This is a genomic window from Paraburkholderia lacunae, assembly GCF_003353175.1.
Classification (GTDB): domain Bacteria; phylum Pseudomonadota; class Gammaproteobacteria; order Burkholderiales; family Burkholderiaceae; genus Paraburkholderia; species Paraburkholderia lacunae.
Window position 1 is genome coordinate 224491 of record NZ_QHKS01000009.1, and the last position, 88759, is coordinate 313249.

An 88759-nucleotide genomic window follows, 5' to 3' on the forward strand; every position below is an offset into this window, starting at 1 on the left:
CACGATCTTCTTCATGCCCAGGCTCTTCACCGCGAACGTGCCGGCGACCGAACCTTGCTGCGTGTCGGACGTCATCATGCGGAAGGTGGTCTTGAAGCCTTGTTGCGTGTATTCCGGCGCCGTCGCCATCGCGATTTCGGGAATGCCCGCGTTCGCGTAGATGCGCGAAGCCGGAATCGTGGTGCCCGAGTTGAAGTGGCCAAGCATGCCCTTGATGCCGTCATCCACCAGCTTCTGTGCAACGGTCGTGCCGGTGCGCGGGTCAGCCTGGTCGTCGGCCGAATCCAGCACGAAGCGAACCTGCTTGCCGCCGATCACCGGCTTGGTGGCGTTCATGTCTTCCACCGCCAGCGTGATGCCGTTCTGGAAGTCCTTGCCGTAATGCGCCTGCGCGCCCGTCATCGGACCGGCAAAGCCGATCTTCACGTCTTCCGTCGATTGAGCGTTGGCCGTCCCCGCCAGCGACATCGCTGCAACCAGCGCTGCGCCTGCCAGCTGTTTCATCTTGTGTTGCATAGCTTCTCCTTGGTACCAGGTGTGGATGGAGCGGTTTCGGGGTCGCCGTACCGCTTCCGTTCTATTGAGAGGACCGGTGAGGTTCGCTCAACCGATCGTCATCAAATTCGCATTACCGCCTGCTGCTGCCGTATTTACGCTGACCGAGCGTTCCGTCAACAGACGCTCGAGCGCGTAATCTTCGTCGCCGCTTTCCAGTGCGCGCGCCGCGACGCCTTGCACCGAGACGATCGGCCCCGGACGCTTCGCGACCTCCTTCACCAGCGCCAGCAGTTCGTCGCTGTCGCCTTCGAACAGCACCGCATCGAAAGGCGTATCGGCACTCTTCTTCATGCTTGCGTGAGACTTCAGCGCCGTGGGCAGCTGAGACACCAATTGTTCCCCGGCCGCGCCTTCGAACACCGCTCGATTTCCCGTAGCCAGCGCCGCCGCGAGCTGCATGCGCGCGCCGCTCGCCGTCGACGCGATGCAGAGCACCGTGCCGCGCGCGCCCAGCGTGTAAGTGTTGCGCTCGCCGGTGGGCCCCGACAATACCGCAGTTGCGCCTGCCGGCACATGCGACAGATAACCGTCGCAGCGTGCGGCCAGCACGGGCTGCTGTTCGGCGATCAGCCAGTCGCGCAACGCGGTCAGCGCGGCGGACGGATTGTCGCTGTTTTCAGCGGCTTGCGGTGCATCCACGACCAGCGCCTGCGCCAACGACTTCGGCAAACCCGCCGGGCGCGTGGCCAGCAGACGTTGCAGATACAGCGCGCCGCCCGCCTTCGGACCCGTGCCCGACAGACCTTCGCCGCCGAACGGCTGAACCCCCACCACCGCGCCGATCACGTTGCGGTTCACGTAGATGTTGCCGACATGCGCGCGGCTGATCACGTGAGCGATCGTTTCATCGATCCGCGTATGGATGCCGAGCGTGAGGCCATAGCCGGTCGTGCGGATCTGTTCGAGCAGCTTGTCCAGCTGGCTGCGGCGGTAACGCACCACGTGCAGCACCGGGCCGAACACTTCGCGCTTCAGCTCGTCGATGCTGTCGAGCTCGATCAGCGTCGGCGGCACGAAGGTGCCTTGTGCACAGCCATCCGGCACCGGCAGTTGCTCGACCTTGCGGCCCTTCTCGCGCATCGCCGCGATATGCGCGTCGATGCCGCGCTTCGCGTCGAGATCGATCACCGGACCGACGTCGATCGACAGACGATCCGGATTGCCCACTGCCAGTTCGCGCATCGCGCCGGTCAGCATTTCCAGCGTGCGGTCCGCGACATCGTCTTGTAGACAGAGAACGCGCAACGCGGAACACCGTTGACCGGCCGAGTCGAACGACGATTGCAGCACGTCCGCGACCACCTGTTCCGCCAGCGCCGACGAATCGACGATCATCGCGTTCTGGCCGCCGGTTTCGGCGATCAGCGGAATCGGCTTGCCGTCCGGATCGAGGCGGCCCGACAAGGCCTTGTTGATCAGACGCGCGACTTCGGTCGAACCGGTGAACATCACCGCGCGGGTGCGCGGATCGGCCACCAGCGCCGCGCCGACAGTTTCGCCGCCGCCCGGCAGCAGTTGCACCGCGCCGGCCGGCACGCCGGCTTCGCGCAGGATGCGCACGGCTTGCGCGGCGATCAGCGGCGTCTGTTCGGCCGGTTTGGCGAGCACCGTGTTACCTGCTGCGAGTGCGGCCGCCACCTGGCCCATGAAAATCGCCAGCGGGAAATTCCACGGGCTGATACACACGACCGGGCCGAGCGGGCGGTGCGTGTCGTTGGAGAACTCGTTGCGGATCTGCGTCGAGTAATAGCGCAGGAAGTCAATCGCCTCGCGGATTTCCGACACTGCGTTCGGCAGCGATTTACCGGCTTCACGCACCACCAGACCCATCAGCGTGTGCATCTGCGCTTCGAGCAGGTCGGCGGCACGTGCGAGACAATCGGCGCGCGCATCGACCGGCGTGGCTTGCCAGATCGGCGCGGCGGCCACGGCATGGGCGAGGGCGGCGCTCACGTGCTCCGCCGTGGCCTCGACCACCGTGCCGACCAGATCGCGGTGATCGGCCGGATTGCGCACGTCGCGGGCGGCGCCGCTGGCGATTTCGCTGTCTTCGAGCATCGGCGCGGCGCGCCACGGATGATGCGCGCTCGCCAGCAGCGCCGACGACAACGACGCCAGACGATGTTCGTTCGACAGATCGAGGCCCATCGAATTGAGGCGCTCGGCGCCGTACAGATTGCGCGGCAATGCAATCTTCGCGTGCGGCGCGCCCAGCGGCATGATCTTCGACGCTTCGTCGACCGGGTCGGCGATCAGGTCCTTGATCGCCACGCTTTCATCGGCGATACGGTTCACGAACGACGTGTTCGCGCCGTTTTCCAGCAGACGGCGCACGAGGTAGGCGAGCAGCGTTTCATGCGTGCCGACCGGCGCATACACGCGGCACGGACGGTTCAGCTTGTCGCGGCCGGTGACTTCCTCGTACAGCGGCTCACCCATGCCGTGCAGGCACTGAAACTCGTACTGGCCGGGGTAATAGTTATTGCCCGCGAGGTGATAGATCGCCGACAGCGTGTGTGCGTTGTGCGTCGCGAACTGCGGATAGACCGCATCCGGCGCGCCGAGCAGCTTCTTCGCGCAGGCGAGGTAGGAGACATCCGTGTAGATCTTGCGCGTGTAGACCGGATAGCCTTCGAGGCCGTCCACTTGCGCGCGCTTGATTTCGGTGTCCCAGTACGCCCCCTTCACGAGGCGCACCATGATGCGGTGCCGGCTGCGTCGCGCGAGGTCGACGATGTAGTCGATCACGAACGGGCAGCGCTTCTGATACGCCTGCACCACGAAGCCAATGCCGTTCCAGCCGGCCAGCTCCGGATCGAAGCACAGCGCTTCGAGCAGATCGAGCGAAATTTCGAGGCGGTCGGCTTCTTCGGCGTCGATGTTCAGGCCGATGTCATAGCGCCGCGCGAGGATCGCCAAAGAGCGCACGCGCGGCAGCAGTTCGCTCATCGTGCGTTCCTGCTGCGAACGCGAATAGCGCGCGTGCAAAGCCGACAGCTTGATCGAGATGCCCGGGCCTTCATAGATGCCGCGGCCGCCGGCAGCCTTGCCGATCGCGTGGATCGCCTGTTCGTACGACGCGTAGTAGCGCTGCGCGTCGGCTTCGGTGGTCGCCGCTTCGCCGAGCATGTCGTACGAATAGCGGAAACCGCACGCTTCGTACTTGCGGCTGTTGGCCAGCGCTTCGGAAATGTTCTCGCCGGTGACGAACTGCTCGCCCATCAGGCGCATCGCCATGTCGACGCCCTTCCTGATCAGCGGTTCGCCGCCCTTGCCGATCAGGCGCGTGAGCGCCGACGACAGACCCGTTTCGCTATTGGTCGTCACCAGCTTGCCGGTGATCATCAGGCCCCACGTCGCGGCATTGACGAACAGCGACGGCGCCTGGCCGACGTGCGATTTCCAGTCACCCTTGCTGATCTTGTCGCGGATCAGCGCATCGCGCGTGGCGCGGTCGGGAATGCGCAGCAGCGCTTCGGCGAGGCACATCAGCGCGACGCCTTCCTGGCTCGACAGCGAGAACTCATGGATCAGCCCTTCGACGCCGCCACCCTTGCTTTTGGTGCGCAGCGTTTCGACCAGCTTGCCCGCCATGGCCTGCACGTCGCCCGCGAGATTGGCCGGCAAACGCGCCTGACCCAGCAGGAACGGTACGCATTCCGGCTCGGGACGGCGATACGCAGCCGTGATCGCCGCGCGCAGCACCGATTGCGGCTGCACGTTCTGCGCGAATTCGAGGAACGGGTGCGACGCACCGTCTTCCTCTCCTTCGACAGCGGCGCCATCGGCCAGATCGGCCGAGCCCGTCGCGCCCGACAGTTCGGGAGGCAATTGGCCGTGCTCGATCTTTTCGAGGTACGCGAAGATCGCCTGCTTGATCAGCCAGTGCGGAGTGCGTTCGAGGCGAGTGGCGGCATCTTTCAGCCGGGAACGCAGGAGGTCATCGACCTTGACGCCAAGGGTGGTGCTAGCCATGTTTCCTTCTTCGGATACCAGTCAACGTAAGCTGGCGAAAGACTAAAAGTTGGCCGAATCGTACGCCTCCAAATAAAAAGGTGCAACCATTCATGGCGCATGGTTGCACCTTTGCGGAAGCTTTGTGCAGCCGGGGTTTGCGCCGGATCGCGCCCGGCCGGGCGACACCGGTTGAGATCAGTGCTTTCCCTGGCGTGATACTTTTTGCGTCTGTCTGCCCTCATCCAATCGCGCGGCGCGCCGTTATACAGAACATGGCTGGTCGCGGCCGCAGGGCACGCACATAAAAACGGTACGGGGTTTTAGAGGACAGGCGAAATGGAAAAGTGGGTAGTGATATTGGGCATCTGGGCCATGTGCGCGACTTGCGCGGTGCTGTTCATCCGCGGTGCAACGGGCGGCCCGGACAGGCGCGCCTCCGGGGAAGGACGCACCCGGCAGGCATCGCGGGTTTCCGCTGGCGACACGCGGGCGCCTGTGCGGGATTGAGCGGCCGGATCCGGCGACTTGCGATTGAAGCGGTAGAAGAGGTAGAAGCGCCGGTTTTCGATGATGAGTGCGCCGCCCGGCTTAGCCAGGCGGCCATGCGAGCGCGCGCGTCAGTGCCGCGACCGGCTCGAACCGCGCGCACACGTCGCCGGGGGAAACGAACTGGTCGTGCAGACGGCATAGCCGGCTGTCCGCCACGCTCGCGCCAAAACCAGAACTGAACACGACGAGGCCCGGAATGCGCTGTTCCAGTGAATGCCGATCGTCTGCGCGGTACCGGCAGTTTGCGCAGCACCGCCCGCACGCTTCGTCGCGTGCATCCGCGGTGCTGGCGATGCGCACTGTCACGCTCATCACGAGCCCTGCCCCAGGCTACTCCAGTACGGTGCGAACACGTGCGCGGACAGCACGTAGCCGATGGCGATATTGACCACTACGCCCGCCGTGAAAGCGAGAAACGGCTTCAGGCCGGTGGCCGTCAGCGAGCGCAGGCGCGTGGTCAGTCCAATGCTCAGGAAACAGAACGTGAACGCCCACGTGCGCAGCGCGGTAATCGGCGCAACGAATTCCGGCGTGACGACCTTGCGGTAGTCGGCGAGCGAATAGTGGCTGGCGATCCACGTCACGAGCGCCGACGCGATCACGAAGCCGATCACGAATTTCGGAAAGCGCGCCCAGATTTCACCGGCGTTGACCCCAGTCTCAACGCCGCTGTCCTGCGACTCCCAACGTGTGGTCGCAACGATCGCCAGCGCGAACGCCCAGATGCCGATCCAGATATCGCGGCCCACCACCTTCATCAGCGTGAATGCCTGCAACGACGCTTCCGGCGCGCCTGCAATCGCGCCGCCGGCGTGCTTCGCGAAGTCGCCGTAGGCTTGCGCGGCGGCAATGCCGGCGGCGTCGGCGAATTCGGAGGTGCCGATCCACGCGCCGGCGACCGCTGTCGATAGTCCCAGCGAACGCGACGCGAACGGCAGTACGAAGATCATCACGATCGCCCACAGCACCACCAGCGTAATCGCGATCGACGCCTGCTCGCGCTTGGCCCGCACCGCCCCGGCAATCGCGATCGCCGCCGACACGCCGCACACCGCGCCGCCCACGCCGAGCACGGCGGCAAAGCGCCGGTCGAGGCCGAACGCCTTGGCGGCGAAGAAAATCACGAAGAAGGTGACGAGCGACACGATGGTCGCCTGCGCGACCGCGACGGGACCTGCCCACACCAGCAGCGTGAACGGCAGCGTCGCGCCGAGCAGCACGATGCCGACCTTGATATAAAACTCGACGCGCAAGCCCGCCGAAAACCACTCGGGCAGCGTGAACACGTTCGAAATCAGCAAGCCGAGCGCCAGCGCCACCAGCGGCGGTTCGAGGTTGTACTTCGACGCGTTGATCCAGGCGCCGAGCGTAAAGATCAATGCCGACGCGATGAACAGGATCAGGAACGAGCCGAGAAAAGATCCGATGCGCTGTTTCAGCGCGGCGAGGCTCACGCCGAACAGGAACGCGAACACGATGAACAACGCGACGTAGTTCGGCAGATGCTTGCCGACGTCCCGCGCAGTCTGGCCGACGCTCGACCATTTGGCCGGCGCCACCGCCAGCCACTTGATGCTGCTGCCCGACGCGAACAGCGCCCAGGCCACGACGATGACTAACAGGCCGATCCACACGGCCCACCAGTCTTCAGTGGAAAAGAGACCGCCGCCACGCGTGCTTTGCTGCCTGCTGGGCGCGGCGCCTGTCGGAAGCGTGTGGTTGGTATCGCTCATCGCAATGCCCTCGGGGAAGTTGAGATGCATCGACGCGACGCGCGGATTTCGGGATTGTTGTGAAACTTGCGCCGATTTTGCGAAATATAGGCGAGCGAGATCGTAAAACGAAACGACCAATCGCTCTATGAATATGACGTAAAGGAGTAACGCTGAAGTTGGGCGCGGGTTAGCGTCAGATGTCGAGCGGGTCGACTTCGAGATTCCAGCGCAGCACGCCCTTGAGGTTGCGCAGCATCGGTTGCCATGCGCGCAGGGTCGCCTGCAACGCTGCGCGCGACGCGCTTTCGATCAGCAACTGCGCGCGATGCACGTGCATCACCTTGACGATGGTGAGCGGAACGGCGTCGTAGGCGGTCACGCGTTCGGCCGCCGGAATCTCCGTCAACGCCGCAGCCGCCTGCTGCAAGAAGGCGAGCGCGGCGTCGAGCGTGCGCCCTTCGGCGCGCAGCAGCGCCTGATAGACGAACGGCGGCAAGTGCGCGTCGCGGCGCTCGGTCAGTGTCGAATTGGCAAAGCCGACGTAGTCGTGCCGGGCCAGCGCGTGATACAGCGCATGGCGCGGATAGCGGGTCTGCACCAGCACTTCACCCGGCAAACCGGCGCGGCCGGCGCGGCCACTCACCTGCATCAGTTGCGCGAAGAGGCGTTCGCTCGCGCGGAAGTCGTGCGAGAACAAGGCGGTGTCGGCGTTGAGCACACCGACCAGCGACACTCGCTGGAAATCGTGCCCTTTGGCGATCATCTGCGTGCCGACGAGGATATCCACTTCGCCCGCGTGCACATCGGAGAACAGCGCCTGCGCGCTGCCCTTGCGGCGCGTGCTGTCGGCGTCGATACGCAGCACGCGGGCGCCGGGCACCGCGCTTGCCAGCGTTTCTTCGACGCGCTGCGTGCCGCGCCCCATCGGCGCGATATCGACGTTGCCGCAGTCCGGGCACGAGCGCGGAATGCGCGATTCCCAGCCGCAATGGTGGCAGCGCAGCGCGCGCTCGGGTTTATGCAAGACGACGTACGCGCTGCAACGCGGACAACCGGCGACCCAGCCGCAGGCGTCGCAGGCGAGCTGCGGCGCGTAGCCGCGGCGGTTGAGAAACATGAGGCTTTGCTCGCCGCGCTCGAGCCGGCTTTTCAGCGCGGCGAGCAACGGTCCCGACAAACCTTCCACCGAGGCCCGTCCCCGCCGCCGTTCTTCTTCCAGATCGATCAGCCTGACGGCCGGCAGCACGGCCGCGGCGACCGCACGGCGCGACAGCGTAAGACGCATATAGCGCCCCTGGTCGGCCTGCCACCAGCTTTCCAGCGACGGCGTGGCCGAGCCGAGCACCACCGGAACGCCGAGTTGCTTGGCGCGGTAGATCGCCAGATCGCGCGCCGAATAGCGCAGCCCTTCCTGCTGCTTGTAGGCCGGATCGTGTTCCTCATCGACCACGATGATCGCGAGCTTCGGCAGCGAAGCGAGCACCGCGAGGCGCGTGCCGAGCACGATGCGGGCGCGCCCCGTGTGCGCGGCGAACCAGTTGCGGGCACGCTCGCCTTCCGCGAGACCGCTGTGCAGCGTAACGATCGACGTGCCGTCCAACGCGGCAAAACGCGCCCGGAAGGCCGCTTCGAACTGCGGCGTCAAATTGATTTCAGGGACGAGCACCAGTGCCTGTGCGTCGGGCTTCGCCGCAAGAATTTCGGCGAGCGCGCGCAGGTAAACCTCAGTCTTGCCGCTGCCGGTCACGCCGTGCAGCAGAAACGGCGCGAAGCCCTTCGAGTCGCGGATCGCTTCGACAGCGGCCGCCTGCTCGTCGGTAAGCGTGGGCAGCGGGGACGGCGGCGCCTCCGGCGACGTCGGCGCGGCAAGCGCCGCAGCGGCTTCGACGATGTCCAGCGCGACCCAGCCTTCGGCCTGCCACGCGTCGAGGGTCGCGATCGCCCTGGGATGGAGCGCGCGGGCATCGGCGGCCAACAAGAAATCGGCCTCGGCGAGCGCCTGTGCAAGCTTTCTCAGCGCGCTGGCGCGGACAGGCAATGCCTCCGGCAATGCATCGCGGCCTGCGGAAGTCAGCCGGTAACGCTCTTCGGGTGCGAACAGACGCGTCCAGCGCGACGCGTCGCGCAAGGCTTGCGGCAAGGCGGGCAGCGCCACTTCCCCAAGCCCGCGTTGATAGTAGTCGGCTGCAAACGCCGCCAGCGCCAGCCATTCCGCCGACACCGGCGGGCACGCGCTGCAAACATGGTCGACCGCGCGCACGCGTTCGGCGGGGACGTCACTGTGAGCGGTCACTTCGCATACAAGACCCACCACGTGACGCTTGCCGAACGGCACGCTCACCAGCGTGCCCGGAACGACGCGCTCGGGCGTGCCGCAACGGTAGTCGAACAAGGTCGGCAGCGGATGATCCAGCGCGACGCGGACGAATACGGCGCTCACGCGGCAGTCTGGGTCAGATGCGTTGATGCGGCACAACGCCGCGTCACGGTCCACATTGGGCAGGAGGCGAATCCGCCGAAGTTAAAGTAAAACTTCAATTTCCGCGCTAAGTTTTGGATTCGGCTGAACAATTGCAATCGGTCCGCGTGCCTGTGGATAACTTTGTTGAGAACTTCGTCCGGAACGCCCAAGAACCGCGCCGCAGCAGCGTTCTGTGGGATTCCGCACATTTCGTCTCGAAGCCGTGAAAGCCTTGCCAGACAAGGCCTGGATCAAATGCGCCTGCAATGTGCAAGGGCCGGTGCACGATGAAAGCTTCTACCGCGTCGCAACGTGATGAATGTGTATAAGTCAAGTCTTGACAAGTACGAGATCACCATCTGACGGCCCGAAGCCTAGTGTTTTCCCCTTAGACCGAGAGCCCAGTTCGCTGCACTGCAGCAGAAGTGGTAACGGTTACAGCGTCACGTTGGTGCATGAGCGCCGCTGCGAATTGCGCGGCTATGACGATGAACCTCGTCGACCAGTTCGGCGACGTGCTCAGGCGGCGTGAATTGCGAGATGCCATGGCCGAGATTGAAAACGTGGCCCGGATGGTTGCCGAAACTGTCGAGCACGGCGCGCGCTTCCATGCGAATCGCAGACGGCGGCGCGAACAGCACCGACGGGTCGATATTGCCCTGTAGCGCCACCTTGCCGCCCACGCGTTCGCGCGCCTTGCCCAGATTCACCGTCCAATCGAGCCCGACCGCGTCGACGCCAGTATCGGCGATCTCGTCAAGCCACAGGCCGCCGCCCTTCGTGAAAGTGATCACTGGCACTTTTTCGCCGTCGTGATCGCGCTTCAGCTGGCTCACGACCTGCTGAATGTAGTGCAGCGAGAAGCGTTGATAGACACCGTCCGCCAGCGCCCCGCCCCATGTGTCGAAAATCATCACGGCTTGCGCACCAGCTTCGATCTGCGCATTCAGATACGCCGCGACGGACCGCGCGTTGACATCGAGAATGCGGTGCATCAAGTCAGGGCGCGCGTAAAGCATCGACTTGACGGTGCGGAAGTCATCCGAGCCGGCGCCTTCGACCATGTAGCACGCCAAAGTCCATGGGCTGCCTGAAAAGCCGATCAGCGGGACGCGCTGGCGGCCCTGCGCGTCGGTCAGCGCCGTGCGGATCTCGCGCACGGCGTCGGTGACGTAGCGCAGCGTGGCGTCGATGTCAGGCACCGCGAGGCGCGCCACGTCGTCTTCCGTGCGCACTGGCCGGGCGAATTGCGGGCCCTCGCCGGCAACGAACTCGAGGCCGAGGCCCATTGCGTCGGGCACCGTCAGGATGTCGGAGAACAGGATCGCCGCGTCGAGCGGATAGCGCTCGAGCGGCTGTAGCGTGACTTCCGTTGCGTAGGCCGGATTCTTCGCCAGACCGAGGAAACTCCCCGCGCGAGCCCGCGTGGCGTTGTATTCCGGCAGGTAGCGGCCAGCCTGCCGCATCAGCCAGATGGGCGTGTAGTCGGTCGGCTGGCGCAACAGCGCGCGCAGGAAAGTGTCGTTCAGGAGGTTATGAGCCACGTTGCGTGCGACTAAGGGCAAAGGGGCATTTTACCGGACCCGGCTCGCCACATCGCGCTTGATGCGGGCAATAACTGCATCGCACCTTGCTTGCGGCCTTCTTTGGGACGCCCTGCGCGGCAAGATGACTCGGCTGACCGGCCAATATTCAACCGCGATTGGCCGGGCTATCATCCGACGGCTCAACCAGACAACGACACGTAAGCAAGGAGACTCGATGAACAAGGCAGCACACGCACTGCTCGGCGTTCTGGCCGGTGTTTTGATGCAAGGCGGCGTGGTCCACGCACAGACCAGCGCGACCGCCGCGGCGCCTTCGCGGCTCGACGAAATTCTTGCGCGCGGCACGCTGCGCGCCTGCACGACCGGCGATTACAGACCGTACTCGTTCTATAAAGCCGACGGCCAGTTCGAAGGCATCGATATCGACATGGCTGAGTCGCTCGCCAAGTCGCTCGGCGTGAAGGCGGAATTCGTCAAAACGTCGTGGCCGAACCTGATGAACGACTTCGTGGCGAAGTGCGATGTCGGCGTGGGCGGCGTCTCGCCTACGCTCGAGCGGCAAAAGCGCGCGTTCTTCACGCAGGCGTACATGATTGACGGCAAGACGCCGATCGTGCGGTGCGACGACGTCAACAAATATCAAACTGTCGCGCAGATCGATCAGCCGGCTACCCGAGTAATCGTCAATCCGGGTGGTACCAACGAACGCTTCGCGAAACAGTACTTTCCGCACGCCAACGTCACCGTCTATCCGGACAACGTGACGATCTTCAAGCAGATCCTGGCCGGCAAGGCGGACGTCATGGTGACGGATGCCTCAGAAACGTTATTGCAGCAAAAGCTGAATCCGGGTCTTTGCTCCGTGCATCCTGACAAGCCGTTCCAATACGGCGAAAAGGCCTGGCTTCTGCCACGTGGCGACGTCGCGTTCCAACAGTATGTCGACCAGTGGCTACATCTGGCGCGAGCAACCGGTGAATATCAGGCGATCTCGGATAAATGGCTGAAGTAAGCAGCCTTGCTGGTTGCGGGCTACGCTTGCTGCTAGCAGGCCGTGTGTGCTCCGTCTGGCTCGGCGACGGGCCGGATCGATATAGACCTTTTTTAATAATTGCGCACTGTCGACACAATCCTGTAACCAGAATCGTCGGATGTAAGCAAAAGCAGAACAATGCGGGCCAACGGTCATTGCATTGGATTAACCGGCATGTTTACTCTGCCCCTCCTTTGCGCGTGCTGCGACGCAGCGTGCTCACTGACGCCGGGAGAGGTAAGGTACGCGGGTCGGGCAAGAGCCTGTAACACAGGCGATCGCCCTCAAAAAAGATGACCGTGCAACCATTTCATGCGGAATCGACTGAATGGATTGCCTCGCAATATGCGTCGCGAATGGCATCAATCAGGCGTATTAAATTGCGGCTCAGTCATCGGTAAAACTTACGTTTAAAACGTTTCAATTTGGCAATAAATCCCGCAACGCCTTATCTGGCGGGCGTTACAACCTGAAACACTTTGTTACCGCGCTCGTAGGTTAATTCGCCCACAATGCCCTCAACGGTTTCAACACGGATGTGGGTGGGTGCGTAGTGTGAGCGGATACGATGCACTTGCCGGTCGGCGCTTGCCGAAGCCCTGTGAAGGGGCATCCCTGCTGGGGCCGTAGTCGGCGCAGGGTCGTCGTCTCAGTCGGTTCCTCCTTTGGTCTCCTCGCGCTAACCCCGTAGCGTGTGGTTTTTAGCGGGCTCCAGGCCCGCTTTTTTTTCGTCTACTCAAACGTTTGCGCGCTTTTTCAGGGTCGTTTTCGCGCGCCGCCTCGGCCAACGTGTCCCTCAAAATGCAGGCCGGCTCAGTGCGGGCGTTCGCGCCGCGGCGAGCCGGCATGTGGGTCACGCTGTCTTGTCTTCCTTCAACTTCAGTTCGCTAATCATTCGTTCGCGCATGATGAATTTCTGCACCTTGCCGGTCACCGTCATCGGCAGTTCATCGACAAAGCGAATGTATTTCGGCACCTTGTAGTGCGCGATCTGACCTTGGCAGAATTGCTGGATCTCTTCGGCCGTTGCCTGCTCGCCTGAGCGCAGGACGATCCACGCGCACACTTCCTCGCCGTACTTCGAATCCGGCACGCCGAACACCTGAACGCTCTGAATCTTCGGGTAGCGGAACAGAAATTCTTCGATTTCGCGCGGATAGATGTTCTCGCCGCCGCGAATCAGCATGTCCTTCAGGCGACCGACGATATTGCAGTAGCCTTCGGCATCGAGCGTAGCGAGATCGCCGGTATGCATCCAGCCATCGACGACGCTTTCACGCGTCTTCGCTTCGTCGTCCCAGTAGCCTTGCATCACCGAATAACCCTTGGTGCACAACTCGCCCGTCTCGCCCACCTGCACGATATTGCCAAGCGGATCGACGATCTTCACTTCAAGATGAGGCTGGATGCGGCCGACCGTCGTGGTGCGCTTGTCGAGCGGATCGGTGGTCGAACTCTGGAACGACACCGGGCTCGTTTCCGTCATGCCATACGCAATCGTGATCTCGTTCAGATGCATCTTCGAGACGACTTTCTTCATCGTCTCGATTGGGCACGGCGAGCCGGCCATGATGCCCGTGCGCAGACGCGAGAAGTCGTAGGTGACGAAGTCAGGATGATCGAGTTCGGCGATGAACATGGTCGGCACGCCGTGTAGTGCGGTGCACTGCTCTTCGGCGACGGCAGCCAAGGTAGCGGCGGGGTCGAAGCCCTCGCCCGGAAACACCATATTCGCGCCGACCGATACGCACGCCAGCACCGCTAGCACCATGCCGAAGCAATGATAGAGCGGCACGGGGATGCACAAAGCGTCCTTCTCGGACAGGCGCATCGCCATCGCGATATAGCGTGCGTTGTTGACGACATTGCTGTGCGTCAGCGTCGCACCCTTCGGATTGCCGGTAGTGCCGCTGGTGAACTGAATATTGATCGATTCGTGGCACGACAGCGTCGCACCGATGGCGTCGAGCCTCGCGACATCGAGCGTCGCGCGGCCCTGCTCGATGACTTCGGAGAAGCTCAGCATGCCGGCCGTTTGCGTGTCGCACATGCGGATCACGAAGCGCAGAGCGGGCAAACGCGCGGCATGCAACTCGCCTGGCGCATGCGTGGCCAGTTCCGGCGCGAGCTCCTGCAGCATGTCGAGATACATCGACGTTTTGAAGCGCTCCGCCGCGATGATCGCCTTGCAGCCGACCTTGTTCAACGCGTATTCGAGCTCGGCCAGCCTGTAAGCCGGATTGATGTTGACCAGCACGACGCCGATGCGCGCAGTCGCGAATTGCGTGAGCAGCCACTCCACCCGGTTCGGAGACCAGATGCCTACACGGTCGCCCTTTTCGATACCGATCGCGAGGAGCCCGGCTGCCAGCACGTCGACCTCTTCCGCGAACTCTTTCCACGTCCAGCGAATGCGCTGCTCGCGAAACACCACGGCTGGACGGTCAGGGAACCGTTCCGCCGTATCGCGCAAGAACTGGCCGATCGTCGCTTCACTCAACGGAATATCGGTCGATCCGCGGACATACGAGAGGCCGTCTTTCGGTGCGATGAGTGCGCCTTCGCCTGACACTTGCGTTGCCATGGTGTTGTCTCCGTGAGCGGAAGCTCGCCCTATTGAAATGAATTTGAAATCGATTGTGCCACCGGCGCGTGTCGGGACGGCATCAAGTCTTACCCGCACGCATCTGCGGCTTATTCCGTCCGTCCGCCACCCCGTCTGAACACATGATTTTGCTGACCTTTCCGTAAACGTCAAGCAGAGGTCAAAAAAAAGCAGCCACGAAGGCTGCTTTCTTTCTGGAACGTGTTGCTTACTTCTGACTGCGCAGCTTGCGCAGACGTTGGATCGCAGCGAGTTGAGCCGTCGCATACGCCAGTTCCGCTTGCGCGGTTGCGTATTCGAGGTTCGAACCCGTGTTTTGCAGCGCTTCTTCCGCACGCTTGCGCGCATCTTCGGCCTTGGCTTCGTCGAGATCCTTGCCGCGAATTGCCGTGTCGGCGAGAACCGTCACGGCGCCCGGCTGGACTTCGAGAATGCCGCCGGCGACGAACACAAACTCTTCGTCGCCGTTTTCAGCTTCGATGCGCACCGCACCCGGACGAATCCGGGTGATGAGCGGCGTGTGGCCCGGCAGAATGCCGAGTTCACCCGCTTCGCCCGGCAGCGCGACGAACTTCGCCTGGCCCGAGAAGATCTGCTCTTCCGCGCTGACGACGTCTACTTTAATGGTTGCCATATCGACTCCTGTGGCGACCAGAGTTAGCGCTTTAGCGCTTACTCTGGTCCCATGCAAAGCGCGACGAGTGTTAGCGCTTTAGCGCTTACTCTCGTCCCATGCAAGGCTGGGTTGAGCGTAGTAAGAGGCGCCGGCTTTGCGTTCCGATACAACAGGTATCGATACGCGCGAGGCCGGCGCCCGCTTCGTTACACCCGACCTTTACTGGATCTTCTTGGCCTTTTCGAAGGCTTCGTCGATCGTGCCGACCATGTAGAACGCTTGTTCCGGCAGGTGGTCACACTCGCCTTCAACGATCATCTTGAACCCACGGATCGTTTCCTTCAGTGGCACGTACTTGCCCGGCGAGCCCGTGAACACTTCAGCGACGTGGAACGGCTGCGACAGGAAACGCTGGATCTTACGAGCGCGCGCGACGGCGAGTTTGTCTTCCGGCGCCAGTTCGTCCATACCCAGAATCGCGATAATGTCGCGCAGTTCCTTGTAGCGTTGCAGCGTTTGCTGCACGCCGCGCGTAATCGAATAATGCTCTTCGCCGATCACGTTCGGGTCGATCTGACGCGAGGTCGAATCGAGCGGGTCGACTGCCGGGTAGATACCCAGCGAAGCGATGTCACGCGACAACACGACGGTTGCGTCCAGGTGGCCGAAGGTCGTAGCCGGCGACGGGTCGGTCAAGTCGTCCGCAGGGACGTACACGGCCTGAACCGACGTGATCGAGCCGGTCTTGGTCGACGTAATACGCTCTTGCAGCTTACCCATTTCTTCAGCCAGCGTAGGCTGATAGCCCACGGCCGACGGCATCCGGCCGAGCAGTGCCGACACTTCGGTACCGGCCAGCGTGAAACGGTAGATGTTGTCGACGAAGAACAGCACGTCGAGGCCTTCGTCACGGAAGTGCTCAGCCATCGTCAGACCGGTCAGCGCGACGCGCAGACGGTTGCCCGGCGGCTCGTTCATCTGGCCGTACACCAGCGCGACCTTGTCGAGAACGTTGGAGTCCTTCATTTCGTGATAGAAGTCGTTCCCTTCGCGGGTACGCTCGCCAACACCGGCGAACACGGAGTAACCGCCGTGTTCCTTAGCGATGTTGTTGATCAGTTCCATCATGTTCACGGTCTTGCCCACGCCGGCGCCACCGAACAGACCCACCTTGCCGCCCTTGGCGAACGGGCAGATCAGGTCGATAACCTTGATGCCGGTTTCGAGCAGTTCGGTCGACGGCGACAGCTCGTCGAACGCCGGAGCCTTCTGGTGAATACCGCGAACCACGTCCGAGGCGATCGGGCCGGCTTCGTCGATCGGGCGACCGAGCACGTCCATAATCCGGCCGAGGGTCGGCTTGCCGACCGGCACGCTGATCGGGTGACCCGTGTTCTTCACGACCGTACCGCGGCGCAGGCCGTCCGATGCACCCAGACAGATGGTACGGACGACGCCGTCGCCCAGCTGTTGCTGGACTTCGAGGGTCAATTCCGAACCTTCGAGAATGAGCGCGTCGTAAATCTTCGGCATGTCCGAACGCGGGAATTCCACGTCGATCACCGCGCCGATGCACTGTACGATCTTGCCTTCTACCAAAGCAGTAGTACTCATCGCTTTTCCTTTAGATACTCAATTCTTCACTCGCGCAAAGGCGCAGTTTCGATGGGGGTGCGCCGCGACGGCGCACACCAAGCGGTGTGCCTGACCGTCAAGGTCAGACTGCCGCTGCGCCACCGACGATTTCCGACAGTTCTTTTGTGATCGCGGCCTGACGGCTCTTGTTGTACACGAGCTGCAGTTCGTTGATGACCGTCTTCGCATTGTCCGAAGCGGCCTTCATCGCGACCATCCGTGCCGACTGCTCCGATGCCATGTTTTCCGCGACGGCCTGATAGACCAGCGCTTCGACATAACGCACCAGCAGTTCATCCACCACTGCCTGCGCATCCGGCTCGTAGATGTAGTCCCACTGCGTGCTCGGCGTCGTGCCGTCTTCTTCCTTGCGCTCGAACTGGTCTGCCGACAGCGGCAGCAGTTGCTCGATCACCGGCTCCTGCTTCATCGTGTTGACGAAGCGCGTGTACGCCAGGTACACCGCCGAAACCTTGCCTTCCGAGTACAGGTCGAGCTGCACCTTCACCGCACCGATCAGCTTTTCCAGATGCGGCGTGTCGCCCAGATGCACGACATTCGACACCACCTTGGCGCGCAGACGATTCAGGAAACCCAGACCCTTGGTGCCGATCGCAGTTGCTTCGATCGTCTTGCCCTGGCCTTCCAGTTCCTTGAACTTCTGCAGCGACGCACGCAGCACGTTGGTGTTCATGCCGCCGCACAGACCTTTATCGGTCGTGACGAGGATGATGCCCGCCGTCTTCGCGCCTTCGTTCGACACCATGAACGGGTGGCGATACTCCGGGTTCGCACGGCTCATGTGTGCAGCGATATCGCGGACCTTGTCGGCATACGGGCGAGCAGCGCGCATGCGCTCCTGAGCGCGGCGCATCTTCGATGCGGCCACCATCTCCATCGCTTTCGTGATCTTGCGCGTGTTTTGCACGCTCTTGATCTTGCCGCGAATTTCCTTCATTCCAGCCATTGCTTGCTCCTTGTCGGCCCGAGTTAGCGCTTCAGCGCTTACTCGGGTCCCATGCAAAGCGATCGAAGCAGCGCGGGGGCATTCACATGCGGCCCGCGCCGCCTCAAGGTCCGTTTATGCCTTGCGGATCACTCGCGGATCAATAAGCGCCGGACTTCTTGAAGTCTTTGAGAGCCGTGTGCAGCAGGCCTTCGTCGTCCTTCGAGAGTTCCTTGGTGTCTTCGATGCGCTTGATCAGGTCAGCGTGCTTCGACTTCAGGTAGTCGCGCAGGCCCTTTTCGAACGGCAGCACTTGCGCAACTTCCAGATCGTCGAGGTAGCCGTTGTTCGCGGCGAACAGGGCGATCGCCAGTTCCCACACTTGCAGCGGCTGATACTGCGGCTGCTTCAGCAGTTCCGTCACGCGGCGGCCGCGCTCGAGCTGCTTGCGGGTGGCTTCGTCGAGGTCCGATGCGAACTGCGCGAACGCAGCCAGTTCACGGTACTGTGCGAGGTCGGTACGGATACCGCCCGACAGCTTCTTCACAACCTTGGTCTGAGCCGCACCACCGACGCGCGACACCGACACGCCGGCGTTAATTGCCGGGCGGATACCTGCGTTGAAGAGGTCGGTTTCCAGGAAGATCTGGCCGTCGGTAATCGAGATCACGTTCGTCGGAACGAATGCGGTCACGTCGCCTGCCTGCGTTTCAATGACCGGCAGTGCCGTCAGCGAACCGCTCTTGCCCTTCACTTCGCCGTTCGTGAACTTCTCGACGTACTCTTCCGAGACGCGAGCAGCACGTTCCAGCAGACGCGAGTGCAGATAGAACACGTCGCCCGGGTAAGCTTCACGACCCGGCGGGCGGCGCAGCAGCAGCGAGATCTGACGGTATGCCCAAGCTTGCTTGGTCAAGTCGTCATAAACGATCAGCGCGTCTTGACCGCGGTCGCGGAAGTATTCGCCCATCGTGCAGCCGGCGTACGGTGCGAGGTACTGCATTGCAGCCGATTCCGAAGCCGAAGCGGCCACGACGATCGTGTATTCCAGCGCGCCGGTTTCTTCCAGCTTGCGCACCACGTTCATGATCGACGAAGCCTTCTGGCCGATCGCGACGTAGATACAGAAGAGGTTCTTGCCCTTCTGGTTGATGATCGCGTCGACTGCGACTGCGGTCTTGCCGCACTGGCGGTCGCCGATGATCAGCTCACGCTGGCCACGGCCAACCGGCACCATCGCGTCGATCGACTTCAGACCGGTCTGGACCGGTTCCGAAACCGACTTACGCCAGATCACGCCAGGAGCAATCTTTTCGATTGCGTCGGTTTTCTTCGCGTTGATCGGGCCCTTGCCGTCGATCGGGTTGCCGAGCGCGTCGACCACGCGGCCGAGCAGTTCCGGACCCACCGGCACTTCGAGAATGCGGCCCGTCGTCTTGACGATGTCGCCTTCCGAAATGTGTTCGTACTCACCCAGAATCACGGCGCCGACCGAGTCGCGCTCGAGGTTCAGTGCGAGACCGAAGGTGTTGCCCGGGAATTCGAGCATTTCGCCCTGCATCACTTCCGACAGGCCGTGGATACGCACGATACCGTCGGTCACGGAGATCACCGTGCCCTGGTTGCGAACGTCTGCGCTCGCTTCAAGGCCCTGGATCCGGCTCTTGATCAGCTCGCTGATCTCAGAGGGATTGAGTTGCATTATTCGCTCCTGATAGTCAATTCTGTTGCGTGCCAGCCGCTGAAGCGCTTCAGGCGCTTCAGGCCGTCAGAGCCGTTTGCATGCTGGCAAGCCGCGCGCGGACCGAGGTATCGAGCACTTCGTCGCCAACCGTCACGCGCACACCGCCGATCAGCGACGGGTCGACTTCGACCGTCGGCTTCAGCTTGCGTTTGAACTTGCGTTCGAGACTTGCGACGAGGTCGTTCAACTGCGCGCCTTCGAGCGGGAATGCGCTAACGATCAGCACATCTGCCGCCCCTTCGCGGGCGTTCTTCAACTCTTCGAACTGCGTGGAGATTTCCGGCAGCAATTGCAGGCGATGGTTATCGACCAGCATTTGCACCAGATTCTTCGCTTGCGCATTGTCCTTGAGCGGCGACTTGACCGCGGCCAGCAGCAGTTCGCTGACCTGGGCGTGACTCACTTTCGGGCTCGAGGAGATCGACAGCACTTCGGGCAGACGCGCAACCTGTGCCAGCTCCTGCACGAGCGTGGACCAGGCGGCGATGTCACCAGCTTCGGCCACGCCAAACAGCGCTTCTGCGTACGGACGGGCGATGGTTGCAAGTTCGGCCATGATCAGAGCTCGGCTTTCAGTTGATTCAGCAGGTCAGCGTGAGCTGCCTGGTCGACTTCGCGCTTCAGGATCTGTTCAGCGCCCTTCACGGCGAGTGCAGCGACATCGCCGCGCAGCGTTTCGCGCGCCTTCACGACTTGCTGGTCCGCGTCGGCCTTCGCTTGCGCGATGATGCGAGCGGCTTCAGCTTGTGCTTGAGCCTTGATTTCGTCGGCGACTGCCACAGCGCGCTTTTCGGCGTCAGCAATACGTTGCTGACCGTCGTTGCGTGCCTGAGCCAGTTCCTGGTCGACGCGCTTGTGGGCGGCTTCGAGTTCAGCCTTGCCCTTTTCAGCGGCAGACAAACCGTCAGCAATCTTCTTTGAGCGCTCGTCGAGGGCGTTGATCAGCGGCGGCCACACGAACTTCATCGTGAACCACGCGAGGATCAGGAACACGACCATTTGCGCAAACAGGGTTGCGTTGAGATTCACGGTGTTTCCTTAAACGTTGCTAGTTCGGAAAGTGAAACGGCAAGGCGCTCATCGATTCTGTATTCGATCAGCGCCCAAGTGCCCGTTCCGCCCTGCGCCTTTACTAGTTATAGCTCAGGCGCAAACTTCCGAGGAACCTCAGCCTGCCAGCTTCGACAGCAGCGGGTTCGCGAACGCAAACAGCATTGCCACACCAACGCCAATCAGGAACGCCGCATCGATCAGACCAGCCAGCAGGAACATCTTGGTTTGCAGCGGGTTCATCAGTTCCGGCTGACGAGCGCATGCTTCGATGTACTTGCCGCCCATCAGGCCGATACCGATACAGGCGCCGATTGCACCCAGGCCGATGATGATGCCGATACCGATGGCGGTCAGACCCTGGATGTTGGCGATGAAAGCTTGCATGATCACTCCTTTGTGAAAAGTCTTTTTAGAACTGGTTGGAACTGGGATTTAAAAAACTACGATTCTTTTGTCCGACGGCGCAGTTTAGTGCGTGTCGTGTGCCTGGCCGATGTACACCAGCGTCAGCATCATGAAAATGAACGCCTGCAGCAGAACGATCAGGATGTGGAAGATTGCCCACACGCTGCCGGCGATCACGTGGCCGATGAAGCCAAGCACCGTCGTGTCCGCGCCGAAGCTCCAGATGCTGCCGAGCAGGGCAATCAGCAGGAACAACAGTTCGCCCGCGTACATGTTGCCGAACAGCCGCATGCCGAGCGAGACCGTCTTCGCGACGAACTCGATGATGTTCAGTGCAAGGTTCGGGATCCACAGCAGCGGATGTGCGCCGAACGGAGCGGACAGCAGTTCATGCACGAAGCCGCCGGCGCCCTTGATCTTGAAGTTGTAGTAAATCATCAGCGCGAACACACCGAGGGCGATGCCGATCGTACCGTTCAGGTCGGCGGTCGGAACGATGCGGTGGTGCGGGATGACTTCGGACAGACCCAGCCAGCCGATCACGTGGCCCGGCAGGTCGACAGGGATAAAGTCGAGCGAGTTCATCAGCGCGACCCAGATAAACACGGTCAGTGCCAGCGGTGCGATGAAGGTGCGCGTGCCGTGGATCATCGACTTCGATTGATCCTCGACCATTTCGACCAGCATCTCGATCGCGCATTGGAAACGGCCTGGCACGCCCGACGTCGCCTTACGGGCCGCGAGATACAGAATGAAGATGGTGGCCAGACCGCAAACGATCGACCAGAACAGGGTGTCCAGATTCCACACGTGAATGTCGAAAATCGACGTCTGGTGCGCGGTGGAAAAGTTCTGCAAGTGGTGCGCGATGTACTCGGACGGATCCATTGCGCGCGTGCCTTCGCTAGCTGCCATATCGTTAAAGCCACCCAAATTGTCGAAAATCGTCTTAGGCCGCTCCCGCCGCAATACTGTATTGCGGGAACACGCCGGGTGCGGATCATGTCATATCCGCACTCCTGTTGGCGGCGCTGCGCGCCAGCCTGAATTTTTGCTACTACTTTGTTGCTGCTTCCTTAGCGCCACGCCAGGGCGATCCAGTACGTCTTGAGCGCAATGAGGTAGGTCACGAGCAGCGGCACCCAGCGTACGTCGTGATACCAGAAGGCGATGGCTACAAACATCGCGATCGTTGTCCCCATCTTGAGCGCTTCGCCGATCATCCAGCTCATCACTGTCTCGGCGCCGCTCAGCGTTCTAAGGCGTGCCGCGAACAAAGCACCCGGCACCCAGCAAATCGCTCCCCCCAGGAACGCGGACAGCGCAGCAGCGCCCGGCGGCTTGTAGAACAGCCACCACACCAGCGTAGCACCCAGGGACAAAACCATTTGCGCTGCCACGACCTTGGCAGGCGTGACGCGCGATGGACGACTCACATTGGGACCAAACAGCTTTTCAGCCTCGGCCCGCGTAAGCGGAACGATATTGTTATCTTGCTGCTCGACATCCCACGCATCATCAGGTGAAGCGTGCTGACCGGTGGACGCAACGGAAGGGGTGCGCTCAGCGGGGTGTTCGTCGTGCCCATTCTTCGGCGCTTGATTCGACGCTTTGACCGCCATCGCAGTGTTCCAAAAGTCTTGTTCCAGCCCGCGAGCTTACGCCGCGCTTACGGGGTTGCCGTGCAATTAAATCCGGGCGATTGTAAGCGATAGTTGCAGGCAATTCAAGACTTTAGGCCGTTCAATAAACCGCGTGAAACCGGCCTTCACCATATGGAAGCGGCGTCTTCCCGCAGTGATTCACGGCAAATGTAAGGCGGTCGGGGGATGGCCAAATATGCGTGATGAGTTAGACGGTTTCGATCCCGCAGATACGTCGCTTCGGCGCTATGACGTACGTCTCAAAAATGCAACAGAAGTTAATTTTCGCGTGGTACGGTGGACTTGCGTCACAGTTACGGGTAGTGCAATGCGGTGGGCGGATACCGATTCCCTACAGACCACGCGACCACTGCGAACACGTTTTTGATACCGCCCGATGATGCCGCGCGGCTGCAGGACTTTCGGCGGCAGCGCTCTGCGCGCCTGCCCCGCAGCACTTAAATCATCCGCGGCATCGCGAACAACTCGCCGGCGCCGGATCGGAAAGCGGCCAACGCGGAATTCGACGTCGATAGGGATCCGACGCGGGAGGGTGAAGAAGCATTCGCGCGATTGCCGAGCGGTCCCAGCATCCGGCGCTCGCCACCACACTATGCGGGGAGGCACCGGCGCGTACCCAGCGGCAAGCGAAATGGTGCCATCGGCCTTTCACATCAGGAATCCTCAATATATATCGCCAGTTTTAAATTCAGGAATCCATCGGATATCAATATGGCATGCAAATGAATTGGCGAGAGCGGCGAACGTTCAAGGTTGTGATTGCGGCCGCCGCGATGCACCTCCCGCCGCCGAACCGCTTGCGAATCGGATCTCCATCCAGACGATTCACAAGCACGTTCGGCATGCTTCGCATTCGATTCGCCGTCGCGGTCAGGCCGTGGCGTTGCCGCGCAGCCGGACAAGAATGCCTTCCAGTGCATCCAGGTCGCCGAAATCCACCAGCACCTGGCCGCGGCCCCGCCGGCCGAGCTTGATCTTCACCGTCGCGGCGAGTAGATCAGACAATTCTTCTTCGAGGCGTCGCGTGTCGCGGCCGCCGTCCTGATTTGCGCGCGCCTTCACCGCTGGCGCCGCTTTGGTAGTCGCGGTCACCAGCTTTTCGGTTTCACGCACCGACATGCGTTTGTTGACGACCTGATTGGCCAGTGTGATCTGCGTCGCGGCGTCGACGGCCAGCAACGCGCGCGCATGCCCCATGTCGAGATCGCCGGCCAGGAGCATTGTTTGCACGGGCAACGCCAGGTTCAGCAAACGCAGCAGGTTCGAGACGGCGCTGCGCGAGCGGCCGACCGACTCAGCCGCCTGTTCATGCGTAAAGTGGAATTCATCGAGCAAGCGCTGAATGCCCTGCGCTTCTTCGAGCGGGTTCAGATCTTCGCGCTGAATATTTTCGATCAGCGCCATCGCCGCAGCAGTCTGGTCCGGTACGTCCCTCACCAGCACCGGCACCTCGTCGAGGCCGGCGAGACGCGCCGCGCGGAAACGCCGCTCACCGGCGATGATCTCGTACTTGTCCGCCGAAACCGGCCGAACGAGGATCGGCTGCATCAGTCCCTGCGCACGGATGCTCGCTGCCAGCTCCTGCAGCGCGCCTTCGTCCATGCGCGTACGTGGCTGGTACTTGCCGGCCTGCAGTTTGCTGAGCGGCAGCACGTTGGGCGCGCCCTCAATCACCACTGCCTCGGTGATATCCGGACTGCCGCCGAGCAGTGCTTCAAGACCCCGGCCCAATCCCTTTTTTCTTGCTACTGCATTCATCGCGCTTCCTCGATCCGCTTAGGATGCCTGGTGCGCGCTGCTCAGTGCGCGCACCCGCTCAATCATTTCTGCACCAAACTGCACATAGGCTTGCGCGCCGCGCGACGCCCGGTCGAACACCACGCCCGGCAAACCATAGCTAGGCGCTTCAGCCAGACGCACGTTGCGCGGGATCACCGCGTCGAACACCTTGTCGCCGAAATGCTCCTTCAGCTGATCGGAGACTTGCTGTTGCAGCGTGATACGCGGATCGAACATCACGCGCAGCAGGCCGATCACCTTCAGGTCCCGATTCAGGTTGGCGTGCACCTGCTTGATCGTGTTGACGAGGTCCGACAGGCCCTCGAGCGCGAAGTACTCACACTGCATCGGAATCACCACGCCGTGCGCGGCGCATAGGCCGTTGAGCGTGAGCAACGACAACGCCGGCGGGCAGTCGATCAGCACGAAATCGTATTCGCCCTCGACTGCCGCCAGCGCGGACTTCAATTGACGCTCGCGGTTTTGCACGCTGACCAACTCGACCTCGGCGCCAGCCAGCTCACGGTTGGCGGGCAACACGTCGTAGTCGACTGCTTCCGTCCGTGTCCGTGCATCCGCTACCGATATGCCGTCCACGAGCACTTCGTAGACGGTGTTCGTGCAAGCAGCCTTGTCGATGCCGCTGCCCATCGTGGCGTTACCCTGCGGGTCCAGATCGATGAGAAGGACACGCTGTCCCTGCGCTGCCAAGCTCGCGGCCAGATTGACCGTTGTCGTTGTCTTGCCGACGCCGCCCTTCTGATTCGCAACGCAGAAGATTTTTGCCATCGTTGGTGTGTCCCTTTTTCTGCTTGAGTAAATTGAAAAGCGCTCTTGCTATTCGGTGCGTACCGCCGGGCTACCGGCGGTTGTCAGCCCTCGCCATCCACCCGCACCTTGATCAAGTGCCGCTCGGCGTCGAGTGATGGAACGTGCAGGCGGATGATCTCTTCCACGTGTGAGCCCGCCGGCAAGCGTTCAATCTCGCCGTCCGGACGCACGCCCTTCATCGCCCAGATCGCGCCCTGCTCCGCGACCAAGTGACGGGCCAGTGTAACGAAATCCGCGAGTTCTGCGAATGCGCGCGAGACAATTACGTCGAACTTCACCGGTACTTCGGCGCCTGGCCGCAGCGTTTCGACCCGGCCGGTGACAACCGACAGATTCGCCAGGCCGAGTTCGGCCTTGGCCTGAGCCTGAAAAGCCGTCTTCTTTTGAACGATATCGTTCACGGTGACGGTCCAGCCGGGCAAAACGATGGCCAGCACGATCCCCGGCAAGCCGCCGCCGGAACCCACGTCGAGTACAGAGGAAGGCCCACGCGTCGCAAGATGCGGCACGATCGACAGCGAATCGAGTATGTGCTGAATCAGCATTTGCCGCGGATCGCGGATCGCCGTCAGGTTGTAGACTGCATTCCACTTCGCCAGCAGGGCGACGTAGTCGAGCAGCTTGCCAAGTTGGGCGTCGCTTAAATCAAGGCCGAGTTCGCGGACGCCGTCCTCCAGCAAAGGTGCCAACGCCTCTGCTCCGCTTCTCTTCTGACGCACCGTCATTGCGCCACCGGCGTGCTATCGGCGCCAGGTTCGGCCGGGTTCGTCGAACGACGCCCCAAGCCACGCTTCAAGTGAACCATCAATAGCGAGATCGCTGCCGGCGTAATACCAGAGATGCGCGACGCCTGGCCGATGGTTTCCGGGCGGAATTGCGTTAACTTCTGACGGGCTTCGAACGACAGCCCTCTGACTTCCGCGTAGTCCAATCCCTCTGGCAGACGCGTGCTTTCATGCGCCTCATTTCGCTCGATCTCACCGGCCTGGCGGTCGATATAACCCTGATACTTAATGCCGATCTCGATCTGCTCCTTGATCTGGGCGAGCAGAACGTCGTCCTCAGCCAGCGTTTCGGGTGCGGCACACGCGCCCTCCCGCAAACCGCAGACGCCGTCGTAGGTCACGCCCGGACGACGCAGCAGATCAGCGAGACTGTATTCGTGATCGATCGGCTTACCGAGCAGCGCCGTTGCCTCGTCGGCCGATAACGTCTTAGGATTAACCCACGTCGTGCGCAGACGTTCTGTTTCACGTGAAACAGCGTCGCGCTTACGACTGAATGCATCCCAGCGGACGTCATCGACAACCCCGAGTTCACGACCTATTTCTGTCAGACGCATATCCGCATTGTCTTCACGCAAGCTCAGACGGTACTCGGCTCGGCTCGTGAACATCCGGTACGGCTCCGACACGCCGCGCGTCACCAGATCGTCGACCAAAACACCAAGGTATGCCTGATCGCGTCGCGGACACCAAGCTTCCTTGCCCTGCACGTGCAAGCCGGCGTTGATTCCGGCCAGCAGACCTTGCGCCGCCGCCTCTTCATACCCGGTCGTACCGTTGATCTGACCGGCAAAGAACAGCCCGTTGATAACTTTGGTTTCCAGTGATGCCTTCAACCCGCGTGGATCGAAGTAATCGTATTCGATCGCATAACCGGGGCGCAGGATGTGGGCGTGCTCCAACCCGCGCATCGAACGCACGAGTTCCAGCTGTACATCGAACGGCAGGCTCGTCGAAATCCCGTTGGGATAGAACTCGTTGGTCGTTAAACCCTCTGGTTCGAGGAAGATCTGATGCGATTCCTTCGATGCAAAGCGATGGATTTTGTCCTCAATCGAAGGACAGTAGCGCGGCCCCACCCCTTCAATGACGCCCGTGTACATCGGCGACCGGTCGAGCCCACCACGGATGATGTCATGCGTGCGCTCGTTCGTATGCGTGACCCAGCACGGTACTTGCCGCGGATGCTGCTCGACGCGACCGAGAAATGAGAAGACCGGCACCGGATCGAGATCGCCCGGCTGCTCGTCGAGCTTCGAGAAATCGATCGTGCGGCCGTCGATCCGCGGCGGCGTCCCTGTCTTCAGACGGCCTTGGGGCAGCTTCAATTCCTTCAGCCGAGCTGACAACGAGACCGAAGCCGGGTCGCCAGCGCGACCGCCTGTGTAGTTGTTCAAACCCACATGAATCTTGCCGTCGAGGAACGTACCAGCCGTCAGCACGACTGCGCGCGAGCGGAAACGAATGCCCACCTGCGTGACAGCGCCGACCACACGGTCGCCCTCCACCATCAGATCATCGACGGCTTGCTGGAACAGCCACAAGTTCGGTTGATTCTCCAGACGATGGCGGATCGCCTGCTTGTACAGGAGACGGTCGGCCTGCGCGCGCGTTGCGCGAACAGCCGGACCCTTCGACGAATTCAGGATACGAAACTGGATTCCGCCCTCATCCGTCGCGGCCGCCATCGCACCGCCAAGCGCATCAACCTCTTTCACCAGATGGCCCTTGCCAATGCCGCCGATAGACGGATTGCAACTCATCTGACCAAGAGTTTCGATGTTGTGCGTCAGCAGGAGCGTCGTATTGCCCATGCGCGCCGAAGCCAAGGCCGCTTCGGTGCCGGCATGACCACCGCCGACGACGATTACGTCAAATTCTGTGGGAAAAAGCATGGCGGGATCTCACGCCAGATCGTCGCGTGAGCCTTTCAAAGGAAAATGTATGGGCGAATTATAACGGGTTCGGTTTAGGCCCGAATTTCGGCCGAATGGCTAACCATGAAAAAAGCGGTGTGTTTCACGTGAAACACACCGCTTCGAATGACAGTGAGAGAATCGCGTACCGGCGATTAGGCCACTTTCTTGGTCAACCCCAGATAGGTTTCGATCACTCGCGGATTCTGCGCCAGGTCCGCTGCCGGTCCTTCTAGCGCCAGTTCCCCGGTTTCCAGAACGTAGCCATAGTCGGAAATTTGCAGAGCAGCACGCGCATTCTGTTCGATCAGCAACGTCGCCACGCCTGTCTGCCGCAGTGCACTAATGATGTGAAAAATCTCTTTAACGATCAGCGGCGCCAAACCCAAGCTCGGTTCGTCGAGCATCAGCAAATCGGGTTTGCCCATCAGTGCGCGCCCAACCGCCAGCATCTGCCGCTCACCGCCGGACAACGTCCCGGCCTCCTGCTTGCGGCGCTCCTTCAGCCGCGGAAACAGCGCAAAAACCGGCTCGAGCTGGTCGAGAAAGTTGCGCTCCCCTGCCCGCCTGCGCCGATATGCGCCGAGGACGAGATTGTCTTCAACTGTCATCGTCGAGAACAACTCGCGCTTTTCCGGCACCAGACACATGCCGCGCGCCACCCGTTTTTCAACCGGCACCGCGCTGACGTCTTCGCCCTGATAGCGAATTGCGCCTTTGGCATGTCCGGTCGGTGGCAGTGCGCCCATGATCGCGTTGAGCAGCGTGGACTTGCCCGCGCCGTTCGGGCCGATCACCGAGACGATTTGCCCCGGCCGCACCTTGATCCCAACGCCATGCAGCGCCTCGACCTTGCCATACCGAACCGACAATCCATCGACGTCGAGAATGGGTGCGCCACCGTCCATTGTTGTCTCCATCATTCCACCCCGCCCAGATACGCTTCGAGCACCGCCGGATCCTGCTGCACGTCCTGCGGCAAGCCTTCCGCGATCCGAGTACCGAATTCCATGACCACCAGGCGATCGGTCAGATTCATCACGAAGTCCATATCGTGCTCGACCAGCAGCACACTCATCCCTTCGGCTTTCAGCCTGCGCAGCAAATCGGCGAGTTGCAGCTTTTCTTGATAACGCAAACCCGCGGCCGGTTCATCCAGCAGCAGCAGCGTCGGGTCACAGCACAGTGCACGGGCGATTTCGAGAATCCGCTGCTGCCCCAATGCCAGGCTGCCGGCTTCGTCGTACATATGCTGCTCGAGCCCGACGCGGCGAATCTGCCGAGCCGCTTCCGCCATCAGGCGTGCCTCTTCCGCGCCGTTCAGCCGCGCCACGCTGCGCCAAACGCCGGCCTGGCCGCGCAGATGCGCGCCGATCGCAACGTTCTCCAGCACGGTCATGCCCGGCAACAGCTTGACGTGCTGGAAGGTCCTGCCGATTCCGCGTTTGACGATTTCACGTGAACTCAGCGCATCGATCCGCTCGCCGCGGAATGTGATCTCACCGCTGGTCGCCTGCAATACACCGGTGACCAGGTTGAAAGTCGTGGATTTACCGGCGCCATTCGGGCCGATCAGACCGATGATCTGCCCTGCTTTCACGTTGAAACTGACGTCGTTCACCGCCACCAGTCCGCCGAACTGCTTGCGTGCTCTATTGACGGTCAACAACTCTTCGCCGGCAGTCGGTTTGCTGCGCTGCGGCAGCGGATCCGCATGATCCGGCAGATGCGCGTGCGGCCCGCGCGGGAAAAAGCGCGCAACGAACGGCCAGACACCTCGACGAGCGTATTGCAACAACAGCACCATCAGGATGCCGAACACGATCACTTCGAAGTTGCCGTTTTCGCCGAGCAGCTTCGGCAGCAGCGTTTGCAGATAGTCTTGCAGCACGGTCAGGATCGCCGCGCCGAGCACCGCGCCCCACACATGCGCCACACCTCCCACCACCGCCATAAACAGAAACTCGATACCGTGGTTCAGACCGAACGGCGTCGGATTCACCGCGCGTTGCAGGTGCGCATACAGAAAGCCCGAGATCGACGCCAGCACCGCCGCATAGACGAAGATCACCACGCGCATCCAGCCCGTGTTGACGCCCATCGCCTCGGCCATCAAGCCGCCGCCTCGCAGGGCGCGAATCGCCCGCCCCGGCCGGCTATTAAGCAAATTCTGAACAGACACAACCGCGCCGAGCACGACCAGCCAGATCAGGTAATAGATATGGCGGCCGGATTCCAGATTGATGCCAAAAACATTCAGCACCGGAATTCCGTTGATGCCATCGTACTTACCGAGCAACTCCAGGTTGCCGAACAGATAGAACAGTGCGAGTCCCCAAGCGATTGTGCCGAGCGGCAGGAAGTGGCCCGACAGACGCATCGTCACGAGTCCCAGCATCAGTGCGATCAACGCCGTTACCACCACGCCCGCGATCAGCGCAAACCACGGCGACACTCCGTAGCGTGTCGTCAGATAGGCGGTCGCGTACGCGCCGATGCCAACGAACGCCGCTTGCCCGAAGCTCGTCATCCCGCCAATGCCCGTCAACAGCACGAGACCGATTGCGACAATCGAATACAAGCCGACGTAGTTGAGCAGCGTCACCCAGTATTCAGGCACATGGATCGGCTGCGGCAACACCGGCAGCGCGAACAGCACCACGAGGAACAGCCAGAAGAACTTGTTTTGCATGATCCATTTCATCGTGTCACTCCTCGTCCTCTTCGGCATGCGGGCTGGCAAGACTTCGCCACAGCAGCACCGGGATGATCAGCGTGAACACGATCACTTCCTTATAAGCGCTCGCCCAGAACGACGAATACGACTCCAGCAAGCCGACCAGAATCGAGCCGGCAGCCGCCAGCGGATAGCTGACCAGGCCGCCGATAATGGCGCCCACGAAGCCCTTCAAACCGATCAGGAAGCCCGAGTCGTAGTAGATCGTGGTCAAGGGTGCGACGAGGATGCCGCACAGTGCGCCAAGGGCCGCAGCCAGCGTGAAGGCGAGACGCCCTGCTTGCGTGGTGCCGATACCGACCAGGCGCGCGCCGAGGCGATTCACCGATGTCGCACGCAACGCCTTGCCGGAGATCGAGCGGTCGAAATACAGATACAGCGCGCCGATCAACACCATGGCCGTGCCGACCACCCACAGACTCTGCCCGGAGATCGACAGGCTGCCGAGGTTGAAGGTCGCATCGGAGAACGCCGTCGTGCGCGAGCCTTCCGCGCCGAACATCACGAGGCCGAGGCCGACCATCGCGAAGTGCACCGCCACCGCCACAATCAACAGCAACAGCGTGGTCGCCTCGGCGATCGGCTCATAGGCGAGCCGGTAGACGAAAGGTCCCATCGGAATCACGATCAGCAGCGTCAGCGCGATCTGCACGAGCATCGGCAGTGGCTGAAGGAAAACGCCGCGCGTGAGCGCATACACGGCGATCGGGAACAGCAGATATTTGCCAACCAGCATCACCAGCGTGCGCGCGGCATGCCGACGCCGTTCTGGATGCCGCACCAGCCCCGCCGTCTCGACGACGAAACAGGCGGCGCCCATCGCCATCAGCAACCAGCACGTTGCCGGAAGCTTTTGTGTCTGTAATGCGGCGAGCGTCAGCGCACCGTATGAAACAAACTCCCCCTGCGGGATGAAAATCACCCGCGTCACGGAGGACACCAGCACCAGCGCGAGCGCGAGCAGCGCGTAGATCGCGCCGGTGGTGATGCCGTCCTGCGCGAGGATCGCCGCAATTGATAGATCCATACTTCCTCGTCCTGAAGCGTCGAAATCGAAACTGGGAAACCGTCGTGGCGGCACAACCGGCGGCCGGCCATCGACCTGCAATGCCCGAAAAGACGACCGCCGCGCCGGAACGCGGCGCGGCGGTCGGTGCCATTGTCATCGAACAGAATGGCAGTGCGGCGTCAGCTGCCGCACGTTGCGCGAGAGGCGCGTACCGCTGTTGGCGCTAGTCGTTCTGCAGCTTCCACTTGCCGTCGACGATCTGCACAATCACGCGCGCACGCTTGTCGAGGCCGTTGTGGTCGGTTGTGGTGGTGTTCATGATGCCGTGCGCAACCGGCAATTCCTTGATGTTCTCGAGCGCTGCTCGCAATGCAGTGCGGAACGCTTCGGTACCCGGTTGCGCGGTCTTCAGCGCTTCCGGAATCGCATGTTGCAGCATCTGGCCAGCGTCCCATGCGTGACCGCCGAAAGTCGCCACCGAACCCGCGCCATACGCCTTTTCATAGGCCGCCTTGTACGCTTCCGACGACTTCTTCACCGGATTGGATTCCGGCAATTGGTCCGCTACGAGGATCGGGCCGGCGGGCAGCAATTCGCCTTCGCAATCCTTCGCGCACACGCGCAGGAAGTCGTTATTGGCGACGCCGTGCGTCTGATAGACCTTGCCCTTGTAACCACGCTCCTTGAGCGTCTTGGCAGGCAGCGCCGCCGGCGTGCCCGACCCGGCGATCAGCACCGCGTCCGGGTTGGCGCCGATCGTCTTCAGCACCTGGCCGGTCACCGACGCGTCGGTGCGATTAAAGCGCTCGCCGGACACGATCTTCAGATGGTGCGCCGCGGCCGCCGCAATGAAGACGTTGTTCCAGCTGTCGCCGTATGCATCCGCGAAGCCGATGAAACCGACCGTCTTCACGCCGTGATGCTCCATGTAGTCGGCGATCGCGTCGGCCATCAGGCTATCGTTTTGCGGCGGCTTGAAGGCCCACGCACGTTTCGCGTCCATCGGCGAAATGATCGCCGCCGACGCCGCCAGCGAAATCATCGGCGTCTTGCCTTCAGAAACCGTATCGAGCATCGCCAACGAGTTCGGCGTGACGGTCGAGCCGATGATCGCGTCGACGTGGTCTTCGTCGATCAGCTTGCGCGTGTTCTGCACGGCCTTGCCGGTGTCGGATGCATCGTCGAGCACGATGTATTGCACGGTCTTGCCGCCGATCTCTTTCGGCAGCAGCGCGATCGTATTCTTCTCAGGAATTCCCAGCGATGCGGCCGGCCCCGTCGTGGACAGCGTGACGCCGATTTTCACCTGCGCGAAGGCAGCGCCCGCGCTGCACATCAGCGCCATTGCGATGCCGGTGCGCACCCATTGCTTTGTCTTTTTCATTGCCAGTCTCCAAACGCTCTGAAACGCGTATCTGTAATCCGGCTCACGAACCGGGTGTCTGAATCTAGTTATAGGGTTCAGGCATGCCAAGCATGGTTTTCCCTGCTCAGTGCGAATACCCTCGCCGCTTTGGTGCCACTCCCCTGCTGCGTACCGCTACTGCGATTTCATATGCGTACGTGCGCGACACGCGTTATTTGCGTATGCGCGCAGAACACTAACATGTTAGTAGTATTGCGTTCTGCATCATCCACGGTCAATAGACTCTCGCCTGAATGCGGGTTTGTCCTGAAGCTCGCCGCGCCATAGCGAATTCGCTGCTTATCCACAGTTGCTCCGCCGCACGGCACGTCCTGCACCGCCATGCCGCGCGCGAGCAGTAAAAAAGACGCGTCAACTGCACGCGTCTTTTTTTGGGGTTCCGTATCGCTTCGCCTTCGCTCAGTCGCCGGACAACTTCCACTTGCCGCCGACAATCTCCACCATCACGCGCGCGCGCTGGTCGAGGCCAGCGTGGTCGTTCGCGCTCATATTGAAGATGCCGTGCGACGCGGACATGTCTTGGGTGCTTTCAAGTGCTGCACGCAGCGCTTCGCGGAAGCCGGGCGTGCCGGGCTGCCCCTTCTTCAGCGCCAGCGCAATCGCGCGCTGCAGCAGCAAGCCTGCGTCCCATGCGTGACCGCCGAAGGTCGAAACCGAACCGGCACCATATGCGCCTTCGTATGCGCGCTTGTAGGCAAGCGCGGATTTCTTCACCGGATTCGAGTCAGGCAACTGGTCGGCGACCAGCAACGGGCCGGCCGGAAGATAAGTGCCTTCGCAATCTTTGCCGCACACGCGCAGGAAGTCGTTATTGGCGACGCCATGCGTCTGATAGTACTTGCCCTTGTAGCCGCGTTCCTTCAAGGTTTTCTGCGGCAACGCGGCCGGCGTGCCCGCGCCGGCGATCAGCACCGCATCCGGATTCTGCGACATGATCTTCAGCACCTGGCCGGTGACTGACGCATCGTTACGCGCGAAGCGCTCGTTTGCGACGACCTTGATCCTGGCAAGATCGGCAGCCTTGCCGAATTCCTTGAACCAGCTTTCCCCGTAAGCATCGGCAAAGCCGATGAATGCGACGGTCTTCACGCCATGATTCGCCATGTGCTGCGCGATCGCGGTGGCCATCAGAATGTCGTTCTGGGGCGTCTTGAAGACCCAGGCGCGCTTCGCGTCCATCGGCTCGACGATGGTTGCGGCCGCAGCCATCGAGATCATCGGCGTGATGCTTTGCGCGGCGACATCGGTCATGGCGAGCGAATTCGGCACGACGGTCGAGCCGATCAGCGCGTCCACGTGATCTTCGCTGGTGAGCTTGCGCGCGTTCTTGACCGCCTGGGTCGAATCGGTGGCGTCGTCGAGCACGATGTAGTCGATTTTCTGGCCTGCCACTTCTTTGGGCAGCAGCGCAATCGTGTTCTTTTCCGGAATACCGAGCGACGCGGCCGGGCCTGTTGCCGATACGGTGACGCCGATTTTCACTTCCGCGAATGCATGGCCGCTCCATGCCGCGGATATTCCGGTAGCGACCAATGCCGCGCTCATCCAACGCAATGCCGACTTCATTCCGCTCCTCGATCTACCCCGTTATTCACTCGAACTTAAATCCGTGGATTTAAATCCCGACCCAGCGGTCGGTGAATAGCGAGTTTAGCGGAGCAGACCCGCGCGCTGCAAGCGCTTTGCAGGGTATCGGCGTTTGAAACAGGGCATTGTCCGGTGCATAAAAAAAGCCACCGAATTAGCGGAAGATTTGAATAGCGCTTTATGAAAAGCCAAATAAAAAGCGCTGTCGGATATTAATCCAACAGCGCTTTCGTCTGGGCACTGAGTGCCTCATTGTCTCCTCGTTCTCCGCCTGCAAAATTCGTGCTGCATCAGAACTGCATGAAGGTTAAACGAGCACCTGGCCCTCTACAACTAGCAATTACCCTAGTGGTGCACTGCGGCACTGAATTGGGGCACGCTTCGCGCCAATCGGGCAAGGTTGCCATCCGCCAGCGGCGCTCGCCATCCCAGGTGATTTATGTCGGATTCCGAATCAATTTCGAACGTCGCGTGTTTCAGGCCCTCAACGGCCGCACACGCGCGATGATCTCGCCGACAATGCCGCGCCGGAACGCCAGCACGCAGGCGATGAAAATCACGCCCGTCACAATGGTCACCGACTCGCCCAACGAGCGAAACCATTCGATGCCCGTCGACGACGCTAGCGCCCCGCCGATATCGCCCAGCCGATCTTCGAGCGCGACGATCAGCGCGGCGCCGAGCAGCGGCCCGAACAGCGTGCCCATGCCGCCGACCAGCGTCATCAGGACCACCAGCCCCGACATGGTCCAGTACGCGTCGCTCAAGGTCTCGAAACCCTGCACCAGCACCTTCAGCGAACCCGCAAGGCCGGCGAGCCCCGCAGACAGAATGAACGCCAGCAGCTTGAAGCGATCGGTATCGTAGCCGAGCGACACCGCGCGCGGCTCGTTTTCCTTGATCGCCACCAGCACCTGACCAAACGGCGAATGCACGATCCGCACGATCAGCAGGAACGCCGCCACCATCACGGCGAGCACGACAAAGTACAGCGTGACGTCGGACGACAGATTCAGCAACCCGAACAGCTTGCCGCGCGGCACGCCTTGAAGACCGTCCTCGCCGTGCGTGAACGGCGCTTGCAGGAACACGAAGTAGACCATCTGGGCGAGCGCCAGCGTCACCATCGCGAAGTAGATGCCCTGCCGGCGGATCGCGAAGAGGCCGACGATCAAGCCGAGCAACGTCGCCGACGCCGTGCCGGCCAGCACGCCGAGCTCCGGCGGGAGACCGAGCGTCTGCATCGCATAGCCGGTGATGTAGCCGGCCGAGGCGAGAAACATCGCGTGACCGAACGACAGCAAACCGGTGTAGCCGATCAACAGATTGAACGCGGCCGCGAACAGCGCGAAGCACATCACCTTCATCACGAACAGCGGATAGATGCCGAGCACGGGCACCGCGAGGAGCACGAGCAGCAGCAGACCGTAGAGCGCTTTTCTCTGCATCATTTTTCCTTGCCGAAGAGACCCGCCGGGCGCACCAGCAACACGAGCGCCATGATGACGAAGACCACGGTGGCCGACGCTTCCGGGTAAAACACCCGCGTCAATCCTTCGATTACGCCGAGCAACAGGCCAGTCAGAATCGAGCCCATGATCGAACCCATCCCGCCGATCACGACCACCGCGAACACGGTGATGATCATCGGCTGGCCCATCAGCGGCGAGACCTGGATCACCGGTGCCGCGAGTACGCCGGCAAACGCCGCGAGCGCGACGCCGAAGCCATAGGTGAGCGTGATCATCAGCGGCACGTTGATGCCGAACGCCTCAACCAGTTTCGGGTTCTCGGTGCCCGCGCGCAGATAGGCGCCAAGGCGCGTCTTCTCGATCACGAACCACGTCGCGAAGCAGACCGCCAGCGAGGCCACCACGACCCACGCGCGATAGTTCGGCAGGAACATGAAGCCGAGATTGGTTGCGCCGGAGAGCGCCGACGGCACGTCGTACGGCTGGCCGGAAGATCCGTAGATCGAACGGAACACGCCCTCCACGACGAGCGTGAGTCCGAATGTGAGCAAGAGTCCGTACAGATGATCGAGCCTGTACAGCCAGCGCAGCATCGAACGTTCGATCAAGACACCGAACAGGCCGACGACCAGCGGCGCGAGCACCAGCATCGCCCAATACGGCAGACCGAAATACGAGAAGCCCATCCACGCGAGCATCGCGCCGAGCATGAACAACGCGCCGTGCGCGAAGTTGATCACGTTGAGCAAGCCGAAGATCACCGCAAGGCCGAGGCTCAGAATCGCGTAGAACGAGCCGTTCACGAGCCCCAGCAGCAGCTGGCTCAGCATTGCCGGTAGCGGAACGCCAAAGATGTCCATTGAAGCCCTAACCCATCGCCAAGGTGAGATCGGTTACGCACGATCCGGCCGCCGCGCAATCGACGGGAACTGCTCCGGTCGCGCGCGGCATGTGAAACGGTTTGCCGCCCGGCCGCCCACGCAACGACATGCAGCGCGCCTGGCACGTGGCATGTCGTTGCGCGGACCGCTAGACGGCCTTCAGTCCTCGCTTATTTCCATAGCGCGCAGCGCGTTTCCGTCTTGGTGGTGAACGCCTGCTCGCCGGGGATCGTCGCGGTGATCTTGTAGTAGTCCCACGGTTCTTTGGATTCAGCCGGCGTCTTCACCTGCATCAGGTACATGTCGTGGATCATGCTGCCGTCCTGACGGATGTAACCCTTCGCAAAGAAGTCGTCGACCTTGGTCTTCTTCAGTTGCGCCATCACCTTGTCGGAATCGGTCGAGCCGACTGTCTGCACCGCCTTCAGGTAGGTCATGGTCGCCGAGTAGTCGGCGGCCTGCAGGCTCGACGGCATCTTGCGCATCTTGTCGAAGTAGCGCTGCGACCACTTGCGCGTGTTGGCGTCCCTGTTCCAGTACCAGCTGTCGGTCAACACCAGGCCTTGCGTGGTTTCCAGACCCAGGCTGTGGATATCGTTGATGAACACCAGCAATGCGGCGAGCTTCATCGACTTCGTGATGCCGAATTCCTTCGCCGCCTTGATCGAGTTGATCGTGTCGCCGCCGGCGTTGGCAAGGCCCAGAATCTGCGCCTTCGATGCCTGCGCCTGCAACAGGAACGACGAAAAGTCCGACGCCGACAGCGGATGACGCACCTCGCCCAGCACCTGGCCGCCGGTCGCTTTCACCACATCGGCGGTATTCTTTTCGAGCGCCTTGCCGAACGCGTAGTCGGCGGTCAGGAAATACCACGTCTTGCCGCCCTGCTTCGTCACCGCTGAGCCCGTGCCCTTGGCGAGCGCCGTCGTGTCGTACGCATAGTGAATCGTGTACGGCGTGCATTGCTCGTTGGTCAGGGTATCTGCGCCCGCGCCGATGCTGATGTAGACCTTCTTCTTTTCAACGGCAACCGTGTTCATCGACAACGCGGTTGCCGAGTTCGTGCCGCCGATCAGCAGATCGACGTTGTCGCGATCGAACCACTCACGCGCGCGCGATGCCGCAATGTCCGCCTTGTTCTGGTGATCCGCGTAGACCACCGTGACCGGCTTGCCGTTGACCTTGCCGCCAAAGTCCGCGACCGCCATGCGGATCGCTTCGAGACCGCCCTGGCCATCGATATCCGCGTACAGACCCGACATGTCGGTGATGAAGCCGATCTTTACGGCATCGTCAGCGGCCTGCGCGCTGCCCATCGTCAAAGCGGCGCCGGCGGCAACCGCAAAACAAAGTGTCGCTAGGCGCGCGATTGGGTTCTTCTTCATTCCTGTCTCCTGGTTTCCTGGCTTGTGGTTATCAGAGGCAATCGGACGCTTTTTTATACGCCCAGTAGATCGTGCAGTACCGGCATCTTGCTTTCGAGTTCGCTGGCCTCGAAGTGTTCGACAATGCCGCCGTGTTCCATCACGTAGAAGCGATCGGCGAGCGGCGCGGCAAAGCGGAAATTCTGTTCGACCATCACGACCGTGTAGCCGCGACCCTTGAGCGTGACGATCATGCGCGCGAGCGCTTGCACGATGACGGGCGCAAGGCCTTCCGAGATTTCGTCGAGCAAAAGGAGGCTTGCGCCGGTGCGCAGAATGCGCGCGACCGCCAGCATCTGCTGCTCGCCACCCGACAGACGCGTGCCTTGGCTCATGCGGCGTTCGTGCAGGTTCGGAAACATCGAATAGATTTCTTCGAGCGACATCATGTGCGCCTTGTCGCCGACGGGCGGCGGCAGCAGCAGGTTTTCCTCACACGACAGGCTCGAAAAAATCCCGCGCTCTTCCGGGCAATAACCGATGCCGCAATGCGCGATGCGATGCGTGGGCAGGTGGATGGTTTCGCGCCCGCCGATGCGGATCGAACCGGTGCGGCGGCCAGTGAGCCCCATGATCGCGCGCAGCGTCGTGGTACGGCCCGCGCCATTGCGGCCGAGCAGCGTGACGACTTCCCCGCGATTCACCGTCAGGTCGACGCCGTGCAGGATGTGGGATTCCCCGTACCACGCTTGCAGACCCGCAATTTCCAGCGCAGGGGCGCTGCTGGTTGTGTCGCTCACTTCGAGGCTTTCGCGCTCGGCAATCGTATTCATGCGTGGGCTCCGGCGAGCGCCGCGTCAGCGCTGCCCATGTAGGCTTGCATCACGAGCGGATTCTTCGAGACTTCGGCGTAGCTGCCTTCAGCGAGCACTTCACCGCGTTGCAGCACGGTGATCGTGTCGGAAATGCCGGCGATCACGTTCATGTTGTGCTCGACCATCAGAATGGTGCGGCCGCTCGATACCTTTTTGATCAACGCCGTGACGCGATCGACGTCTTCATGGCCCATGCCTTGCGTAGGCTCGTCGAGCAGCATCAATTCCGGTTCCATCGCGAGCGTAGTGGCGATCTCCAGCGCCCGCTTGCGGCCATAGGACAGCTCTACTGTCAGCACGTCGGCGAAATCGGTCAATCCAACCTGCGTGAGCAAGTCCATGGCGCGGTCGTCGAGCTGGCGCAGCGTACGTTCGCTCTTCCAGAAATGAAATGCAGTGCCGAGCACGCGCTGCAGACCGATACGTACGTTCTGCAATGCTGTCAGATGTGGAAATACAGCGGAAATCTGGAACGACCGGATGATGCCGCGCCGTGCGATCTGCGCCGGCCGTTCATTGGTGATATCGATGCCGTTAAAGACGATCTGACCCGCCGTCGGTTCGAGGAATTTGGTGAGCAGATTGAAGCAGGTGGTCTTGCCCGCTCCATTTGGGCCGATCAGCGCATGGATCGAGCCACGGCGCACGCGCAGATTCACCCCGTTCACGGCGATGAAGCCTTTGAACTCGCGGGTGAGGCCGCGCGTTTCGAGAATCGTATCGCCGAGAATCATGTTCCCTTCCATACGGAGTAAGGCGAAGCACTACGATCTTCCGCGCGAACCGCTGCGCGACGTTGGATGACGGCGGCAACCCCCGTGCCGCTCGTTGGCGTGCTGCACCAATCCGGACGGTAATCCATGGCGCCACACGCAGCATGGGTGCCATTGTCGCGCCAATGATGCAGCGCATTCATTGGGATTTGCACTTAGTGGGCGGTGCCCGTTTTATGCACGCGCAAGGGGCCGCGGAGGCCCGTGGCGGCTTCGCGGCGCCTCGCCGCCATGCCCGTTGTCGCCCTGGCTGTCTAGCGGGTTCTCTTGTTGATTGTCACACCGCTGACATCGAAGGCGAAGCGTTCGTCTGCGTTACCGCATTGCCGGCCACGCGGGTGCGACGATCCTCGCGGATCATGTCGCTGGCGCGCTCGGCGATCATCAGCGTCGGCGAGTTGGTGTTGCCCGACGTGATAGTCGGCATGACTGATGCATCGACAACGCGCAGACCGTCAACACCTATGACTCGTAGCCGGTTGTCGACCACGGCACCCGGATCGTCGCTCAAACCCATGCGGCAGGTACCGACGGGGTGAAAGATGGTCGTCCCGACCGCGCCCGCGGCCTGCTGAAGCTCCTCTTCGGTCTGAAACTGGACGCCGGGCAAGATCTCTTGCGGCCGATAGCGCGCGAGAGCGGGCGCCGCGGCGATGCGGCGCGTGAGACGCAGCGCGTTGGCGGCGACGCGCCGGTCGTAATCGGTCGACAAATAGTTCGGCGCGATCAACGGCGGCGCCGAAGCATCGGCGGATTCGATGTGAATGCTGCCACGCGAAGTCGGTCGCAACTGGCACACCGACGCAGTGAACGCGTTGAAGCGATGCAGCGGTTCGCCGAAGCGATCGAGCGAAAGCGGCTGCACGTGGTATTCGAGGTCGGGGCGCGTGAGCGAGCGATCGTCCGGATCGGATTTGGCGAACGCGCCGAGTTGCGACGGCGACATGGACATGGGACCGCTTTGAAAGAGTGCGTACTGCATTCCAATCATGAGCTTGCCCCACCAATGCGCGGACGCGGTGTTGAGCGTACGCACGCCGTCGACCTTGTAGGCCATGCGCAGCTGCAAATGGTCCTGCAGATTTTCACCGACGCCACGCAGATCCCTGACGACCTCGATACCCAGATTCTGCAGACGTGCGCCGTTGCCGATGCCGGACAATTCCAGCAATTGCGGCGAGTTGACTGCGCCTGAGCTGAGGATCACCTCACAGCGGGCGTTGGCCAGATAGTCCGTGTGATCGCCGCGATATTCGACGCCGGTGCAGCGACGTCCTTCGAATACGACGCGTTGCGTGTGTGCACCGGTGATGATGGTGAGATTCGGACGCTTGAGCACCGGACGCAGGAATGCTTTCGATGCGCTCCAACGGATGCCGCGTTTCTGATTGACGTCGAAGTAGCCGACGCCGGTGTTGTCGCCGCGGTTGAAATCATCGGTGGCGGGGATGCCGGTTTGCTGCGCGGCTTTCGAGAACTCTTCGAGAATTTTCCATTTGAGGCGTTGTTTTTCGACGCGCCAGGGGCCACCCGCTCCATGCGATTCGGACGCGCCGGCGTAGTGGTCTTCGCTGCGTTTAAAGATAGGGAGCACCGAGGTCCATGACCAGGAGGCGTCGTTAGTGATCCTGGCCCATTCATCGTAGTCTTCGCGCTGACCACGCATGTAGATCATGCCGTTGATCGATGAGCTGCCGCCTAATACCCTGCCTCTTGGATATGACAGGGAGCGGCCATTCAGGCCAGGCTCCGGTTGGGTTTTGTAGAGCCAGTCTGTGCGAGGGTTGCCTATGCAGTAGAGGTAGCCTACCGGCACGTGAATCCAGTGGTAGTCATCCTTGCCACCGGCTTCCAATAGCAGAACCTGTATTTCCGGGTCCTCCGTCAGGCGGTTGGCTAACACGCAACCTGCCGTACCGGCGCCGACTATGATGTAGTCGAATTCGCCTTCCACACGACGGGTGGCTTTTGTTGTGGGCATCATTGTCTCCTAAGCTTTTTTGCTTCCCAGCGGCCTGGTTGTCCCTGTGCCTACGGCGTTGACATTTCCTTTCATTCGGTTCATTGGCCTTACCCGTTGTAGGGCGACACCAATGAACCAACAGCAAAGCGAGGAAAGGTCAACGCCATTGGCGAACAAACCATAGCGCCGCAGATGCAAAAAATTACTTGGCTACAGGCATAGTGAACTCGGCCCCCTTCCCGATACTATCGGGCCACCTCTGCATGATGCTCTTATACCTCGTATAAAACCGAACCCCCTCTTCGCCGTAGGCATGGTGGTCGCCAAAGAGAGACCTCTTCCATCCACCAAAAGAATGCCAGGCCATCGGCACAGGAATAGGCACATTGATCCCAACCATGCCGATCTGGATCTGCCGCGAAAACGCCCGGGCAACGCCGCCATCGGAGGTAAACAACGCAACCCCATTAGCGAACTCATTCGCGTTAATGAGTTCCACCGCGGACGCAAAGTCGGGCACCCGCACCACGCATAACACGGGTCCGAAAATTTCTTCGCGGTAAATCTTCATGTCCGTGGAAACATCGTCGAACAGGGTGCCGCCGAGAAAGAAGCCCTTCTCATGCCCAGCCACCTGATGCCCACGTCCATCGACCACCAGCTTCGCGCCGGCAGCCACCCCAGCCTCGATATATCCGGCCACTTTCTCGCGATGCGCCGCCGTCACCAACGGCCCCATCTCGGCTTCCGATTCCATGCCGTTGAGAATCTTCAGGCTCTTCACCCGCGGCGTCAGGCGCTCGATCAACTCATCGGCGATATGGCCGACCGCAACGGCCACCGAAATCGCCATGCAGCGCTCGCCGGCGGAACCATACGCAGCGCCGATCAACGCATCGACGGCCTGGTCGAGATCCGCATCCGGCATCACCACCAGATGATTCTTCGCACCGCCCAAAGCCTGTACGCGCTTGCCGCGTTTCGTGCCTTCGGTGTAGATGTACTCGGCAATCGGCGTCGAGCCGACAAACGACAACGCACTCACGTCCGGATGCGCAAGCAACGCATCGACCGCAACCTTGTCGCCATGCACGACGTTGAACACGCCATCCGGCAAACCGGCTTCTCTCAACAATTCAGCCAACCGGTTCGATGCCGACGGATCGCGCTCGGACGGCTTCAGCACGAACGTGTTGCCGCATGCGATCGCCACCGGGAACATCCAGCACGGCACCATCATCGGGAAATTGAACGGCGTAATGCCGGCGACGACACCCAGCGGCTGACGCAAATTCCAGTTGTCGATGCCGCCGCCAATCTGGTCGGTAAAGTCGGTCTTCAGCAGATTCGGAATACCGCACGCAAACTCGACGATTTCGATGCCGCGCATCACTTCGCCCTTCGCGTCGGAAAACACCTTGCCGTGCTCGCGCGTAATCAGTTCGGCGAGTTCGTCGTGATGACGATCGAGCAATTCCTTGAATTTGAATAACACGCGCGCCCGCTTGATTGGCGCCGTTTCGCTCCAGGCGGGAAAGGCAGCCTTGGCGGCAGCGACAGCGGCATCCACTTCGGCGACGCTCGCCAGCGGTACGCGCGCGCTCACATTGCCAACCGCCGGATTGAAGACGTCGCCGAAACGCCCGCTCGTGCCCTCGATCGTCTTGCCGTTGATGAAATGAGTCAGCGCGCGTGCGCTCGTCTCGCTTCGAAGCGTCTCGTCCTGATATGTCTCGCTCATTTTTTCCTCGTCGTGTGAAGTCGTACGCCTGCCGCAAACAGTGCGATGAGCCAAAGATTACGGCGCTTCGGGGCGACAAATCCAATGAGTAATGCTCAACTGCGCTATAAGCCGCGCTAATATCAAGATATGGATCTGATTCTGCTCCGGGCATTCGTCACCGTCGCGCGCGAGGGCAACCTCACCCGTGCTGCGGTGCAGCTACATTTGACCCAACCGGCCGTGAGCCTGCAAATCAAGCACTTGCAGGAGACGCTCGGCGTGACGCTGTTCACGCGGACCTCGCACGGGCTCTCGCTGACACGCGACGGCCAGGCGCTGTTGCCGCACGCCGAACGCGCGCTCGGTGCGGCCAGCGACGTGCAGCGCGCCGCGGCGTCGCTGCGTCAGGAAGTGCGCGGACGATTGCAGATCGGCACGATTCTCGATCCGGCCTTTCTTCGTCTGGGCGGTTTTCTCAAGCAACTGGTGGAAACCTGGCCGCACATCGAAACGGCCTTGCGCCACGGCATGTCGGGTTGGGTGCTGGAGCAGGTTCGCGCGGGCGAGCTGGACGTCGGCTACTACATCGGTCAGCCCTCCGACGACGATGCGCGCGACGGCGCCGCCTTCCACGCTGTCACGCTCACGCACTTCCAGTATCGCGTGCTGGCGCCGGCCGGCTGGAAAGATCGCGTGAAAGGCGCGCGCGACTGGCGCTCGCTCGCCGCGCTGCCGTGGATCTGGACGCCCCCGGCCTCCGCGCACAATAGATTGTTGTCGCGGCTCTTCGCCGAAGCAGGCGTAAAACCGGTCAAGGTGGCGGAAGTGGATCAGGAGCCGTCGATGCTCGATCTGGTCAAATCAGGCGTCGGCCTCACGCTCGCGCGGGATGCTACCGCGATCGCCGAAGCTCACGCGCACGCGTTGACGATCGTCGAGGGCGTCACCGTGCCGACCCAGCTCAGCTTCATCACACTCGCCGCACGCAAAGACGAACCGGCAATAGCGGCCGCGTTGAAGCTGATCGAGCAGCAATGGGCAACGTAGAAGCAGCGTGAGCGCGATATGAGCCGCTCTCATGACAGCCTCGCACCGCGCGGACAATTGCCGCCTGAGTAGCCCCCTGAGCGGGCGCCTTCAGCTGAAACCACACCGTCACGCACTTTTTGTTAGATTGACGGTTTGCGCCCACGCGCCGGCCTCGCAGCGCTTTCCGTTCCGTTTGACTTTGTCCTTCCCGGCAGCTTCGCCCCGGCAACACGGGAAGCCGCCGTTCACTCCATCCTTCGACAGGAGCCTGACATGGCACGCAACATTGAAATCAAAGCCCGCGCCCAGCATTTCGAGCAACTGCGCGAACGCGCCGCGCAGCTTGCGTCGGAGGCGCCGCTGATCTTCCGCCAGCAGGACTTCTTCTATGACGTGCCGCGCGGCCGTCTGAAGCTGCGCCAATTCGACGACGGCACGCCGGCCGAACTGATCTTCTATCAGCGCGACGACCGCGACGGCCCGAAGGCGTCGTACTACACGCGCAGCCCCGTGACCAATGCCGAAGCGATGCACGCATTGCTCGCCACCGCGTTGACCACGCGCGGCATCGTCACGAAAGAACGCCACGTGTATCTGACCGGACGTACGCGGATTCATCTGGACCGCGTGGACGGCCTCGGCGACTTCGTCGAACTCGAAGTCGTGCTAGCCCAGGATGACGACGAAGAAGGCGGCCACGCCGAAGCGCATGCGATGTTTGCGAGACTCGGCGTGCCGGAATCGGATCTGGTGGCGGTGGCCTACGTCGATTTGCTCAACGCGGGCAGCGAGCCGAAACAGGCGGCATAACTCTTCACCGCCGTCGGCCGCAGTCAAACCCGCAGTCAAACCCGCGGTGAAATCCGCCGTAAGACCCGGCGCATCACGCGGCGCTCGCGCCCGGCGATAGATGACCCAGCGGCAGGGGTCCGTTGCGCTTGAAGGTGGTCAGCACGATATTCGAGCGCACACTATCGACGCCAGGTACACGCATCAGCTTCTTCATCACAAATGTGGATAGCGCGTTGAGATCCGGCGCGACAATGCGCAGCAGATAATCGGCGTCGCCGACCACCGCGTGACATTCGAGCACTTCGGGCAGCACGTCGATCTGCTGCTGGAATTGCTCGATGATCGAATCGCCGTGATGCTTCAACTTCAGACTCGTAAAAGCCGTCACGCCGAGCCCGAGCTTCTCCGGTCGCAGCACGACGCGATATCCATCCACCACGCCCACCTGCTCCAGCCGCTGCAAGCGCCGTCCGATCTGCGATGGCGACAGCGGTACCTGCTCGGCCAGTTGCTGATGCGTGGCGCGCCCAAAGCGCTGCAGCACATCCAGCAGCGCGAGATCGAAGTGATCCAGTTCCAACATGATCGATATCCGCATTTAGTCGTGTTTGTATGCACGATTATTGCACGTTAAGGCAGATATGCGCCATCATTGCGCCCTTTCCGCGCACGCTCCGCTCTACACTTGCATCATCGATTCAACCTCGCAGTCACGTAGAGCGCAGCGCCATGTCCACAGCGAACACCGCCAAACTGAAAGAGCAATTCGACGCCGGTCTCGAAACCCGCGCCGATTTCACCATCGACCAGCCGTCCGATCGTTACGGCGCCGTCGATCACGCGGCGTGGCAACAGCTTTACGCGCGCCAGATCGCGCTGCTCAAAGGCCGGGTGTGCGACGAGTTTCTGGCGGGCGTTGAGCGCATCGGTATGCCGGCCGACCGCGTGCCCTCGTTCGACGAAATCAACGCGAAGCTCACACCCGCGACCGGCTGGCAAATCGTCGCCGTGCCTGGGCTCGTGCCCGATCAGGTGTTCTTCGAGCACCTCGCCAACCGCCGCTTTCCCGTGACATGGTGGATGCGCCGCCCGGACCAGCTCGATTACCTGCAAGAGCCGGACTGCTTCCACGATCTGTTCGGCCACGTGCCGCTGCTGATCAATCCGGTGTTCGCCGATTACATACACGCCTACGGCCGTGCCGCGCTCGCCGCCAATGACGCCGGCGCGTTGCCTCTGCTCGCACGGCTGTACTGGTACACGGTCGAATTCGGCCTGATCCGCGACGCGGCGAGTCCAAACGGCGTGAAGATCTATGGCGCGGGCATCGTATCGAGCAAGGGCGAAACGCTCTACAGCCAGCGGAGCGCGGCGCCGAACCGGCTCGGCTTCGACCTCGAACGCGTGATGCGCACCCGTTACCGCATCGACACGTTCCAGAAGACTTATTTCGTGATTGACGACTTCGCGCAATTGTTCGGCGTCGCGCAAACCGATTTCGCCCCGCTACTGGCAAGGCTGGCCGCCGAACCGGCGTTCGCGGCAGGCGACGTGTGCGAGGGCGATCAGGTCATCACGCGCGGCTCGCAGGACGGTTGGCAAGCCGACGGCGATATCTGACGGCACAGGCTGAACCGGCCGACTGCGAGCTTGCCGCATCCGTGAAAAAATAACGAATGCGCGCGTCCACCGGCGCGCCTGTCTAGATGAACGAGGTAGCACCATGATTCACAAACTGACTTCCGAAGAGCGCGCAACCCAGGTCGCGCAACTGCATGGCTGGCAGGCCGTGGCAGGCCGCGACGCGATCCAGCGCCAGTTCAGGTTCGCCGACTTCAACGAGGCGTTTGGTTTCATGACGCGCGTGGCGATCAAGGCGCAGGAAATGGATCACCACCCGGAATGGTTCAACGTCTACAACAAGGTGGAGATCACGCTGTCCACGCACGAGGCAAACGGCTTGACCGAGCGCGACATCAAACTGGCCCGATTTATCGACAGCATTTCCGCCTGATACGAGCGCTCACGCGCAGTCACGCATCGCGTATAAAGGCCTTCGGCAGCCGTGAAAGGGCTTTGCAGGCAATGTGGCCCCAAAACCTTCAGTTCTACAGGCCATTCTTAAGGCGCACGTAAGAATCCCACGCCTGCCTCGCAATCCCGTCCAAACGATCCGGTGATAGCGCGTGCTGACGCTGTACAATCATCAGCGCGTACGGCTTGGAGAGCGCGCTTGCCTCCTTGCACAAAACGAGTTCGTCGCCGCTCGAAGGTGAGCGGGCGCGCCAGAAGTTGATCGCGGCTTCCAGTTCGTGAATCGTTATCTCGGACATGACTTTCGTGATCGCTCTACGGCCGCTTGATGGCTGCTTTATGGCTGCTCGATGGCCGTTTCATGCCGGTCCGGCACGGCCACGCCGCACGCCGCTGTGTAGCAGGCGCCCCGGCGAACCGCTTGCCCAAACGCCTAACCCATTGTACTTGAGCGAAATCCATGCGACTCCTTCTGATCGAAGATGACCGCCCCATCGCACGCGGCATCCAAAGCAGTCTTGAACAAGCCGGCTTCACGGTCGACATGGTCCATGACGGCATTTTCGCCGAGCAGGCCCTCACACAAAACCGCCACGAGCTCGTGATCCTCGATCTGGGTCTGCCCGGCATCGACGGCATGACGCTGCTGTCGCGCTTCCGTCAGAGCAATCGCCACACGCCGGTGATCATTCTGACCGCGCGCGACGAGTTGAACGACCGCGTGCAAGGGCTGAATTCCGGCGCGGACGACTACATGCTGAAGCCGTTCGAACCCACCGAACTTGAAGCGCGCATCCGCGCGGTGATGCGCCGCAGCGGTCCGCACGGCGATATGCCGCGTCCGGAAGTATCGCTGGGCGGTGTGCGCCTGTCGGGCGTCGATCGCCGCATCTTCAACGACGACAAGCCGCTCGAGCTGTCGCCGCGCGAATTCGCGGTGCTCGAAATGCTGCTGCTGCGCCACGGCCGCGTGGTCAGCAAAGCCCAGTTGCAAGACCACCTGACGCACTTCGGCGGCGATCTCGGCGATACCGCGATCGAAGTCTACGTGCACCGGGTGCGCAAGAAGCTCGAGAACTGCCGCGTCGAAATCGTCACGGTGCGCGGCTTTGGTTACCTGTTGCAGGAAATCCGCCAGGCCGCATAATCGTCGTGAAGGCCGCCCACTTCGTCGCGGCCTGACGGCGCCGGGCCGGCGCCGCGCACCCGGTGCGCGACTCGCCGGCATCCGGCGGCATTTCACGGCGCTTTTCGCCGTTGCCTCTTTCCTGCGCGTTCGATGATGCCCCAGCCGGCCGCCAATAGTCTGCGCCGCACGCTGCTGCGGCGCCTCGCTGCTCCCCTTTCGCTGCTCGCGCTGATGAGCGGCCTCATCGCTTACTGGCTGGCGTGGCAGTACACGCAGCATGTGGTCGACCGCTCGCTCGCCGACCTTGCCACTGCCATCTCCAAACAGATCCAGATCGCCGGCCCCGACGCGCCGATTACGGTGCCGCCGCTCGCGCAGGCCATGTTCTCGGATCCGGTCGAACAGCTCGTCTATCGGATCAGCAACGGTGAAACCGAAATCGCCGGCGACCACAACCTTCCGCTGCAAGGCACCAGCGTGCGGCGCATGCATTACGCTTACGTGTTCGAAACGCAGCACGAAGGCGTAACGGTGCGCGTGGCCCAGGTGCGCGTCGATCAGCCGAGAGGCAACCCGATCGTCGTCGAAGTCGGTCAACCGGTGCATCATCGTTTTCGAATCGCCGCCGAGTTTCTGGTCGCGATCATGATGCCGCTGCTGTTACTGCTGCTCGCGGGCTGGGTGATCGTGTGGCGCGTCGTCAATCAACAGCTCAATCCGCTGACCGATCTCGCGGATTCGTTGAACCGGCAAACGCACACGTCGCTCGAACCGGTCGACGAGACTTTTGTGCCGGTTGAAATCCGTCCGCTTACCGGCGCGCTGAACGCGCTGCTCGGTCGTCTGAAAACCGCACTCGACGGCCAGCGCAAATTTATCGCCGACGCCGCGCACCAGCTGCGCACGCCGCTTACCGCGGTCAAGCTGCATGCGGAACAGGCAGCGGTCGCGCGTGACCCGCAGCAGACGCTCGCCGCGGTGCGCGAACTGCGTGCCGCGGCCGACCGCGCAGTGCGGCTGTCGAATCAGTTGCTGTCGCTCGCGCGCGCCGAGCCGAGCGAACAGGCGGCCCGCTTCGTCATTGTGGATATGGCCGCGCTCGCGTTCGACACCGGCGCCGAATGGGTGCCGCGCGCGCTGGCGTCCCATGTCGACTTGGGCTTTCAGCGTCTCGACGACCCGGCCAACGATCATCCGCTGATGGCGCGCGGCAATCCGGTGTTGCTGCACGAAGTGATCGCCAATCTGCTGGATAACGCGCTGAAATACGTGCCGCCATCGCGTTTCGACGGTGGCCGCATTACCGTGACGGTTTCGCAAACGGTGATCGACGAACTGCGCATGGCCGAGATCGTTGTTGAAGACAACGGCCCAGGTGTGCCGCTCACGCAGCAAGCCGATCTGTTCAAACGGTTTTTCCGCGGCGACGGCCAGAGCGACAGCGGCGTGGACGGCGGCGCCGGTCTCGGCCTCGCGATCGTCCACGACATCATGGTGCTGCATCACGGCAGCGCGCATTACGAAGACGCGCCGGATAGCGGTGCGCGCTTTATCGTGCGCATTCCGCTCGTGCCGGCCAGCGTTCAACAGGGCGCCGCCAGCGAAACCGACAAGCGTCTGCCGGCAAAAAAATCGGCGCACTCGGCGCCGATCGATATGTGACGGATGATGATCAGCGGGCCGCCTTCGTTCACCTCAGGCAGCCCGTGTTTCATTTCTTCTTCTCTTTCTTCGCCGACGTCTTCGCCTCTTTCACCGACTTGACGGACTTCCCGGATTTGTCGGCGCCCTTCTCTTTCTCCGGCGGCGCCAGCATCGTGCCGCGGCACTTGCGCGCGCCGCAACGGCACTCGTATTCCTTCTTGAGCTTCTTGGTCTGACGCGCGTCGATCACAAGGCCGTAGTCGTAAAAGACTTCCTCGCCCTCGGCAATATCGCGCAACGCATGCACGTACACGTGACCGTCGATCTCCTCGGCCTCGCAGTTCGGCGCACATGAGTGATTGATCCAGCGTGCGCTGTTGCCGTTCACCTTGCCGTCGATCACCTTGCCGCTGTCGAGCGCGAAATAGAAGGTGTGATTCGGTTCGTCCGGATTGTGCGGATGGCGACGCAATGCTTCTTTCCAAGAGATCCGCTCGCCTTTGTATTCGATCAGCCGCTCGCCGGCCTTGATCGGTTCGAGGGCAAACACGCCTTTGCCGTGCACACCCGAGCGGCGCACGGCGATCCTGCGTGAACTCATTGAATGAATCCTTGTGAAGAACTGGGAGTGAAGTTCCGAGTGCCGCCAGAAATGCCCGCATCTAGCGCGCTGCTTTTTTCTGACGCGGATAGCAAACGCGGCGCCCTGCGAGCGCCGCGTCGATCTGCGACGCTCATGCGCCACAATCGGCATCCTACACGCTCAAGACGGCTTCCTTCAACCGTCAAAGAGACGTGCTCGCATGAGGCGCGCCGGCAGCTTCACCGTTGTCCGAATGAAATGTCGCCGAACAGCGCCTTCTGGTCACGCGGTTGCGAGCGCCAGTACTGCGGCGGCGCTTCGACCGTTGCGCCGAGCTGCGCCGCCGCATGCCACGGCCAGCGCGGGTTGTAGAGCAGCCCGCGGGCGAGCGCAATCAGATCGGCGTCGCCTGCTTCGATCAGTTGCTCGGCGTGCAGCGGATCGGTGATCAGACCCACGCCGATGGTGGTGAGACCGGTTGCGTGTCTGACGGCTTTCGCGAACGGTATCTGATAACCCGGCTCGAGCGGAATCTTCTGCAACGGCGACACGCCTCCGGACGACACGTCGATCCAGTCGCAGCCGCGCTTTTCCAACTCATGCGCGAACACGATCGTGTCGTCGAGCGTCCAGCCGCCGTCGACCCAGTCGGTTGCGGACACACGCACGCCAACCGGTTTGTCGGCGGGAAACGCGGCACGTACGATGTCGAATATCTCGAGCGGCAAGCGCATGCGGTTTTCCAGTGAACCGCCGTAGTCATCGCTGCGCTGATTGGCGATTGGCGACAGGAACTGATGCAGCAGATAGCCGTGCGCCGCATGCACTTCCAACGCATCGATACCGAGGCGCGCGGCGCGGCGCGCAGAGGCAGCGAACGCTTCGCGGATCCGGTTCAATCCCGCTATGTCGAGCGCCAGCGGCGGCTCTTCACCCGCCTTGTGCGGCAATGACGACGGCGCATGCGGCAGCCAGCCGCCTTGCGATACCGGAATCAGCTGGCCGCCTTCCCATGGCGTGTGACTCGACGCTTTGCGCCCTGCGTGCGCCAGCTGCATTGCCACCTGAATATGCGAATGCTTGCGAATCGCGGCCAGCACCGGCACCAGGGCGGCTTCGGTGACGTCGTCCCACAAGCCGAGATCGCCCGGCGTGATGCGGCCATCCGGTTCGACCGAGGTCGCCTCGATGCACAACATGCCGGCGCCGGACAAAGCGAGACTGCCGAGATGGATCATGTGCCACGCCGTTGCCTCGCCACGGTCGGCGGAATACTGGCACATCGGGGACACGACGATACGATTGGGAAGCGTCACGCTACGCAGCGTGAGCGGAGAAAAAAGCGCGCTCATGGATTACACCCAGTGAAAGCCCGAGAGCGGTCGAGCATAGCACCGCGGGTGATTTACCGCAGGCGCGCGCAGCTCAAGGCTTCGACTCGACCTGATCGAGCCACTCACTGAACATCTGGCGCGCGGCGGCTTCCAGCCCCGGGCCGAACTGCGCGGTTTCGGCGCGCAATTGACGCGCGTCGATTCCGTGGCCTACAAGTTCGCCGGCATTGCCGATCAGCCATGGCTCGAAACGGTCGGCGCGAATCTCCGGATGACATTGCAGGCCCAGCACGTGATCGCCCCAGGCGAACGCCTGATTTTCGCAGGCGGGTGTCGACGCGAGACGCGTGGCGTGCTCGGGCAGATCGAAAGTATCGCCGTGCCAATGCAGCATGGAGGTGTGCGTGCCGTCCAGATGACGCAGCGGCGAAGCGCGGCCGGCATCGGTGAGCGTGAGCGGAGTCCAGCCGAGTTCGGTGTGGCCCGCGGGATACACTCGCGCACCGAGCGCACGCGCGATCAATTGAGCGCCGAGGCAAATACCCAGCGTCGGCAAACCGGCGGCAATGCGCTTTTCGATCATCGACAGGAGCGGCACGAGCGTCGGGTAAAGCGCATCGTCCGTTGCACTGATCGGGCCGCCCAGCACCACCATCAACGAAGCCGCAACCGGATTCGGCGCCTCGATACGGGCAAAGCCGACATCGAGATAACGTACCGGGCGGCCACGCTCGCCGAGCACCCGCTCAAGACTGCCCAGATCCTCGAAGTGCACGTGGCGAATGGCCAGAACTTCGCGATTCATCAGCCTGTCACCTTCAGGTTGACCAAGGACTTGCCGCTGCGCGGCGCGAACCGGCCGGCAGGAGGCATCTGCCGCCCGCCGGAGCACGGTTTCGCAGTGTAGCGGATTGTGCCGGAAGAAGCCGCCTTACTGGGCGAAGATCTTCCAGGTCTTTTTCTGGGTGGCGACGTCGGCGGTTTCGTGCACCGAGCAATCGAGACGCAGATCCGTATCCGCCATGTTCAGATCGAGCAGCGCGCAGTGATGCGGCGTCTTCTTCGGATTCTTGCTGGGCTCGAAGTGCGTGCAGCTCAGGCACATGCGGTGCGCCGGAATGTTGCCTTGCGCTTCCAGTTGGTGAACAGTCTTGAGCAGCGTGCGATAGAACAACGCCTGCTCTTCGTCGCGCAGCGTGCCGACTGCCTTGGCCAGGAAGTCCGGCCATTGCGCGGCCCGCTTGGCAGCCGTGCGGCCACGCGCCGTCAGACGGACCGCAAGGGCGCGGCCGTCGTCGAGAGCGCGGCGCTTTTCAACCAGACCCTTGGTTTCCAGCGTGCTCACTGCATCGCTGGTGGTCGCGGCGGTCAGGGCCGTTTCACGGGCGATTTCGCCGAGACGCATCGGGCCTTTGCGCTGCATCAACAAGACCAGGATTTCGCCCTGAGTCGGCGTGAGACCCGCGCCTTCCGCCCATTCCCAAGCCTGGCTTCGCATCGCCGTGCTCAGTCGCAATAGGCTGTGGGTCACTCGCCCGGTTGCCTGTTCTCCGTATACGCCTTCGCTCATAATCTTCGATTGGTTTATTTAAAGCATGCGTGCGATGCCGGCAGATTGCCTGCCGAGCTCACCCGTAGCCTATGTGGGGTAGCCTCGCCCAACTGCGGACGAGACGGAATCTACTATCTCAAAAATTTACCGCCTTGCAAGCCAAGGCGGCGAAAACGACATTCTATGCGAGAGCGGCGAATCGTACAGCTAAGTTATCCAACACAAGCTGTGGATAACTACGGGAAAACGCCGGGGACTGCCTGTGTGCCGATTCTTGATAAGCCCGCTCGCCTCACCTCGCCCTGCCAAAGTTGTCCTCGCTTACCGGCGCCGATGCACGTCTGATCAGACCGGTTATGGTTTACGCAGTGCTTTGACTTTTCAGGGAATTATTCAGTTGTCCACAGGCCAATGCAATGCTTGTTAACTACTACTACGTTTGTATACATCAACTTTGGAAAAACCTAAGGTCCCCTGAGCTGGAAAATAAAATTTTAAGAAAAACCGCTCAAGATGGGTCTTCCTTACGTTTTAACGCACGCCGTGCTGCTCCCGGCTAGGCCCGCCACTGCAAACACTGTTGCCGCACGGCCTCGTGCAACGATTTTTCCTGTTCGAAAACGCCGCGCAACCATGTCGCGTCGTTGACCTGGCCGCGCGCGATTGCACCGATCTCGGCGAGGGCGTTACCTGAACCTAATGCCTCGGCATGCGGCGCGATCAGGTCAAGCGTCTCGAGGATGTCCTCGGAAATCGTTTTGCGTTCGCCCGTTTGCGGATTGATGCAGGTGCCGGCCAGACCGAAGCGGCATGCTTCGAAACGGTTGAATGTGTAGACCAGGTAATCGTCTTCCTTCGGCGTCAGCGGTTTGTCGAGCAGCAGATGCCGTGCGAGCGTCTGGATGTAGCAGGCGATCGCCGCGGCGCGATCCACCGACAACGGCGTATCCATCACACGCACTTCGATCGTGCCGAAACCCGGCTTCGGCCGGATGTCCCAGTAAAAATCTTTCATGCTGTTGACGACGCCCGTCTGGACCATCTTCGAGAAATATTCCTCAAAGCCGTCCCACGTCAGCACGAACGGTGCGCGGCCCGACAGCGGAAACGCGAACACCGAATTCAGGCGTGCCGAATGAAAACCGGTATCGACGCCTTGCACGAACGGCGAGGAAGCGGACAACGCGATGAAGTGCGGAATGAAGCGCGACATGGAGTGCAACAGGTACAGCGCGCTATTCGGATCCGGGCAGCCGATGTGCACGTGCTGGCCGAACACCGTGAACTGTTTGGCGAGGTAGCCGTACAACTCGGATATGTATTGAAATCGCGGCGTATCGACGATCCGCCGTTCGCTCCACTGCTGGAACGCGTGCGTACCGCCGCCGCACAAGCCGACGTTCAGATGATCGGCCGCGGAGACCAGGGTGTCGCGAATCTTGCGCAAATCGGCGACGGCCTGTTCATGCGTCGTGCAGATGCCGGTCGACAGTTCGATCATGCTTTCGGTGATTTCCGGCGTGATGTTGCCGGGGATTTTTTCGTCCTTGATGAGACGCAGCAGATCCGAGCCGGCTTTGGTCAGATCATAGTCGTGCGTATTGACGATCTGCATCTCGAGTTCGACGCCGAAAGTGAACGGTTTCGAATCGATGAAGGGTTCGAGTGACATGGCGTCCCCTGAGTCTGGTCGGCCGGGCGTGTGTCGGATGCCCGGCCGTTTTGAATCGAATGAGTTGGGATAAAGCGTATTACGGCGTTCAAAAAACGGGCGTCCGGAAGCGCGGTGCCGAAACGCGCGGCGTCGGCTTACTCTTCACGCCGTTCGGCCACCAGCGCCAGGCTGCGATACACGAGCCACGGCCCGAGAATCTGCAGCACGAAAATCGAACACATCACGATAGCGCGCAATTGCGGATCGAAGTTCGGATAGAGGTTATAGGTATCGTCGACGAGCAGATAGGCAAGCGCCGACATCGGCGAGAGCGACAAACCGAGCGCCATCCCCTGCTTCCAGTTCAAACCGCTCGGTTTGGCGAATGCCAATACGCCCACCAGTTTGGCGACCAGCCGCGCAACAATCAGACCGAGCGCCGCGACGCCGCCGAGCGCGATATCTTTCCATTCGAACGAAGTCAGCGTCAGCACGAACAGAATCACAGTCAACAACCAGCCGGCCGTGCCGAAGTGTTGCGGCCACAACTGCGGACGCGCTTCAAGATTCTTCACGATGATGCCCGCGGCCAATAGCGCAAGAATGGTCGACAGCTTGAACAGATGGGCAATCGCGATCCCCAGCAGCACGAGGCCGATTAGCGCGACGAACGAATGCTCGTCCTGCATGTTCAGGCGGCGATAAAAAAAGGTGCAGGTGCGCGCGAGCAGATAGGCCAGCACGAGCGAGCCGATCAGCAGATACAACGGCTGCAGAATCGTGGCGAAGACGTTGCCGTAAACCTCCTGATGCAACCAGCTCGACACGAGTTTTTCGATCACCACCGCATACATGCTGTTGAGCGCGGTCAAGGTCAGCAAACGTTGGGTGACCTGACCTTCGGCGCGCAGTTCGGTTTTGAGCTGGATCACCATCGCGGGAGAAGTCGCCATGGCGATTGCGGCGAGTACTGTCGCTACCATTAGCGGCACGTTCAGGAACAGCAAAACCGGCAAGACGAGCGCGAAGGTGAGCGTGGCTTCGGCGACGCTCGACAGAATCATCCAGGGATTGCGACGAATCCAGCGCAGATCGAGCCGACTGCCTAGTTCGAACAGCAACAGCCCGAGCGCGACATCGAGAAGCGGCCGTGCGTCGCTGGCGGAATCCGCGTCGATCACGCCGAAACCGGCTGCACCGGCCACGAGACCAATGACCGCATAGCCGGAAATACGCGGCAGACGCCATGCCCGATAGCAGAGTTCACCGCATAGACCCGCGGCGAGCAAAGCAAGGCCAGCCCAAAAAATGGCGTCGGGCGTGAGTGGCCAGGCTGGAAAAAACGAAAACGCCGACTTCATCGTGGTGGGTTCTCCTTAGCTGCAACGGCCGGCGATACGAACCGGCGCAAACACCGGCGAGCGGGTGGGCGCATGAGTCGCTCACCGTCGCGATCGCTTCGCGTGACCAGCGTTGCGAGTTTCTGACGATCGGATGATCTGAATATGCCGCAGCCGCAGGAAGCGCGGCGCATTCTGGGGTGCGGCCGCAGCAAGCGGCACGGCACGGTGGAAAGAACGCCGTCGACCCTGAATCAGATTCTGATTGACCGGCACCGTTCCGTTCGGTGCGTGTGCCGTTTGAGGCCTGGCAGACGCGGGAAGAACGGCGATTGTGCCATAGCTTTTTCAGACTCAACCGAAAACACACGAACATGCCGTCAAAACGGTAAAAACGTACGCCATCTTCGCGATGGGTGGAAAAAGCGACCGTTTCGCGGCTGAATTGGGCCGAGACAGAGTACAGGTTGAATAAGACCGACGTGCTTTTGACGGCAACGGCGCGCACGTCTTTGGCGCCGATTTTTGGGGTCCCTCCAGAACGATGCGGGCCGATCTGGCGACGGCCTTTCGGGTTTACTGGTTTACTGTATGTATACGTAGTAACAGTTAACAAGCTGACTCGGTTTCTGTGGATAACCTTGGTTTACCGAAACGAATCATCGGCTTGCCAGCCGCATAACAGGATGCACAGCGTGTGCGGCTGCTGCGGGTATACCGGGGTAACTTTTCTGGATTTTCGACGGCGGCAAAGTTACCCCGTTTACGTCCACAGCGGTTCCACACGAGTTGTGCTCGTAAACCAAGCGGTTATCCACATGTTCCGGTGGATAACCTTTCCCGCACACCGCACGTGCTTGCATACCGTTAGGACCTGCCGTTATGACGTGCTTTTATAACCGTTAACCCAAGGCGCCTTGCCGCAATGCGCGCAACAGGAAGCGCGCTGGATCGATGTCTTCGGCCAGATCGCGCTCGAGCGGCCACGGTTCACCTTCAATCTGCGAGGCGATCAGCTCCGCGCCGAGCGCCGCCCACACGAGGCCGCGCGAACCGTAAGCGAACGCGCCGTACAGGCCATCTGTACGCGGCAGGTCGAGCGGCCATGCGCCACGCAGACGCTGGGCATCGCGTGTCGCCGCGTCTTCATCGGCGAAGTTGCCGATCATCGGCAGCCGGTCGCTCGTGACACAGCGAAACGCGACGCGACCGGGCAGCGAAGCCGCCCGCGCCGAATCCACCATGCCGCTGAAGGCCGGCAGCATCTGCGCGACGCGCTCCAGGTTTTCCAGGTGGCCAGCGGCGCGCAGCGAGGGGTCGGGATCGTCGAGATCGTAGGTGGCGCCGGTCAGCGTGAGCCCGTCAGAGAGCGGGACGGCGTAGCCTTCGCCGATCACCGGCATGAAGAGCGGCGGCACGCTGCCTCGCGGCAGCAAAGTTAGCTGGCCGCGTATGCTGCGAGTCGGCGCGTGCTGCAAACCGGCGATGCGTGCGGCGTCGTGCGCGCTCGCGACGATCACCACCGGCGCGCGAGCGAGCGCATGTCCTGCTGCATCGAATACGGTCCATTGATGTTCCGCTTGCTCGATTCGCGCGACGTCCACGCCGAAGCGCCGTTCGAGTTGCGCACCCGCCGCTGCACACTGCGCGGCGCACAGCGACGCCGGGTCGATCCAGCCGCCGTGCGGAAAGAGCCAGCCCTTCTGCGCGAGCGGCATGCCGGCGAGGCGCTGCGCTTCGGTTCGCGACACCGGTGTCACATAGTCGGATGGATAGCCGAATGCCGCGAGCGCCTCGCTCATCAAACGCGCTTCTTCGTCGTTCGCGGCGATCTGCAGCAGGCCCGAATCACCGCGCAACGGCTTGTGACCCAGTCGTTCGAGCGCGGCCCAGCGCCCGAGCGCGTAAAAAAAACCCGCGCGTGTGATGCGCGAGGCGACGCTGTCGTCGCGCGAGATCATCGGATGGAATACGCCGGCGGGATTGCCCGATGCGTCTTGCGCCACCGATGCATGCCGCTCCAGCGACGTGATGCGCCAGCCGCGCGCGGCCAGCCGCTCGATCACCGCGCAGCCGGCGAGCCCGGCGCCGATCACGATGGCATGCCGCTCGTCGACTGCGAGCGGCGCCGGCGGCTCATAACGGCGCACGCGCCAGCGCGGCGCGAAGTGACCGGCCAGCATCGCCCGTTTCCAGCCGAAGCCTTCCACCTTCCGATATTCGAAGCCGCATTGCGTGAGTGCGCGCTTGACGTCGCCGGCGCTGCTGTAAGTGGAGAACGTCGCGCCCTCGCCCGCCAGACGCGCAAGCGCCTTGAAGATCGCCAGCGTCCACAATTCCGGATTCCTGGCCGGCGCGAAGCCGTCCAGGTAGAACGCATCGGCGCGTAGCCTCAAGGTCGGCAAGCTCTGCGTGGCGTCGCCGAACACCAGTGTCAGCGTGACCCGCCCTTCTTCGAATTCCAGCCGATGGGTACCGGGCACGAGCATCGGCCATGCGCCGGTCAGCTCGAGTGCGAGTGCGGCAAGCGACGGATCGGAAATCGTTTTCGCGTACACGCTGCGCAAGTCGGCCGGTGTGAACGGGTGCTTCTCGGTCGAGACGAAGTGCAGCCGCTCGCAACGTGCCGGATCGGCACGCCAGGCGGCCCAGGTCGTCAGGAAGTTGATGCCCATGCCGAAGCCGGTTTCGAGCACCGTGAAAATGCGGCGTCCCTGCCACCGGTCCGGCAACGCATTGCCGCGCAGGAAAACGTATTGGGACTGTTCGAGTCCACCGACGGCGCTGTGATAGATGTCGTCGTAAAGCGGGGAAAAAGGTGTGCCGTTGTCGCGAAACGCGAGGGTGGCGGGGATCAGCGGATCGGTCATGCGCGGCGGAAAAAAGACGCTCGAAAGAGCAGGTCACACGTTATCGCCAGGAGGCGCAGGTCGCCGGGCAGCGAAAAAGAAGCGCCGAACGTTGGCAAAAACCAACGCCAAGCCCCGTCCGTACTGGGTTTCAGCCCTCGGTTCGAGCCCGCGAACAGCAAAAACAGCGATTTCCCTGTTGCATCGGCCTCGCCAGCGTTAAATCTTCGAAACCCTTGTCCTGATTGGGTTTGCGCTGCGCTATCATAGCAAGCGCCGCGAAGGGAGCGGCGGCACGGCCGCCGGACGGTTATCTGTCCGGCGCTATGTCCGGAGGGGATCCGGAGCCGCAGCTGCTCGACGGCGCGGCCCGCGCACGTATAATCGGCGCGTTCGCGCTGTTCGTGTCAACCTAAACTCAGAAAGGAACCTTAATGAACAAACAGGAACTGATCGACGCCGTCGCAGGTCAGACGGGCGCCAGCAAGGCTCAAACCGGTGAAACGCTGGACACGTTGCTTGAAGTGATCAAGAAGTCTGTGTCGAAGGGTGACGCGGTACAGTTGATCGGCTTCGGCAGCTTCGGTTCGGGCAAGCGCGCAGCACGTACGGGTCGCAATCCCAAGACCGGCGAAACTATCAAGATTCCGGCCGCCAAGACCGTCAAGTTCACGGCTGGTAAGGCGTTCAAGGACGCAGTCAACAAGCGCTAAGCAGATTACTGCCTGGCAGTTGACACCCGCCGACGGCGGGTTTTTTTTCGTCTGCGATCTGTTTTCGGTTGAGCCGCGATGGGTGCCGCAGCTCAACATTCTGGCCGGCAAGACCGGCTCAGTCGTGGGGATGCAGGATTTCGCCGTGACCATGACCATCGTGGTCATGATGATGATCGTGGTCATGATGATGATCGTGGTCATGATGATGATCGTGGTCATGGTCGCCATGGTCGTGATCGTCTTCGTCGAAGTCCCATGCCGGGAACGGGTCGGCGAACTGTTGCCACGATTGTGGTCCCGCTGCATATTCCGCGTCGGTCAGCAGGCACGCGTCGAACTTCGCCTGCCAGACGGCGGGGTCGATGCCGATTCCGATCAACACCAGTTCCTGGCGCCGGTCGCCGATGCTCATATCGTGCGGATCGCCGTGCCAGTCGCCGGCAATTTCGGCGGCCAGCTCATCGCCGCCCTCCGGCCATTCGCTGCGATCCTGAGCGGCCCACCACATTCCCGCCGGACCATGCCGGCATGCGCCGCCCGCCTGCGACAGCGAACCGGCGATGTCGTTACGCGTCGCAAGCCAGAAAAAGCCTTTGCTGCGCAACACGCCCTGCCACTCCTGATGCAGCAGCGCCCACAGGCGTTCCGGATGAAACGGCCGCCGCGCCCGGTAAATGAAGTTGCCGATACCGAATTCGTCGGCTTCGCCCTGATGCGCATGGCCGTGCTCGTGATTCAGCGAGGCCAGCCAGCCCGGCGCGCTCGACGCTTCGTCGAAATCGAAGCGGCCAGTGTTCAGCACCTCGGCGAGCGGCACCGCGCCGAAGCGGCTCACCACCTGCGTGGCTCGCGGATTGATGCGCGCGAGGATACGTTGCAAACGCGTGAGGTCGTCGGCGCTGACGAGATCGGCCTTGTTCACCACCAGTACGTCGCAGAATTCGATCTGCTCGATCAGCAGTTCGACCAGCGTGCGATCGTCTTCTTCAGTGGCGGCGATGCCGCGCTCGGCAAGCGCGTCGGCCGAAGCGTAGTCGCGCAGGAAATTGAACGCATCGACTACCGTCACCATCGTGTCGAGCCGGGCGACGTCGGACAGCGACACGCCGTCACCATCGACGAAGGTAAACGTTTCTGCGATCGGCATCGGTTCCGCCACGCCGGTCGATTCGATCAGGATCGCGTCGAAGCGCTTTTCGCCGGCAAGGCGCTTGACCTCGACCAGCAAGTCGTCGCGCAGCGTGCAGCAGATGCAGCCGTTCGACAGTTCGACGAGCTGCTCTTCGACATGTGAGAGCGCGGCGGCATCGCGCACGAGGGTCGCATCGATATTGACGGCGGCCAGATCGTTGACGATCACGGCCACGCGCAAACCCGCCCGATTCGCGAGGATGTGGTTCAGGAGCGTGGTCTTGCCGGCGCCCAGAAAACCGGAGAGCACGGTGACGGGCAATAGCGGCTGGTTCATCGCAGTACGGAAATGCAAGAGGATTGGAAGGCGTGCCGGGCGCGGGGTCTGATGACGCCATGACCGGACTGATGGCCATGCACCGCCGGCAACACGAAGCCGCATTGTGCATCAAACGGACAGTGGCCGCGTGACTGGCTCCGAGCGGCGACTCGCGCAAGCTCGGGCGCACGCGTGAACAGGAACGCCGTGCTCGCCCGTACAACTGCGGCTCAGCGCGCAGCAGTCGCCGGCATCAGGTTCCACTTGCGCAGGATCGCGGCGATCTCCTGAGCGTATTTATCGCGCAGCGCCGGTGTTTCGGAGTGGTAGGCTCCGACTGCTTGCCACGTATTGCCGTACTTGTTCATCTGGCGGCGCAGATGCCATGCGGCGATATAGACGTTCTTGCAAGGCTCCATCAGCGTGCCTTGCGAGATGCCGTACTGTGCGAGCGTAGGCAGATGGATCGAATTGATCTGCATGACCCCGTAATCGGTCGAGCCGTTTGCATTCTTATGCAACGCGTCCGGCCGGTTGTGCGACTCCTGCCACGCAATCGCCCGCAGAATCAACGGGTTGACCTTCTGATACCCGGCTGCCGCGTCAAAGCAGTCGGCGCGCGCGGACCCTGCTGCTATCAGCACGGCAAGTCCTGCGGCGACGGTGACGAGGCTTTGTTTCATCGGTCAAGATGATTGAACAAATTGCAAGAGTAAGGCCTGGTAAGGGCATCGATCGGCCAAACTTCAGTCGCGCAAGGCCGGAGAGCCGCCTTGGCCGGGCGTGAGCCGGGCACGGGGGAAAACCCCCGTAGTCCAGCTGCAACCGGCACCCCGAACGGCTCGTATCATACCGGCAGGCAATCGAGCGTCAAGTTGGCTAACCGACATAATCCAGCCAAAAACGCAGCACTTATGCGGCACCGCGCACGGAAGCGCAAACGCTTTCAAATATTTGACAGTCCGGAAATCTATTTAGAGTAATCGCACGGCGCTGTTCGATTTGTGACAAATCCGACATGAAAAACTGTTACTGTTCCTTTTTTTCGGAAATTGGGCGGCCAGCATCCAAGGCGACGATTGCCCGTGAAGCCCGCCGGCAGATCGAGGGGGCTGCGGCCTGCTCACATGTCCGCACTGCATGACCGCCGGCGGCTCCGGTTGCCGGTATCGATACCACATTCCATGAGAAGAAATCGTATGGCTTTGCGTCGCGTCGCAACGGCGCTGCTGGTGGTCGGATTGATCACCGCGCAGACAGCACAGGCACAGGTGACACTCAATTTCGTGAACGCCGACATCGATCAGGTGGCCAAGGCGATCGGCGCGGCAACCGGCAAAACGATCATCGTCGACCCGCGCGTGAAAGGTCAGTTGAATCTTGTGTCCGAAAATGCGGTGCCAGAAGACCAGGCGCTGAAGACCTTGCAGTCTGCGTTGCGGATGCAGGGTTTCGCGCTGGTGCAGGACCACGGCGTGCTGAAAGTCGTGCCCGAAGCCGACGCCAAGCTGCAAGGCGTGCCGACCTATATCGGCAACGCGCCGGTGGCGCGCGGCGACCAGGTGGTCACGCAGGTGTTCCAGCTGAAGAACGAGTCGGCCAATAATCTGCTGCCCGTTTTGCGTCCGCTGATCTCGCCGAACAATACCGTGGCGGCTTATCCCGCCAACAACACGATTGTCGTGACCGATTATGCCGACAACGTGCGGCGTATCGCGCAGATCATCGCGGGCGTGGATACGGCTGCGGGCCAGCAGGTCCAGGTTGTGCCGCTGAAAAACGCGAACGCGCTCGACGCCGCGCAGCAGCTCACGAAGATGCTCGATCCGGGCACCATCGGCAGCACCGACACGACGCTAAAGGTATCGGTCACGGCCGACCCCCGCACCAACTCGCTGCTGCTGCGCGCGTCGAACGCCGGGCGGCTGAACGCGGCGAAGTCCCTCGCGAAACAGCTCGACGGGCCGACCGGACAGCCCGGCAACATGCACGTCGTGGCGCTGCGTAACGCGGACGCGACGAAACTCGCGAAGACCTTGCGCGGGATGCTCGGCAAAGGCGGCGAGACCGGCGCAGCGACCGGCTCGAACGAAGCGAGTTCGTTCAACCAGAGCGGCGGCGGCGGCTCGTTTGGCAGCAGTTCGACGGGTACAGCGGGTACGCCACCCCTGCCATCGGGTGGACTCGGAAGCAGCTCGTTCGGGTCGCCGGCGGGCGGCGGCGCAGGCGGGGCGTACGGCTCGAGCGGCGGTGCCGGTTCCGGCGGCCTGCTCGGCGGCGAAAAGGAAAAGAGCGAGGACAATCAGCCGGGCGGCATGATCCAGGCAGACTCCGCCACCAACTCGCTGATCATCACGGCGTCGGACCCGGTGTACCGCAACCTGCGGGCGGTGATCGGCCAGCTCGACGCGCGGCGCGCGCAGGTCTATATCGAGGCGCTGATCGTCGAACTGAACTCGAACACGAACGCCAATCTCGGCATTCAATGGCAGGTGGCGAACAACGAGGTTTTTGCCGGCACCAATCTGGCGACCGGTTCGGGCAACAGCATCGTCAATCTGACTGCGGCGGCGGCGAACGCGACCACCGGCGGTCTCGCTGGGGCGCTCGTAGGACAGAATCTCCAGCAGGGGCTCAACGTCGGCTGGGTACACAACATTTTTGGCGTGAAGGGACTTGGTGCGCTGCTGCAGGCGCTGTCGCAGACCGCCGATGCAAACGTGCTGTCCACGCCTAACCTCATCACGCTCGACAACGAGGAAGCCAAGATCGTCGTCGGCACGAACGTGCCGATCCAGACGGGTTCGTATTCGAACCTCACGAGCGGCACCACGGGCAACGCATTCAATACTTTCGACCGCGTCGACGTCGGTCTGACGCTGCACATCAAGCCGCAGATCACCGATGGGGGAATCCTGAAGCTGCAGCTCTACACGGAAGACTCGGCGATCGTGAACGGCACGACCAACGTGGCGACCAACCCGGCCGGCCCGCAGTTCACCAAGCGTTCGATCCAGTCGACGGTGCTCGCCGATAACGGCGAGATCATCGTGCTGGGCGGCCTGATGCAGGACAACTACCAGGTCAGCAACAGCAAGGTGCCGCTGCTGGGCGATATCCCGTGGCTTGGCCAGCTGTTCCGCTCGGAACAGAAGACCCGCAACAAGACCAACCTGATGGTGTTCCTGCGCCCCGTGATCATCAGCGATCGCGATACTGCGCAGGCCGTGACGTCGAACCGCTACGACTACATCCAGGGCGTACAGGGTGCCTACAGGTCGGACAACAACCTGATCAAGGACAAGGACGATCCGGTGGTGCCGCCTAAGCCGATCGGCCCGGCCGAGGGCGGCTCGGCCGCCATGAACCTGTTCGATCTCGACCAGATGCGGCGCAAGCAGATGGCGCCACCGCCGCCGGCCAGCGCTCCCGCGGCGACAAACGGTGCGGTGCAGGCCAACCCTGTGCCCGCTGCACCGTCCACCGCGTCGCCCGGAGCGCAGCCGTGAGCACGCCGTCCACGCCGCCGTCAGCTACAACGTCGTCGGCATCGGCGCGGGCCACCACGGTTGCGCCCGCAGTCGTGGGCGAGCACGCCGAACGTGCCGCGCCGTCGGCGGTTGCCGCGCGCCTCGTGCCCTACGGCTTCGCCCGCGGCGGCCAGATTCTGGTCGCGCATCAGCATGCCGACAGCCTCGAAGTCTGGATCAGCGAACGCACGAGCGATGCCGCGCTCGCCGAAGTCGCGCGCAACTTCGGCGCTCTCTCGGTCGTGCGGCTGCCCGCCGACGAACTCGCGCAGGCGATCAACCAGGCGTATGCGCGCCAGGACGGCAGCGCCGCGCAGGTGGTCGGCGAAGTGGAAGGCGAAGTCGATCTGTCGCGCCTGATGCAGGACATTCCCGAGGTCGAGGATCTGCTGGAATCGGAAGACGACGCGCCGATCATCCGCATGATCAACGCGCTGCTCACGCAGGCCGCGCGCGAACAGGCCTCGGATATTCATATCGAGCCGTTCGAGACGTCGTCGGTGGTGCGCTTCCGGGTCGACGGCACGCTGCGCGACGTCGTGCGGCCGAAGAAGGCGCTGCACGGCGCGCTGATCTCGCGGATCAAGATCATGGCGCAGCTCGATATCGCCGAGAAACGTCTGCCGCAGGACGGCCGCATCACGCTGCGCGTCGGCGGCCGTCCGGTCGACGTGCGGGTCTCGACGCTGCCCACCGGCCACGGTGAGCGCGCGGTGCTGCGTCTGCTGGAAAAGGACGCATCGCGCCTGAATCTCGAAGCGCTCGGCATGGGCGCCGACACGCTCGGCAAGTTCGACCGGCTGATCGCCAGGCCGCACGGCATCGTGCTGGTGACCGGCCCGACCGGCTCGGGCAAGACGACCACGCTGTACGCGTCGATGTCGCGGCTCGAAACGGCGACCACCAACATCATGACGGTCGAAGACCCGATCGAATACGACCTGTCGGGCATTGGCCAGACGCAGGTCAACGAGCGGATCGGCATGACCTTCGCGCGGGCGCTGCGCTCGATTCTGCGGCAGGACCCGGACGTCATCATGATCGGCGAAATCCGCGATCTGGAAACCGCGCAGATCGCGGTGCAGGCATCGCTCACCGGCCACCTTGTGCTGGCGACGCTGCACACGAACGATGCGGCCTCCGCCGTCACCCGTCTGACCGACATGGGCGTCGAGCCGTATCTGCTGGCGTCGTCGCTGCTCGGCGTGCTGGCGCAGCGGCTGGTGCGGCGCCTGTGCCCGGTGTGCCGTGAAGAGCGCGTCGAGGAAGATGGCCGCGTGCACTGGCATCCGGTGGGCTGCGACAAGTGTGGCCAGTCGGGTTATGCGGGCCGGCGCGGCGTGTACGAACTGCTGCTGATCGACGACGGCATCCGCACGCTGATTCACCGCAACGCATCCGACGCGGAGATTCTGACAGCCGGCCGCGCGCAGGGCATGCGCACGCTGCGCGAGGATGCGGACCGCTGGCTTGCGTCCGGGCTGACATCGCTGGAAGAAGTGATTCGCGTGACGGGCGGAGCATAAGCGCATGCCGGCATTTCGTTTCGAAGCGATCGACGCGGCGGGCAAAGCGCAAAAAGGCGTGCTCGACGCGGACAGCGCGCGCGGCGCGCGGACCAATCTGCGTTCGCAAGGCCTGACGCCGCTGGTGGTCGAACCGGCCGCGACGCGCACGCGCGGCGAGCGCAGTCAGCGTTTGTCGCTGGGGCGGCGCCTCTCGCAGCGCGAGCAGGCGATCCTGACGCGCCAGCTGGCGAGCCTGCTGATCGCCGGCCTGCCGCTCGACGAAGCGCTCGCGGTGCTGACCGAGCAATCGGAGCGCGACTACATCCGCGAACTGATGGCGTCGATTCGCGCCGAAGTGCTCGGCGGCCATTCGCTCGCGAATGCGTTGACGCAGCATCCGCGGGACTTCCCCGAAATCTATCGCGCATTGGTGGCCGCCGGCGAACACACCGGCAAGCTCGGTCTCGTGCTGTCGCGTCTGGCCGACTACATCGAGCAGCGCAACGCGCTGAAGCAGAAGATCGTGCTCGCGTTCACGTATCCGGCCGTCGTCACGATCATCGCCTTCGGCATCGTCACGTTTCTGTTGAGCTATGTGGTGCCGCAGGTCGTGAACGTGTTCGCCAGCACCAAACAGCAGTTACCGTTTCTCACCGTGCTGATGATGGCGCTGTCCGGTTTCGTGCGGAGCTGGTGGTGGGCGGTGCTGATAAGTGTCGCCGTGCTGGCGTATCTGGTGCGCTCGATATTGAAGCAACCCGGCCCGCGCCTCGCATTCGACCGTTGGCTGCTGACCGCCCCGCTGCTGGGCAAGCTCGTGCGCGGCTACAACACCGTGCGTTTTGCCAGCACGCTAGGCATTCTGACCGCCGCCGGCGTGCCGATTCTGCGCGCGCTGCAGGCCGCGGCCGAAACGCTCAGCAACAACGCGATGCGCGCGAACATCGACGACGCGATCGTGCGCGTGCGTGAAGGCACGTCGTTGTCGCGCGCGCTCGGTAATACGAAGACGTTTCCGCCGGTGCTGGTTCACCTGATCCGTTCGGGCGAGGCGACCGGCGACGTGACGACGATGCTCGACCGCGCCGCCGACGGCGAAGCACGCGAACTGGAGCGCCGCACGATGTTCCTGACGAGCCTGCTCGAGCCGTTGCTGATTCTGGCGATGGGGGGAGTGGTGCTGGTGATCGTGCTGGCGGTGATGCTGCCGATCATCGAGTTGAACAACCTGGTGCAGTAAAGCGGCGGGGTTTGCTGATTGCGCGGTCGCCGCGGTTGCCGTGGCTTATGGCTGGTTATAGCGGGGTATGACAGCCACAGCCGCGCAATCTGCCGGATCGGAGCCGGCTGGTTTAGCGCACGTAGATCGTAGGACCTGCCGCATTAGCCGGGAGGAACACTTCGGAATGCGCGCCGTTGCGATCGATGATGATCGAGCGGGCGCGGACCTCGGAGAGTTTGGCGCCTTGCATGAGCGCGCTGCCGAGCGACACTGCATGCGGCGGCTCGCCACCGACGCTAACGATCGCCGCGGAGCCTTCATGCAACGCAAGGATGCCGAACAGATGCACGTCCTGGTTCGCGTTGCGCGTGAGCTGACCGCCGAACAGCGTAGCCGCCTGTTCGGTCGAGATCGGGGGGTGCGCTGCGGCGGCGGGCAACGGAGCGCCCGACATCGTGGACAGTGTGATGACCCAGTAGGTGAGCGTCGCGCAGAACACGGCGAATAGCGCGAGCGACAGAAGGCGAATTTGGATGGCGTTCATGCGCATCATTGTACGGACTATTGTGAAATTTGCGTTGGGTTGAAAGCGCCCCTTAACCTGGCGCTTTGCGCCAGGCCCCCGAGGGGGTGAGCAAACTTGGGGCGGCCCGGCGTTTTCTCACGACCCTTCAACTGCATGACATTAAAATGACCGGCTGGGCGTGTTCAATGGCACCCTGATTGCGAGTGCGTCTGCCATTGCGCGAATCCCGCCCGATCGAAAATTTCACCTGAAAAGAGGTAGCAATCTATGCAACTGTCGACCACTCGCCGCACGGAATTCGCGGGTTCGCGCAGCCGCCTTCAACGCGGTTTTACGCTGATCGAAATCATGGTCGTGATCGCGATTCTCGGCATTCTGGCCGCGTTGATCGTACCGAAGATCATGAGCCGTCCCGATGAAGCACGGCGCGTCGCCGCCAGGCAGGACATCGGCACGATGATGCAGGCGTTGAAACTTTACCGTCTCGACAATGGCCGTTATCCGACCCAGGAGCAGGGCCTGCGCGCGCTGATCGAAAAACCGGGCACGGACCCGGTGCCGAACAACTGGAAGGACGGCGGCTATCTCGAGCGTCTGCCGAACGATCCTTGGGGCAATAGCTATCAGTATCTGAATCCGGGCGTGCACGGCGAAATCGACGTGTTCAGTTACGGCGCGGATGGCAAGGCGGGCGGCGAAGGTAACGACGCCGACATAGGTTCGTGGCAGTAATACACTGATTTTCAGGCGCGCCGGGTTGCTCTTCTCTTCAGCGATCCGCCGCGCGCTTTATCGACTTTTCGTATTTGATCGTTCGTGGCCGGCACTATGCGTATGTCCGCTTGCAAGTCCCGTGTGGACACACCGTGTACGGCGCCGATGCCACGCGCGGCGTGCACCGGCGCGCGCGTGCGCGGATCGAAGCGTGCAGCGGGCTTCACGCTGCTCGAAATGCTGGTGGTGCTGATGATCGCGGGCTTGCTGGTGTCGTTGACGGCGCTGACGATGACGCGCAATCCGCGCACCGATCTGAACGAAGAAGCACAGCGTCTCGCGCTGCTGTTCGAATCGGCCGGCGACGAAGCCCAGGTGCGCGCGCAGCCGATCGCGTGGCAGCCGCTCGATGGCGGTTTCCGTTTCGACCTGCGTACCGAAGACGGCTGGCGTCCGCTGCATGACGATCTGCTCGGCCCACGCCAGTGGGAAGGTGGCGTGACCGGCGTGACGATCAACTATCCCGGCTCGGACGCGCAGCCGAGCCGTGTCGTGTTCGGCACCGAGGCGATCGACGTGCCGGTGCAGATCACGCTGTTTTCGGCGGCGGGCAGCGCGACGATCGTCGGCACCGGCAATGGCCGCTATGAGGTGCACTGAGATGCGTCGTTGCAGGGGCTTGGGCCGTCGCGCAGAGCAGCGCGGTTTTACGATGATCGAAGTGCTGGTGGCGCTGACGATCATCGCGGTGGCGTTGGCCGCGTCGCTGCGCGCAGTGGGCAGTCTGGCGAGCGGCGAAGCCGATCTGCATCGGCGCCTGCTGGCTGGCTGGAGCGCGGACAATACGCTTGCGCTGTTGCATCTCACGCATGGCTGGCCGAACGTCGGCGAAACCAGCTTTGACTGTTCGCAGGGCAACTTGCCGTTGACCTGTACCGAGCATGTGACGGCGACGCCGAATCCGGTGTTTCGTCGAGTGGAAGTGATAGTGACGATGCCCGGGAGTTCCGGCAATCTCGCTCAGATGGTCACGGTGGTCGCGAATGAAAACAACCGTTCGCTCTGAGCGTCGCCGCCGGCCGGTCGCGGGCGGTTTTACGCTGATCGAACTGCTGGTCGCGATTGCGATCATGGCGGTGATCGCGGTGTTGTCATGGCGCGGGCTCGATCAGATCATCCGCGGCCGGCAGACCATTACAAGCGCAATGGAAGACGAGCGCGTCTTTGCGCAGCTGTTCGACCAGATGCGGATCGATGCGCGCGAGGCCGCTTCGGATGACGAGTCTGGGCAGGCGGCCGTTTCGATTGACGGCAGCGTGCTGCAGATCGTGCGGCAGATGGCGGTGCCGGAGGCTGCGCCGCGTTTGCAGGTGGTGCGGTACCGGGTTTCAGAAGGACGCGTGACTCGCTATGCGTCGCCGCCGTTGGGCAATGTCGGCGAATTGCGCCGGGCGCTGCGAGGTGGCGAAGGCGAAGGATGGACCGCGGTGCCTTTGATGGGTGGCGTAGGGACCATTTCCACTCGCGTTTATGTGCCGAAGCTCGGCTGGACCGCGCAGATGAAGGATGTGCAGGCCGCGATCACGGAGAACGACAATAATCTGAAAGTGCCGCAGCTCGGCAATGCGCCGTTGCCGCGGTCCGTGACTGGGCTCGAAGTCGGCATTGGGGCTACGTCGTTGGCGCGGCCGGTTACGCGGGTTTTTCTCGTCGGAGAATGATATGAAGTTCTCTTGGTTGTCTCCGCGACGGTCTGCTTCTTCCTCGCCGTTGTCTTTGCCCGCTCCGCGTTTGCCTGCGCCGCGGGCAAAGCAGCAAGGCGCAGCCATCATCAGCGCGCTGCTGGTCGTCGCGCTATCGGCGATATTGGTCTCCGGCATGCTCTGGCGCCAGCAAGTCCAGATCCGGAGGATAGAAAACCAGCGCCTGCTGTCGCAAGCCCAATGGGTGGCAAGAGGCGCGCTGGACTGGACGCGCCTGATCCTCCGTTCGGAAGGCGACACCTCCGCAGGAATTACCTACCTGGGTGGCCTGTGGGGCGTCCCCATCGCCAAAACCCGGCTGTCGGATTTCCTCGGCCAGATCGGCGAAGGCAGAGCCGAGCGAGGCGCGGCAACCTACCTGTCAGGTTCGATCGAAGACGCCCAGGCGAAATTCAACCTCCGCAATCTGGTAGCAAGCCCAGCCCCAGGCGTGTTGCAATTGAACCTGGACCAGGTTGCTGCCTACCAGCGTCTGCTTGTCTCACTCGGTGTGAACAGCCAACTGGCGAAAAACACCGCCGTCCAGATGCGCGCGAGCCTCGCTCATTCGGCGACACGTTTTCAAACCGTCACGTCCCTCACCGGCACGCCGGCGACCCCGTCCATCCAGGGCGGCGCGACCGGCGGCAGCAATTACACCGACAACCCCGGTATCGAAGACAGCAACGAGAACGCGGCGGTCGCGCCGCTGCAAATGACCAGCGTCGATTCGCTGCTCGACATTCCCGGCTACACGCAGGAGATGGTCGCGCGCTTGCGTCCGTTCGTCACCGTGCTGCCGACGCCGTCGGCGGTCAACATGAACACGGCCTCAGCCGAAGTCATCGCGGCGGTCGTGCCCGGCCTGAACCTGTCGAGCGCGCAGGCCCTCGTCGCGCGGCGGCAGACGGTGTTTTTCCGTAACGCCGCCGATGTGCAGCTCGCGTTGCGCGGCGCCGGCTTGCAGTCGGTGTCGACCGATACGAGCGAACTCGACGTCAACACGAACTACTTTCTGATCCACGGCCGCGTGCAGCACGAACGTGCGCACGTGGACCGCACGACCCTCGTCTATCGCGACGCATTGACTCACACTACGCGTATCGTGCGGGTACAAGACGAACTATGAGTAACGCTTTTTCCCGAGAGAGTGGCCTTTGAGCACGCTGATCGTCCTACTGCCGCCGCGCGACCCGGCGGTGCCATCGCAGGAATGGCAACTACCGGAGCTGCCGTTCCTGCTGCTCGACAAGTCGGGCCGCACCCAACGCGCAGGCCGCTCGGCGCTCGCGCTGCTGCCGCGCGCTTCGTCGACGGTGCTGATGGTCGCCGCGCGCGACCTGCTGATGATGCCCGCCGCGCTGCCGCCGCTGCGCGGACCGCGGTTACGTCAGGCGCTGCCCAACATCGTCGAGGATCAACTGATCCAGGATCCTCAAACCTGTCACATCGCTGTCGATCCGCAACCGCTCGCAAACGGCCGGCAATTGCTCGCGATCATCGACCGCGGCTGGTTCCGCTTCATCTGCGAAGGCTTCGCCGCTGCCGGACACCGCAGCTTGCGCGCCGTGCCGGTGACCCGCTGCCTGCCGCAAGCGGCCGCGCTCGATACGCCCGTTGAAGTCGCTGAAACAGTCGCTGCAGGCGACCCGGCGGGCCCGGCCAGCGCGGCGACAGCGGCGCCCGGCGCCGCAGCTGCGGTTGCGCCCGGGATCGCGCCGGCGGTACCGATGGTGGCGGCCGTACTGGGCGCAGTGGTTCAGACCGCGCCGGCGCTGCTGCTCGAAGGTGCGATCGAAACCGGCGCACCGCGCGTCGAACTGGCGATCGCGCGCGGCGTGCAGGGCGAGGGGCTGGCGGTGCCGGCCAGCGCGGTGAACGCGACGCTCGCCGCGCTGGCGGGCGCGGCCCCGGTCACGCTGTATATGCTGACCGAGGTGCCGGGCAACGAGCCGATTCTCGCCGAGACCAGCCCGGCGAGACTTGCGGCCCATGTGCACGGGGCAAGTCCGCTGCCGTTCGAGCAACTCGCGCGGCGTGCGCTGGATTGCCGCCTCGACCTCTGCCAATTTGAATTCGCTTCGCAGCCGTGGCGCCTCGACCGCGCGACGCTGCGGCGCCTGCGCCTGCCGGTGCTGCTGGCGCTCGGCGCGCTCGTGGTCGCGATCGTCGGTGCGAACGTGCAGTGGCTGATGCTCGCGCGTCAGCGCGACGCGATCAACACGCAGATGACCGAACTGCTGCTCAACGCCTTCCCGAAAACGACCGTCGTGCTCGATGCACCCGATCAGATGTCGCGCCAGCTGCAGCAGCTGCGCGTGGCGGCGGGCGAACTGTCGCCGGACGATTTCCTGTCGCTGGCGGACCGTCTCGCGCGGTCGTTGGGAGCCGTTCCGGTCAACGGCATCGCCGCGCTCGATTATCACGACCGCCGGCTCGATGTCGCCTTCAAGCCTGAGATCAAGGTCGATCCCGATTTCGCGAAACGCCTTGCGCGCAACGGTCTGAACGGCGCGATCGACAGCAATACCGGCAAGTGGACCATCAGGAACGGACAATGAAAGCTGAACTCGCCCAATCGTGGGCTGGATTCTGGGCGCAGCGCACCGAGCGCGAAAAAATGCTGCTGACGTGGGGCGGCGCGGTGTTGGGGGTGGTGATCGCGTGGTCGGTGCTGTGGTCGCCGGCGCAGGACGGCCGTGCTCATCTGCGCGAATCGCTGCCCACAATGCAGCTCAAGTTGGCCCAGATGACCGCGCAGGCCAATGAAGCGCGGCAACTGTCCGCGGCGGCTCAAGGCGTCGCGCCGACCGGCGGTGCGCTGAAGGACGCGCTCACCGCATCGCTCAACGATCATGGCCTTGCCCCGACCCAGGTGCAGGTGATCGGCAACGCGGTGCAGATCCAGATGAAAAACGCGTCGTTTCCGGCGTGGACGAGCTGGGTCGACGATGTGCGCAAGCAGTTCAAGGTTCAGGTCGCGGAGGCCCATGTGACCGCGCTCAAGGAAGACGGCCAGGTGGATCTGACGGCGTCGTTGCAGCCGTCGACCGTCAAATGACCGCGCAGTCACAGGATCCCGCATGACTTTCTGGATGCGGCGCCTGCGCGCCGCGCTGCCCTGGCTGGCGGTCGCCGTGCTGTCGAGCGCCGCCGTCATGCTCGCGTTGTTGCCGGCCGCCTGGATCACCCCGCAATTCGCCAAACTGACCCGCAGTCATGTCAATCTTGTCGATCCTGCCGGCTCGCTGTGGCACGGCTCGGCGACGCTGATGCTCGCCGCCGGCTCCGACCTGAGTGCGGCGACGCTGCTGCCCGGACGGATCGAATGGCGCACGGCGTTCTGGCCGCTCTTCACCGGCCGCGTGCGCATGACCATGCGGCAAAGCGAAGTGATGCCCGATCCGATCACCGTCGACGCCAGCCCGCGCGGCGCGACCGTCACGCAAGGCACGATCGGCGTGCCGGCTTCGCTGCTGACCGGCTTGGGCGCACCGTTCAATACGCTCGATCTGCAAGGCGACGTGCGGCTGTCATGGTCGGACTGGCGCAGCTTCAACAGGGAAGCGTTCGGCCAGCTGACCGTGACGCTGAACGACGTCAGTTCGCGTGTGTCCCTGGTCAAGCCGCTCGGGTCGTATCGGCTGCTGTTCCAGGCGCAAGGTGTGTCGTCCACGATCGATCTGACGACGCTCAAGGGCCCGCTGATGCTGACTGGCAACGGCACTGTGTCGGCCGTCTCGACGTTGTTCCGCGGCACGGCCAGCGCCGCGCCGGAAGCGCGCGACAACCTCGCGGGATTGCTGAATCTGCTGGGGCGGCCGAGCGGGCCGGATACGGTCACGTTGACGTTCGCGCACTGAAGCCTGCCTGAGGCGTGCGGTCGCGCGGTTGCTGGCGTGACGAGCGGGCCTAGTTGCTCGGCGCTTGTTGCGGCGAGGCGGTGCCGCTTTGCGCCACCGGCGTGGCCGACGACGCGGGCAGCGGCGCGGGTGCCGCGACGCCGCCGGTTTCGCGATTCATCTGCGAGACATCCCAGCCGCCGCCCAGCGCCTTCACCAAACCGACCGACGACACCATCCGCTGCCCGGCGATGCTTTGCAGCTTCTGCTCGGCCGTGAAGGCCGTGGTCTGCGCGGTCAGCACGTTGATGTAGCCGACCGTACCCGCCTTGTACTCGTTCGTAACGATGGCCAGCGCCTGGCGGGCCGACTCCACCGCTTGCTGTTGCACGACGATTTCCTGGGCGAGGATGCGCTGTGACGCCAGGTTGTCCTCGACATCCTGGAATGCGGCTAGCACCGATTGACGATAACTCGCGACGTCCTGATCGTAGGTGGCGCGCGCGGCTTCGGTCTTTGCCTGGCGCAAGCCGGCATCGAAGATCGTCGCGGCGAGTTGCGGGCCGAGCGTCCAGAACCGCGACGGCACCGTCAGCAATTGCGAGAGCACCGAGCTTTGGAAGCCGCCGGTGGCCGACAGCGTCAGCGTCGGGAAGAACGCCGCAATCGCGACGCCGATCTGTTCGTTCGCCGCCGCCGCCTTGCGCTCAGCCGATGCGATATCCGGGCGCCGCTCGAGCAGCGCCGACGGCATTTGCTCGGGAACATCGGGCGGCGTGGCGGTGAGCGGCGTCGGCGGAATCGAGAAGGTCGAAGCCGGTTCGCCGATGAGCACGGCGATGGCGTGTTCGTCCTGGGCGCGCTGGACGCCGTTGTCGATTGCGGAAGCTTGTGCCGATTGCAGCTGTGTTTGTGCCTGAATCACGTCCGAGCGTGCGGCCACGCCTGTCGCATACCGGTTTATCGTGAGTTGCAGCGAGAGCTGATAGGCCGCGACGGTTTCGTCGAGGAGTTTTTGGGTGGCATCGAGCGAGCGCAGCGAGAAGTAGGTCTGCGCGAGCGTGGCCTGAGCGGATAGCCGGGCGTTCGCGAGATCGGCGGCGGCGCTCTGCTGGCCAGCTTTCTGGGCGTTGACGGAGCGGCTCACCGAGCCCCACAGATCCGGCTCCCAGCTTGCCTGGAGCTGGACGTTGAAGCTGTTGCTGACGCGGGAGCTGCTCGAACTGGTGGACGACGAGCCGTTGCCGGAACGTGTCGCGCCCGTGGATGCGCCTACGGTCGGGAAATAGGCCGCCCGCGCTTCGCCGACCAGCGCCCGCGCCTGCCGGTAAGCGGCGGCGAACTGGGCAATGGTCTGGTTCGATGCGTTCAGCTTGTCTTCGAGCGCGTTGAGCTGTGGGTCTTCGTAGATGGTCCACCAGTCGCCGCGGTCTTGTTGATCGGCCGGTTGAGCGACTTTCCAGCCAGGTGCGGCTTCCTTGTACGAGGCGGGAATCTGGGCAGCCGGCCGCTCGTAGTCGGGGCCGACCGCGCAGCCGGCCAGTACGGTGGCGAGCGCCGCCGCCACGGCGAGGGTCAGGGCACGCGGCGCAATGGTCCGCGCGCGCGCGATTCGATCAAACTGCATGTGCAATGGATTCCTTCTGGACGCCACGGTGCGGCCATTGGCGGCACCGCCAGCTGGACGAGATCATGGCTCTGCTGGAATGTTAGCGTATGGGCCCGCCAGGACGCGGGAAACTGAAAGGGTAATGCGCGGGAGGTAGGTGGTGTGTTACTTAGGGTGACGGGACGGTTACGTGGTGTTACGGGTTTTTGGCTTGCGCGGCAACTCCACCAGAAAACAGAAATTAACCGCGCAGAGATCAACCGCGCAAATCGGTGCTCGCTTGCCGAGCCTGTTTACCGGCAGCCGCGCGACACGGGGCATCGCCGTGTGTCCGGCAGGTGCCAACTGAAATCACCGCCCCAGCGACCTTCTTCGCCGCCACGACGGAACCCGCCAACTCCACTGGCGCAGTGATGGAAGACCCTCCCTTCTGCCCCCGCCGATGCTCAACCCAGGCAAACACCATCATCCCCACCGACCCTCCGGGAAGCACAAACAGCACGGCAAACAACGCGAGTTTCCACCAGCGATGCGGGCCTTGAAAGCTGTTCAGCGCGGAATCGGTCAAGGAGCGGCTCAAGCCGCCAAGGGAGTTTTTCAGGTACAGCATCGGGGAATCCTTTTTGCACACCACACACGTAGCGTGCAGACAATCGGTCAGAACATAGTCTCGGGTGGCGCGGATTGCACGTAACTCGTTGCCTATAATAATATTGACCATGCAATTAAATTTCAGGATACTTTGCGTCGCAGCAAACGGCGATGTTGTTTTTCCACCGTCCACTTGTCACAAAATCAAATTTGACGTGTCTGCTTAGGCAGCTAAAATCCGTTGTGCTGGCGATGTCCCCCTGGATACACGATGACCGACGGTCCCTACAACGCGGATGAGATTCACCTCGAATCGAGTCTCGGCTATTACCTGACGAAAGCGCGAAACGTGCTCGTCGAGCGGATGGATCGCGCGGTCAAACCGCTGGGGCTGACTGCCCAGCAGATCGGTGTGATCCTGCTGCTCTCGGCGCGGCGCGCGAACACGCCGTTCGAGCTGTCGCGGGTCATGTCATACGACAGCGGATCGATGACCCGGCTGCTGGATCGCCTTGAAAAGAAAGGCTTTGTGGTCCGTACGCGTAGCGACGCCGATCGCAGGATGGTCAAGCTGGAGTTGACGCCGCAAGGCCACGAAGCCGCGCGTCAATTGCCTGGATTGGGTGCGGCGGTGTTGAACGAGCAGTTGCGCGGGTTTTCCGCAGCGGACCATGCCGTGTTGCTCGACCTGCTGCGCCGTTTCATCGCCAACGGCATCGGCGCGGGCGCGAGCACTGCGTGCGGGCTCGGACCTTCGTCAGAATCGTCGGAAGAATCAGCAGAGGAATCACCTGAAGCGGTGCCGCCGGAACACGGCGAGCGGTAACCAAGCGGCGCTTTTGAACGCGCCATTATTTGCAAATATCTGTCTGGGCAGAGGGTGATCCGGCATGTAAGCGCACCATTCGGCGCGCGCGATAAAGGTGCCGCGACAAGCTTTCCCGGCTGAGGAGAAACACATGGCTGCCACGGCTTCCGCCGCTGCCCTACCCGCCGCCGAACCCGCTGCGCTCAAAGGCGGCGCGCTGGCTTTGCTCACCGTCGGTCTTGCGCTCGGCACCTTCATGGAAGTGCTCGATACATCGATTGCGAACGTCGCGGTGCCGACCATTTCCGGCAGCCTCGGCGTGGCGACCAGCCAGGGCACCTGGGTCATCTCGTCGTATTCGGTGGCCTCGGCGATCGCGGTGCCGCTGACCGGCTGGCTCGCACGGCGGGTCGGCGAAGTGCGGCTGTTTACCTTGTCGGTGCTGCTCTTCACGATCGCGTCGGCGCTGTGCGGCTTCGCGCACAACTTCGAGTCGCTGATCGCGTTCCGGCTCATGCAAGGGCTCGTTTCCGGGCCGATGGTCCCGCTCTCGCAGACGATTCTGATGCGCTCCTATCCGCCGGAAAAGCGCGGGCTAGCATTGGGTCTCTGGGCCATGACCGTGATCTGCGCACCGATATTCGGGCCCGTGATGGGAGGCTATATCACCGACAACTACACGTGGCCGTGGATCTTCTACATCAACGTGCCGATCGGCGTGTTTTCAGCGGTGTGCGCGTTCCTGCTGCTGCGTGGCCGCGAGACGAAAATCACCAGACAGCGCATCGACGCAGTCGGCCTGTCGTTACTCGTGATCGGCGTGGCGTGCCTGCAGATGATGCTCGACCTGGGTAAGGATCGCGACTGGTTCAACTCGACGTTTATCGTTGCACTGGCGATTGTCGCGGTAGTGTCGATCGCGTTCATGCTGGTGTGGGAGATGACCGAGAAAGAGCCCGTCGTCGATCTGTCGCTCTTCAAGGATCGCAATTTCGCGCTCGGCGTGGTGATTATCTCGTTCGGCTTTATGGCGTTCTTCGGGTCGGTGGTGATTTTCCCGCTCTGGTTGCAGACGGTAATGGGCTATACCGCCGGGCTTGCCGGACTTGCCACTGCGCCGGTCGGCTTGCTCGCACTGTTCCTGTCGCCTTTGATCGGGCGAAATATGCATCGGCTCAATCTGCGGATCGTGGCGAGTTTTGCGTTCATCGTGTTTGCTCTTGTGTCGTTCTGGAATTCGACTTTTACGCTCGATGTGCCGTTCAATCATGTGATCTGGCCGCGGCTGGTGCAAGGCATCGGGGTCGCCTGTTTCTTTGTGCCGATGACCACGATTACGCTGTCCAGCGTATCGGATGAGCGGCTGGCCAGTGCCTCTGGTTTATCTAACTTCTTTCGGACTTTGTCGGGGGCGATTGGGACGGCGATCAGCACCACGTACTGGGAGAACGACACGATTTACCATCACGCGATGTTGACCGATTCGGTGAATGCTTACGCGGCCAATACCAATTCTTATACGAATGCGCTGGCGGGCCTCGGGCTCTCGGGCGACGGGATCACCGCGCAGTTGAATCAGGTCGTCACGGCTCAGGCCTATATGATGGCAACCAATGATTTCTTCCGGATTTCCTGTGCAGCGTTTGTTGCGCTGGCGGCGCTGGTTTGGATGACTAAACCGCGCAAGGGGGTCGGGCCTTCGACGGGACACTGATGCCATTTTTGCCCACGGCGTTGCCTTCCCGCTTCACTGCGTTATCGATGCGCGACTCGCGATTCGTTCCCAGGATCGATTGGCCCTGTAAGGTATCCGGGTGCATCGGCGATGAGACAGGCTGCGATGGTTTCGCGCCGCTCGGCCGCGCGCAGAGGTTACCTGCGAGCAATAAAAAAGCGGCCTCGATGGCCGCCTTATTCGCATCCAGCTTCGCGCCGTTCAAACGCTAAACCGGTTCAACGTATACGCCCGGTAAGCCGCGACGAATGCGTCGAACGAACCCACTCCCTGCTGTTCGAGTTTGGTCTGCTCCGCAAGCGACTGCGCGGCGAGTTCGGCGAACGCCTTCATTTGCGCGGCATCCAGCGGACGCGCACGAAAATGCGCGGCATGCGCCTCGCTTTGTTCGAGGCCGAATGCCAGGAAGCTCTGCTGCTTGTCGCGCATGGCTTGCAGCACGCGCGCCGACGGCGTCGACGACGGGTCCGCCAGCCTCGCGCGTTGAACCGCCACGGCGCGCGTATGCGCGTCGCCGCCCTGCAACGCATCGAGCGTCGCTGCGGCCGCGTCGATCTTGACGAGCAGTTCGTTCGCCCAATCCGTCATCGCAATCGTTTGGCCGTTGCGCGTCAGTTCGAGCCCCGGCTTGCGCCCTTCCATCGTCACGCGGCCGAAGTTCTGATTCGCTTCGGCGTAGGCGTCGGGAGGCAACGGCGCGCTCTCGTCGAGGGCGCAGACCAGCAGGTAGGCATCGAGAAACCGCGCGGTTTCCAGTGAAATACCGATCGGCTCGAACGGATCGATATCCATGCAGCGCACTTCGACGTATTGCACGCCACGCGCGGCCAGCGCATGCAGCGGACGCTCGCCGGAATAGGTGACGCGCTTGGGCCGGATCGTCGAGTAGAACTCGTTTTCGATCTGCAACACATTCGTGTTGATCTGTACCCACTCGCCATCGCGCTGCGTGCCGATTGCCTCATACGCGGGATACGGCTGGCTCACGGCCTTCGCGAGGGCGTCGAGGTAGCCCGGCAGCGTGTCGTAGTCGGCATGCAGTGCGGCTTGCGCGGTGGTGTTCGAATAACCGAGATCGCTCATGCGCAAGCTGGTGGCGTACGGGCGGTACAGCGTGTCGGCGTCGAACGTCTCGAGCCTGTGTTTCCGGCCGCGCAGGAAGCGGCGATCCAGCGCCGGCGACGCGCCGAACAGATACATCAGCAGCCAGTTGGTGCGGCGGAAATTGCGGATCAGCGCGAGATAACGTTCGGACTGGAAATCGACGGCGTTCGCGGTGGACTGCTGGTCGGCATGCAACAGCCGCCACACTTCTTCGTTCAGCGAATAGTTGTAGTGGACGCCCGCAATGCACTGCATCGTGCGGCCGTAACGGAGCGCGAGGCCGACGCGGTACACGTACTTCAGCTTGCCGATATTCGAGGTGCCATATTGCGCGATCGGAATGCCCTCGTCCTGATCGGGCAACAGGCCCGGCATCGAGTCGTTCCACAGAATTTCGTCGCCGAGTTCGGCGTAGACGAAACGATGCAGCACGTCGAGTTTCTCGAGCGTGATGGCGGCGTCGTGCTCCGCCGGGGTAATCAGTTCGAGCAGCGCTTCGGAATAGTCCGTGGTGAGCGACGGGTGTGTGAGCGCCGAACCGAGCGCGCGCGGGTGCGGGGTCAGCGCGAGCTGGCCGTCGTGCGTCACGCGCAGGCTTTCCTTTTCGATGCCGCGCAGGCCGCGGATCAGCGCGTCGCGCTGCGGGCCGGAGCTCAGCGTGGACAGGCGGTGCAAGAACGCGTCGGTCGTGCGGGAAGGTGTGTTGTTTGGCATCGATGCAAGTCGGGCGTTGTCGGCCGCCATGTGCCGCGTGTCTGCACTCGATGCAGCGCTGGCGGTTGACAACGTTCGGCGGAATTTTCAGGTAGCGGGCACTTTAACATCTCGCCACGACGGCTGCTTGAGGCCGCTTCGCGGCACTCGAGCCGCTCTATTTTCCGGCCGAATCGGCCTGGCGGCGACCCGCTCACTCTACCTTTCACGCGCCAGCCGGGGCGATCCGCGGTGCTCCCCGGCTCGCCCCGGCTGGCGGGGCTTGCACGGCTGAGACCGGGTTAGCCGCGGGTTAGCCGCCGCGCGCGGCGCCGGCCCGGTCTGCCACCTCGTTCCATAGATGCATCGCCGCATACGCACGCCACGGCCGCCACGTGTCGGTGCGGGCACGCTGCTGGGTGGGCCGCACGAGCGACGGATCGCGCGCGCAGATTGCCTGCATCAACACGAGGTCCCATGCGGGCCACGCGTCGGCGTCGCGCCATGCGCGCATGGCGACGTACTCGACCGTCCAGGGGCCGATGCCAGGCAGCGCGAGCAACGCGGCGCGCAGGCTGGTGGCGTCGGCCACGCTGCTGTCGAGCGGCACGTCGCCCGACGCCACCGCGTGCGCGAAGCCTTGCAACGCGGCTACGCGTTTACCCGGCATGCCGATCTTTTCGAGATCCACCGCCGCCAGCGCGGCGGGCGTCGGAAAGCGCCACGCGGTGTTCTCATGCGGATGACCCTCGATGCGTTCGCCGGCGCGTTGCACCAGCCGCCCGATGATGGTGGTCGCGGCCTTCACGCTGACCTGCTGGCCGACGATCGCGCGCACCACCAGTTCGAAGCCCGACCACGCACCCGGCACGCGCAGGCCCGGCACCGATTCGATCAAAGGCGCGAGCCACGGGTCGGCGGCGAGTTCCGCGCCGATCTTGTTCGGATCGGCGTGCAGGTCGAACATCTTCGCGATCGGCGCGGCGAGCGCGTCCGCGTGACGGCTCACGAGACCCTCGATGCTCGCGACGATGCAGCGCTTGCGCGGATGCAGACGCACGGTCAGGGTGCCGCTGTCGCCGGCCCAATCGATGGCGCGGCGATAAGCGCCGTCTTCGACCGCTTCGACGCCCGGCGTTGCGCGTCCGCCGAAAAAGCGCAGCAGCCGCGGCCAGTCGAAGGGAGGTTTGAACGGCAGTTCGAGTGTTGCGACTTCGTCAAGCGTGCTCACGCGGCATGGTCCAGGTTGGTGGTAGCGTCGGCAATGACGGCGGTCTTGCGTTCCCGGCCGGCGGCGTCGTGTTCGTCGTGCGCATGTTGCGCTTCGTTGTCGAGCAGCGCAGCCTTGCGCGGCAGTCCCCAGCGATAGCCCGCCAGCGCCCCGCTCTTCTGCACCACACGATGGCAAGGAATCGCCAGGGCGACCGGATTCGTCGCGCACGCGCTCGCCACCGCGCGCACGGCGCGGGGGGAACCGACCGCTTCGGCGATTTCCGAATAGCTGCGCGTCTCGCCATACGGAATGCGCCGCAGCGCGTCCCACACGCGCTGCCGGAAGGCGGTTGCGGCGATATCGAGCGGCAGATCGAAGCGCTGGCGCGTGCCGTGCAAATAGGCCTCCACTTGCGCGATGAACGGAGCAAGCCGCGCCGGATCCTCGACCAGTTCGGCATTGGCAAACTCGCTGCGCAGTTCGTCGGCGAGCGCCGCGGCGGCGTCGCCGAAACCGATCTTGCAGATGCCCTTGTCGGTGGCGGCCACCAGCACGAAGCCGAGCGAAGTCGGCGCGCTGGCGTAGCGCACGGTCGAGCCGGCGCCCTTGCGGCGAAACGCGGACGGCGCCATGCCCAATTCGGCCGACGCGCTGTCGTACATCCGCGACGGCGAACCGAAGCCGGCGTCGAGCGTGGCGCGGGTGACGTCCGAGCCGCGCTGGAGCGCCTCGCGCAAGGCGGCGCCGCGCCTGGCGGCCTGATACTGACGCGGCGAGACGCCCACCACGCGCTTGAAGAGGCGCTGCAAGTGAAACGGGCTGACGTGCACGGCGTCGCTCAACTGCGCGAGCGTGAGGCGTTGTTGCGGATCGGCGTCGAGCGCGGCGCAGGCGCGATTGACAATCTCGCGCTCGCGCGGCAGGCCGCCGGGCTGGCAGCGCTTGCATTCGCGATAGCCCGCGGCGCGCGCGGCGTCCGCGTCAGCGAAGAAATCGACGTTTTCACGGCGCGGCTGACGCGACGCGCACGACGGGCGGCAGAACACGCCGGTGGTTTTGACGCCATAGAAGAACGCGCCGTCGGCCTGCGGATCGCGGCGGTTGACGGCGTCCCAGCGCTCGGCGTCGGAGGACCAACGGGGGACAGCGGTGTGGTCGGTGCGGTTCATGATGGTTCCGGAAAGGCAGTGTCGATGCTCACCAATGTAAGCCGCATGCCGACACACTACGCTCCGGTCCTTGCTCTGTCATTGCGCTTGCTCGTAGGCCGGAAGCCGTTCCAGGCGGTCGTTTTGCCGCGAAGTGCGACAATTTGGCACGATATCGGGTTTTCCCTTAAAAAGTTATTGCGTCGCACCAAGCCCATGTGTATATTAGTACTTGTCTCCTCCATGTCTCCTCCTGATATGGATTCAGCCCGCTCCACATAGAGCGGGCTTTTTTTCGCCCGTACCTTTCATCTGTCGTGTCCTGATCCGTCCCTTTGCGGGTGATCGATGACGGACTGCACGCTGCCATCACGGCGCCACTCTTTCCTCCTACACTGGCTACTCATCCGTTCAGCGAACCATGCAAGGGGCGTTCGACATGAAAATCCACATTCGCGAGATCGATCACATCGTCATTCGAGCGGCGGACGTAGCGCGGATGGCGCGTTTCTATTGCGACGTGCTCGGTTGCAGCGTAGAGAAGGAGCAGCGCGATCTGGGCTTGACGCAGTTGCGCGCCGGGCGCTCGTTGATCGACCTGTTGCAGGTCGGCGCAAAGCTCGACCACGCCGAAAACGGCACACCCGGCGCGGGACGCAACATGGACCACGTGTGTTTGCGGATCGAACCGTTCGATGTCGACGCGCTCAAGGCGCATCTGACCGAACACGGCGCGCGGCTTGGCGAAACGGCGCTGCGCTACGGCGCGGACGGCTTCGGTCCATCGCTGTATCTGTTCGATCCGGAGGGCAATATGGTCGAGCTGAAAGGGCCGCCGGAAGCGGCGCGAATGACCTCGCTGTAGGCACGCCGTCGTTGTTGAGCGCCGAGGCAGCGGAAAACGCAGGTGCAGGCGCGGAAGGCGCCTTCACGTAATGCAATCAGGCGTCAGCCGGCGCCTTCAACACCGTCCACTTGATCGGCACCGCGTCCGCCTCGGCGCTGCCGAGCCATGCTTCGCCGTCCTGCACGGTGCATTGCAGACGCATCGTGCGTTCGGCAAGCGAGCCGAGTGCGGCGGCGACGTCTTCGTCGAGTGTCCACACCGTCACATTGCGCATCCGCTCGACCTTGTTCTTCACGCCTTGCCACCAGATGTCCGAGGTGCGGCCGCCGTAAGCGATCACGATCACTTCGTTCGCGCGGCCGCTCGCCTTGGCGATGCGCCGTTCGTCCGGCTGGCCGACTTCGATCCAGGTTTCGATCGCGCCGGTCAGGTCCTTTTGCCACAGGTCCGGTTCGTCGACATCCGACAAGCCTTTGCAGAATTCGAGCCGTTCCTGTGCGAACAGCGCGAACGCGGCGACGCGCACCATCATCCGCTCGTCGGTTTCCGAGGGATGGCGGGCGATCGTCAGCGAATGGTCGGCGTAGTAGTGCCGGTCCATGTCGGCGATCTGGAGTTCCGCCTTGTAAATCGTCGATTTGAGAGCCATGCCGTTGCTATACCAGGCGTTCGCTCCAGCGGAGCGAACAGAAAAAGAATCGTCGACGGCGCGTTGCCGTTTTCGGTGTTGTTTGTACATCGCTTGCCTCTCCCGTGCCGAATGCCGGCGTTCCGCTGCGGTTCGGATCGCAGCGAAACGTGCGGCCGACGGGCCGCGGTGCGCTGTCTGAATGCGGTCAATCAGACAGCGCGACCGGCTGCTTTCTGCAACGGGAGAAGCATTTATCGCGCCACTGCCGGTCCGAAGGGGGTGCCGTAAACCTCGACAGCGGCTTCCCGCAAGGCTTCGAGCACGACGGAGGCCGCCGGTGAAAGCAGGTGCGACTGGCGCGTGATGATACCGAATGTATCCATTCTGTACGGTAAATCGATCGGCACCCGCTTCATGACACCGTACTGTTGGTATTGACGCGCCACTTCGTCGGGTAAAACCGCAAGCATGTCGCTTTGCAGCAGCAGGCTCGAAATCGCCAGAAAATTGTTGGTATTGACCACGTTTTGCGGCGGATTCAGCCCGATTTGCGAAAACATCAGATCGAAACGATGGCGCAAAACGCTGCCCGGCGGATGCAAAACCCAACTCGCGTTGACGATACCCCGCAGTGTCAAACCTGTTTCATTTTCGAGAGGATGACCGGGACGCGCGACCACGCACAGCGGTTCGTCGGCGAGCGGTTCATAGCGAATCTCGGTTTTGAACTGATTCTGCCGTTCCAGCACGCGGCCGACCATGATGTCCAGTTCGCCTTCTGCGATTCTCGGCAGCATCACGTCGGAGGTTTCCACTTCCGCCCAAATTTGCAATTGCGGATAGCGCTCCTTCACGCTGGCGATCGCGCGCGGCACCATCGTTGCGGCGGCGGCGGCGATCACGCCGATGCGCACCTGGCCCGCCAGACCGGCGCGCAAGGCCGAGATTTCGTCGTGCGCGTGGCTCAGGTTCGACAGCACCATGCGCGCGTGGCGGATCATCACTTCGCCGTACAGCGTGGCGTGCATGCCATGCGGCGTGCGGTCGAACAGACTCACCTCCAGCATGTCTTCCAGCTCTTTCAGAAGACGCGACGCGGCGGGTTGCGTCATGCCGAGCACGTCGGCGGCGCGCCGGACGTTGCCCTCCTCTTCCATCGCCGCTAGTAACAGCAACTGACGCGTCTTCAGCCGCGCGCGCACGAACCAGTTCGAGTAGCTGCGGGTCATGGCCTGTCTCCATTAAGCGGCTCGAGGCCGTCTGCTGGTGCGAAGGCTTCATCATGCCATACCGGAATTGATATCGCGATAGCCAAAAAAGGGATTGGAAAGTTATTGGGGCGGCTCATACCATTCGTGAACTTTCCGAGCTTCCTCACGTGGCGTCTTCCCTTCGACTTCGATGAATCGCGATCCGCTCGTCCCCCTCGTTGCAAGTCCGTTCCGCCATTACATCAACGGCGCTTGGGAGACGGGTGCGACCACCGGCGTGTCGCTCAATCCATCGGACCTCGACGAACCGGTCGGCGATTATGTGCGCGCCGATGCGCGACAGACCGATGCCGCGATCGAAGCGGCGAGCGCGGCGTTCCGCGAATGGTCGCTGGGTTCGGTACAGCGCCGCGCGGATGCGCTCGACGCGATCGGCAGCGAGATGCTCGCGCGCCGCGACGAGCTGGGCCGGCTGCTGGCGCGCGAAGTCGGCAAGACCTTGCCGGAAGCCTTGGCCGAAGCGACGCGCGCCGGCCAGATCTTCAAGTTTTTCGCGGCCGAGGCTGTGCGCGCGTTCGGCGAGCCGGCGGCCCCGGCACGCGCCGGTGTCGAAATCGACGTGACGCGTGAGCCGCTCGGCGTGGTCGGCGTCATTGCGCCGTGGAGCGCGCCGCTCGCGATCGCCGCGGCGAAGCTCGGCGCCGCCCTCGCCCACGGCAATTGCGTCGTCTTCAAGCCGGCCGAATCGGCACCGGCGTGCGCGGCGGCGCTGACGACGATCGTGAGCCGCGCCGGCATGCCGGCGGGCGTCTTCAATCTCGTCATGGGCAGCGGCCGGCAGGTCGGCGCGCGGATCGCGGCGCATCCGCTGGTGGCGGCTATCAGCTTCACCGGTTCGGCGGAAACCGGCACGCGGGTTCTGCAAGCCGCGGCCGCGCGGCAGGCGCGCGTGCAGCTGGAAATGGGCGGCAAGAATCCGTTCGTGGTGCTGGCCGATGCCGATCTCGACGGCGCCGTCGAGGCGGCCTTGAGCGGCGCATATGGCTCGACCGGTCAACGCAGCACTGCGGCGTCGCGCCTGATTGTCGAACGCGCGGTGTTCGAGCCGTTTGTCGATGCGTTGCAGGCGAAGCTCGCCAAACTCACTGTCGATCATGCGTTGAAACACGGCACGGATATCGGCCCGGTCGCGAACGCCGCGCAACTGGAGCGCGATCTCGACTACGTGCGTATCGGTCAACAGGAAGGCGCGCAATTGCTGCATGGCGGCCGGCAACTGGAACGCGCGACGCGCGGCTACTTTTTCGAGCCGGCGCTATTCATCGGCGAACCCGAACACCGTATCGCGCGTGAAGAGATTTTCGGACCGCTCGCCGTCGTGCTGCGCGCCGACGATTACGACCACGCGCTGCATCTCGCGAACGACACCGCCTACGGTCTATGCGCCGGCGTCTGCACACGCTCGCTCGCCCGCGCGCGGCATTTCCGGCGTCACGTGCAGAGCGGCCTCGTGACGATCAACCTGCCGACCACCGCGGTCGAGCATCACGCGCCCGCAGGCGGGCGCAAAGCGTCGGCCTACGGCGCCGCCGACACCGCATTCTGGACGGCCGTGAAAACGGCCTACGTCGCGGGCTGATCGTCATGACATCCGCGCATCCGTCCGCCTATCCACGTCCCGGCTGACGCCGGCCGTGCATCGCCCCGCTGCAACTAAACGAAATCAATGCAGCTTTTCAACGTCAGGAGACAGACATGACCAGCAAGCTTCGCCGTTTGACGCTATCCGCGATGGCCGCCGCCGCCCTCGCCGCGCCCTTTGCCGCGCAACTTTCCGCGCACGCGGATCAGCCGCTCAAAGTCGGCTTCCTCGTGAAGATGCCGGAACAGGCATGGTTCATCAACGAACAGAAGGCCGCCACCGCGCTCGGCCAGCAGGACGGCTTCTCGGTGGTCAACATCGGCACGCCGGACGGCGAAAAAGTGCTGGCCGCCATCGATAACCTCGGCGCGCAAGGCGCCAAAGGCTTCGTGATCTGCGCGCCGGACGTGCGCCTCGGACCGGCGATTCAGGCGCGCGCGAAGCGCTACAACATGAAGTTCGTCACCGTCGACGATCAACTGGTCGACTCGACCGGCAAGCCGCTCGCGAACGTGCCGCATCTGGGCATGTCGGCGTTCAAGATCGGCAATCAGGTCGGCACGGCGATCTCCGAAGAGATGAAGCGTCGCGGCTGGAAGCCTGAGGAAGTCGGCGCGCTGCGCATCACGAACTACGAACTGCCGACCGCGAAACTGCGCACCGACGGCGCGACGCAAACGCTGCTCGCCGGCGGCTTCAAGAAGGAAAACATCTTCGACGCGCCGCAA

75 protein-coding genes (1 of these 75 cut by a window edge) are annotated in these 88759 nt (G+C 62.6%); 24 read left to right on the plus strand and 51 right to left on the minus strand.

Going from position 1 to position 88759, the window contains the following annotated elements:
* The 6 genes from DLM46_RS16095 to hemE form a co-directional block, all read right to left on the minus strand.
* On the minus strand, positions 1 to 516 hold the 5' portion of the coding sequence (locus DLM46_RS16095; RefSeq protein ID WP_115101732.1) for a branched-chain amino acid ABC transporter substrate-binding protein. 633 nt of this gene lie to the left of the window's left edge; only the first 516 of its 1149 coding nucleotides appear in the window; the start codon lies at positions 514 to 516; the stop codon falls past the left edge of the window.
* An 87-nt stretch (positions 517 to 603) separates the two neighbouring features.
* Entirely contained in the window at positions 604 to 4533 is a 3930-nt protein-coding gene (putA, locus tag DLM46_RS16100; protein WP_115101733.1) for a trifunctional transcriptional regulator/proline dehydrogenase/L-glutamate gamma-semialdehyde dehydrogenase, read from the minus strand.
* Positions 4534 to 5103: 570 nt separating this feature from the next.
* Positions 5104 to 5376: a hypothetical protein gene (locus tag DLM46_RS16105; RefSeq protein ID WP_115101734.1), complete on the minus strand. Its 273-nt coding sequence runs from the start codon at positions 5374 to 5376 to the stop codon at positions 5104 to 5106.
* Complete coding sequence (locus DLM46_RS16110) at positions 5376 to 6797, minus strand: YeiH family protein (protein WP_115101815.1); 1422 nt, start codon at positions 6795 to 6797, stop codon at positions 5376 to 5378. The genes DLM46_RS16105 and DLM46_RS16110 overlap by 1 nt, the downstream gene beginning before the upstream one ends.
* 175 nt (positions 6798 to 6972) lie before the next feature.
* Positions 6973 to 9219 (minus strand): primosomal protein N', encoded by a 2247-nt coding sequence (locus DLM46_RS16115; protein ID WP_115101735.1) that lies wholly within the window; start codon positions 9217 to 9219, stop codon positions 6973 to 6975.
* Positions 9220 to 9683: 464 nt separating this feature from the next.
* Positions 9684 to 10784 (minus strand): uroporphyrinogen decarboxylase, encoded by a 1101-nt coding sequence (gene hemE, locus DLM46_RS16125; RefSeq protein ID WP_115101737.1) that lies wholly within the window; start codon positions 10782 to 10784, stop codon positions 9684 to 9686.
* 217 nt (positions 10785 to 11001) lie between these two features.
* Here hemE and DLM46_RS16130 point away from each other — a divergent pair, with 217 nt between their 5' ends.
* Positions 11002 to 11799, plus strand: coding sequence for a transporter substrate-binding domain-containing protein (locus tag DLM46_RS16130; protein WP_115101738.1), 798 nt, complete (start codon positions 11002 to 11004; stop codon positions 11797 to 11799).
* 874 nt (positions 11800 to 12673) lie between these two features.
* Here the strand turns inward: DLM46_RS16130 and DLM46_RS16135 are convergent.
* From DLM46_RS16135 to DLM46_RS16260, 26 genes are all read right to left on the minus strand, one after another.
* Complete coding sequence (locus DLM46_RS16135; protein WP_115101739.1) at positions 12674 to 14404, minus strand: AMP-binding protein; 1731 nt, start codon at positions 14402 to 14404, stop codon at positions 12674 to 12676.
* A 229-nt stretch (positions 14405 to 14633) separates the two neighbouring features.
* Positions 14634 to 15059 carry a F0F1 ATP synthase subunit epsilon gene (locus DLM46_RS16140; RefSeq protein WP_115101740.1) on the minus strand — a complete coding sequence of 142 codons (426 nt, stop codon included), beginning with the start codon at positions 15057 to 15059 and terminating at the stop codon, positions 14634 to 14636.
* A gap of 201 nt (positions 15060 to 15260) precedes the next feature.
* On the minus strand, positions 15261 to 16655 hold the full coding sequence (gene atpD, locus DLM46_RS16145) for a F0F1 ATP synthase subunit beta (protein WP_115101741.1): 1395 nt from the start codon (positions 16653 to 16655) through the stop codon (positions 15261 to 15263).
* 103 nt (positions 16656 to 16758) lie between these two features.
* Positions 16759 to 17643: a F0F1 ATP synthase subunit gamma gene (gene atpG, locus DLM46_RS16150; protein ID WP_011490290.1), complete on the minus strand. Its 885-nt coding sequence runs from the start codon at positions 17641 to 17643 to the stop codon at positions 16759 to 16761.
* A gap of 139 nt (positions 17644 to 17782) precedes the next feature.
* Positions 17783 to 19324: a F0F1 ATP synthase subunit alpha gene (atpA, locus tag DLM46_RS16155; protein ID WP_115101742.1), complete on the minus strand. Its 1542-nt coding sequence runs from the start codon at positions 19322 to 19324 to the stop codon at positions 17783 to 17785.
* Positions 19325 to 19382: 58 nt separating this feature from the next.
* The gene (locus DLM46_RS16160; protein WP_115101743.1) at positions 19383 to 19922 is read right to left on the minus strand and encodes a F0F1 ATP synthase subunit delta; all 540 of its coding nucleotides are present in this window, start codon (positions 19920 to 19922) and stop codon (positions 19383 to 19385) included.
* 2 nt (positions 19923 to 19924) lie between these two features.
* Positions 19925 to 20395 (minus strand): F0F1 ATP synthase subunit B, encoded by a 471-nt coding sequence (locus DLM46_RS16165; protein ID WP_115101744.1) that lies wholly within the window; start codon positions 20393 to 20395, stop codon positions 19925 to 19927.
* A 138-nt stretch (positions 20396 to 20533) separates the two neighbouring features.
* Positions 20534 to 20803, minus strand: a complete 270-nt coding sequence (atpE, locus tag DLM46_RS16170) for a F0F1 ATP synthase subunit C (RefSeq protein ID WP_007180033.1) — start codon at positions 20801 to 20803, stop codon at positions 20534 to 20536.
* Between the two features lie 84 nt (positions 20804 to 20887).
* Entirely contained in the window at positions 20888 to 21739 is an 852-nt protein-coding gene (gene atpB, locus DLM46_RS16175) for a F0F1 ATP synthase subunit A (RefSeq protein WP_115101745.1), read from the minus strand.
* A 161-nt stretch (positions 21740 to 21900) separates the two neighbouring features.
* A complete protein-coding gene (locus DLM46_RS16180) occupies positions 21901 to 22446 on the minus strand; it encodes an ATP synthase subunit I (RefSeq protein WP_115101746.1) in 546 nt (181 codons plus the stop codon).
* A 912-nt stretch (positions 22447 to 23358) separates the two neighbouring features.
* On the minus strand, positions 23359 to 24246 hold the full coding sequence (locus DLM46_RS16185) for a ParB/RepB/Spo0J family partition protein (RefSeq protein ID WP_115101747.1): 888 nt from the start codon (positions 24244 to 24246) through the stop codon (positions 23359 to 23361).
* 18 nt (positions 24247 to 24264) lie between these two features.
* Positions 24265 to 25056, minus strand: a complete 792-nt coding sequence (locus DLM46_RS16190) for a ParA family protein (protein WP_115101748.1) — start codon at positions 25054 to 25056, stop codon at positions 24265 to 24267.
* Positions 25057 to 25139: 83 nt separating this feature from the next.
* The gene (gene rsmG / locus DLM46_RS16195) at positions 25140 to 25823 is read right to left on the minus strand and encodes a 16S rRNA (guanine(527)-N(7))-methyltransferase RsmG (protein ID WP_115101749.1); all 684 of its coding nucleotides are present in this window, start codon (positions 25821 to 25823) and stop codon (positions 25140 to 25142) included.
* On the minus strand, positions 25820 to 27778 hold the full coding sequence (gene mnmG / locus DLM46_RS16200; RefSeq protein WP_115101750.1) for a tRNA uridine-5-carboxymethylaminomethyl(34) synthesis enzyme MnmG: 1959 nt from the start codon (positions 27776 to 27778) through the stop codon (positions 25820 to 25822). The genes rsmG and mnmG overlap by 4 nt, the downstream gene beginning before the upstream one ends.
* 176 nt (positions 27779 to 27954) lie before the next feature.
* Positions 27955 to 28707, minus strand: coding sequence for an ABC transporter ATP-binding protein (locus tag DLM46_RS16205; protein ID WP_115101751.1), 753 nt, complete (start codon positions 28705 to 28707; stop codon positions 27955 to 27957).
* 11 nt (positions 28708 to 28718) lie between these two features.
* A complete protein-coding gene (locus DLM46_RS16210; protein ID WP_115101816.1) occupies positions 28719 to 30503 on the minus strand; it encodes a branched-chain amino acid ABC transporter ATP-binding protein/permease in 1785 nt (594 codons plus the stop codon).
* 4 nt (positions 30504 to 30507) lie between these two features.
* Positions 30508 to 31563, minus strand: coding sequence for a branched-chain amino acid ABC transporter permease (locus tag DLM46_RS16215; RefSeq protein WP_115101752.1), 1056 nt, complete (start codon positions 31561 to 31563; stop codon positions 30508 to 30510).
* A 205-nt stretch (positions 31564 to 31768) separates the two neighbouring features.
* On the minus strand, positions 31769 to 32929 hold the full coding sequence (locus DLM46_RS16220) for an ABC transporter substrate-binding protein (RefSeq protein WP_115101753.1): 1161 nt from the start codon (positions 32927 to 32929) through the stop codon (positions 31769 to 31771).
* A gap of 441 nt (positions 32930 to 33370) precedes the next feature.
* Complete coding sequence (locus tag DLM46_RS16225; RefSeq protein ID WP_115101754.1) at positions 33371 to 34537, minus strand: ABC transporter substrate-binding protein; 1167 nt, start codon at positions 34535 to 34537, stop codon at positions 33371 to 33373.
* A gap of 497 nt (positions 34538 to 35034) precedes the next feature.
* A complete protein-coding gene (locus DLM46_RS16230) occupies positions 35035 to 36006 on the minus strand; it encodes a branched-chain amino acid ABC transporter permease (RefSeq protein ID WP_165847989.1) in 972 nt (323 codons plus the stop codon).
* Positions 36006 to 36890 carry a branched-chain amino acid ABC transporter permease gene (locus DLM46_RS16235; RefSeq protein ID WP_115101756.1) on the minus strand — a complete coding sequence of 295 codons (885 nt, stop codon included), beginning with the start codon at positions 36888 to 36890 and terminating at the stop codon, positions 36006 to 36008. Before DLM46_RS16235 ends, DLM46_RS16230 begins: the two co-directional genes overlap by 1 nt.
* Positions 36891 to 37081: 191 nt before the next feature.
* Complete coding sequence (locus tag DLM46_RS16240; protein ID WP_115101757.1) at positions 37082 to 38296, minus strand: ABC transporter substrate-binding protein; 1215 nt, start codon at positions 38294 to 38296, stop codon at positions 37082 to 37084.
* A 53-nt stretch (positions 38297 to 38349) separates the two neighbouring features.
* Positions 38350 to 39108 (minus strand): ABC transporter ATP-binding protein, encoded by a 759-nt coding sequence (locus tag DLM46_RS16245; protein WP_115101758.1) that lies wholly within the window; start codon positions 39106 to 39108, stop codon positions 38350 to 38352.
* Positions 39105 to 39884, minus strand: a complete 780-nt coding sequence (locus DLM46_RS16250; RefSeq protein ID WP_097390772.1) for an ABC transporter ATP-binding protein — start codon at positions 39882 to 39884, stop codon at positions 39105 to 39107. The genes DLM46_RS16245 and DLM46_RS16250 overlap by 4 nt, the downstream gene beginning before the upstream one ends.
* A 316-nt stretch (positions 39885 to 40200) precedes the next feature.
* On the minus strand, positions 40201 to 41907 hold the full coding sequence (locus tag DLM46_RS16255; RefSeq protein WP_115101759.1) for a GMC family oxidoreductase: 1707 nt from the start codon (positions 41905 to 41907) through the stop codon (positions 40201 to 40203).
* A 181-nt stretch (positions 41908 to 42088) separates the two neighbouring features.
* Positions 42089 to 43627 carry a CoA-acylating methylmalonate-semialdehyde dehydrogenase gene (locus DLM46_RS16260; RefSeq protein WP_115101760.1) on the minus strand — a complete coding sequence of 513 codons (1539 nt, stop codon included), beginning with the start codon at positions 43625 to 43627 and terminating at the stop codon, positions 42089 to 42091.
* A gap of 129 nt (positions 43628 to 43756) precedes the next feature.
* On the opposite strand from DLM46_RS16260, the gene DLM46_RS16265 reads away from it, so the two are divergent.
* Entirely contained in the window at positions 43757 to 44656 is a 900-nt protein-coding gene (locus DLM46_RS16265; RefSeq protein WP_115101761.1) for a LysR family transcriptional regulator, read from the plus strand.
* Positions 44657 to 44911: 255 nt separating this feature from the next.
* Positions 44912 to 45448: a class IV adenylate cyclase gene (locus tag DLM46_RS16270; RefSeq protein WP_115101762.1), complete on the plus strand. Its 537-nt coding sequence runs from the start codon at positions 44912 to 44914 to the stop codon at positions 45446 to 45448.
* A gap of 73 nt (positions 45449 to 45521) precedes the next feature.
* Here the strand turns inward: DLM46_RS16270 and DLM46_RS16275 are convergent, their stop codons facing one another.
* Positions 45522 to 46013: an Lrp/AsnC family transcriptional regulator gene (locus tag DLM46_RS16275; protein WP_115101817.1), complete on the minus strand. Its 492-nt coding sequence runs from the start codon at positions 46011 to 46013 to the stop codon at positions 45522 to 45524.
* 146 nt (positions 46014 to 46159) lie between these two features.
* On the opposite strand from DLM46_RS16275, the gene phhA reads away from it, so the two are divergent.
* Both phhA and DLM46_RS16285 read left to right on the plus strand, forming a co-directional pair.
* On the plus strand, positions 46160 to 47050 hold the full coding sequence (gene phhA / locus DLM46_RS16280) for a phenylalanine 4-monooxygenase (protein ID WP_244306240.1): 891 nt from the start codon (positions 46160 to 46162) through the stop codon (positions 47048 to 47050).
* Between the two features lie 49 nt (positions 47051 to 47099).
* A complete protein-coding gene (locus DLM46_RS16285; RefSeq protein WP_279635199.1) occupies positions 47100 to 47444 on the plus strand; it encodes a 4a-hydroxytetrahydrobiopterin dehydratase in 345 nt (114 codons plus the stop codon).
* Between the two features lie 94 nt (positions 47445 to 47538).
* On the opposite strand, the gene DLM46_RS16290 is transcribed toward DLM46_RS16285, so the two are convergent.
* Positions 47539 to 47763 carry a DUF3717 domain-containing protein gene (locus DLM46_RS16290; RefSeq protein WP_115101765.1) on the minus strand — a complete coding sequence of 75 codons (225 nt, stop codon included), beginning with the start codon at positions 47761 to 47763 and terminating at the stop codon, positions 47539 to 47541.
* 161 nt (positions 47764 to 47924) lie between these two features.
* Between DLM46_RS16290 and DLM46_RS16295 the strand changes: the two genes are divergently transcribed.
* Both DLM46_RS16295 and DLM46_RS16300 read left to right on the plus strand, forming a co-directional pair.
* Entirely contained in the window at positions 47925 to 48611 is a 687-nt protein-coding gene (locus DLM46_RS16295; RefSeq protein WP_013590077.1) for a response regulator, read from the plus strand.
* 135 nt (positions 48612 to 48746) lie between these two features.
* Positions 48747 to 50255 carry a sensor histidine kinase gene (locus DLM46_RS16300; RefSeq protein ID WP_115101818.1) on the plus strand — a complete coding sequence of 503 codons (1509 nt, stop codon included), beginning with the start codon at positions 48747 to 48749 and terminating at the stop codon, positions 50253 to 50255.
* Positions 50256 to 50304: 49 nt separating this feature from the next.
* Here the strand turns inward: DLM46_RS16300 and DLM46_RS16305 are convergent, their stop codons facing one another.
* The 7 genes from DLM46_RS16305 to mnmC all read right to left on the minus strand — a co-directional run bounded on the left by DLM46_RS16305 (position 50305) and on the right by mnmC (position 59570).
* Positions 50305 to 50838, minus strand: a complete 534-nt coding sequence (locus DLM46_RS16305; protein ID WP_115101766.1) for an SET domain-containing protein — start codon at positions 50836 to 50838, stop codon at positions 50305 to 50307.
* 221 nt (positions 50839 to 51059) lie between these two features.
* Entirely contained in the window at positions 51060 to 52172 is a 1113-nt protein-coding gene (locus tag DLM46_RS16310) for an NADH:flavin oxidoreductase/NADH oxidase (protein ID WP_115101767.1), read from the minus strand.
* Positions 52173 to 52245: 73 nt separating this feature from the next.
* A complete protein-coding gene (locus DLM46_RS16315; RefSeq protein ID WP_115101768.1) occupies positions 52246 to 52959 on the minus strand; it encodes a glutamine amidotransferase in 714 nt (237 codons plus the stop codon).
* A 126-nt stretch (positions 52960 to 53085) separates the two neighbouring features.
* Positions 53086 to 53724: a MarR family winged helix-turn-helix transcriptional regulator gene (locus DLM46_RS16320; RefSeq protein ID WP_115101769.1), complete on the minus strand. Its 639-nt coding sequence runs from the start codon at positions 53722 to 53724 to the stop codon at positions 53086 to 53088.
* 538 nt (positions 53725 to 54262) lie between these two features.
* Entirely contained in the window at positions 54263 to 55378 is a 1116-nt protein-coding gene (locus DLM46_RS16325) for a YbdK family carboxylate-amine ligase (protein ID WP_115101770.1), read from the minus strand.
* Positions 55379 to 55515: 137 nt separating this feature from the next.
* Entirely contained in the window at positions 55516 to 56721 is a 1206-nt protein-coding gene (locus DLM46_RS16330; protein WP_115101771.1) for a cation:proton antiporter, read from the minus strand.
* 881 nt (positions 56722 to 57602) lie between these two features.
* Entirely contained in the window at positions 57603 to 59570 is a 1968-nt protein-coding gene (gene mnmC / locus DLM46_RS16335; protein ID WP_115101772.1) for a bifunctional tRNA (5-methylaminomethyl-2-thiouridine)(34)-methyltransferase MnmC2/FAD-dependent 5-carboxymethylaminomethyl-2-thiouridine(34) oxidoreductase MnmC1, read from the minus strand.
* A gap of 413 nt (positions 59571 to 59983) precedes the next feature.
* Here mnmC and DLM46_RS16340 point away from each other — a divergent pair, with 413 nt between their 5' ends.
* The gene (locus DLM46_RS16340; RefSeq protein ID WP_006050811.1) at positions 59984 to 60262 is read left to right on the plus strand and encodes an HU family DNA-binding protein; all 279 of its coding nucleotides are present in this window, start codon (positions 59984 to 59986) and stop codon (positions 60260 to 60262) included.
* Positions 60263 to 60380: 118 nt separating this feature from the next.
* On the opposite strand, the gene DLM46_RS16345 is transcribed toward DLM46_RS16340, so the two are convergent.
* Positions 60381 to 61733, minus strand: a complete 1353-nt coding sequence (locus DLM46_RS16345) for a GTP-binding protein (protein ID WP_115101773.1) — start codon at positions 61731 to 61733, stop codon at positions 60381 to 60383.
* A 212-nt stretch (positions 61734 to 61945) separates the two neighbouring features.
* The gene (locus tag DLM46_RS16350; RefSeq protein WP_115101774.1) at positions 61946 to 62398 is read right to left on the minus strand and encodes a lytic transglycosylase domain-containing protein; all 453 of its coding nucleotides are present in this window, start codon (positions 62396 to 62398) and stop codon (positions 61946 to 61948) included.
* 516 nt (positions 62399 to 62914) lie between these two features.
* Between DLM46_RS16350 and gspD the strand changes: the two genes are divergently transcribed.
* From gspD to gspF, 3 genes are read left to right on the plus strand one after another with little or no spacing between them, the layout of a single operon-like run.
* Positions 62915 to 65224 carry a type II secretion system secretin GspD gene (gene gspD, locus DLM46_RS16355; RefSeq protein ID WP_115101775.1) on the plus strand — a complete coding sequence of 770 codons (2310 nt, stop codon included), beginning with the start codon at positions 62915 to 62917 and terminating at the stop codon, positions 65222 to 65224.
* The gene (gspE, locus tag DLM46_RS16360; protein ID WP_115101776.1) at positions 65221 to 66771 is read left to right on the plus strand and encodes a type II secretion system ATPase GspE; all 1551 of its coding nucleotides are present in this window, start codon (positions 65221 to 65223) and stop codon (positions 66769 to 66771) included. Before gspD ends, gspE begins: the two co-directional genes overlap by 4 nt.
* Before the next feature lie 4 nt (positions 66772 to 66775).
* Positions 66776 to 67993 (plus strand): type II secretion system inner membrane protein GspF, encoded by a 1218-nt coding sequence (gspF, locus tag DLM46_RS16365; protein WP_115101777.1) that lies wholly within the window; start codon positions 66776 to 66778, stop codon positions 67991 to 67993.
* Between the two features lie 112 nt (positions 67994 to 68105).
* Here the strand turns inward: gspF and DLM46_RS16370 are convergent, their stop codons facing one another.
* Entirely contained in the window at positions 68106 to 68519 is a 414-nt protein-coding gene (locus DLM46_RS16370; protein ID WP_115101819.1) for a type II secretion system protein N, read from the minus strand.
* 249 nt (positions 68520 to 68768) lie between these two features.
* On the opposite strand from DLM46_RS16370, the gene gspG reads away from it, so the two are divergent.
* The 8 genes from gspG (at position 68769) to DLM46_RS16410 (ending at position 74820) form a co-directional block, all read left to right on the plus strand.
* Positions 68769 to 69233 (plus strand): type II secretion system major pseudopilin GspG, encoded by a 465-nt coding sequence (gene gspG, locus DLM46_RS16375; RefSeq protein WP_115101778.1) that lies wholly within the window; start codon positions 68769 to 68771, stop codon positions 69231 to 69233.
* A gap of 147 nt (positions 69234 to 69380) precedes the next feature.
* Entirely contained in the window at positions 69381 to 69875 is a 495-nt protein-coding gene (locus DLM46_RS16380) for a GspH/FimT family pseudopilin (RefSeq protein ID WP_244306242.1), read from the plus strand.
* Between the two features lies 1 nt (position 69876).
* The gene (gene gspI, locus DLM46_RS16385; RefSeq protein WP_425273993.1) at positions 69877 to 70281 is read left to right on the plus strand and encodes a type II secretion system minor pseudopilin GspI; all 405 of its coding nucleotides are present in this window, start codon (positions 69877 to 69879) and stop codon (positions 70279 to 70281) included.
* Complete coding sequence (locus tag DLM46_RS16390) at positions 70259 to 70936, plus strand: PulJ/GspJ family protein (protein ID WP_115101781.1); 678 nt, start codon at positions 70259 to 70261, stop codon at positions 70934 to 70936. The genes gspI and DLM46_RS16390 overlap by 23 nt, the downstream gene beginning before the upstream one ends.
* A gap of 1 nt (position 70937) precedes the next feature.
* A complete protein-coding gene (gene gspK, locus DLM46_RS16395; protein ID WP_115101782.1) occupies positions 70938 to 72086 on the plus strand; it encodes a type II secretion system minor pseudopilin GspK in 1149 nt (382 codons plus the stop codon).
* 28 nt (positions 72087 to 72114) lie between these two features.
* Positions 72115 to 73518: a type II secretion system protein GspL gene (gene gspL, locus DLM46_RS16400; protein ID WP_115101783.1), complete on the plus strand. Its 1404-nt coding sequence runs from the start codon at positions 72115 to 72117 to the stop codon at positions 73516 to 73518.
* The gene (locus DLM46_RS16405; RefSeq protein ID WP_115101784.1) at positions 73515 to 74018 is read left to right on the plus strand and encodes a type II secretion system protein M; all 504 of its coding nucleotides are present in this window, start codon (positions 73515 to 73517) and stop codon (positions 74016 to 74018) included. Before gspL ends, DLM46_RS16405 begins: the two co-directional genes overlap by 4 nt.
* Positions 74019 to 74040: 22 nt before the next feature.
* Positions 74041 to 74820, plus strand: a complete 780-nt coding sequence (locus DLM46_RS16410; RefSeq protein WP_115101785.1) for a type II secretion system protein N — start codon at positions 74041 to 74043, stop codon at positions 74818 to 74820.
* A gap of 49 nt (positions 74821 to 74869) precedes the next feature.
* Here DLM46_RS16410 and DLM46_RS16415 read toward each other — a convergent pair whose 3' ends face one another.
* Complete coding sequence (locus tag DLM46_RS16415) at positions 74870 to 76426, minus strand: efflux transporter outer membrane subunit (protein ID WP_115101786.1); 1557 nt, start codon at positions 76424 to 76426, stop codon at positions 74870 to 74872.
* A gap of 238 nt (positions 76427 to 76664) precedes the next feature.
* Complete coding sequence (locus DLM46_RS16420; RefSeq protein WP_115101820.1) at positions 76665 to 77018, minus strand: hypothetical protein; 354 nt, start codon at positions 77016 to 77018, stop codon at positions 76665 to 76667.
* Positions 77019 to 77270: 252 nt separating this feature from the next.
* On the opposite strand from DLM46_RS16420, the gene DLM46_RS16425 reads away from it, so the two are divergent.
* Positions 77271 to 77825, plus strand: a complete 555-nt coding sequence (locus DLM46_RS16425) for a MarR family winged helix-turn-helix transcriptional regulator (RefSeq protein ID WP_115101787.1) — start codon at positions 77271 to 77273, stop codon at positions 77823 to 77825.
* A 133-nt stretch (positions 77826 to 77958) separates the two neighbouring features.
* Positions 77959 to 79521, plus strand: a complete 1563-nt coding sequence (locus tag DLM46_RS16430; protein WP_115101788.1) for a DHA2 family efflux MFS transporter permease subunit — start codon at positions 77959 to 77961, stop codon at positions 79519 to 79521.
* A 222-nt stretch (positions 79522 to 79743) separates the two neighbouring features.
* Here DLM46_RS16430 and gshA read toward each other — a convergent pair whose 3' ends face one another.
* The 3 genes from gshA to ada all read right to left on the minus strand — a co-directional run bounded on the left by gshA (position 79744) and on the right by ada (position 83721).
* A complete protein-coding gene (gene gshA, locus DLM46_RS16435; RefSeq protein WP_115101821.1) occupies positions 79744 to 81360 on the minus strand; it encodes a glutamate--cysteine ligase in 1617 nt (538 codons plus the stop codon).
* A gap of 292 nt (positions 81361 to 81652) precedes the next feature.
* Positions 81653 to 82570, minus strand: coding sequence for a DNA-3-methyladenine glycosylase family protein (locus tag DLM46_RS16440; protein WP_115101789.1), 918 nt, complete (start codon positions 82568 to 82570; stop codon positions 81653 to 81655).
* Positions 82567 to 83721, minus strand: a complete 1155-nt coding sequence (ada, locus tag DLM46_RS16445; RefSeq protein WP_115101790.1) for a bifunctional DNA-binding transcriptional regulator/O6-methylguanine-DNA methyltransferase Ada — start codon at positions 83719 to 83721, stop codon at positions 82567 to 82569. The genes DLM46_RS16440 and ada overlap by 4 nt, the downstream gene beginning before the upstream one ends.
* 418 nt (positions 83722 to 84139) lie before the next feature.
* On the opposite strand from ada, the gene DLM46_RS16450 reads away from it, so the two are divergent.
* On the plus strand, positions 84140 to 84565 hold the full coding sequence (locus DLM46_RS16450) for a VOC family protein (RefSeq protein ID WP_115101822.1): 426 nt from the start codon (positions 84140 to 84142) through the stop codon (positions 84563 to 84565).
* Between the two features lie 76 nt (positions 84566 to 84641).
* Here the strand turns inward: DLM46_RS16450 and DLM46_RS16455 are convergent, their stop codons facing one another.
* Both DLM46_RS16455 and DLM46_RS16460 read right to left on the minus strand, forming a co-directional pair.
* Positions 84642 to 85196: a YaeQ family protein gene (locus tag DLM46_RS16455; protein ID WP_115101823.1), complete on the minus strand. Its 555-nt coding sequence runs from the start codon at positions 85194 to 85196 to the stop codon at positions 84642 to 84644.
* A 233-nt stretch (positions 85197 to 85429) separates the two neighbouring features.
* On the minus strand, positions 85430 to 86407 hold the full coding sequence (locus DLM46_RS16460; RefSeq protein WP_115101791.1) for a LysR family transcriptional regulator: 978 nt from the start codon (positions 86405 to 86407) through the stop codon (positions 85430 to 85432).
* Between the two features lie 172 nt (positions 86408 to 86579).
* On the opposite strand from DLM46_RS16460, the gene DLM46_RS16465 reads away from it, so the two are divergent.
* Together DLM46_RS16465 and DLM46_RS16470 are read left to right on the plus strand one after the other, a co-directional pair.
* Positions 86580 to 88028, plus strand: coding sequence for an aldehyde dehydrogenase family protein (locus tag DLM46_RS16465; protein WP_115101792.1), 1449 nt, complete (start codon positions 86580 to 86582; stop codon positions 88026 to 88028).
* 116 nt (positions 88029 to 88144) lie between these two features.
* Positions 88145 to 88759: type 1 periplasmic-binding domain-containing protein (locus DLM46_RS16470; RefSeq protein ID WP_165847987.1), on the plus strand; the 615-nt coding region annotated here is incomplete at its 3' end.

Coding starts and splice junctions, on each gene's coding strand:
- DLM46_RS16325 (WP_115101770.1), bottom strand. CDS start 55,378: ATGTCACTCGAACCCTTCATCGATTCGAAACCGTTCACTTTCGGCGTC.
- DLM46_RS16300 (WP_115101818.1), top strand. CDS start 48,747: ATGCCCCAGCCGGCCGCCAATAGTCTGCGCCGCACGCTGCTGCGGCGC.
- gspG (WP_115101778.1), top strand. CDS start 68,769: ATGCAACTGTCGACCACTCGCCGCACGGAATTCGCGGGTTCGCGCAGC.
- DLM46_RS16320 (WP_115101769.1), bottom strand. CDS start 53,724: ATGAGCGAAGGCGTATACGGAGAACAGGCAACCGGGCGAGTGACCCAC.
- DLM46_RS16140 (WP_115101740.1), bottom strand. CDS start 15,059: ATGGCAACCATTAAAGTAGACGTCGTCAGCGCGGAAGAGCAGATCTTC.
- DLM46_RS16105 (WP_115101734.1), bottom strand. CDS start 5,376: ATGAGCGTGACAGTGCGCATCGCCAGCACCGCGGATGCACGCGACGAA.
- DLM46_RS16295 (WP_013590077.1), top strand. CDS start 47,925: ATGCGACTCCTTCTGATCGAAGATGACCGCCCCATCGCACGCGGCATC.
- DLM46_RS16465 (WP_115101792.1), top strand. CDS start 86,580: ATGAATCGCGATCCGCTCGTCCCCCTCGTTGCAAGTCCGTTCCGCCAT.
- DLM46_RS16260 (WP_115101760.1), bottom strand. CDS start 43,627: ATGAGCGAGACATATCAGGACGAGACGCTTCGAAGCGAGACGAGCGCA.
- DLM46_RS16305 (WP_115101766.1), bottom strand. CDS start 50,838: ATGAGTTCACGCAGGATCGCCGTGCGCCGCTCGGGTGTGCACGGCAAA.
- gspK (WP_115101782.1), top strand. CDS start 70,938: ATGAAGTTCTCTTGGTTGTCTCCGCGACGGTCTGCTTCTTCCTCGCCG.
- DLM46_RS16220 (WP_115101753.1), bottom strand. CDS start 32,929: ATGAAAAAGACAAAGCAATGGGTGCGCACCGGCATCGCAATGGCGCTG.
- DLM46_RS16110 (WP_115101815.1), bottom strand. CDS start 6,797: ATGAGCGATACCAACCACACGCTTCCGACAGGCGCCGCGCCCAGCAGG.
- DLM46_RS16315 (WP_115101768.1), bottom strand. CDS start 52,959: ATGAATCGCGAAGTTCTGGCCATTCGCCACGTGCACTTCGAGGATCTG.
- DLM46_RS16345 (WP_115101773.1), bottom strand. CDS start 61,733: ATGAACCAGCCGCTATTGCCCGTCACCGTGCTCTCCGGTTTTCTGGGC.
- DLM46_RS16310 (WP_115101767.1), bottom strand. CDS start 52,172: ATGAGCGCGCTTTTTTCTCCGCTCACGCTGCGTAGCGTGACGCTTCCC.
- atpB (WP_115101745.1), bottom strand. CDS start 21,739: ATGGCAGCTAGCGAAGGCACGCGCGCAATGGATCCGTCCGAGTACATC.
- putA (WP_115101733.1), bottom strand. CDS start 4,533: ATGGCTAGCACCACCCTTGGCGTCAAGGTCGATGACCTCCTGCGTTCC.
- atpG (WP_011490290.1), bottom strand. CDS start 17,643: ATGGCTGGAATGAAGGAAATTCGCGGCAAGATCAAGAGCGTGCAAAAC.
- gspD (WP_115101775.1), top strand. CDS start 62,915: ATGGCTTTGCGTCGCGTCGCAACGGCGCTGCTGGTGGTCGGATTGATC.
- mnmG (WP_115101750.1), bottom strand. CDS start 27,778: ATGCTTTTTCCCACAGAATTTGACGTAATCGTCGTCGGCGGTGGTCAT.
- DLM46_RS16205 (WP_115101751.1), bottom strand. CDS start 28,707: ATGGACGGTGGCGCACCCATTCTCGACGTCGATGGATTGTCGGTTCGG.
- DLM46_RS16370 (WP_115101819.1), bottom strand. CDS start 68,519: ATGAACGCCATCCAAATTCGCCTTCTGTCGCTCGCGCTATTCGCCGTG.
- DLM46_RS16410 (WP_115101785.1), top strand. CDS start 74,041: ATGACTTTCTGGATGCGGCGCCTGCGCGCCGCGCTGCCCTGGCTGGCG.
- DLM46_RS16265 (WP_115101761.1), top strand. CDS start 43,757: ATGGATCTGATTCTGCTCCGGGCATTCGTCACCGTCGCGCGCGAGGGC.
- DLM46_RS16275 (WP_115101817.1), bottom strand. CDS start 46,013: ATGTTGGAACTGGATCACTTCGATCTCGCGCTGCTGGATGTGCTGCAG.
- DLM46_RS16380 (WP_244306242.1), top strand. CDS start 69,381: ATGCCACGCGCGGCGTGCACCGGCGCGCGCGTGCGCGGATCGAAGCGT.
- DLM46_RS16245 (WP_115101758.1), bottom strand. CDS start 39,108: ATGAATACGATTGCCGAGCGCGAAAGCCTCGAAGTGAGCGACACAACC.
- DLM46_RS16415 (WP_115101786.1), bottom strand. CDS start 76,426: ATGCAGTTTGATCGAATCGCGCGCGCGCGGACCATTGCGCCGCGTGCC.
- gshA (WP_115101821.1), bottom strand. CDS start 81,360: ATGCCAAACAACACACCTTCCCGCACGACCGACGCGTTCTTGCACCGC.
- DLM46_RS16215 (WP_115101752.1), bottom strand. CDS start 31,563: ATGGATCTATCAATTGCGGCGATCCTCGCGCAGGACGGCATCACCACC.
- mnmC (WP_115101772.1), bottom strand. CDS start 59,570: ATGACCGATCCGCTGATCCCCGCCACCCTCGCGTTTCGCGACAACGGC.
- DLM46_RS16210 (WP_115101816.1), bottom strand. CDS start 30,503: ATGAAATGGATCATGCAAAACAAGTTCTTCTGGCTGTTCCTCGTGGTG.
- gspF (WP_115101777.1), top strand. CDS start 66,776: ATGCCGGCATTTCGTTTCGAAGCGATCGACGCGGCGGGCAAAGCGCAA.
- DLM46_RS16455 (WP_115101823.1), bottom strand. CDS start 85,196: ATGGCTCTCAAATCGACGATTTACAAGGCGGAACTCCAGATCGCCGAC.
- DLM46_RS16270 (WP_115101762.1), top strand. CDS start 44,912: ATGGCACGCAACATTGAAATCAAAGCCCGCGCCCAGCATTTCGAGCAA.
- DLM46_RS16425 (WP_115101787.1), top strand. CDS start 77,271: ATGACCGACGGTCCCTACAACGCGGATGAGATTCACCTCGAATCGAGT.
- DLM46_RS16250 (WP_097390772.1), bottom strand. CDS start 39,884: ATGATTCTCGGCGATACGATTCTCGAAACGCGCGGCCTCACCCGCGAG.
- DLM46_RS16330 (WP_115101771.1), bottom strand. CDS start 56,721: ATGAAGTCGGCGTTTTCGTTTTTTCCAGCCTGGCCACTCACGCCCGAC.
- DLM46_RS16430 (WP_115101788.1), top strand. CDS start 77,959: ATGGCTGCCACGGCTTCCGCCGCTGCCCTACCCGCCGCCGAACCCGCT.
- phhA (WP_244306240.1), top strand. CDS start 46,160: ATGTCCACAGCGAACACCGCCAAACTGAAAGAGCAATTCGACGCCGGT.
- DLM46_RS16255 (WP_115101759.1), bottom strand. CDS start 41,907: ATGATGCCCACAACAAAAGCCACCCGTCGTGTGGAAGGCGAATTCGAC.
- DLM46_RS16405 (WP_115101784.1), top strand. CDS start 73,515: ATGAAAGCTGAACTCGCCCAATCGTGGGCTGGATTCTGGGCGCAGCGC.
- DLM46_RS16190 (WP_115101748.1), bottom strand. CDS start 25,056: ATGGCAAAAATCTTCTGCGTTGCGAATCAGAAGGGCGGCGTCGGCAAG.
- DLM46_RS16450 (WP_115101822.1), top strand. CDS start 84,140: ATGAAAATCCACATTCGCGAGATCGATCACATCGTCATTCGAGCGGCG.
- DLM46_RS16225 (WP_115101754.1), bottom strand. CDS start 34,537: ATGAAGTCGGCATTGCGTTGGATGAGCGCGGCATTGGTCGCTACCGGA.
- DLM46_RS16340 (WP_006050811.1), top strand. CDS start 59,984: ATGAACAAACAGGAACTGATCGACGCCGTCGCAGGTCAGACGGGCGCC.
- DLM46_RS16290 (WP_115101765.1), bottom strand. CDS start 47,763: ATGTCCGAGATAACGATTCACGAACTGGAAGCCGCGATCAACTTCTGG.
- ada (WP_115101790.1), bottom strand. CDS start 83,721: ATGAACCGCACCGACCACACCGCTGTCCCCCGTTGGTCCTCCGACGCC.
- DLM46_RS16185 (WP_115101747.1), bottom strand. CDS start 24,246: ATGAATGCAGTAGCAAGAAAAAAGGGATTGGGCCGGGGTCTTGAAGCA.
- DLM46_RS16235 (WP_115101756.1), bottom strand. CDS start 36,890: ATGGACATCTTTGGCGTTCCGCTACCGGCAATGCTGAGCCAGCTGCTG.
- atpE (WP_007180033.1), bottom strand. CDS start 20,803: ATGCAAGCTTTCATCGCCAACATCCAGGGTCTGACCGCCATCGGTATC.
- DLM46_RS16420 (WP_115101820.1), bottom strand. CDS start 77,018: ATGCTGTACCTGAAAAACTCCCTTGGCGGCTTGAGCCGCTCCTTGACC.
- DLM46_RS16230 (WP_165847989.1), bottom strand. CDS start 36,006: ATGCAGAGAAAAGCGCTCTACGGTCTGCTGCTGCTCGTGCTCCTCGCG.
- atpA (WP_115101742.1), bottom strand. CDS start 19,324: ATGCAACTCAATCCCTCTGAGATCAGCGAGCTGATCAAGAGCCGGATC.
- DLM46_RS16390 (WP_115101781.1), top strand. CDS start 70,259: ATGAAAACAACCGTTCGCTCTGAGCGTCGCCGCCGGCCGGTCGCGGGC.
- DLM46_RS16130 (WP_115101738.1), top strand. CDS start 11,002: ATGAACAAGGCAGCACACGCACTGCTCGGCGTTCTGGCCGGTGTTTTG.
- DLM46_RS16350 (WP_115101774.1), bottom strand. CDS start 62,398: ATGAAACAAAGCCTCGTCACCGTCGCCGCAGGACTTGCCGTGCTGATA.
- DLM46_RS16180 (WP_115101746.1), bottom strand. CDS start 22,446: ATGGCGGTCAAAGCGTCGAATCAAGCGCCGAAGAATGGGCACGACGAA.
- DLM46_RS16460 (WP_115101791.1), bottom strand. CDS start 86,407: ATGACCCGCAGCTACTCGAACTGGTTCGTGCGCGCGCGGCTGAAGACG.
- gspI (WP_425273993.1), top strand. CDS start 69,877: ATGCGTCGTTGCAGGGGCTTGGGCCGTCGCGCAGAGCAGCGCGGTTTT.
- DLM46_RS16135 (WP_115101739.1), bottom strand. CDS start 14,404: ATGGCAACGCAAGTGTCAGGCGAAGGCGCACTCATCGCACCGAAAGAC.
- DLM46_RS16160 (WP_115101743.1), bottom strand. CDS start 19,922: ATGGCCGAACTTGCAACCATCGCCCGTCCGTACGCAGAAGCGCTGTTT.
- DLM46_RS16240 (WP_115101757.1), bottom strand. CDS start 38,296: ATGAAGAAGAACCCAATCGCGCGCCTAGCGACACTTTGTTTTGCGGTT.
- atpD (WP_115101741.1), bottom strand. CDS start 16,655: ATGAGTACTACTGCTTTGGTAGAAGGCAAGATCGTACAGTGCATCGGC.
- rsmG (WP_115101749.1), bottom strand. CDS start 25,823: ATGACGGTGCGTCAGAAGAGAAGCGGAGCAGAGGCGTTGGCACCTTTG.